This window comes from Acidaminobacter sp. QWL-03 (assembly GCF_058683855.1).
On record NZ_CM178752.1, the window covers coordinates 2,190,735 to 2,302,349 of the forward strand.

The 111,615-nt window shown below is 45.9% G+C and carries 133 protein-coding genes, 15 tRNA genes and 6 rRNA genes (2 of these 154 running past the window's edge); 13 read left to right on the plus strand and 141 right to left on the minus strand.

The window, feature by feature from the left end; genetic code table 11:
- The 4 genes from AC4PHM_RS10165 to AC4PHM_RS10180 form a co-directional block, all read left to right on the plus strand.
- Nucleotides 1-552, plus strand: the 3' portion of a protein-coding gene (locus tag AC4PHM_RS10165; RefSeq protein WP_492017703.1) for a LytR/AlgR family response regulator transcription factor. The gene continues 156 nt to the left of window position 1, outside the view; only the last 552 of its 708 coding nucleotides appear in the window; the start codon falls outside the window, past its left edge; its stop codon occupies nt 550-552.
- A gap of 116 nt (nt 553-668) precedes the next feature.
- Entirely contained in the window at nt 669-2,111 is a 1,443-nt protein-coding gene (locus tag AC4PHM_RS10170; RefSeq protein WP_492017704.1) for a carbon starvation CstA family protein, read from the plus strand.
- Between the two features lie 188 nt (nt 2,112-2,299).
- Nucleotides 2,300-2,728: a universal stress protein gene (locus AC4PHM_RS10175; protein WP_492017705.1), complete on the plus strand. Its 429-nt coding sequence runs from the start codon at nt 2,300-2,302 to the stop codon at nt 2,726-2,728.
- 137 nt (nt 2,729-2,865) lie between these two features.
- A complete protein-coding gene (locus AC4PHM_RS10180) occupies nt 2,866-3,294 on the plus strand; it encodes a universal stress protein (RefSeq protein WP_492017706.1) in 429 nt (142 codons plus the stop codon).
- A gap of 115 nt (nt 3,295-3,409) precedes the next feature.
- Here the strand turns inward: AC4PHM_RS10180 and AC4PHM_RS10185 are convergent, their stop codons facing one another.
- The 74 genes from AC4PHM_RS10185 to AC4PHM_RS10550 all read right to left on the minus strand — a co-directional run bounded on the left by AC4PHM_RS10185 (nt 3,410) and on the right by AC4PHM_RS10550 (nt 57,422).
- The gene (locus tag AC4PHM_RS10185) at nt 3,410-3,730 is read right to left on the minus strand and encodes a putative heavy metal-binding protein (protein WP_492017707.1); all 321 of its coding nucleotides are present in this window, start codon (nt 3,728-3,730) and stop codon (nt 3,410-3,412) included.
- 25 nt (nt 3,731-3,755) lie between these two features.
- Nucleotides 3,756-5,585: a glutamine--fructose-6-phosphate transaminase (isomerizing) gene (glmS, locus tag AC4PHM_RS10190; RefSeq protein WP_492017708.1), complete on the minus strand. Its 1,830-nt coding sequence runs from the start codon at nt 5,583-5,585 to the stop codon at nt 3,756-3,758.
- A 564-nt stretch (nt 5,586-6,149) separates the two neighbouring features.
- Nucleotides 6,150-6,329 carry a hypothetical protein gene (locus AC4PHM_RS10195; protein ID WP_492017488.1) on the minus strand — a complete coding sequence of 60 codons (180 nt, stop codon included), beginning with the start codon at nt 6,327-6,329 and terminating at the stop codon, nt 6,150-6,152.
- Nucleotides 6,329-7,102: an IS21-like element helper ATPase IstB gene (gene istB, locus AC4PHM_RS10200; protein WP_492017487.1), complete on the minus strand. Its 774-nt coding sequence runs from the start codon at nt 7,100-7,102 to the stop codon at nt 6,329-6,331. The genes AC4PHM_RS10195 and istB overlap by 1 nt, the downstream gene beginning before the upstream one ends.
- Nucleotides 7,095-8,645, minus strand: coding sequence for an IS21 family transposase (gene istA / locus AC4PHM_RS10205; protein WP_492017486.1), 1,551 nt, complete (start codon nt 8,643-8,645; stop codon nt 7,095-7,097). Before istA ends, istB begins: the two co-directional genes overlap by 8 nt.
- A gap of 608 nt (nt 8,646-9,253) precedes the next feature.
- On the minus strand, nt 9,254-10,612 hold the full coding sequence (gene glmM, locus AC4PHM_RS10210) for a phosphoglucosamine mutase (RefSeq protein WP_492017709.1): 1,359 nt from the start codon (nt 10,610-10,612) through the stop codon (nt 9,254-9,256).
- A 10-nt stretch (nt 10,613-10,622) separates the two neighbouring features.
- Complete coding sequence (locus AC4PHM_RS10215; protein ID WP_492017710.1) at nt 10,623-11,726, minus strand: TMEM165/GDT1 family protein; 1,104 nt, start codon at nt 11,724-11,726, stop codon at nt 10,623-10,625.
- 186 nt (nt 11,727-11,912) lie between these two features.
- Nucleotides 11,913-12,467, minus strand: coding sequence for a 2-oxoacid:ferredoxin oxidoreductase subunit gamma family protein (locus tag AC4PHM_RS10220; protein WP_492017711.1), 555 nt, complete (start codon nt 12,465-12,467; stop codon nt 11,913-11,915).
- Between the two features lies 1 nt (nt 12,468).
- Complete coding sequence (locus tag AC4PHM_RS10225) at nt 12,469-13,215, minus strand: thiamine pyrophosphate-dependent enzyme (RefSeq protein ID WP_492017712.1); 747 nt, start codon at nt 13,213-13,215, stop codon at nt 12,469-12,471.
- Nucleotides 13,215-14,279 (minus strand): 3-methyl-2-oxobutanoate dehydrogenase subunit VorB, encoded by a 1,065-nt coding sequence (locus AC4PHM_RS10230; RefSeq protein ID WP_492017713.1) that lies wholly within the window; start codon nt 14,277-14,279, stop codon nt 13,215-13,217. Before AC4PHM_RS10230 ends, AC4PHM_RS10225 begins: the two co-directional genes overlap by 1 nt.
- A 21-nt stretch (nt 14,280-14,300) precedes the next feature.
- Nucleotides 14,301-14,528, minus strand: a complete 228-nt coding sequence (locus tag AC4PHM_RS10235; RefSeq protein WP_291404474.1) for a 4Fe-4S dicluster domain-containing protein — start codon at nt 14,526-14,528, stop codon at nt 14,301-14,303.
- A 46-nt stretch (nt 14,529-14,574) separates the two neighbouring features.
- Nucleotides 14,575-15,312 carry an ATP-binding protein gene (locus AC4PHM_RS10240; protein WP_492017714.1) on the minus strand — a complete coding sequence of 246 codons (738 nt, stop codon included), beginning with the start codon at nt 15,310-15,312 and terminating at the stop codon, nt 14,575-14,577.
- A complete protein-coding gene (gene buk, locus AC4PHM_RS10245) occupies nt 15,281-16,357 on the minus strand; it encodes a butyrate kinase (RefSeq protein WP_492017715.1) in 1,077 nt (358 codons plus the stop codon). The genes AC4PHM_RS10240 and buk (AC4PHM_RS10245) overlap by 32 nt, the downstream gene beginning before the upstream one ends.
- A 7-nt stretch (nt 16,358-16,364) precedes the next feature.
- Nucleotides 16,365-17,267 carry a phosphate butyryltransferase gene (locus AC4PHM_RS10250; protein ID WP_492020494.1) on the minus strand — a complete coding sequence of 301 codons (903 nt, stop codon included), beginning with the start codon at nt 17,265-17,267 and terminating at the stop codon, nt 16,365-16,367.
- A 3-nt stretch (nt 17,268-17,270) separates the two neighbouring features.
- The gene (gene buk, locus AC4PHM_RS10255) at nt 17,271-18,353 is read right to left on the minus strand and encodes a butyrate kinase (protein WP_492017716.1); all 1,083 of its coding nucleotides are present in this window, start codon (nt 18,351-18,353) and stop codon (nt 17,271-17,273) included.
- A 252-nt stretch (nt 18,354-18,605) separates the two neighbouring features.
- Complete coding sequence (locus tag AC4PHM_RS10260) at nt 18,606-20,336, minus strand: sigma-54 interaction domain-containing protein (RefSeq protein ID WP_492017717.1); 1,731 nt, start codon at nt 20,334-20,336, stop codon at nt 18,606-18,608.
- Complete coding sequence (locus tag AC4PHM_RS10265) at nt 20,336-21,598, minus strand: CdaR family protein (protein ID WP_492017718.1); 1,263 nt, start codon at nt 21,596-21,598, stop codon at nt 20,336-20,338. The genes AC4PHM_RS10260 and AC4PHM_RS10265 overlap by 1 nt, the downstream gene beginning before the upstream one ends.
- Nucleotides 21,576-22,412: a diadenylate cyclase CdaA gene (gene cdaA / locus AC4PHM_RS10270; RefSeq protein ID WP_492017719.1), complete on the minus strand. Its 837-nt coding sequence runs from the start codon at nt 22,410-22,412 to the stop codon at nt 21,576-21,578. The genes AC4PHM_RS10265 and cdaA overlap by 23 nt, the downstream gene beginning before the upstream one ends.
- A 103-nt stretch (nt 22,413-22,515) precedes the next feature.
- Nucleotides 22,516-22,591 (minus strand) — tRNA-Phe (locus AC4PHM_RS10275).
- A gap of 3 nt (nt 22,592-22,594) precedes the next feature.
- Nucleotides 22,595-22,671, minus strand: a tRNA-Ile gene (locus AC4PHM_RS10280).
- A 41-nt stretch (nt 22,672-22,712) separates the two neighbouring features.
- A tRNA-Arg gene (locus AC4PHM_RS10285) sits at nt 22,713-22,789 on the minus strand.
- A 3-nt stretch (nt 22,790-22,792) separates the two neighbouring features.
- Nucleotides 22,793-22,867: transfer RNA gene (locus tag AC4PHM_RS10290), tRNA-Gly, on the minus strand.
- 13 nt (nt 22,868-22,880) lie between these two features.
- A tRNA-Leu gene (locus tag AC4PHM_RS10295) sits at nt 22,881-22,964 on the minus strand.
- A gap of 42 nt (nt 22,965-23,006) precedes the next feature.
- Nucleotides 23,007-23,082 (minus strand) — tRNA-Val (locus AC4PHM_RS10300).
- An 87-nt stretch (nt 23,083-23,169) separates the two neighbouring features.
- Nucleotides 23,170-23,244, minus strand: a tRNA-Glu gene (locus tag AC4PHM_RS10305).
- A 9-nt stretch (nt 23,245-23,253) separates the two neighbouring features.
- A tRNA-Asn gene (locus AC4PHM_RS10310) sits at nt 23,254-23,328 on the minus strand.
- Between the two features lie 93 nt (nt 23,329-23,421).
- Nucleotides 23,422-23,538 (minus strand): 5S ribosomal RNA (gene rrf, locus AC4PHM_RS10315).
- A gap of 158 nt (nt 23,539-23,696) precedes the next feature.
- Nucleotides 23,697-26,619, minus strand: a 23S ribosomal RNA gene (locus AC4PHM_RS10320).
- A gap of 342 nt (nt 26,620-26,961) precedes the next feature.
- A tRNA-Ile gene (locus AC4PHM_RS10325) sits at nt 26,962-27,038 on the minus strand.
- A 140-nt stretch (nt 27,039-27,178) separates the two neighbouring features.
- Nucleotides 27,179-28,710 (minus strand): 16S ribosomal RNA (locus tag AC4PHM_RS10330).
- The 16S, 23S and 5S rRNA genes sit together here with 10 tRNA genes alongside, the layout of an rRNA operon.
- A gap of 148 nt (nt 28,711-28,858) precedes the next feature.
- Nucleotides 28,859-28,935, minus strand: a tRNA-Pro gene (locus tag AC4PHM_RS10335).
- 1,326 nt (nt 28,936-30,261) lie between these two features.
- Nucleotides 30,262-31,284, minus strand: a complete 1,023-nt coding sequence (locus AC4PHM_RS10340) for a retron St85 family RNA-directed DNA polymerase (RefSeq protein WP_492017720.1) — start codon at nt 31,282-31,284, stop codon at nt 30,262-30,264.
- Between the two features lie 277 nt (nt 31,285-31,561).
- On the minus strand, nt 31,562-31,861 hold the full coding sequence (locus AC4PHM_RS10345) for a hypothetical protein (RefSeq protein WP_492017721.1): 300 nt from the start codon (nt 31,859-31,861) through the stop codon (nt 31,562-31,564).
- Between the two features lie 4 nt (nt 31,862-31,865).
- Nucleotides 31,866-32,744 (minus strand): phosphoribosyltransferase, encoded by an 879-nt coding sequence (locus tag AC4PHM_RS10350; protein WP_492017722.1) that lies wholly within the window; start codon nt 32,742-32,744, stop codon nt 31,866-31,868.
- A 456-nt stretch (nt 32,745-33,200) separates the two neighbouring features.
- Nucleotides 33,201-33,524 carry a hypothetical protein gene (locus AC4PHM_RS10355; protein ID WP_492017723.1) on the minus strand — a complete coding sequence of 108 codons (324 nt, stop codon included), beginning with the start codon at nt 33,522-33,524 and terminating at the stop codon, nt 33,201-33,203.
- Nucleotides 33,525-34,244, minus strand: coding sequence for an N-acetylmuramoyl-L-alanine amidase family protein (locus tag AC4PHM_RS10360; RefSeq protein ID WP_492017724.1), 720 nt, complete (start codon nt 34,242-34,244; stop codon nt 33,525-33,527).
- A gap of 45 nt (nt 34,245-34,289) precedes the next feature.
- Entirely contained in the window at nt 34,290-34,652 is a 363-nt protein-coding gene (locus tag AC4PHM_RS10365) for a hypothetical protein (RefSeq protein ID WP_492017725.1), read from the minus strand.
- 4 nt (nt 34,653-34,656) lie between these two features.
- Nucleotides 34,657-36,003, minus strand: a complete 1,347-nt coding sequence (locus AC4PHM_RS10370) for a hypothetical protein (protein ID WP_492017726.1) — start codon at nt 36,001-36,003, stop codon at nt 34,657-34,659.
- Nucleotides 36,004-36,049: 46 nt separating this feature from the next.
- Entirely contained in the window at nt 36,050-36,226 is a 177-nt protein-coding gene (locus AC4PHM_RS10375; RefSeq protein ID WP_492017727.1) for a hypothetical protein, read from the minus strand.
- On the minus strand, nt 36,223-37,731 hold the full coding sequence (locus AC4PHM_RS10380) for a discoidin domain-containing protein (RefSeq protein WP_492017728.1): 1,509 nt from the start codon (nt 37,729-37,731) through the stop codon (nt 36,223-36,225). Before AC4PHM_RS10380 ends, AC4PHM_RS10375 begins: the two co-directional genes overlap by 4 nt.
- Complete coding sequence (locus tag AC4PHM_RS10385; protein WP_492017729.1) at nt 37,731-39,128, minus strand: hypothetical protein; 1,398 nt, start codon at nt 39,126-39,128, stop codon at nt 37,731-37,733. Before AC4PHM_RS10385 ends, AC4PHM_RS10380 begins: the two co-directional genes overlap by 1 nt.
- The gene (locus AC4PHM_RS10390) at nt 39,128-39,463 is read right to left on the minus strand and encodes a hypothetical protein (RefSeq protein WP_492017730.1); all 336 of its coding nucleotides are present in this window, start codon (nt 39,461-39,463) and stop codon (nt 39,128-39,130) included. The genes AC4PHM_RS10385 and AC4PHM_RS10390 overlap by 1 nt, the downstream gene beginning before the upstream one ends.
- Complete coding sequence (locus AC4PHM_RS10395) at nt 39,460-41,283, minus strand: phage tail tape measure protein (protein WP_492017731.1); 1,824 nt, start codon at nt 41,281-41,283, stop codon at nt 39,460-39,462. The genes AC4PHM_RS10390 and AC4PHM_RS10395 overlap by 4 nt, the downstream gene beginning before the upstream one ends.
- A 16-nt stretch (nt 41,284-41,299) precedes the next feature.
- Nucleotides 41,300-41,545: a hypothetical protein gene (locus AC4PHM_RS10400; protein WP_492017732.1), complete on the minus strand. Its 246-nt coding sequence runs from the start codon at nt 41,543-41,545 to the stop codon at nt 41,300-41,302.
- Nucleotides 41,518-41,892 (minus strand): hypothetical protein, encoded by a 375-nt coding sequence (locus tag AC4PHM_RS10405; protein WP_492017733.1) that lies wholly within the window; start codon nt 41,890-41,892, stop codon nt 41,518-41,520. Before AC4PHM_RS10405 ends, AC4PHM_RS10400 begins: the two co-directional genes overlap by 28 nt.
- Nucleotides 41,893-41,905: 13 nt before the next feature.
- Entirely contained in the window at nt 41,906-42,733 is an 828-nt protein-coding gene (locus AC4PHM_RS10410) for a major tail protein (protein WP_492017734.1), read from the minus strand.
- Between the two features lie 15 nt (nt 42,734-42,748).
- Nucleotides 42,749-43,060: a hypothetical protein gene (locus AC4PHM_RS10415; RefSeq protein WP_492017735.1), complete on the minus strand. Its 312-nt coding sequence runs from the start codon at nt 43,058-43,060 to the stop codon at nt 42,749-42,751.
- Nucleotides 43,047-43,439, minus strand: a complete 393-nt coding sequence (locus AC4PHM_RS10420) for an HK97 gp10 family phage protein (RefSeq protein WP_492017736.1) — start codon at nt 43,437-43,439, stop codon at nt 43,047-43,049. Before AC4PHM_RS10420 ends, AC4PHM_RS10415 begins: the two co-directional genes overlap by 14 nt.
- A gap of 11 nt (nt 43,440-43,450) precedes the next feature.
- Nucleotides 43,451-43,756, minus strand: coding sequence for a phage head closure protein (locus AC4PHM_RS10425; protein WP_492017737.1), 306 nt, complete (start codon nt 43,754-43,756; stop codon nt 43,451-43,453).
- Nucleotides 43,753-44,037, minus strand: coding sequence for a hypothetical protein (locus AC4PHM_RS10430; RefSeq protein WP_492017738.1), 285 nt, complete (start codon nt 44,035-44,037; stop codon nt 43,753-43,755). Before AC4PHM_RS10430 ends, AC4PHM_RS10425 begins: the two co-directional genes overlap by 4 nt.
- A gap of 16 nt (nt 44,038-44,053) precedes the next feature.
- Nucleotides 44,054-44,362 carry a cadherin-like beta sandwich domain-containing protein gene (locus tag AC4PHM_RS10435; RefSeq protein ID WP_492020496.1) on the minus strand — a complete coding sequence of 103 codons (309 nt, stop codon included), beginning with the start codon at nt 44,360-44,362 and terminating at the stop codon, nt 44,054-44,056.
- Entirely contained in the window at nt 44,332-45,723 is a 1,392-nt protein-coding gene (locus AC4PHM_RS10440; protein ID WP_492017739.1) for a phage major capsid protein, read from the minus strand. The genes AC4PHM_RS10435 and AC4PHM_RS10440 overlap by 31 nt, the downstream gene beginning before the upstream one ends.
- Nucleotides 45,701-46,279: an HK97 family phage prohead protease gene (locus tag AC4PHM_RS10445; protein ID WP_492017740.1), complete on the minus strand. Its 579-nt coding sequence runs from the start codon at nt 46,277-46,279 to the stop codon at nt 45,701-45,703. Before AC4PHM_RS10445 ends, AC4PHM_RS10440 begins: the two co-directional genes overlap by 23 nt.
- On the minus strand, nt 46,276-47,460 hold the full coding sequence (locus AC4PHM_RS10450) for a phage portal protein (protein WP_492020497.1): 1,185 nt from the start codon (nt 47,458-47,460) through the stop codon (nt 46,276-46,278). The genes AC4PHM_RS10445 and AC4PHM_RS10450 overlap by 4 nt, the downstream gene beginning before the upstream one ends.
- A gap of 10 nt (nt 47,461-47,470) precedes the next feature.
- Complete coding sequence (locus AC4PHM_RS10455; protein ID WP_492017741.1) at nt 47,471-49,195, minus strand: terminase large subunit; 1,725 nt, start codon at nt 49,193-49,195, stop codon at nt 47,471-47,473.
- Nucleotides 49,192-49,545, minus strand: a complete 354-nt coding sequence (locus AC4PHM_RS10460) for a P27 family phage terminase small subunit (protein WP_492017742.1) — start codon at nt 49,543-49,545, stop codon at nt 49,192-49,194. The genes AC4PHM_RS10455 and AC4PHM_RS10460 overlap by 4 nt, the downstream gene beginning before the upstream one ends.
- A gap of 136 nt (nt 49,546-49,681) precedes the next feature.
- The gene (locus AC4PHM_RS10465; RefSeq protein WP_492017743.1) at nt 49,682-49,972 is read right to left on the minus strand and encodes an HNH endonuclease; all 291 of its coding nucleotides are present in this window, start codon (nt 49,970-49,972) and stop codon (nt 49,682-49,684) included.
- A 512-nt stretch (nt 49,973-50,484) separates the two neighbouring features.
- Entirely contained in the window at nt 50,485-50,910 is a 426-nt protein-coding gene (locus AC4PHM_RS10470; RefSeq protein ID WP_492017744.1) for a hypothetical protein, read from the minus strand.
- A complete protein-coding gene (locus AC4PHM_RS10475) occupies nt 50,876-51,205 on the minus strand; it encodes a nucleoside triphosphate pyrophosphohydrolase family protein (RefSeq protein WP_492017745.1) in 330 nt (109 codons plus the stop codon). The genes AC4PHM_RS10470 and AC4PHM_RS10475 overlap by 35 nt, the downstream gene beginning before the upstream one ends.
- Before the next feature lie 135 nt (nt 51,206-51,340).
- The gene (locus AC4PHM_RS10480; RefSeq protein WP_492017746.1) at nt 51,341-52,219 is read right to left on the minus strand and encodes a hypothetical protein; all 879 of its coding nucleotides are present in this window, start codon (nt 52,217-52,219) and stop codon (nt 51,341-51,343) included.
- Between the two features lie 12 nt (nt 52,220-52,231).
- Nucleotides 52,232-52,666: a single-stranded DNA-binding protein gene (locus AC4PHM_RS10485; RefSeq protein WP_492017747.1), complete on the minus strand. Its 435-nt coding sequence runs from the start codon at nt 52,664-52,666 to the stop codon at nt 52,232-52,234.
- Complete coding sequence (locus tag AC4PHM_RS10490; protein WP_492017748.1) at nt 52,659-53,102, minus strand: YopX family protein; 444 nt, start codon at nt 53,100-53,102, stop codon at nt 52,659-52,661. The genes AC4PHM_RS10485 and AC4PHM_RS10490 overlap by 8 nt, the downstream gene beginning before the upstream one ends.
- A gap of 15 nt (nt 53,103-53,117) precedes the next feature.
- Entirely contained in the window at nt 53,118-53,495 is a 378-nt protein-coding gene (locus AC4PHM_RS10495; protein ID WP_492017749.1) for a YopX family protein, read from the minus strand.
- Nucleotides 53,482-53,856, minus strand: a complete 375-nt coding sequence (locus AC4PHM_RS10500; RefSeq protein WP_492017750.1) for a hypothetical protein — start codon at nt 53,854-53,856, stop codon at nt 53,482-53,484. Before AC4PHM_RS10500 ends, AC4PHM_RS10495 begins: the two co-directional genes overlap by 14 nt.
- A gap of 131 nt (nt 53,857-53,987) precedes the next feature.
- Nucleotides 53,988-54,536 (minus strand): site-specific integrase, encoded by a 549-nt coding sequence (locus AC4PHM_RS10505; protein ID WP_492017751.1) that lies wholly within the window; start codon nt 54,534-54,536, stop codon nt 53,988-53,990.
- Nucleotides 54,533-55,384 (minus strand): hypothetical protein, encoded by an 852-nt coding sequence (locus AC4PHM_RS10510; protein ID WP_492017752.1) that lies wholly within the window; start codon nt 55,382-55,384, stop codon nt 54,533-54,535. Before AC4PHM_RS10510 ends, AC4PHM_RS10505 begins: the two co-directional genes overlap by 4 nt.
- A gap of 78 nt (nt 55,385-55,462) precedes the next feature.
- Nucleotides 55,463-55,711 carry a hypothetical protein gene (locus AC4PHM_RS10515; RefSeq protein ID WP_492017753.1) on the minus strand — a complete coding sequence of 83 codons (249 nt, stop codon included), beginning with the start codon at nt 55,709-55,711 and terminating at the stop codon, nt 55,463-55,465.
- Nucleotides 55,693-55,878 (minus strand): hypothetical protein, encoded by a 186-nt coding sequence (locus tag AC4PHM_RS10520; RefSeq protein ID WP_492017754.1) that lies wholly within the window; start codon nt 55,876-55,878, stop codon nt 55,693-55,695. Before AC4PHM_RS10520 ends, AC4PHM_RS10515 begins: the two co-directional genes overlap by 19 nt.
- Nucleotides 55,879-55,981: 103 nt before the next feature.
- Complete coding sequence (locus AC4PHM_RS10525; RefSeq protein WP_492017755.1) at nt 55,982-56,167, minus strand: hypothetical protein; 186 nt, start codon at nt 56,165-56,167, stop codon at nt 55,982-55,984.
- Nucleotides 56,164-56,376: a hypothetical protein gene (locus AC4PHM_RS10530; RefSeq protein ID WP_492017756.1), complete on the minus strand. Its 213-nt coding sequence runs from the start codon at nt 56,374-56,376 to the stop codon at nt 56,164-56,166. The genes AC4PHM_RS10525 and AC4PHM_RS10530 overlap by 4 nt, the downstream gene beginning before the upstream one ends.
- Nucleotides 56,377-56,476: 100 nt before the next feature.
- A complete protein-coding gene (locus tag AC4PHM_RS10535; RefSeq protein WP_492017757.1) occupies nt 56,477-56,662 on the minus strand; it encodes a hypothetical protein in 186 nt (61 codons plus the stop codon).
- The gene (locus AC4PHM_RS10540) at nt 56,659-56,871 is read right to left on the minus strand and encodes a hypothetical protein (RefSeq protein WP_492017758.1); all 213 of its coding nucleotides are present in this window, start codon (nt 56,869-56,871) and stop codon (nt 56,659-56,661) included. Before AC4PHM_RS10540 ends, AC4PHM_RS10535 begins: the two co-directional genes overlap by 4 nt.
- A 16-nt stretch (nt 56,872-56,887) precedes the next feature.
- Nucleotides 56,888-57,238, minus strand: coding sequence for a DUF3846 domain-containing protein (locus AC4PHM_RS10545; protein ID WP_492017759.1), 351 nt, complete (start codon nt 57,236-57,238; stop codon nt 56,888-56,890).
- Complete coding sequence (locus AC4PHM_RS10550) at nt 57,225-57,422, minus strand: helix-turn-helix domain-containing protein (RefSeq protein ID WP_492017760.1); 198 nt, start codon at nt 57,420-57,422, stop codon at nt 57,225-57,227. The genes AC4PHM_RS10545 and AC4PHM_RS10550 overlap by 14 nt, the downstream gene beginning before the upstream one ends.
- Before the next feature lie 85 nt (nt 57,423-57,507).
- Here AC4PHM_RS10550 and AC4PHM_RS10555 point away from each other — a divergent pair, with 85 nt between their 5' ends.
- A complete protein-coding gene (locus AC4PHM_RS10555) occupies nt 57,508-57,747 on the plus strand; it encodes a hypothetical protein (RefSeq protein ID WP_492017761.1) in 240 nt (79 codons plus the stop codon).
- Here the strand turns inward: AC4PHM_RS10555 and AC4PHM_RS10560 are convergent.
- Genes AC4PHM_RS10560 through AC4PHM_RS10575 form a run of 4 tightly spaced genes read right to left on the minus strand, consistent with a single transcriptional unit; the run spans nt 57,707 to nt 59,741 of the window.
- Nucleotides 57,707-58,021 (minus strand): hypothetical protein, encoded by a 315-nt coding sequence (locus tag AC4PHM_RS10560; RefSeq protein ID WP_492017762.1) that lies wholly within the window; start codon nt 58,019-58,021, stop codon nt 57,707-57,709. The genes AC4PHM_RS10555 and AC4PHM_RS10560 overlap by 41 nt on opposite strands.
- A 20-nt stretch (nt 58,022-58,041) precedes the next feature.
- Nucleotides 58,042-58,611 (minus strand): hypothetical protein, encoded by a 570-nt coding sequence (locus tag AC4PHM_RS10565; protein WP_492017763.1) that lies wholly within the window; start codon nt 58,609-58,611, stop codon nt 58,042-58,044.
- Nucleotides 58,604-59,500: a DUF3102 domain-containing protein gene (locus AC4PHM_RS10570; protein WP_492017764.1), complete on the minus strand. Its 897-nt coding sequence runs from the start codon at nt 59,498-59,500 to the stop codon at nt 58,604-58,606. Before AC4PHM_RS10570 ends, AC4PHM_RS10565 begins: the two co-directional genes overlap by 8 nt.
- A 25-nt stretch (nt 59,501-59,525) precedes the next feature.
- Nucleotides 59,526-59,741 (minus strand): helix-turn-helix domain-containing protein, encoded by a 216-nt coding sequence (locus AC4PHM_RS10575; protein ID WP_492017765.1) that lies wholly within the window; start codon nt 59,739-59,741, stop codon nt 59,526-59,528.
- 135 nt (nt 59,742-59,876) lie between these two features.
- On the opposite strand from AC4PHM_RS10575, the gene AC4PHM_RS10580 reads away from it, so the two are divergent.
- The 6 genes from AC4PHM_RS10580 (at nt 59,877) to AC4PHM_RS10605 (ending at nt 65,031) form a co-directional block, all read left to right on the plus strand.
- Nucleotides 59,877-60,665 carry a S24 family peptidase gene (locus AC4PHM_RS10580; RefSeq protein ID WP_492017766.1) on the plus strand — a complete coding sequence of 263 codons (789 nt, stop codon included), beginning with the start codon at nt 59,877-59,879 and terminating at the stop codon, nt 60,663-60,665.
- A 20-nt stretch (nt 60,666-60,685) separates the two neighbouring features.
- Complete coding sequence (locus tag AC4PHM_RS10585; RefSeq protein WP_492017767.1) at nt 60,686-61,387, plus strand: hypothetical protein; 702 nt, start codon at nt 60,686-60,688, stop codon at nt 61,385-61,387.
- A 64-nt stretch (nt 61,388-61,451) separates the two neighbouring features.
- Nucleotides 61,452-62,330: a BRCT domain-containing protein gene (locus AC4PHM_RS10590; protein ID WP_492017768.1), complete on the plus strand. Its 879-nt coding sequence runs from the start codon at nt 61,452-61,454 to the stop codon at nt 62,328-62,330.
- 50 nt (nt 62,331-62,380) lie between these two features.
- Nucleotides 62,381-62,779: a hypothetical protein gene (locus AC4PHM_RS10595; protein ID WP_492017769.1), complete on the plus strand. Its 399-nt coding sequence runs from the start codon at nt 62,381-62,383 to the stop codon at nt 62,777-62,779.
- A 131-nt stretch (nt 62,780-62,910) separates the two neighbouring features.
- Nucleotides 62,911-63,870, plus strand: a complete 960-nt coding sequence (locus tag AC4PHM_RS10600; RefSeq protein ID WP_492017770.1) for an Abi family protein — start codon at nt 62,911-62,913, stop codon at nt 63,868-63,870.
- Between the two features lie 42 nt (nt 63,871-63,912).
- The gene (locus AC4PHM_RS10605; RefSeq protein WP_492017771.1) at nt 63,913-65,031 is read left to right on the plus strand and encodes a tyrosine-type recombinase/integrase; all 1,119 of its coding nucleotides are present in this window, start codon (nt 63,913-63,915) and stop codon (nt 65,029-65,031) included.
- A 101-nt stretch (nt 65,032-65,132) separates the two neighbouring features.
- On the opposite strand, the gene AC4PHM_RS10610 is transcribed toward AC4PHM_RS10605, so the two are convergent.
- The 12 genes from AC4PHM_RS10610 to AC4PHM_RS10665 all read right to left on the minus strand — a co-directional run bounded on the left by AC4PHM_RS10610 (nt 65,133) and on the right by AC4PHM_RS10665 (nt 75,041).
- Nucleotides 65,133-65,208: transfer RNA gene (locus tag AC4PHM_RS10610), tRNA-Thr, on the minus strand.
- Nucleotides 65,209-65,213: 5 nt separating this feature from the next.
- Nucleotides 65,214-65,290, minus strand: a tRNA-Asp gene (locus AC4PHM_RS10615).
- A 99-nt stretch (nt 65,291-65,389) separates the two neighbouring features.
- Nucleotides 65,390-65,465: transfer RNA gene (locus AC4PHM_RS10620), tRNA-Val, on the minus strand.
- A gap of 6 nt (nt 65,466-65,471) precedes the next feature.
- Nucleotides 65,472-65,546: transfer RNA gene (locus AC4PHM_RS10625), tRNA-Glu, on the minus strand.
- Nucleotides 65,547-65,555: 9 nt separating this feature from the next.
- Nucleotides 65,556-65,672, minus strand: a 5S ribosomal RNA gene (rrf, locus tag AC4PHM_RS10630).
- A gap of 118 nt (nt 65,673-65,790) precedes the next feature.
- Nucleotides 65,791-68,713, minus strand: a 23S ribosomal RNA gene (locus AC4PHM_RS10635).
- Nucleotides 68,714-68,879: 166 nt separating this feature from the next.
- Nucleotides 68,880-68,955, minus strand: a tRNA-Ala gene (locus AC4PHM_RS10640).
- 182 nt (nt 68,956-69,137) lie between these two features.
- Nucleotides 69,138-70,669, minus strand: a 16S ribosomal RNA gene (locus AC4PHM_RS10645).
- A gap of 536 nt (nt 70,670-71,205) precedes the next feature.
- Nucleotides 71,206-72,075: a dihydroorotate dehydrogenase gene (locus AC4PHM_RS10650; protein ID WP_492017772.1), complete on the minus strand. Its 870-nt coding sequence runs from the start codon at nt 72,073-72,075 to the stop codon at nt 71,206-71,208.
- Nucleotides 72,062-72,850, minus strand: a complete 789-nt coding sequence (locus AC4PHM_RS10655; protein ID WP_492017773.1) for an iron-sulfur cluster-binding protein — start codon at nt 72,848-72,850, stop codon at nt 72,062-72,064. The genes AC4PHM_RS10650 and AC4PHM_RS10655 overlap by 14 nt, the downstream gene beginning before the upstream one ends.
- A 3-nt stretch (nt 72,851-72,853) precedes the next feature.
- Nucleotides 72,854-73,783, minus strand: a complete 930-nt coding sequence (gene pyrF, locus AC4PHM_RS10660; protein WP_492017774.1) for an orotidine-5'-phosphate decarboxylase — start codon at nt 73,781-73,783, stop codon at nt 72,854-72,856.
- A complete protein-coding gene (locus tag AC4PHM_RS10665) occupies nt 73,773-75,041 on the minus strand; it encodes a dihydroorotase (RefSeq protein ID WP_492017775.1) in 1,269 nt (422 codons plus the stop codon). The genes pyrF and AC4PHM_RS10665 overlap by 11 nt, the downstream gene beginning before the upstream one ends.
- 484 nt (nt 75,042-75,525) lie before the next feature.
- On the opposite strand from AC4PHM_RS10665, the gene pyrB reads away from it, so the two are divergent.
- Both pyrB and AC4PHM_RS10675 read left to right on the plus strand, forming a co-directional pair.
- Entirely contained in the window at nt 75,526-76,461 is a 936-nt protein-coding gene (gene pyrB, locus AC4PHM_RS10670; protein ID WP_492017776.1) for an aspartate carbamoyltransferase, read from the plus strand.
- Nucleotides 76,448-76,879, plus strand: a complete 432-nt coding sequence (locus tag AC4PHM_RS10675; RefSeq protein ID WP_492017777.1) for an aspartate carbamoyltransferase regulatory subunit — start codon at nt 76,448-76,450, stop codon at nt 76,877-76,879. The genes pyrB and AC4PHM_RS10675 overlap by 14 nt, the downstream gene beginning before the upstream one ends.
- Before the next feature lie 144 nt (nt 76,880-77,023).
- Here AC4PHM_RS10675 and AC4PHM_RS10680 read toward each other — a convergent pair whose 3' ends face one another.
- From AC4PHM_RS10680 to rpoC, 51 genes are all read right to left on the minus strand, one after another.
- Nucleotides 77,024-78,439 (minus strand): sodium-dependent transporter, encoded by a 1,416-nt coding sequence (locus AC4PHM_RS10680; RefSeq protein WP_492017778.1) that lies wholly within the window; start codon nt 78,437-78,439, stop codon nt 77,024-77,026.
- Between the two features lie 502 nt (nt 78,440-78,941).
- On the minus strand, nt 78,942-80,582 hold the full coding sequence (locus AC4PHM_RS10685; protein ID WP_492017779.1) for an NAD(P)/FAD-dependent oxidoreductase: 1,641 nt from the start codon (nt 80,580-80,582) through the stop codon (nt 78,942-78,944).
- A 6-nt stretch (nt 80,583-80,588) separates the two neighbouring features.
- The gene (locus AC4PHM_RS10690) at nt 80,589-81,107 is read right to left on the minus strand and encodes an ECF transporter S component (RefSeq protein ID WP_492017780.1); all 519 of its coding nucleotides are present in this window, start codon (nt 81,105-81,107) and stop codon (nt 80,589-80,591) included.
- 72 nt (nt 81,108-81,179) lie between these two features.
- Nucleotides 81,180-81,635 (minus strand): nucleoside-diphosphate kinase, encoded by a 456-nt coding sequence (locus tag AC4PHM_RS10695; RefSeq protein WP_492017781.1) that lies wholly within the window; start codon nt 81,633-81,635, stop codon nt 81,180-81,182.
- Between the two features lie 41 nt (nt 81,636-81,676).
- The gene (locus AC4PHM_RS10700) at nt 81,677-82,117 is read right to left on the minus strand and encodes a DUF1893 domain-containing protein (protein WP_492017782.1); all 441 of its coding nucleotides are present in this window, start codon (nt 82,115-82,117) and stop codon (nt 81,677-81,679) included.
- Between the two features lie 25 nt (nt 82,118-82,142).
- Nucleotides 82,143-83,552, minus strand: coding sequence for an AmmeMemoRadiSam system protein A (gene amrA, locus AC4PHM_RS10705; protein ID WP_492017783.1), 1,410 nt, complete (start codon nt 83,550-83,552; stop codon nt 82,143-82,145).
- A 5-nt stretch (nt 83,553-83,557) separates the two neighbouring features.
- Nucleotides 83,558-83,881, minus strand: a complete 324-nt coding sequence (locus tag AC4PHM_RS10710) for a MazG-like family protein (protein ID WP_492017784.1) — start codon at nt 83,879-83,881, stop codon at nt 83,558-83,560.
- 158 nt (nt 83,882-84,039) lie between these two features.
- Nucleotides 84,040-84,432, minus strand: a complete 393-nt coding sequence (gene rpsI / locus AC4PHM_RS10715) for a 30S ribosomal protein S9 (protein WP_291404410.1) — start codon at nt 84,430-84,432, stop codon at nt 84,040-84,042.
- Between the two features lie 18 nt (nt 84,433-84,450).
- Entirely contained in the window at nt 84,451-84,879 is a 429-nt protein-coding gene (rplM, locus tag AC4PHM_RS10720) for a 50S ribosomal protein L13 (protein WP_492017785.1), read from the minus strand.
- Between the two features lie 204 nt (nt 84,880-85,083).
- Complete coding sequence (truA, locus tag AC4PHM_RS10725; protein ID WP_492017786.1) at nt 85,084-85,836, minus strand: tRNA pseudouridine(38-40) synthase TruA; 753 nt, start codon at nt 85,834-85,836, stop codon at nt 85,084-85,086.
- Nucleotides 85,833-86,636 (minus strand): energy-coupling factor transporter transmembrane component T family protein, encoded by an 804-nt coding sequence (locus AC4PHM_RS10730; RefSeq protein WP_492017787.1) that lies wholly within the window; start codon nt 86,634-86,636, stop codon nt 85,833-85,835. Before AC4PHM_RS10730 ends, truA begins: the two co-directional genes overlap by 4 nt.
- Nucleotides 86,626-87,492 (minus strand): energy-coupling factor transporter ATPase, encoded by an 867-nt coding sequence (locus AC4PHM_RS10735; protein ID WP_492017788.1) that lies wholly within the window; start codon nt 87,490-87,492, stop codon nt 86,626-86,628. The genes AC4PHM_RS10730 and AC4PHM_RS10735 overlap by 11 nt, the downstream gene beginning before the upstream one ends.
- Nucleotides 87,477-88,301: an energy-coupling factor transporter ATPase gene (locus tag AC4PHM_RS10740; protein WP_492017789.1), complete on the minus strand. Its 825-nt coding sequence runs from the start codon at nt 88,299-88,301 to the stop codon at nt 87,477-87,479. The genes AC4PHM_RS10735 and AC4PHM_RS10740 overlap by 16 nt, the downstream gene beginning before the upstream one ends.
- Before the next feature lie 152 nt (nt 88,302-88,453).
- Nucleotides 88,454-88,795 (minus strand): 50S ribosomal protein L17, encoded by a 342-nt coding sequence (gene rplQ, locus AC4PHM_RS10745; RefSeq protein WP_291405339.1) that lies wholly within the window; start codon nt 88,793-88,795, stop codon nt 88,454-88,456.
- A 20-nt stretch (nt 88,796-88,815) separates the two neighbouring features.
- Complete coding sequence (locus AC4PHM_RS10750) at nt 88,816-89,766, minus strand: DNA-directed RNA polymerase subunit alpha (protein ID WP_291405341.1); 951 nt, start codon at nt 89,764-89,766, stop codon at nt 88,816-88,818.
- A 54-nt stretch (nt 89,767-89,820) separates the two neighbouring features.
- A complete protein-coding gene (gene rpsD, locus AC4PHM_RS10755) occupies nt 89,821-90,441 on the minus strand; it encodes a 30S ribosomal protein S4 (protein WP_291405343.1) in 621 nt (206 codons plus the stop codon).
- 20 nt (nt 90,442-90,461) lie between these two features.
- The gene (gene rpsK, locus AC4PHM_RS10760; protein ID WP_300689039.1) at nt 90,462-90,872 is read right to left on the minus strand and encodes a 30S ribosomal protein S11; all 411 of its coding nucleotides are present in this window, start codon (nt 90,870-90,872) and stop codon (nt 90,462-90,464) included.
- Between the two features lie 13 nt (nt 90,873-90,885).
- A complete protein-coding gene (gene rpsM / locus AC4PHM_RS10765; RefSeq protein ID WP_300689042.1) occupies nt 90,886-91,257 on the minus strand; it encodes a 30S ribosomal protein S13 in 372 nt (123 codons plus the stop codon).
- A 110-nt stretch (nt 91,258-91,367) separates the two neighbouring features.
- On the minus strand, nt 91,368-91,481 hold the full coding sequence (rpmJ, locus tag AC4PHM_RS10770; RefSeq protein WP_025434559.1) for a 50S ribosomal protein L36: 114 nt from the start codon (nt 91,479-91,481) through the stop codon (nt 91,368-91,370).
- Between the two features lie 16 nt (nt 91,482-91,497).
- Complete coding sequence (infA, locus tag AC4PHM_RS10775; RefSeq protein WP_092593186.1) at nt 91,498-91,716, minus strand: translation initiation factor IF-1; 219 nt, start codon at nt 91,714-91,716, stop codon at nt 91,498-91,500.
- Nucleotides 91,717-91,743: 27 nt separating this feature from the next.
- Nucleotides 91,744-92,022 carry a KOW domain-containing RNA-binding protein gene (locus AC4PHM_RS10780; protein ID WP_300689080.1) on the minus strand — a complete coding sequence of 93 codons (279 nt, stop codon included), beginning with the start codon at nt 92,020-92,022 and terminating at the stop codon, nt 91,744-91,746.
- Nucleotides 92,023-92,036: 14 nt separating this feature from the next.
- Entirely contained in the window at nt 92,037-92,786 is a 750-nt protein-coding gene (map, locus tag AC4PHM_RS10785) for a type I methionyl aminopeptidase (RefSeq protein WP_492017790.1), read from the minus strand.
- Nucleotides 92,786-93,436, minus strand: a complete 651-nt coding sequence (locus AC4PHM_RS10790) for an adenylate kinase (protein WP_300689086.1) — start codon at nt 93,434-93,436, stop codon at nt 92,786-92,788. The genes map and AC4PHM_RS10790 overlap by 1 nt, the downstream gene beginning before the upstream one ends.
- Nucleotides 93,437-93,452: 16 nt before the next feature.
- On the minus strand, nt 93,453-94,718 hold the full coding sequence (gene secY, locus AC4PHM_RS10795; protein ID WP_492017791.1) for a preprotein translocase subunit SecY: 1,266 nt from the start codon (nt 94,716-94,718) through the stop codon (nt 93,453-93,455).
- A complete protein-coding gene (gene rplO / locus AC4PHM_RS10800; RefSeq protein WP_492017792.1) occupies nt 94,719-95,159 on the minus strand; it encodes a 50S ribosomal protein L15 in 441 nt (146 codons plus the stop codon).
- A 17-nt stretch (nt 95,160-95,176) separates the two neighbouring features.
- Nucleotides 95,177-95,359: a 50S ribosomal protein L30 gene (rpmD, locus tag AC4PHM_RS10805; RefSeq protein WP_300689094.1), complete on the minus strand. Its 183-nt coding sequence runs from the start codon at nt 95,357-95,359 to the stop codon at nt 95,177-95,179.
- Between the two features lie 13 nt (nt 95,360-95,372).
- The gene (gene rpsE, locus AC4PHM_RS10810) at nt 95,373-95,879 is read right to left on the minus strand and encodes a 30S ribosomal protein S5 (RefSeq protein ID WP_300689096.1); all 507 of its coding nucleotides are present in this window, start codon (nt 95,877-95,879) and stop codon (nt 95,373-95,375) included.
- A gap of 16 nt (nt 95,880-95,895) precedes the next feature.
- Nucleotides 95,896-96,264, minus strand: coding sequence for a 50S ribosomal protein L18 (gene rplR / locus AC4PHM_RS10815; protein ID WP_492017793.1), 369 nt, complete (start codon nt 96,262-96,264; stop codon nt 95,896-95,898).
- 21 nt (nt 96,265-96,285) lie between these two features.
- Nucleotides 96,286-96,828, minus strand: a complete 543-nt coding sequence (gene rplF / locus AC4PHM_RS10820; protein WP_492017794.1) for a 50S ribosomal protein L6 — start codon at nt 96,826-96,828, stop codon at nt 96,286-96,288.
- A gap of 29 nt (nt 96,829-96,857) precedes the next feature.
- A complete protein-coding gene (rpsH, locus tag AC4PHM_RS10825; RefSeq protein WP_300689103.1) occupies nt 96,858-97,259 on the minus strand; it encodes a 30S ribosomal protein S8 in 402 nt (133 codons plus the stop codon).
- A gap of 21 nt (nt 97,260-97,280) precedes the next feature.
- Nucleotides 97,281-97,466, minus strand: a complete 186-nt coding sequence (locus AC4PHM_RS10830; protein WP_300689106.1) for a type Z 30S ribosomal protein S14 — start codon at nt 97,464-97,466, stop codon at nt 97,281-97,283.
- 13 nt (nt 97,467-97,479) lie between these two features.
- Nucleotides 97,480-98,019, minus strand: a complete 540-nt coding sequence (gene rplE / locus AC4PHM_RS10835; protein WP_492017795.1) for a 50S ribosomal protein L5 — start codon at nt 98,017-98,019, stop codon at nt 97,480-97,482.
- 23 nt (nt 98,020-98,042) lie between these two features.
- Nucleotides 98,043-98,354: a 50S ribosomal protein L24 gene (rplX, locus tag AC4PHM_RS10840; protein WP_300689111.1), complete on the minus strand. Its 312-nt coding sequence runs from the start codon at nt 98,352-98,354 to the stop codon at nt 98,043-98,045.
- 21 nt (nt 98,355-98,375) lie between these two features.
- Nucleotides 98,376-98,744, minus strand: coding sequence for a 50S ribosomal protein L14 (rplN, locus tag AC4PHM_RS10845; protein ID WP_092593158.1), 369 nt, complete (start codon nt 98,742-98,744; stop codon nt 98,376-98,378).
- A 29-nt stretch (nt 98,745-98,773) separates the two neighbouring features.
- A complete protein-coding gene (rpsQ, locus tag AC4PHM_RS10850) occupies nt 98,774-99,028 on the minus strand; it encodes a 30S ribosomal protein S17 (RefSeq protein WP_092593156.1) in 255 nt (84 codons plus the stop codon).
- 20 nt (nt 99,029-99,048) lie between these two features.
- Nucleotides 99,049-99,243, minus strand: coding sequence for a 50S ribosomal protein L29 (gene rpmC, locus AC4PHM_RS10855; RefSeq protein ID WP_300689117.1), 195 nt, complete (start codon nt 99,241-99,243; stop codon nt 99,049-99,051).
- Nucleotides 99,236-99,676, minus strand: a complete 441-nt coding sequence (rplP, locus tag AC4PHM_RS10860) for a 50S ribosomal protein L16 (RefSeq protein WP_492017796.1) — start codon at nt 99,674-99,676, stop codon at nt 99,236-99,238. The genes rpmC and rplP overlap by 8 nt, the downstream gene beginning before the upstream one ends.
- A gap of 44 nt (nt 99,677-99,720) precedes the next feature.
- Complete coding sequence (gene rpsC, locus AC4PHM_RS10865; protein WP_492017797.1) at nt 99,721-100,503, minus strand: 30S ribosomal protein S3; 783 nt, start codon at nt 100,501-100,503, stop codon at nt 99,721-99,723.
- Nucleotides 100,504-100,520: 17 nt separating this feature from the next.
- On the minus strand, nt 100,521-100,862 hold the full coding sequence (rplV, locus tag AC4PHM_RS10870) for a 50S ribosomal protein L22 (RefSeq protein ID WP_300689126.1): 342 nt from the start codon (nt 100,860-100,862) through the stop codon (nt 100,521-100,523).
- A gap of 30 nt (nt 100,863-100,892) precedes the next feature.
- On the minus strand, nt 100,893-101,168 hold the full coding sequence (gene rpsS, locus AC4PHM_RS10875; protein WP_300689129.1) for a 30S ribosomal protein S19: 276 nt from the start codon (nt 101,166-101,168) through the stop codon (nt 100,893-100,895).
- 73 nt (nt 101,169-101,241) lie between these two features.
- On the minus strand, nt 101,242-102,072 hold the full coding sequence (gene rplB / locus AC4PHM_RS10880) for a 50S ribosomal protein L2 (RefSeq protein ID WP_492017798.1): 831 nt from the start codon (nt 102,070-102,072) through the stop codon (nt 101,242-101,244).
- A gap of 21 nt (nt 102,073-102,093) precedes the next feature.
- Complete coding sequence (rplW, locus tag AC4PHM_RS10885; RefSeq protein ID WP_300689134.1) at nt 102,094-102,384, minus strand: 50S ribosomal protein L23; 291 nt, start codon at nt 102,382-102,384, stop codon at nt 102,094-102,096.
- Nucleotides 102,384-103,007, minus strand: a complete 624-nt coding sequence (gene rplD / locus AC4PHM_RS10890; protein ID WP_492017799.1) for a 50S ribosomal protein L4 — start codon at nt 103,005-103,007, stop codon at nt 102,384-102,386. Before rplD ends, rplW begins: the two co-directional genes overlap by 1 nt.
- Before the next feature lie 30 nt (nt 103,008-103,037).
- On the minus strand, nt 103,038-103,670 hold the full coding sequence (rplC, locus tag AC4PHM_RS10895; protein WP_492017800.1) for a 50S ribosomal protein L3: 633 nt from the start codon (nt 103,668-103,670) through the stop codon (nt 103,038-103,040).
- A 106-nt stretch (nt 103,671-103,776) separates the two neighbouring features.
- On the minus strand, nt 103,777-104,091 hold the full coding sequence (gene rpsJ / locus AC4PHM_RS10900; RefSeq protein WP_092593135.1) for a 30S ribosomal protein S10: 315 nt from the start codon (nt 104,089-104,091) through the stop codon (nt 103,777-103,779).
- A 289-nt stretch (nt 104,092-104,380) separates the two neighbouring features.
- The gene (tuf, locus tag AC4PHM_RS10905) at nt 104,381-105,574 is read right to left on the minus strand and encodes an elongation factor Tu (protein ID WP_492017801.1); all 1,194 of its coding nucleotides are present in this window, start codon (nt 105,572-105,574) and stop codon (nt 104,381-104,383) included.
- 51 nt (nt 105,575-105,625) lie between these two features.
- On the minus strand, nt 105,626-107,692 hold the full coding sequence (gene fusA, locus AC4PHM_RS10910) for an elongation factor G (protein ID WP_492017802.1): 2,067 nt from the start codon (nt 107,690-107,692) through the stop codon (nt 105,626-105,628).
- A gap of 60 nt (nt 107,693-107,752) precedes the next feature.
- The gene (gene rpsG, locus AC4PHM_RS10915) at nt 107,753-108,223 is read right to left on the minus strand and encodes a 30S ribosomal protein S7 (protein ID WP_300689811.1); all 471 of its coding nucleotides are present in this window, start codon (nt 108,221-108,223) and stop codon (nt 107,753-107,755) included.
- Nucleotides 108,224-108,346: 123 nt separating this feature from the next.
- Nucleotides 108,347-108,766 carry a 30S ribosomal protein S12 gene (gene rpsL, locus AC4PHM_RS10920; protein WP_092593491.1) on the minus strand — a complete coding sequence of 140 codons (420 nt, stop codon included), beginning with the start codon at nt 108,764-108,766 and terminating at the stop codon, nt 108,347-108,349.
- Between the two features lie 20 nt (nt 108,767-108,786).
- A complete protein-coding gene (locus AC4PHM_RS10925) occupies nt 108,787-109,038 on the minus strand; it encodes a ribosomal L7Ae/L30e/S12e/Gadd45 family protein (protein WP_092593493.1) in 252 nt (83 codons plus the stop codon).
- 127 nt (nt 109,039-109,165) lie between these two features.
- Nucleotides 109,166-111,615, minus strand: the 3' portion of a protein-coding gene (gene rpoC, locus AC4PHM_RS10930) for a DNA-directed RNA polymerase subunit beta' (protein ID WP_492017803.1). 1,066 nt of this gene lie beyond the right edge of the window; 2,450 of the gene's 3,516 nt are visible here — the last part of the coding sequence; its start codon lies beyond the right edge, outside the window; its stop codon occupies nt 109,166-109,168.

The window sequence follows — 111,615 nt, forward strand, 5'->3', positions numbered from 1 at the left end:
GACATCAGCATGCCGCAGCTGGATGGTATGAGCTTCGCCAGACAGCTCAGACAATGGGGGGTGGACTCGCGGGTCATTTTTGTGACTGCTCACAGGGAATACGCCGTGGAAGCCTTTGAACTTGAAGCGTTTGACTATCTGCTGAAACCTTTTTCTGAAGACAGGCTGGAACTGCTTCTCAATAAACTGAGCGCACTGGATCCCGTCGAGATTTCATATCCCGAAAAGCTGACCCTTTGGAAGTCAGAAAAAATGAGAGTGGTACCTGTCACTGAGTTGTGTTATATTGAGGTTCGCGAGCGAGAAGTTCATATTTTTACCAAGGAAGATGCCTTCGTAGTCGTCTCAAGTATCAGCAGTTTTCAAAAGAAGCTGGATCCAAAAAAATTTTTCAGATGTCACAGATCCTTCGTCGTTAATCTGGACAAGATTGAGGAAATAATCCCATGGTTCAACCACACTTATCAATTGAAACTGAAAGATATCGAAAATCCAATCCCTGTCAGCCGGCATTACCTGTCGGAGTTCAAACAAATTATGGGATCATTTTGACGCTTCATGCAGAATTCACGTCATTTCATACCTAAAAACGCCTCAGGCGTTTTTTTTATTGTACACTTGGACCTGTAAGCAAACGCGAACTCATACATAGTAAAAGGAGGACTCAAATGATTTCTTTTCTTCTGTCTATTGTCGCTCTGGTCGCAGGCTACTTCATCTATGGCAAGATCGTCGAGTCGAAGTTCGGCGCAGATGAAAGCCTGACTACGCCAGCCGTTGTCATGAACGACGGCGTTGATTACGTTCCGCTTCCGGGATGGAAAATCTTCATGATTCAATTCTTGAATATCGCCGGTCTTGGCCCGATCTTCGGTGCCATAGCGGGTGCCCTGTGGGGTCCAGTCGCCTTCCTCTGGATTGTACTTGGCTCAATCTTTGCAGGCGGCGTCCACGACTATTTCTCAGGAATGCTTTCTGTCCGACACAACGGTGCGAGTATTCCAGAAGTTGTCGGCCATTATCTTGGCCCTGGCCTTAAGAATTTCATGCGCGGCTTCTCAATCATTGTACTTATTCTGGTAGGCGTCGTCTTCATTACCGGCCCTGCTGCCTTGCTTTCCGGCATCACCCCGCCGACCTTCAATAAGGTCTTCTGGATTTATGCCATTTTCGCTTATTATGTTATTGCAACCATGTTGCCTATCGATCAATTGATTGGTAAAATTTATCCCCTCTTTGGCGCAACCTTGTTGATTATGGCGGTTGGCGTCACTGGCGGAATTCTGTTCGGCGGTTACCAAATTCCCGAAATCCAGCTGGCCAACTTACACCCAAGCAACCTCCCGATTTGGCCGCTTATGTTCATTACGATTGCCTGCGGCGCAATCAGCGGCTTCCACTCCACTCAGTCTCCTATGATGGCAAGATGCATCACCAATGAACGGCAAGGTCGAAAAGTCTTTTACGGCGCTATGATCGCAGAAGGAATCGTTGCTTTGATCTGGGCTGCGGCAGCTATGGCCTTCTTTGGCAGCACTGGTGAGCTCGGTGCTCAGATGAGCGCGAACGGCGGACAAGCTTGGGTCGTCAATACGATTTCCAATACGCTTCTGGGCAAAGTCGGCGGTGTCCTCGCAATTCTCGGCGTTGTCGCTTGCCCGGTAACTTCAGGCGACACTGCCTTCAGAAGCGCGAGACTCACCATAGCTGATATGCTCAAGTACAAGCAAGGTCCAATCAAGAACCGTCTGATGATTTCGGTTCCACTCTTTGTCATCGGCTTCGCGCTGACTAAAATCGACTTTAACATCGTATGGCGTTACTTCGCATGGTCCAACCAAACCTTGGCTATGATCGTTCTTTGGGCAGCAGCGATGTATCTCTACCTCAAAAACCAGGTCCACTGGATCGCAACGGTTCCTGCAACCTTCATGAGTGCCGTTTCCATAACTTATATCCTAATCGCACCTGAAGGCTTTAAACTCCCGGCTTCCTTCGCGTACCCTGTCGGTATAGCTGTCGCAGCTGCTTTCCTTGTCCTGTTTCTCAACACGGCCAGCAGAAAAAAGCGTGCCGCTACAATAAAGCAAAACGCGGAGAATGCTGCTTAATCCTTTGAAATGAACCGGTACAGAAGTCTGCACATCACCATCGGCAGAGCTCTATACCGGTTTTTTATTAAGAACGCATAATCAAAACAAGTCCAACTTGTATCGATACAATTTGAACTTTAAATCTTTTAATTGGCGTTAATGGGGGTATATATGGAAAAACCGGAGGAAACAAAGGAGGTGTCATCATGAACAAACTGTTACTTCCAGTTGATGGCGCGAAACTCAGCGAAAGAACCCTTGATTACGTCAAAGAGTTTTCCACCTCTCAAGGCTATGAAGTTACCGTATTGCACGTCATGGCTTACGAGGAAGCTCTGTCTCACCCTCATCTTGCGACAGTATTCGGACTCCACGGCGAAACATTTGAACATGTCGCCAACGAAATGGTTGCCAAGATCGCTCAGCAATTAAAGGACGCCGGCATTGAGAACGTTAAAACCAAAGTGCTTAAAGGCAATCCCGCTGCTGAGATTGTGGCCCTTGCAGAAGGCGAAGAATTCCGTATCGTTCTTATGAACACCCATGGTTTCGACGCAGCAAAACGCCTGATGATCGGCAGTGTGACGAATAAAGTGGTTCATAACTGTTATGTGCCAGTTCTCGTTATTCAGTAGCCACATGAACTTTACGGTCGCGCGCACCGATTCCTATAGGTATATTGACGATAAAGCAGTTGAGAGCCTAAAGTCTGCAATGTCCTCCGGGATTGCAGATTAAGGCTCTCCATAATACATTTAAGGAGGTCTGGACAATGAGAAAGCTTCTTCTTCCAATTGACTCATCCAATGTTCCTGACAGACTCAAAGAGTATCTCAAGGATTTCGTGTCTTGCCTCGATTATGAAGTGACACTTCTCAATATCATTCCGCTTGACAGAAACCTTGTTCATGGCGACCTGATTGGTGTCTACGACTTAAACCGCGAAAAATTTGAAGAGACCGCGCAAGAGATGCTTAATTTAGCTGAGGCTTCACTTCGCGAAGCAGGCATCACTAATATTAAAAAAATGCATGTTACCGGTGATCCTGCTCAAATGATCGTACGCATTGCAGAGACTGAGGACTATCACATGATCATGATGTGCACCCATGGCATGGGCGCAGCCAAACGTCTCCTGATTGGCTCTGTTACAAACAAGGTTGTTCACCATTCAGAAATCCCTGTTGTCGTCATTCGCTGACAACAACATGACAGACAACCCAAAAACTGAGAAGATCCGCCGACCAAGCCGTATGACTTGATCCGCGGATCTTTTTTCGTAATATTATTCAGGCTTTTTCCGATGGTCAGAGGAGCTACTCCACGACAACCGCCGTACCAGATGCGGTCACCATCAACATGTTCCCAGCCTGTCCGAGCACCTCATAATCGATGTCCACACCTACAATTGCGTTGGCGCCAAGCGCGCCGGCCCTGCGTTCCAATTCCTGCATAGCCTGATTTCTCGCATCTATAAGCTCGCCTTCATAGGATCCGGATCGTCCGCCAAAGAAATTGGTCAGCCCTGCCGCAAAATCTTTGATAAAGTCTACCCCTGAGATGACCTCTCCAAAGACTACACCTTTGTAAGCGATTATTTTTTTTCCTTCTATACTTGGGGTCGTGGTCACAATCACTGACGCTCAGCCTCCTTATTGTACTTTACTCGACAGTTACACTCTTGGCGAGATTGCGTGGTTTGTCCACATCATTGCCTCTCGCTGCCGAAACATAATAAGCCAACAGTTGAAGCGGAATAATGGACAATAGCGGTGCAAGTTCATCCATGGTGTGCGGAATATAGAACACTTCACTGGCGTACTTCTCAATCTCCGTGCGGCCTTCCTGAGCAATCGCCACAACGTGTGCGCCTCGGGCTTTGACTTCGAGCATATTGGAGCACATTTTCTCAAAGAGGCGTTCTTGAGTCGCGAGTGCCATGACCAGCGTTCCCTCTTCGATAAGCGCGATCGTGCCATGCTTCAGCTCACCTGCTGCGATGGCGACGGAGTTGATATAAGAAATTTCCTTGTATTTGAGGGAGCCCTCAAACGAAGTTTCAACATCCACACCGCGGCCCATAAAGAAAACCGACGTATTGTCCTTTTGAAGCTGTGCCATAGCTTTGCAGACATCCGCATTTTTAAGTACGGCCTCAACTTTCTTGTCCATGACCTTCAGTTCATCCAGAATTTCGTGATATATAGGGTCAGTCATTTTTCCGGTCAGTCTGGCCATATACAATGCGATCAGGTAGAACGCGATCAACTGGGTGGTGTATGCTTTAGTCGACGCGACCCCTATCTCAGGTCCTGCCCATGTGTACAGCACATCATGGCTCTCACGCGTCACAGAGCTGCCCACAACGTTGACAATGCTCAGAATCCTGGCGCCTTTTCTCTTGGCTTCCCTGAGCGCTGCCAGTGTATCCAAGGTCTCCCCTGACTGTGATACTGCAATGAACAGTGTTTTGTCATCAATAAACGGATCTCTGTATCTGAACTCCGAAGCGACTTCCACGCTCACCGGAATGCCCGCAAAGCGCTCAATGGCGAATCTTCCAACCAAACCCGCGTGATAAGCGGTGCCGCACGCCACAATATAGACGCGGTCAAAAGCTTCAATTTGCTCTTTTGAAAGCTTGATCCCGTCGAGCACGATGCCATCTTCCTTGTCCAGTCTCGGAAACAGGGTGTCGCGAATAGCCTTTGGCTGCTCGAAGATCTCTTTAAGCGTAAAGTGCTCAAAGCCTTCTTTTTCAGCAGAGTCAATGTCCCAGGTGACCTGATAGATGTCGCGCTTGACCTCGTCGCCCTTTTCATCCCAAATAGTCACCTTGTCTTTTGTTAAAAGTACCGTTTCGCCATTCTCGATCAGGTAGATGTTGCGGGTGTACTTCAGAAGCGCCGGGATATCCGAAGCTATGAAATTCGCATCCGTTCCAAGCCCAACGATTAAAGGGCTGTCCTTTCTCACAGCGACAATTTTATCCGGCTCAAACTGGCAGATGACGCCCAATGCATAGGCGCCCTCCATGACTTCCACCGCTTTGTTGACAGCTTTCAGAATATCTCCGTCATAGTAAAAATCGATCAGGTGCGCTATAACTTCTGTATCCGTTTCAGACTTAAATTCATAACCTTTTTCCTGTATAAGCCATTCTTTAATCTTCATGTAGTTTTCAAGAATCCCATTGTGAATGACAGAAATAGTTCCGCTTTGGTTCAAATGCGGATGGGCATTTGGAACTGTTGGCGCCCCATGGGTAGCCCAGCGGGTATGACCAATGCCCACATGCGCAGAAATGGGATCTTCATTCATCAGGTTTTTCAGCCCTTCAAGACGGCCTTTGATCTTCCTGACTTTGAGTCCCTCACCGTCAATGACTGACAGCCCTGCGGAGTCATAACCTCGATATTCCAGTCGCTCCAGGCCGTCCAGCAAAAAAGGGACTGCCTCCTGACTTCCAATATAACCTACGATCCCACACATAATTTTATTCTCCTTTTTTATGTTTTTGGCATCGCGCAAAAAGAAACAGGACACTGCGACTGAGTCCCAATAGGCTTCATTACATACCGTCCCATTCCATTTGTCCCCAGGATCACTCCTAAGCTTTGGGAATGTTTTCGGTCACGGCTGACCGCGGGGGCATCCGCCGAAATTTCGATAAACCCCGTCCTCGTCAACTGCCAGTCGAATAAGTTATGGCAGTTCTGGCGCTTTGCTTTTACATCGCAGTTCTATCCAATTAACGGCTTTCCACCCCTCCTTATGGCCGCTTCTTTTTGTGTCAATAGCCTTTTACATTATATCATTGTTCTCCAGCGGATGTGTAACAAATTAGGAAATAAGTAAATCATCACAGCGGTACCAAAATTTTGCCGCCTATCTCCCGATTCCATATTGAATATTTCGTTCGCGTAGAGCAGGAATCACGGTGAAATAGAGCAGGCATCTCGGTAAATTTGAGCACCTATTTCGGGAACAGAGCAGGTCATACTATTAATGGATATGCCACCGAAGTGGCATACCCACGATTACTTATTGAATTGGTTAAAAATCATCATATCTGGCTGGCAACTCGATACCCTGCTTATCCAAAATGCTTTTCAGAATCCCGTTCTCAGTCCGCAATTCTCCTATCTCAATCAAAACTTGCTGGTGTGCAGACAATAATTGATCAAAAATCTCATGAAGCTCTTCGTATCTTGCTTTGTAATTTTCTATATCCATTAGTAGGAACCTCCAATACTGTTGGATTTCAAACCGTGACGCTCTCTCATTGACATCTTACCCTTGATGAAAATCTCATATGAGTTATGCTTTATACGGTCTATAATCGCTTCAGAAACAGTACCGTCTTCTGAGGTTCCAATTCGTTCATACCACCCTGGCGGATCGATTTGAGTACAAAAAATCATTGAGCCATTTCTTGTTCTTGCTTCAATGATTTCAAACAACTCCATAGCCTGATCGGTTGAAAGCGGTTTGAGCAGCCATTCATCAAGGATCAGCAAATCAACCTTCTGGTAAGCTTTGATCAACTTCTTATAGGTCCCTTCTCCCTTCGCAATGGTCAGATCATTCAGCAGTTCTGGTAATCGGATATATTTGACCTTAAAAAAGCTTCTGCAAGCTGCATTGCCTAAGGCACATGCAAGATACGTCTTACCGCTGCCGGCAGCACCCTTCAACAGGATATGATGTCCATCAGATATGTAGCGACAAGTTGACAGTTGAAGGATCTCAGATTTCACCAGTTCTCTATCCGCATGGTATTCGATATTTTCTACACATGCATCTGGGAAACGAAAAGATGCTGTTCTTATTGCCCTTTGAAGTTTACTGGATCGTCTTTTTTGATATTCTGCATCCACAATCATTCCAAAACGATCATTGAAAGTCAGGCCGTCGTAGGAATGGTCACTGCTTTGATTTTCAAATGCATCTGCCATGGCGCTTAACCGCATTAAATGGAGTTTCTCAACGGTAGGTTGGTTAATCATTTGATTTACCTCCTCCGTAGTATGCGGCACCCCTTGTAATGCCATATTGACCACCACTTGGTTTAGATGCTGGTTTATCCTTTTCAGGTTTTACTCGATCCTGTCCTGTTTTAAGGATCATCTGTATGTTTTTAAGGCTGGGACTTGGTGTATATGCAAGCGCGCGCAAACAGGCATCTTCAATCCGTTCCACGGAATACTTATCTGCAAGCTTCATTAAGGATTTACATGAGGAGTAAGATTGCCTTTCCACTTTGTTTGCTGCAAGGAGCGCTTTCATAACGGTTTCCGTAGAATGTCCAACCTCACTTGCCCATTCAACAAAATTTGTGGCAGTGTATGCAAGGTATTGCCGGTGAGCTTCAGGCATATGTTCTGGCAGTATAACCGGATCACTTATTCCAAACTTTCTGGTATGAGAGGCTATCCTATTGTTGTGGAAGAATGCTTCAATGGCTTTTCCTGTATATCTGATGTCCACCTGTTTTCCGATAAACTCATATGGAACTGAATACTTGTTTCCATCCACAGTTATGAGATAATCGGGTTGTATGGTTGCTTTCGCCCAGACAGCAATTTCATACATGGAAGCAGGTAATGGCAGTAGATAGGATTGTTCCTCCTCTACAAATGCAGTCAGCCTGCTTCCATTCTTTTTTTGAAACGGTTTTGTGTTGAATTCTTCAAGTTTCTCTCCAATGGCAATATTTAATTCATTTAGGCTGAAGAACTTTCTATTGCGTAATGCTGCAATGATCCAAGTTGAAATCACGCCGACAGCTCCTTCAGCACTTGGCTTATCTTTTGGAGAATATGGTCTAGCCGGAATAATTGCAGTGCCATAATGCTCTGCCATTTCTTGATAAACTCTGTTGAGGACTAACTCGTTTCGCGTGTTTTGAATAACGCCAGTTTTTAAATTATCAGGGACAAGTATTCTTGTTACTCCACTGAAAAATTGATATGCATGCATGTGGGCAGTGACCCAGTTTTCTGTAATTGTTGAGGTGAAGGCTTCAGCGTAACTGTACAAACTACAAGGCAAAGTTGCAACAAACACATAAGCTTTATGGGGTTCACCTGTTATATCGTCAATGATTGATAAGGTGGTTCCGGCCCAGTCAACTTCTAATAATTCAGCTGGCTTGTGTTTAATCCTCATTGTTGCTTTCGTTTTATAAACGAATGCCTTGTAATAATCGCAAAACTGGGTGTATTGGTATGGAATTGATTTTTCTGATTCGCATTGTTCGCAATACTCGCTCCATAGTAAAGTGAGTGTCACACCAGGTTTAGCCATCTCTTTGTGAATGTAAGCATAATCTGGTATCTTTCGGCCTGATTCGCTAATCCTACCTGGATAAAGAATACCTCTGATGTCGCCGTCTGTCAGATCCTCAGGTAAAGGCCACTTTAAAAGACCCTTTTCTTCAGCAAGGCAACATACTTCGGCGATCGTGTTCCTGGAGCTGCGAACACTTGAAGAAATCTGACTGTTACTGTGATGCTGGCATTTAAGTCTGATGATTTCTCGATAATTCACCACAATTATCGACCTCCAACAAAAATTTACACAACGAAGTGTGCATATTTCTATTATAAAGTCGAAATGATGAGTTGCTCTGTTTGTCGTGATGCCTGCTCTGATTTACCGATATGATTGCTCTAAATCAGCGTGAAGGGTGCACTGCTCAACCGAAATATTCACATATAAAGGAAAAGCAGCGCTTCAGTTTCAAGCGCCGCTTTAAATGAGCTTTTTTATGCCGATGGTTATGATTCAGCTAAAGCCGTGCATCCGCGAAGGCTAACAGACGTGCACAAACAAAAGTGATCCCGTACAGAAGAGAGCTTGCTCTCTGATGAACGGGATCACTTTTGTTTGTATAGGGCGCAGCCCGCGACCAGAGTGAAGCGAAGCGGAACTCTGGGGCACGTCTTTAAGCTTGAGGTGAAAAATTGGATCCACTCACAGAAGAGAGCTTGCTCTCTGATGAACGGGATCACTTTTGTTTGTATAGGGCGCAGCCCGCGACCAGAGTGAAGCGAAGCGGAACTCTGGGGCACGTCTTTAAGCTTGAGGTGATATATTGTACACTGCCCACACCACTTTTATCCTAAACCCTGTGCCATATGACATAATTAAGAGTTCTAAGCTTTCCCCAGCCTGGATTCAATTAGGCCGACCAGCTCAGCGGCATATTTTTCAAGCAGCGCCTGATCGTCGCCCTCAATCATAACGCGCACCAGCGGCTCAGTCCCCGAAGGTCTGATCAGCACACGACCCCTTCCGTGAAACGCAGCCTCAACCTCTGCGATTCTCGCTGCAATTACAGCGTCTTCCATGTAAGTATGCTTAAACTCGTTTTTGATCTTAGCGTTTTTTAGTACCTGAGGGTAGACCTGCATGACGCCTGCCAGCTCTGACATTTTCTGTCCGCTTTTCTTGAGCGCTGCCAATAACTTAACGGCCGTCATCAACCCATCACCAGTCGTGTTGTGATTCAGGAAAATGATATGTCCAGACTGCTCGCCGCCGAGCACGTATCCGTTTTCTCGCATGGCTTCCAGGACATAACGGTCTCCCACCTTTGCGCGAAGCGCCTTCATGCCGCGTTTCTCCAGCGCTTCTTCAAATCCGATGTTGCTCATGACCGTACTGACCACCGTCTGGTCTTTCAGCATATTGGCTTTCTGCAGCTCAATTGCACATATGGCCATGATTTTGTCGCCGTCCACCAAAATACCATTTTCGTCCACAGCAAGGCAGCGGTCCGCGTCCCCATCAAATGCGAGGCCAGCGTCATAGCCCCCGTTTCTGACGATTTCACCAATGACCTCCGTATGCGTTGACCCGCAGTTCTTGTTGATATTGATGCCGTCTGGTATATGATGAAATGCATCTACCTTCGCGCCTAAAGCTCTCAACGTCGTTACCGCAACTTCGGATGAAGCCCCATTGGCGCAGTCGATCGCAATGTGAAGACCTTCCAGATCGGTGTCGATCGTCGAGGCAACGAACTCAGAATAGAGATCATTGGCCTTGTACACTTCAGTCTTTCTCCCAATTTTTAGTCCGCTTGGCTCAATTTCAATATCTTTGCCGTTCAGAATATAATTCTCAATTTCCTCTTCTATTTCGTCAGAGAGCTTGAATCCTTCAGAGTTAAAAAATTTGATGCCATTATATTCTGCCGGGTTATGTGACGCAGAGATCATAACGCCGGAATCCAGCTTCAAATGTCTGACTAAGTAAGCAATCGCCGGCGTTGGAACTACGCCCACTTTAATGACATCACAGCCTGCGGATAAGATTCCAGCTATCAAAGCCGACTCAAGCATATCGCCAGACACTCTGGGATCTTTGCCTATGATAAGCCTCGACTTCGCATGATGATTCTGCTTTGTGAGGACATAGGCTCCAACTCGTCCAAGCTTATAGGCAAGCTCATTGGTCAACTCCACATTTGCGATTCCTCTAACACCATCTGTACCAAATAGTTTTCCCATAAAACGCTCCTTACAGTTTTTTTAGTCCAAAGCTGCTGTCCCTGGCTTCAATAGCCTTCTTATAATCCTGATACTGATCAAATTCTCCAAGCGGTGTTCCGAACACAATTCGCTCAAGGCTTCCACGGACGCTGGAGAAGATGTCTTTGGTGCTGTTCCCAAAATCATCCGGATGATCGGCATAAAAGCGGTTGAGCATATTGAGGATGCCTCGCGCTTTTTGTCGGTCATAGGAACGGTCAAGGAGTTTTTCGATATCTCTGAGACTCTTTGTATTGATCTCAATATGCTCTTCTGCCTGTTCCAGAATCAACTTCATATAGCCAACCAGACACGCGTCACCTATGCAAGTACTGCAAGCGGCTTCACCCTTGCAAAGAAGCTCGACTTCGTTTCTGAGTGTTCCGGCAAAGATTTTGAGCGCCTCGGCCCTTCTTTGAAACTGTGTTTTCTCTATTGTGGCGAGTTTGCGTTGGAACGTAATTATTCTAAAGTAAGACAAGATGGCTATGCCAAGAATCAATGGCATCCAAAAACTCCACGTCCAGGCTGATGTCAGCGGGCTCACGAAGAGCTTCTGCAGGCCAAAGAACATGAACACTGCAAATGCACCCATTTTTAAATAGAGCTCTTTGATTTTGTCCCCAAGCTTAATCCCGACGAGAATGCCAATCAGACTCGTCAACACCATGCCCGTCACTGTCCCTGCCAAGATCACCAAAGGCCACTGAGCCCCTGCCGATAGTGTCAGCGCCGTCAGCTGTGTCTTATCACCAAGCTCACCTAAAAAAAACGCCAGAGAGACGGTCAGAACCGGACCATAGGCAGCCTTGACCTCCTCTTCCTCGGACTCTTCTGCTTGCAGAGACCAAAAGGCAAAAAAAACAAAGAGCAACCCTGCGACTAACTGCAGCCAATCCATGGGCAAATAGCGGCTGAGCAAAGTGCCAAAAGCTATGGCAAGGCCATGATTCAGCGCTGCACCCAACGCCACCCCTATCAGGATCTGGCGAATTTTAAACTTCGTGGCGAACGCCATGGACAAAATCTGAGTTTTGTCGCCCATTTCAGCTATGAAAATCAGCGCCGCCGCCTGAAAATACTCAGCAAACAAAAAAATTCCCCCAACGTTCATATTCACTAAACTTCATTATACCACAAATGCTGGAAAGGAAGAAGGGGCATTGGGTGCGGCCCCAGAATCCTTCTTATGTCCGTTGGCGCCGCCTTACATCCTGTATCATGTACCTTCGCCAATTTAAACAGCCCGGGGATCCCCGGGCTGCACACAACACAACTATTATGCTCTAAGTGACTTGATGAATGCCGCACCGCGCTCAAGGGCCTCTTTGTTGAGCGGTACCAAATGCGCTTTGCTTTCTCCGAATACCTTCTTAAAAGCCTCAAGAATGCTGCCAGTTTCAACAGGCTTCGCCAATTCGAGATAAGCGCCCAGCATCACCATGTTGGCAATTCTAGGATTTCCGAGTTCGTTGGCTATTTCATTTGCCGGTATATAGTAAGCGCGAACGTCCTCGCGCATGACCTTCTTTGTGATCAATGAGCTATTTACCAGGATCATGCCGCCCGCCTGAACGTGGCTCTCAAATTTGTCTAGAGAAGGCAAATTCATGACAATTGCAGCCGTGGCATCGTTGGTTATAACTGGTGAACCAATCATTTGCTCAGAGACGATCACATTGCAGTTTGCTGTACCGCCGCGCATTTCCGGACCGTAAGACGGAAGCCAGGAGACCTCTTTATTTTCAAGCATGCCTGCATAAGTCATAAGCTGGCCCATAGACATGACGCCCTGTCCTCCGAAACCTGCGCAAATTACTTTTTCGTTAATCATCCTACTTTGCCTCCTCTGGTTTTCTGAAGTTGCCAAGCGGATAGTAAGGAATCATGTTCGCCTGGAGCCATGCGAGGGAATCCACAGGTGTCATGCCCCAGTTTGTAGGGCAAGTTGACAGGACCTCAACAATTGAAAAACCTTTGCCTTCAATTTGACACTTGAAGGCTTCGAGGATCGCTTTCTTCGCTTTTCTGACGTTGGCAGGCGTATCCACAGAGACGCGCTCAACAAATGCAGCCCCGGGGATTGTGGCCATCATTTCAGCGACCTTGAGCGGAAATCCGCAGGTATCAGCGTCTCTGCCATAAGGCGAGGTGGTGGATTTTTGCCCGACCAGCGTTGTCGGTGCCATTTGTCCGCCCGTCATGCCATAAATAGCATTGTTGACAAAGATCGTGGTGATCTTTTCCCCGCGGTGTGCCGCGTGAATGATCTCCGCTGTGCCGATAGAAGCCAAATCGCCATCCCCCTGGTAAGTCCAAACGACATTATTAGGGTGAACGCGTTTTACTCCGGTCGCGACCGCAGGCGCCCTGCCATGGGAAGCCTGATGCATATCGCAGTTGAAATAGTCATAGGCAAGCGCAGAACAGCCGACTGGGCAAACCCCAATCGAGTCATCGAGAACGCCAAGTTCTTCAAGGGCTTCAGCGACTAGTCTGTGAATTATTCCATGAGTACATCCCGGACAGTAATGCGTCTGAACGTCTGTTAAACCACGCGTCTTCTGAAATACAACCGCCATTACTTGACACCTCCAAGCATTTCCTTGATCTTGTCTGCTATTGCATCCGGTTCAGGGATCATACCGCCAGCTCTGCCATAGAACTCTACCGGAAGTCTACAGCTGGTTGCCAGCTTAACGTCATCAATCATCTGTCCCATTGACATTTCAACGACCAGAAGACCTTTACAGGATTCAGGCAATGACTCAAATGCGCGATCTGGGAACGGCCACAGGGTTTGAGGCCGGATCAGGCCTACTTCAATCCCCTCTTTTTTAAGAGACTCTATAGCGTTCTTGGCTATGCGGGAGGTTGTACCATAGGCGACAATGACAAGTTGTGCTTTATCCATATTGTATAACTCAGCACGCGCCTCGTTTTCCTTGATAGCTTTATATTTTGCCTGCAGTTTCACATTGTGGTCTTCGAGCTTGGCAGGGTCGAGGAACAAGGAGTTGATGATATTCGGCCCACGCTTCCCTTTTGTACCATCCGTAGCCCAGGTTTTTTCAGCGAGTTCATATTTAGACACATAAGGTTTAAATTCAACCGGTTCCATCATTTGACCAATCATGCCGTCGCCCACAACCAATACCGGGTTCCTGTAGTAATCCGCAGCATCGAAGGCTTCCTGAACCATATCTACCATTTCCTGAAGGTTTGCCGGAGCATATACCAGCAGCTTATAATCACCGTTGCCGCCGCCGCGTGTCGACTGGTTGTAATCTGACTGAGCAGGCTGGATTCCGCCGAGACCAGGACCGCCGCGCATGATGTTGACTATGACGCAAGGCAGCTCCGCACCGGCGATATATGTAATCCCCTCTTGCTTCAGTGCGATGCCCGGAGAGGAAGACGATGTCATAACCCTCGCGCCCGCGCCGGAAGCCCCATATACCATATTGATAGCCGCAACTTCGCTTTCAGCTTGAACAAAAACTCCGCCAGCCTTCGGCAATTCTCTGGACATATATTCAGGCACTTCATTCTGCGGTGTGATCGGATAGCCGAAGAAATATCTGCAGCCCGCATTAATAGCCGCCGCTCCGATTGCTTCGTTGCCCTTCATCAAAACTTTTGCCATGATGGATCCCTCCTTGGTAGATTAGACCATTTCCCTCTCAACAGTAATGACCAGATCCGGACAAATCGTTGCACAATTCGCGCACCCTATACATTTATCCATCTCTGCCACAGATGCCGGATAATAGCCCTTGACGTTGATTCTGGTTCGATCAAGTGCAATGATTTTGACAGGACAGACTTCAACACACAATCCACAGCCTTTGCAGATATTTTCGTTGAACTCTACGTGTCCTTTAGCTTTTGCCACGCTGATTCCTCCTCGTTATCCTGTTCCATTTAGCCTGCATATTGACCTACATCCAAGCTTCTCTCATGTATAGTTCAAGCGGTAAGATGGTCCCCGCCAAAGACTTGGGCAGTTGCTCTGCCACGGTCGCTATCGCGCTGACATATCGAATTGGCAGTCCGGTATACGCCGAAACCTCCAGGACCAACGCCTGACCATACATCACATCCTGAACAGTCGTTTCCCTCAACATGTGTGTATTGTTGATGAGTCCAGTGACCTTTGCGCCGATGGTCGCTTCAATCCCACCAATATGGTCCATAACACCCTGAAGATCTTTCGTCTGTTCACGATTTCTATTGATCACGCAATACATGTCATATTGTCCCGGTTTTAAGTGATGCCTGAATTGTGCGACCGCCCTCGCTCCAATCGAATCCCCTCCGACATCCAGTACCACATGCGTGCTTAAATTTTCGAGCGGCGCGAAAATTTCAGCTGAAATCATCGGGATATCAATATTCGCGTTGTGGCCCCTTGAACTGCTGATGACATGGATCCCATGCTGTTCCAGCATTTCTGCTTTCTCTCTGGATCTGAAGTAAGGATTGACAATGTCGAGATCCGCCAGCGAAGTCTTCAATCCAGCCTGGGACATTGCCAAAGCATAATTAACCGAGAACTCCGTCTTGCCGCTTCCATAATGACCAATGATGACCCGGATTCTGCGATCCGCCAGTAGAGCATTCTGCAATTCTGTCACATCCTTCACATTAAAGGTATTGCTTTGGCTCTTCTTCCCCATTCAGAATCCTCAGTGCGCCTTCAACAAGGGCCGTCATTTCGTCTTCACCAGGATATTTCTTAACTGGCGCTATGAATTGAACTCTCTTTTCGATCCAATTGACAAACCTTTTATCATAAGCAATTCCACCCGTGATGAGAATCGCATCCACCTCACCCTTCAGAACTGCTGCACAGCTTCCAATTTCCTTGGCCACCTGATAGGCCATAGCCTGATAAATCAGTTCCGCTTCCTGATCCCCTGCGTCAATGCGTTCAGAGACTTCCTTCGCATTATTGGTTCCCAGATAAGCGACCAGGCCGCCATTTCCTGTGATTCTTTTCTTAATTTCACTCTGAGTCATTTTTCCTGAAAAACAGAGTTTAATCAAGTCCCCAACCGGAAGACTGCCGGATCTTTCAGGCGAAAACGGTCCCTCTCCATCCAAAGCATTATTCACATCAATGACACGACCTTGTTTATGGGCGCCTACTGAAATCCCACCGCCAAGGTGCGCGACAATCAGGTTGAGCGAATGGTAGTCGCGGCCCATTTCCTTCGCCGCCCTGCGTGCAACGGCTTTCTGATTGAGCGCATGGAAGATTGAAATCCGCTTAATTTCAGGGATGCCAGAGATTCGCGCAATGTCGTCAAGTTCATCTACCACGACTGGATCCACTATATATGACGGAATGTTGAGCTTTGACGCAATTTCATAAGCCAAAACACCGCCGAGGTTTGAGGCATGCTCACCCAGGACGCCCTGCTTGAGATCCTGCAGCATATTGTCCGACACTAGGTAAGTGCCGCCTTCAATTGGTTTAAGAAGTCCGCCGCGGCCGACGACCGAGCTCAGTTTCGTTAAATTGATTTCCTTTTCATTTAATACATCGAGAATGACATTTTTTCTGAATTCATATTGGTCAAAAATGTGCGCGTATTTGGAAATTTCCTCATTTGAGTGTCGAAGTGTCGTTTCAAACAAGCACTTTTCATTTTCGAAAATGGCAATCTTTGTAGACGTTGAACCCGGATTGATTGCTAAAACTCTATAAGTTGACATCAAATCACCTCTATTTCAAAGCTGCCATCAACACACCCAGTGCGATGGAGTTTAATTTTGAATCATCATCATCCGCACGGGAAGTTAACACAACCGGGGCTTTCGCACCTACAATAATGCCGGCACTTCTTGCCCCTGCCAAGAATGTAAGTGCCTTGTACAAGACATTTCCGGCTTCAATGGTCGGACACATCAAAATATCGACTTTACCACCCATTGGATCCTTGATGCCTTTAATCCTTGCAGCCTCCTCAGAAACCGCATTGTCAAGCGCGAACGGACCACCCACTTTACAGCCTTTAATGATGCCCTCTTGATTCATTCTGACCAGTTCAGCCGCGTCTACCGTCGCAGGCATTTTGTCATTGACCTTTTCTTTGGCGCAAATCACACCCACATTTGGGAGCTCGATGTCCAGCGCTTTCGCAACATCCAATGAGTTTTCTATAATCATCCGCTTAGTCTCAACATCCGGCGCAATATTCATTGCGGCGTCGGTCACAAACAAAAGCCTTGGGAAATTCGGAACATCAAATACAGCCACATGGCTCAAAGCGTTGCCGGTTCGAAGCCCGACTTCTTTGTTCAAAACAGCTTTTAATATGATGGCAGTGTCCACCAGACCCTTCATGACAAGGTGAGCCTTACCACAGGATACCAGCTCTACCGCTCTCAAAGAAGCTTCCGCCAAATCCTGAATGTCTTCAATTTGATAATGCTTTAAATCAATGTTTTGTCGACTGGCTATAGCTTCAATTTCTGATTTGTTTCCAACGAGGATTGCCTCAGCGATTCCTGCTTTTCTGGCGTTTTCTACTGCCAGCAATACATCCTCATCCTGAGCACAGGCAACGGCCAAAGTTTTAGGTCCTCTCAGCTTCGCAGCCTCAATAACTTCATCAAAGTTTTTAATCACCTAGTTCACCTCGTTTTCATATAGTTTCGCAGTCTCAATATCATTCAAAACTCTGAGTGCACTTTCATTTAAGGCCGTCATTTCGTCCTCACCCGGCTTTATGACGACCGGTGCTATGAATTCCACATGGGAAGAGATTAAGTCTGTCAGGTACTTAGAATACGCCACACCACCCGTTAATAGGATTGCGTCCACACGTCCTTCAAGAACTGCGGCCATGGCGCCAATTTCTTTCGCGATTTGATAGCCCATGGCATCAAAAATCAATTTTGCCTGAAGATCACCCGCTTCAATACGCTTCATGACCTCTCGGGCGTCATTGGTACCCAGATAACCTACCAATCCCCCTTTACTGTTGATCTTTGTTTTCAATTCCTTTTCTGTATAGGCGCCTGAGAAACACATTTTAACTACATCCCCAACCGGCAAGGTACCTGCTCTCTCGGGTGAAAAAGGCCCCATTTCATTGGCATTATTGACATCTACAATTTTTCCCTTGGTCATAGGCGCGACAGAAATGCCCCCGCCAATGTGCACCACAATCAAGTTCATGTCTTTTAGGTCCTTCTCTTGCTCTTTCTCATATCGATGCGCAGTAGCCTTAATATTCAATGCGTGAACCAACGATTTGCGTTTTATTTCCGGTATTCCTGATATTCGAGCCACTTCATCAAATTCATCCACAGCGACCGGATCCGAAATATAGGCCTTAACGCCCGCTTTCTTCGCAATCAAGTCAGCAATCAGACCTCCTAGATTTGATGCGTGCTGTCCTTGAATTCCAATTTTAAGGTCTTCCATCATAGCCTCTGTGACTTCATAAATACCGCTTGGCATAGGCTTTAACAACCCGCCGCGGCCGATGACTGCTTTAAGGGCGTTAAGACTGTAACCCGAGTTTTGATACCAGGTAAGTATCAACTCCGTCCTAAAATCAAACTGATCTGCAATTTGTTCGTATTTTGACAACGCCTCAGCTGAGTGAGTCAAATTCTCTTGAATAATCAAATCATTCTCTTTAAAAACAGCAACTTTTGTCGAAGTAGATCCCGGATTAATTACTAATACGAATTCTTTTGTCAAACGCAGTACCTCCCCTTTGGCATACACAAATACAATACGCAATTCCCATGCCAAAAATTAATAAAAAGCCAGTTGGACCATACTTTTGAAAGTACTGGTATCCCTGGCTTTCAGGCATTACTCTAGTCTTATTTTTGCTCGTTAAATGTGCATTGCACACGAATGCAAATATTAGCATGCAACTTTTTGCAACATCTGATTTTAAGTGCAAGTTATTGCACTTGTCTCCTTTTGCTCCGTTCCCATTTTGCATTAAATCTGATATTTTTGGATCTTGTAATAAAGAGTTCTTAATGATATATCCAGCAGTTTGGCGGTGTGCTCACGATTGCCACCCGTTGCCTCGAGTGCTTCCGAGATCGCTTGCTTCTCTGCCTTTTCCACAATGTCTGACAATGTGGTCGTCTGAAAATTCGAGGCGATTTGAATTTCTTCCACTGCAGCCGAGTGAACATCCGGGCCAGAGAACTCAAGGTTTGGCAAATGACGCTTCAAAATTACAGTCTCTGTGATTTTCATATTAATCAATGCACGACCTATGAAATTCTCAAGTTCACGCACGTTCCCTGGCCAATCATAATCCAGCATCACTTTAATGGCTTCATTAGACAGATCGCTGACATTTCTTCCAAATTCCTGATTATATTTCACTATGAAAAATTCAGCAAGCTCCCTTACGTCTTCTTTATGATCCTTCAAGGGAGGGATCGAAATTGGGAATACATGAATCCTATAATATAAATCCTTCCTGAATCGCCCTTGCTCCACCGCTTTCTCCAAATCGAGGTTTGTAGCTGAAATCACTCTGACATCAATTGGAATGGCTTTTGTCCCACCAACTCGTACAATTTCTTTTTCCTGAAGGACCCGCAGAAGTTTTGTCTGCATGCTCAGGCTTATTTCACCAATTTCATCAAGAAATAGTGTCCCACCATGCGCGCGTTCAAACAGACCTTTCTTTCCACCTTTACTTGCACCAGTGAACGCGCCCTCATCATATCCAAATAATTCGCTCTCTAAAATTGTTTCGCTTATAGCAGCACAATTCACCCTCACAAATTGAGAATACCGTCGGTCACTCGCATTATGAATAGCGTGGGCAAACAATTCTTTTCCCGTCCCACTCTCACCCCGCAGAACAACTGTCGCAGGCGTAACCGCAGCGAGCTTCGCTTTTTCTATAGCATTCAGGATCGTACTATGCTTTCCCTTAATATCAGAAAACGTATATTTGGCTTCCAGATTCCGTATGAGTTGCTTTGCTTGATCGAGTTCCAATATCAGTCTGTTTATTTCTGACAGGTCATGAATTACTGCAACACTGCCGCGAAGTGCTTCCCCTACCATAATTGGAGCAGCTTCCACCAAAACCTCTTTTCGGTTGACACCCACTTTCAGTCGGGCGCCTTTCACGGCTTTACCTGTTGCCAAAACTTTTAAATGCACGCTTTCGCCCTCGCTGAAGTCGACAGTGCACATTTTTCCAATGACATCTTTACTCGTGTAGCCGGTAATATGCGTATAAGCCGGATTAATCATGACGCCGATGCCATTTTGATCCACCACCGAAATGGCATCTTGAGTTGAATTGAAGATCGCTTCAAGCATCCCACGGATTTCTTTCAGATTTGTAATTTCCTCAGCCAATTCTTGAACTTCAGTAATATCCCTGAAAACTGCAATCGCTCCAACAACCTCCCCACGTTCATTCATCACCGGCATCCGGTTTGTAATGATTGTGATATCGCCCAGCGGCTGCTTCTGATTCAACTCGCTTAACCCCGTTCTGAGAATCCAGGGTAAACGTGTATTCTCAATGATTTCATCAACCGGCTTTCCAATGGCATTTAAAGGATTCTTTTGAGTCAGCAAACCGGCCGCCTTATTGAATAATGTAATTCTGCCCACTCTATCTACCGCGATCATGGCATCGTGAGTGGAGTCGAGTATCATTTCAATTTCACGTTCCATGATTTTATTCATCACCTCCGGGTGACTCGAACCAACAGCGTATCAGGGGAAAGTTCCACTGAATCATGCGATCCCTCTGAAAAATATTTCAAAGGCAGCCGATGGTCACCTTCTTCCACACCATCCGCATCTACAGAAATTTTAAAATTCTCCTTGTTCAATCCTTCGATAACGCTCTCGACATCACGAACATAAGCTACATACACATTGCTCGCTGGACTGAGCACCTCATAAGCCATTTCAGGATCCAAATTATCAATAACGATTTCATCTGAATTGAATTCCAACGACCCTACCATTATGGGTTCAATATGGAACTTAATATTGATTGATTCTTCAGCAAAAGGCGCCGATACGCCCTCCGGCAACTTCAGGACGACTTCCCTTTCAAATGTTTCAGTCATACCTGATATATCAATCTCTTCCGTACTAACTTTCTCAATGGTTGAAATCAGAGCATCTTCGCCACGTATAGTCACCAGCGCTGGAAGAACTTCTGTCTTAACTAGTTTGTAGCCATTTGCCACCACTCCACGTAGCATGACCTCAACTGGAACATTGGAAAGTTTAAAAATTCCAAGTTGAACGGTTACGTAACTTCTGCCAAGCTCAACACCATTAACAGGATTGCCTTCCAGATCAATGGCTGTAACAGGGATTTCTTTAATCAATTGATCAGAAACCTCTGTAAGATCCAATTCACCACGGAGTGAAGAGATATTATTTACGAGACTTTCTGGCCCCTTGACCAGGATCTCTTCCGGTGCTATGGATAAATCACCGGTAGTGTAGTTCTCAGCAATGGTGCCCACATAATCTATCTTCACTTTTTTCGCAACTTCGACAATTCGATCCAATGAAATTTTAATTGAATTCATTGATAGACTTTCAATAGTAACATTGGCTACAAATATTTTTGAACTCAGCATAACATTATTCGTTCCCTTTTTAAAACCTTCAAGATCTGCAGTTACCAGCAGATCGTTTGATGTTACCTTTATGACCTCGCTGCGACGCCCTTTAAGCTTTACATCTACATAGAATTCTTTCTCGCCCATCATGACTAAACCTTCATTCTGTGCATTCTCTATATTCAATAACTCAACTTTAACGTCGGGAATAGTCTTGATCATTTCAGGATTTACCTGATCCATGACATAGAGCCAAAATAAAACAGCAAATAGGATTGCCAATAGTTTTGGGGTTATATTCCTCTGAAACTTGGAATATTTGGGGCTCTGTTTCCAACCATCAATTCTTTTTAATAAGTTCATGATTTAACCTCCAGCGCCGCTTCATAATAGCTGGCTGTTCTTCTTCAGAATATGCTTTCTTAATAACGCTGGTTAAAGTATTGGCGTCCAAGTATCGTGATAATTTCCCGTTCAGAGCGACAGAAATGGTGCCTGTTTCTTCTGACACTATGACTACCAAAGCATCCGACTGTTCAGCAATGCCCAGAGCAGCTCTATGGCGAGTTCCAAGCTCCTTGCTGATCGTTTGATTGGCAGACAGCGGCAAAAAGCAACCTGCTGCGAGAATCCTGTCCTTTCTGATTATAACGGAGCCGTCATGCAGAGGTGTGTTTGGAATAAATATATTAATTAAAAGTCCACTTGTGATCTCCGCATCAATTTTTACACCTGTCGAAGCGATTTCATTTAACCCTGTTTGTCTTTCCATTACAATTAAGGCACCAATCTGTTCTCTGGAAAGGCTGACAACTGCGCTTACAAGTTCATGAATAGTGCGGTTAAGGGCCTCCTCCTGCTCTTCGGCCATTTTGGCAAAGAATATTTTGTTCCTTCCAATATATTCTAACGCGCGTCTTAACTCAGGCTGGAAAACAATAATCAATGCGATTAGTCCCAGCGTCATAGTATTCAATAAAATAAAATGGACGACATACAATTTTGCCCATTCTGATAACTTCATGATGACCAGCAGTACTACCAAGCCTTTAATTAACTGTTCCGCCCTAGTCTCCCTTATTAACATAAATATTTTATAAAAAACATAGGCTACTATGGCAATATCTATAACGTCCATAATTCGCATGCTCGCGAATATATTGATGATTGAATCCATAAAGGGTCACCTCACTTTGTTTACATTACTTCTAGTATACAATAGTTTTAGCAACTTTCAAAAAAATAAAAAAAACTGGGACAAACCCAGTTTTAATAAATTGTGGTGCCCAGAGCCGGAATCGAACCAGCGACACGAGGATTTTCAGTCCTCTGCTCTACCGACTGAGCTATCTGGGCATATGGTGGGCCATCAGGGACTCGAACCCCGGACCTGCCGGTTATGAGCCGGATGCTCTAACCAATTGAGCTAATGGCCCACAATCTATGCATTTCGCAATGAAACGCATCTATTTAAAAATGGTGCGTCCGGAGGGATTCGAACCCCCGACCCACGGCTTAGAAGGCCGTTGCTCTATCCAACTGAGCTACGAACGCAAATGGAGCGGAAGACGAGATTCGAACTCGCGACCCTCGCCTTGGCAAGGCGATGCTCTACCTCTGAGCCACTTCCGCATAGGGTGTTACTTGGTGCGGGTGGAGGGACTTGAACCCCCACGTACTGGACACTAGATCCTAAGTCTAGCGCGTCTGCCAATTCCGCCACACCCGCATGTGCAGCATTATATTTCCTTAAATACTTTAAAAGGTACTTTGGTGGGGGCTACAGGACTTGAACCTGTGACCACCTGCACGTCAAGCAGGTGCTCTACCAGCTGAGCTAAGCTCCCATAATGTGAGAAAGTATTTTTTATTCTTCGTAGAAAAACCGTTTTTACCTCAGCGGCTAGTGCCCCGCATTCGCTAAAAAAACAACTTGGTGACCCCTAGGGGAATCGAACCCCTGTTACCGCCGTGAAAGGGCGGTGTCTTGACCGCTTGACCAAGGGGCCAAAATTTGATGGCTCCAAGGGTGGGGCTCGAACCCACAACCTACCGGTTAACAGCCGGTTGCTCCACCATTGAGCTACCTTGGAACGTGAGTTACCAGAAGTAACGTTTTAGCGTTTTAGCTGCAAATCTTGGAGTTTCTGATTGAAGACCGAAGTCTTCAATCAGATTCACCATTTACCCGGCGACGACTTACTCTCCCAGGGGGCTGCCCCCCAAGTACCATCAGCGATGAAAGGCTTAACTTCTGTGTTCGAGATGGGAACAGGTGTGGCCCTTTCTCTATAGTCACCAGGTTAGCGACGAGAGGCAGCACAGCTCTGCTGCGCGTTCGAGGAGCGGTTTTTCACCAAAGGTGAAAAAAACTTCCTTGATCTCTTGTCTCACATTGAAAGTATGATTCACACCTTCAAAACCGCATACGGAAGATTACTCTAATATCGATTTGTAAACCTTGATCAAGCCCTCGACCTATTAGTATCTGTCAGCTGAAAGCGTTACCGCTCTTACACCTCAGACCTATCAACCTGTTAGTCTATCAGGGGTCTTACTTCTTTCGAATGGGAAATCTCATCTTGAGGGGGGCTTCGCGCTTAGATGCCTTCAGCGCTTATCCCTGCCGCACATAGCTACTCGGCCGTGCTCCTGGCGGAACAACCGATACACCAGCGGTGCGTCCATCCCGGTCCTCTCGTACTAAGGACAGCGCCTCTCAAATTTCCTGCGCCCACAGCGGATAGGGACCGAACTGTCTCACGACGTTCTGAACCCAGCTCGCGTGCCTCTTTAATGGGCGAACAGCCCAACCCTTGGGACCTACTTCAGCCCCAGGATGAGACGAGCCGACATCGAGGTGCCAAACCTCCCCGTCGATGTGGACTCTTGGGGGAGATAAGCCTGTTATCCCCGGGGTAGCTTTTATCCGTTGAGCGACGGCCCTTCCATTCGGTACCGCCGGATCACTAAGTCCTACTTTCGTACTTGCTCGACTTGTCTGTCTCGCAATCAAGCTCCCTTTTGCCTTTGCACTCTTCGCGCGATTTCCAACCGCACTGAGGGAACCTTTGAGCGCCTCCGTTACATTTTGGGAGGCGACCGCCCCAGTCAAACTGCCCACCTGGCAGTGTCCCCAAGCCGGATCACGGCTTCGGGTTAGAACAGCGATATTGAAAGGGTGGTATCCCAACGTCGACTCCGCACAGACTGGCGTCCATGCCTCTTAGTCTCCCACCTATCCTGTACATCCAATACCAATGTTCAGTGCCAAGCTACAGTAAAGCTCCACGGGGTCTTTCCGTCCTGCTGCGGGTAATGGGCATCTTTACCCATACTACAATTTCACCGAGTCCATTGTTGAGACAGTGCCCAAATCGTTACGCCTTTCGTGCGGGTCGGAACTTACCCGACAAGGAATTTCGCTACCTTAGGACCGTTATAGTTACGGCCGCCGTTTACTGGGGCTTCAATTCAGTGCTTCGATCGCTCTGACACTTCCTCTTAACCTTCCAGCACCGGGCAGGCGTCAGCCCCTATACATCATCTTTCGATTTAGCAGAGACCTGTGTTTTTGTTAAACAGTCGCTTGGGCCTGTTTTCTGCGGCCCCAGTCGGCTTTGACACCGTCTGGGGCACCCCTTCTCCCGAAGTTACGGGGTTATTTTGCCGAGTTCCTTAACAATGGTTCTCTCGCTCGCCTTAGTATTCTCTACTCATCTACCTGTGTCGGATTGCGGTACAGGCGCCTTATAACTCGATAGAAGCTTTTCTTGTCAGTCTGAAATCAGCAGCTTCGTTACTTAGTTTCACTCCCCATCAAGCGTCATCCTTATACAGGGGGATTTGCCTCCCCGTACAGACTTCGCCCTTGGACGCACTCTTCCAACCGTGCGCTCTGCCTATCCTCCTGCGTCACTCCATCTCTCAAACGCTATTTGGCGGTACAGGACTCTTCACCTGTTGTCCATCGCCTACGACTTTCGTCCTCAGCTTAGGTCCTGACTTACCCTGGGCGGACGAACCTTCCCCAGGAAACCTTAGATTTTCGGCGGGCAGGATTCTCACCTGCCTCTCGCTACTCATGCCAACATTCTCTCTTGTGTAATGTCCAGCACGCCTTTCGGTATACCTTCTGCCCTTACACAATGCTCCCCTACCCCTGATGCATAGCATCAAGCCGTAGCTTCGGTAGCAGGTTTTAGCCCCGGACATTTTCGGCGCAGAACCACTCGACTAGTGAGCTATTACGCACTCTTTAAATGTATGGCTGCTTCTAAGCCAACATCCTAGTTGTCTGTGCAATTCCACATCCTTTTCCACTTAACCTGCATTTTGGGACCTTAGCTGACGGTCTGGGCTGTTTCCCTTTCGACCATGAATCTTATCACACATGGTCTGACTCCTAAAGTTAAGATCACGGCATTCGGAGTTTGATAAGCTTCGGTAGCCGGTGAAAGCCCCTAGGCCATTCAGTGCTCTACCTCCGTGTCTCATTCTTTAAGGCTAGCCCTAAAGCTATTTCGGGGAGAACCAGCTATCTCCGAGTTCGATTGGAATTTCTCCGCTATCCACAAGTCATCCCAGCCTTTTTCAACAGACATGGGTTCGAGCCTCCACAAAATTTTACTTTTGCTTCACTCTGCTCATGGATAGGTCACCCGGTTTCGGGTCTACGTCACACAACTTTCGCCCTATTCAGACTCGCTTTCGCTTCGGCTCCGTACCTTAAGCACTTAACCTTGCTGCGTAACGTAACTCGTTGGCCCGTTCTACAAAAAGTACGTGGTCGCGCATCTTCAGGCGCTTCCACTGCTTGTAAACATAGGGTTTCAGGTTCTATTTCACTCCCCTCCCGGGGTTCTTTTCACCTTTCCCTCACGGTACTATGCGCTATCGGTCACCAGATCGTATTTAGCCTTGGGAGATGGTCCTCCCTGCTTCCCACAGGATTTCACGTGTCCCGTGGTACTCTGGATCGAGCTCTTTCAGTCTTCACCTTTCGTCTACGGGGCTATCACCCTCTACGGCAGCGCTTTCCAGCACTCTTTGACTAGGTTACCTCTTACTCTATGGCTCGTCCGCAACCCCGACGCCCGTAGGCCTCGGTTTGGGCTGTTTCCCTTTCGCTCGCCGCTACTCAGAAAATCGATACTTTCTTTCTCTTCCTTCGGGTACTTAGATGTTTCAGTTCCCCGAGTCTCCCTTCCGCACACTATGTATTCATGTACGGATATCTGCCCACTACGGCAGATGGGTTTCCCCATTCGGACATCTGCGGATCAAGGTTTGCTTGCAACTCCCCGCAGCTTTTCGCAGCTTACCACGTCCTTCATCGGCGTCTGGTGCCAAGGCATCCACCCTATGCTCTTTATTGCTTGATCATATGACGATCTCTCGTCATGGGTTTATCCTCGATATTTCTTCGTTTTCTTCCATATGCAGTTTTCAAGGTGCGAGGCGCAAAAGCTTCACTCTTCGCCGCTTCGTTAGTATTTTGCGAAGCGAGGTATTAATCGCTGAGTAAAATACGTTTTTTCACCTTAGGTGAAAAAAACTATCTAACCAGTGGCTCCTCCTGAACTTTTGCTTTGTGGCTGCATAAGCAACCGTTTTTTAGACCATACAATCTTTATTAAAGAAGTGCATGGTAGTTTTTTTCACCTGGCGGTGAAAAACCGCTTTTTGCTCAGCGCTTAATGCCGCGCATTCGCAAAAAGCTAACTTGGTGGGCATGGATGGACTCGAACCATCGACCTCACGCTTATCAGGCGTGCGCTCTAACCACCTGAGCTACACGCCCAAGATATCGCAAAACCAGTTGTCTCGAACACTGAATTAACGGCGCTCTCCTCATCAAGTTTGCTTCAATATGATGTTTTCAAGAAATTGATTTTCATCAATCCCTCAAAACTAAACAGTGTACCCCAATTTTCTCCTTAGAAAGGAGGTGATCCAGCCGCACCTTCCGATACGGCTACCTTGTTACGACTTCACCCCAGTCATTGGTTTTACCTTCGACAGCTTCCTCCTTGCGGTTGGATCACTGGCTTCGGGTCCCCCCAACTTCCATGGTGTGACGGGCGGTGTGTACAAGACCCGGGAACGCATTCACCACGGCATGCTGATCCGCGATTACTAGCAACTCCAACTTCATGCAGGCGAGTTTCAGCCTGCAATCCGAACTGGGACCGGCTTTAAAAGATTTGCTTCACCTCGCGGTTTCGCTTCTCGTTGTACCGGCCATTGTAGCACGTGTGTAGCCCAGATCATAAGGGGCATGATGATTTGACGTCATCCCCACCTTCCTCCGGTTTGTCACCGGCAGTCCCTCTAGAGTGCCCACCATAATGTGCTGGCAACTAAAGGCAAGGGTTGCGCTCGTTGCGGGACTTAACCCAACATCTCACGACACGAGCTGACGACAACCATGCACCACCTGTCTCCTCTGTCCCGAAAGACCTGCGCTGCTAAGCGCCATTCAGAGGGATGTCAAGACCTGGTAAGGTTCTTCGCGTTGCTTCGAATTAAACCACATGCTCCGCTGCTTGTGCGGGTCCCCGTCAATTCCTTTGAGTTTCAGTCTTGCGACCGTACTCCCCAGGCGGAATACTTAATGCGTTAGCTGCGGCACCGGGCTTTGACCCCCGACACCTAGTATTCATCGTTTACAGCGTGGACTACCAGGGTATCTAATCCTGTTTGCTCCCCACGCTTTCGTGCCTCAGCGTCAGTTACAGTCCAGAAAGCCGCCTTCGCCACGGGTGTTCCTCCTAATATCTACGCATTTCACCGCTACACTAGGAATTCCGCTTTCCTCTCCTGCACTCAAGCTGACCAGTTCCAAAGGCTTACAATAGTTAAGCTATTGCCTTTCACCCCTGGCTTGATCAGCCGCCTACGCACCCTTTACGCCCAGTGATTCCGGATAACGCTTGCCCCCTACGTATTACCGCGGCTGCTGGCACGTAGTTAGCCGGGGCTTCCTCCTAAGGTACCGTCACTTCTTCTTCCCTTAGGACAGAGTTTTACGACCCGAAGGCCTTCTTCACTCACGCGGCGTTGCTGCATCAGGCTTGCGCCCATTGTGCAATATTCCCCACTGCTGCCTCCCGTAGGAGTCTGGACCGTGTCTCAGTTCCAGTGTGGCCGTTCACCCTCTCAGGTCGGCTACTGATCGTCGCCTTGGTGAGCCGTTACCTCACCAACTAGCTAATCAGACGCGAGCCCATCCTGTACCGCTTGTGGCTTTGCCCATTGGACCATGCGGTCCTTTGGGGTTATGGGGTATTAATCACCGTTTCCAGTGGCTATCCCCCTGTACAGGGCAGGTTGCTCACGCGTTACTCACCCGTCCGCCGCTTTCATAGTCTTCCCTTTGGCCGAAGCCTCCAGTCCAACTAATCGCGCTCGACTTGCATGTGTTAGGCACGCCGCCAGCGTTCATCCTGAGCCAGGATCAAACTCTTAATCATAATCCTTAAACTGCAGTTGTAACACTGACTTCCGTTATTTCCATAATCAGAAATCACTTCGCCGGTTCCAAGCAGAACCGACTTTTTATTTCAGAATTTTGGGTTGTACACTGTTTAGTTTTCAAGGATCGAATTAAATTTTGTTAAATGGTCGGGGCGGCAGGATTTGAACCCGCGACCCTCTGATCCCAAATCAGATGCGCTACCAAGCTGCGCTACACCCCGACATTGCATTTTTTACTAACATACAATTAACAATCATTTAATGTCAGCTTAAACAATATATCATACTTTAGGACCATTTGTAAAGATCAAAATGGCTGAAATCATTGAAAATGTTAACTTGCTGGTTTGTCATCACGTGACGACATTTGCTATTATATATCGCGTGTTAAGACAATGCAAGTCTTTTTAAAGATAAATTTTGTTATTTTTGTTGTTTTTTTGCTTCTACAATCACGTCACATATTGCATAGTAACTATACTAAGGAAATAAAGAGAAAATGTCAGATCCTGATAGAGAATCTGACATTTTTCAATTTTGGAGCCGGTGATGGGACTCGAACCCGCAACCTACTGATTACAAGTTCGGTACAACGGCCTAATTGAAAAATGACATAGGCCTATTATATGCTGTCTATTCCGTGTTTGCAATGCTTTTATTGCTTTTTAGAACTGTTATGTTTTGCCATTAATTGAGCCTTATTTTTTGACTTGTTAGAAGAATGTTAGAAGCCTTCCTTTTAATATCACTATTTTTGTTTAAGATCAGATGTGAACATTACAATAATTACAAACCATACATCAATCAAGTATGCTCCGGATACTCATCAGTATCCGAGATCTCATCAAATATTACTACAGTCTTAAAAATAGCAAAATCATAACAACCGGTAGCCGGTAGCCGCCAGCCCTGCCAAAGTAACAACGTCGTCAGGGTCGTGCCAGAATGTTATGATTTTTTCATCTATCATCTGACTTATCAGAGATTCGCCACAGCGAATGGTTTGACAACTCAAGCAACGTATTTCATACCAAGCATCCGACACAGGATCACCACCTGATCTTCTATAATCTTCAAAAGGTTTTCACTTGAATTCAGCAAGGCTTCATCCTAGGTAATTGAATGAAAACTAGATTCAACCAAGAAGGTATGCTTGCATACGGCAGCGGCTGCCGCTGGGATTACAACATAGTAATCTTAGCCGGGACTTATCATAGATCCTTTGGTTAAAACTCCACGGTTAAGATTCCCACTCTAACGAAATTTGAATTTCAGGATTTCAAAGCGTTGACTTTACTTCGTTTCGTATTTTTATTATTGCTACTGTTTTGTTTAAATCTACTTATAAAAATTCGGCGTATCATTTTTATATCATATAACCTATGGGAATTATCAAATACACATATCGTTTGGAGAACTTATGGTCCAGCATTTCCAATGCCTAGTTGTCATTTGCATATTACACGTCTGTTACCGACGGTTTATATTATACTGTCACGCAGTAATAACTTATTGCAAACGTCCAATATTTGATTAATATAGATAAATCATAAGAGTAATGATCTCAAATATTCTTTGCATTCCATTGTTTTTGTGTCCTTAGGATTTATAAATAAAATATGTTCAGCAACACCTATTAAATGAGGTAGGTAGTTACTTCTTTCCTCATTAATTTTTTCAATATGAGATTCAAGACCATATTTTTTAATGTAGTAAACTTCCTGTCGTAGTTTATTTCTTTTTTCTCGAGACACTTGTAGTTTAGTATTCACTACTATACCCGTAACACTCTGTCTCCTGTTTTGTTTTAAAATTCTTGTTTTTGACTTATTCAATTCAAAGCCTTCTTCAAATAGAATAATTTTTATGTTTCTAAGTAAAGTATCCGGATAAATTTCACCAGAAAAAGTGATGTCATCAGCATATCTTGTATATCTTAGACTATACATTTTTGCTTGTTCGCTCAATTTTTTGTCAGCATTCCTAAATATGATATTACTTAATGCTGGACTTGTTGGTGCCCCTTGTGGTAAAGATTGCTTTAAACAACAAAGATTGCCAATGAAAGTTGCAACCTCTAATGTATATCCCAAATTCTTAAATACTTCGATTACCATATACAACGAAATTGAAGGAAAAAAATTCTTTATGTCTGTTGTTAATACAAATTTTTGACCACGATGAAACCTTGCATTATCTTTGATTGAACGATTTTGAATATATGCTTTTGCATAAGGACTGACTTCAATCTTATATAGAATTTCATTTAGTATCCACTTCTGAATACTCTTCAAGTCCGGTAAAGGTTCATCAATTTTTCTTTTACCGCCACTCTTCTTATCTATGGTGAAACTTCTATAAAAATGTGAAGGTGAGTTTGACATTCTATGTACATATTCTTCATCATACTTCACTAATAAACAAAAATGTTCTTGATCGTAAATAATTGGCAGGTCTTTTTCATATAAATTTCTTGCATAAATCAAATTCCGGTTTATGTAGTCTTCATTCTTCCCAAGAACTTTCGCACTTTGAATAAATTGCTTTTTATACATCTCCCATTTCATCATTCTACCATCCTATATAATTATCAGCAGTTCCTACACCATATTACTTGTACCATCCCATACATCCTGTGCTCACATCGCAAAGCGATGTGTGTGCAGGATGTGTGTACGCGACATTGCGAAGCAATGTAAGTTGTGTAAGACGTATGAGGCAAAACTCCTGTTTTGGCGAAGAAGTCTTACACAGGGCTTGAAAATCGGTTCATCTAAGGTTGATGACTCATCAACCCACACAATAAAGTGTTTAGTCTAACATGAGTGTAGAAACTGCTGAAATTAACTACTTGCGTGGTAAATATACATCAAATTTCGTTATACCATCTACTTTATATTCTTCTTGAGGACTTATCCAAGAACTCGAATTGTTTCTATTAAGTTTTTTATTAATGACATTAAATTTCTCATTTCCTTCATCTGAAAGCTTTAGTAATCCATTATCATTAATTACCCAACCATCAATAATAAGTTGTTTAATAAAATTGGCTATTTGAGTATAACTATAGCCTCGTCTGACAATACTCTCAATAGATCCATTATTCTTAACTAATTGTAACATTAAAATCAATGTACTTTCTCTCATATAATCATCCTCGTCTTGCAAACGGTACCACTGGTACCCGCTTGCTTTCTAACCAGAAAACAGGAAATGTATTATTTGGAGTCCTAGTCATTGTAACCAATGCTTCTGAATGTTTGTAGCCATACTTATACTCTGGAAAAACACCAATCTGTTCTTCAATAGTATCCATTACCCTAAACATTTCTGAAGCATTTTCATCAGTGTAGTAATCAGAAATGCCTTTTTTCCTCAATTTTGAGTAATATACTTCCACATCTAAACCAATGATTTTCTGGTATCCATCTTCTTGAGAAACGAGCGTCGCAACCGTCAATTTCTTTCTTTCTATCCCTTTTCCCTCTAAGTACAATATTGCAGATTCAGCCGTATCTCCAGTTCCAACATAATCATCAACTAAAAGTATTTTAGTTTTTTTGAGTTTATCAATGTTATCAATAATATAATCGTAATTATCCTGAATCACAATCTTCTTGCCTTCAAACATTTTCTCTAAAAAGACGACGAATCCTTTAATCATATATGTTAATGAAATAGAGCTTTTTGCTTTACCAATATCTTTTTCTGCTACTAATGGAATGACAAATATTGTTTTAATATTAGTATGCTCTTTAGATTGATCTTCAGAAATTGTTTTAAATAGTGACGTAATGTGCTGAAAATAGTTTTGCACCCCTACCCAAAGATAATTTTTAGTGAGTTCAAGTATTAATTCCTGTTGCTCTTCATTATACATATTTAACATTTTACAAAAATCATTAAATATGCCATTTGTGTATTCATCCTCAGAAATTTCCCAAGAATTTTGTTCAAATATTGATATCAATTTTCCAATATTATTGGTATCTATCGATTTTGTATTGGCTTTATTTTGAAATTTTTTCATATAACTACCTGCACTTACTTATAATCTATAATATTTTTATATTATCATATTATTATTACATTTAAAACGTTAATAAGTCTTTTGGCATCATTGTATTCAATACATGAAATAATATCCTATCCTAGTATACTTTAACTTACAAATAGCATCAAAACAATAGCAATAGAGCTACTTTATTCAATCTTCATGTCCCTATTTATTACCAGATTATAGTTGTTCAAAAACTACATTTCACTAATTATTCTGGCTCTGTGTCAATAAAGACACCTCTAATCGAGGTGTCCTGTTTTTTAAATTAGCGCTTGGAGAACTGTGGCTATTTGAAAACACTGTATTTCAAGCATTTTTATATATTACGAGTGTATTCCGTTCACATTCTTACAGGTTCTCACAAACACTTTCCTTCTATTATATGTGTACAATTAGCGCAATAAAAAAAAGACCCCTCTCGGGGTCTCAGTAATGATCCGGATCAGCGGCAGGTTCCGCGATTTCATCAAATGTCACCGTAGTCTTTTTAACAGCAAAGTCATACCCGCCCGTGGCCGTAAGCGTCAACAGCAGCGCATTGATCAGCGTGAGCGCAATCGCCTCCAACACTAACTCAGGTCGGACAAAGACCATCAGATGTACCAAGGCGATAATAAACACCAGGTACTTCGTCGGCAGCTTACTGATCAGCGGCAGCTCTTTCACAAACTGCGTGATCAGCATGATCACAACAATAGATCCGAGGTATGAAGTGACATAGTCCACACTTAAAAAATCGTTGAATTCCATCTATTTTGCCTCCTTCATATTTGTATAGACTGCAGCTAGTTCTGCCCAGGTTACAACGTCGTCAGGATCATGCCAGGATCCAATGACTCTATCATTCATCATCTGACGTATCAGTGGTTCGCCCCAGTGAGCGGCTTTGACGACTTCAGCGACGTATTTCACGCCTAGCATCTGGCACAGAATTGCCGCCTGAACTTCTGCCAGCTTCTTTAGGTTTTCGCTGGATTTTAACCAGGCTTCATCTTGAGGATTCGAATGGTAGCCAGATTCGACCAGGAAGATATGCGGGCATCCGGCAGTGGCTGCCGCCCGGATCACGCCATAATAATCTTGGCCAGGACTTGCCGCAGATCCTTTTGTGAGTGCGCCACGGTTCGGATTACCCATGAGCTGCGCGGACTGGATCGCGATCTCAGCAGCCCATTTCTTGTTGTTTGGCCGGAGCGCCGAATAATATACCTCGCATCCTCTGGCCGATGCCGCACCGGCGTTTGAGTGCTGGCTAATGAAGCAATCATAGCCTTTGGCCATAGCGCCTCTGGCTGTTGTACCCGGATAAGCATCCTCCGTCCTAGTAAGTGCCGCAGTGATGCCGCAGCGGATCAGCGCTGCCTGAAGGTGCTTTGATAGGACCCACATGCCGATGTGCTCATAATATCCGGTTGGGCCTTTGTTTACGTTTCCAGGACCGTGCCCTGGATCAATTAATACTTTTGCCATTAATTCACGTCCTCTCTAAGAGGGTAGTCAGATCGGAGATCCATATTACCAAGCTCCTGCATCTTCATCCGTCGGAAGTTTGTTTACGCACTCAACCAGATGCGTCACAGTGCCATTGCCACCAAGATCATGGTATCGATTATATAGGTTATTGATGTTATCTCTGTCGTGGATCGGACAGAAGCCTTCTCTCATACAATAATTATGTGCCTGAATGATCCGGTCCCGTAGAAGTGCCTGGACGCCAAGTTTTATAGCTTCATCCTCTTTAGCTTTAGCTGCAGCTTCTGCTTTTCTATCTTTACGTTCTTTCATTATTGCCTTGTATAATAGTCCGAACCCTAGTGCGATCAGCCCAAAGACGTATTTAATCCAGTATTCTATGACCCATTCAGGCACATTAGTCACCTCGCTAATATAATCGCTTAATACTGCTGCTCTGACCTTTACTGCTTACTTTCTCGATCAGATCCCGCAGCTGTGGTTTGCCTATGACGCCAGCGCTATCGACAGTGAAGCTAGTCGTAAATCCACCGGCGCCAAAACTGTGATTGACGGTAGTGATCAGACCAAGCAGATGCGTACCATCATCCGCGACGATCTCAGCTTCATCGCCCGGGATGATATGCGGCCTAAACGGTCCCGAGAATTGCTCAACAATCCCGGAGTATGCCATTCTGGATGCCAGCGCATCGGCAAGATCTTGAAGCTCAGTGAGTACTGTATCATCTGGCGCTGTTAGATAAATCGTTTTATTTGGTGCATATGCCCACTCGAACGCATGGAGTACATTTGCATAGGCTCTTATGATTGTCTCTGGCGTTGTCTCCGTAACCGATTGTTTCGACTGATAACAAACTCGGCTGTATACGTCATTATCATCTCTGGTCACACCTCGGCTGAATAAATCGGATCCCCTGTTGAAGGTATACTTGCTGTTAAGATCTATGATCGGCTGATAGGTCACGGTTGATCCGGCGATAATCTGGCCGTCAAGTGTTTCTCTTGCGACCCAGTTTACTGAGTTTTGAATCATACCAAGAAACGCAGTCAACTTATCCATATCCGGCGAAAACTCAAAACCAGGCGACCAGGGATCTTCTCCCACCGATGGCTGTACATCATAATCAGTAATCCCAGCAGCGGTAAGATATGCTTCGAGCACATCACTGAATGGCAATGGCAAGTAAGTGTTATCTTCATCCAGCGTCTGATCTTTAAGCAGCTTCCCACTAATGTTGCGGCAGTCCACCGTGATGGTTTCGCCAGCTGCTGTCATGTCGATACGATCACAATAAAAAACGCCCATTGGATAATCCGCACTGTCTCCAGCAGTGAAGAACAACTCAATCTTATTGCCTGGCGTCATTCGGCTGTTTGTCTCTCCGCTTAGATGCTGAGATGGATTCTTGAAGGTAAAGCTGGCGCTGGCCACAATGTTATCCAGGTCCATCCGAATCTCACCGGATTCGAGATAGTTAGTGATATCATTGAGCGCGTCCCATATCGCAAAGCGCTGCCGCTCCGGCGTAATGACTGTCTCACCATCCATTACAGCGTCCTGATGCCAGGCACCAAACATGCCGACGCGCGGGACGTTTTTCATGCGATAAAGGTTTAGCGACTTATCCCTTGTGGCGATGAACGCATCACCAAAGACCGGCGTCGCCCATGGCACATCGCCCGGATCTGGCGTCCATTTCTGTGCTTTTAGTCTGCCACCATCAACTGCAAACAGATAAACGCTGTTATCAGGCAAATGAATAGCAGCGGGATTTACCCCGCTGCCTAAGTTGGCGTTGTATTCAAATGACAGTTCCATCTTGAGCCACCTCGCTTTGAGGTTCTTCAATAAATTCTGGTTCACATGGTTCTACTTCGACGATATGACCACACAAGTAGTGCGTTATCGTATTTTCCGTTGTCCAATACTCGAATTCGTTGTTACAATGCGGACAAAGTCCTTTTTTCAACTCTATCATTCTTGCACCCCTCCCCACTGTACCTGTGTTTGAACATCAAGAACGTAATTGGATGTTTTATTAATATAGTCAATGGAAAAGTCTGCTGTAATCGGAGCTGTGCTTGCTGGCGGTGTATTGAAAACGATGTTTTTCGTTGCCGGTTGGGTAGCGTAGACTCTAAAATATGCGAATCTATTGGCGTCGTAACTCGTTGAGGTCAATATGACCTTCATATATTTGTATTTTTTTGGCGTAGGTAAAGTTATGTCTATAACTTGATTCCCCGCCCAAGAACCGCTTCCAATAGCGTCAAAATTAACGCCGTCCTCGCTCATTTCAATATTGTATGCTGTATAACCATAAGATCCTGTTGAAGAATAATTCTTAAATTCAACTCTTGTAATTGTAGCGGCTCCTGCGGTGAAATGCGCTCCGCTTGGTTGAGGAAGTTCAACAATTTCATTTACTTCCTGTCTTGGATAAAGGTCGTCACTTCCGACAATGTCAATAATTTTTTGAACGTCAGATTTGTGTCCGTAATGAATTGTGTAGTCAATGCCTCGCGTTTTGGCCACACCACCCACATAAATGGTCTCGCTTTCTGGCTTTGCTAAGCTAACTGGTAAGTCAAACTCAGTCTGCACGCCATCTCCTGTCCCGACGGAAACTCCCGAATAAGTTTGACCACCGTAAAGTCCTTCACACGGAATAGTTGTTGCACCAACGAAGTAATATGGTCCTTTTGCATATTGCCTTGTAGTGGCGTGAATCACGCCGCGTATAGGGAAGTTAGCTTGGCTTACTGTAAATCTGTAAGTCGGAAATGTATGCAAAAAAGTTGTATTGTTTATTGTTGGGCCAAAATTAGCTGTATAAGCATAACACAATCCGAGTAACGAAGGTTCACCGTTAAGACATCGCAAAGTTGTCAACGCATACATTGAGTTATAGCCGGTCAAGGAGGGTTTAAGCGAAGACCCATACCCATAAGCAATAGCCCTGAGAATCGCGCTCCTACTGCCGCCCAACATTTTGAAATGACCAGACGGAGGGGAAACTAACTCGCAATAGACGGTTGCGTATATGGTAACAATCATCGTGTTAGTCTTCGGAATTGTAATCGGATTGCCTTCACTATCTTTTAACATTGCATGAGTGTTCATATAATCAGTTGCAAAAGTATAAGATGCAAGCCCGACTTCTGTCCAGGAATAACCATTACCTTTTGTTTCGTCGAATACGGCTTTAACTTTTCGGTGCATAAGGACATCTGAGTCAAAAACGATTTCAACATTTGACGCCCCTGCAAAAGTTAATGGAGTGAACAGCGATGCTCTTGTTTTGCTCAAAGTTCCAGTTCCACGTCCGACGTAAATACTTCCCATAACATATTCAGGAAAGCTTACGTCCGACCAAAAACATTTATTTAATACAATATTTTCTGCGAATGCGTATTTTGTTTCACCCGTTTTCTTATCGTAAATTTCAATTTCGAACTTATTGTGCAATTTAACTTTGTTCATTATATGTCCCCACCTCCCAGCTTCGTTACTACAATAGATGTAAAACCTTTGAATGTGCCATTTAAATATTCGCTTTCACTGTTGTGTGAAGCGTAAACTATAGCTGTATCCATAAATTTTACAAAGGATGTTTTAGCGTTTAAATACTCGGTATGATACGGGATAGGAATCAAACCATTCGCAACAATGCTGAAAGGCGCAACATCCATAATTATCGACAGCGTAGCAAATACTGTGACTATACCAACTTGTTGACAAGCGAGCTTCATGTTGTTAAGAACGTTGAATTCATTTGCTGTTGTTATTGTTAGCTTGTTCTGAGGGGAAACCACAATGGATGAAATCTCGTAGAATTGCGTTTCAGCCTCATTTGATAAGCGCAGATAATCTTTTATACGTCCAGTGAAACCTGTTAAATTGCCACTAAATTCAAGTGTTACAGTTTTGTTGTCAATAATTGTAGCCGAAATCGCCGTAGGCTTCGGAGTGCTATCAAGGCCTATACCAATGATAGGCATAAAATACTGCCCTGTCATGTATTCATCTGAAGCATTTTGTTCAATGTACTCAATTTCAGTAACGTCAATTAATGATACAAATGCTTGTCCTGTTAATAACTCAGGCTCGAAACTCATACCCGCCCAGTTGCGAGATGTTAAAAGCCAATACATAACCCCGCCAGTAGAAATCATAAAACCGATTCTAAAGTCATTTGTCCGGAATAAAGCCAAATCTGTGCAAGTAGTCAGTATCTCAGCCACATTCCGCTCCACTTCCCAGAGCTTCCCGCCGCCCACCTGGATACAGTACGACCGGTAATAAACCAGCCCATCCGTCTTGATGTAAGCCACAATCAGCCCCTGGTCATTCGACTGATCCCCATTCGCCGGCAGCCATCCCCGTATCGCGCAGACCTTCACCACATCCGTCGCCAGCGTGATCTCTGCTTCTTCCCAGTACTTGGCGTATAGCGTCTCGCCCTGGACGTAGAACAACCACGGGTATTCTTCCGTGACAAAGTTAAACCGCCGCGTCACATAATCACGGTCCCAGTACCCGTCAAACTCAATCGCCACCGCAGTCGCACTCAGAGCCACCGTCATTCTGTCCACCCACGGGATCTGATCATCATACGGCAGCGGTTTCGACTTCACCTGAGCCACCCCGCCATTGATCGCCAGCGCGAACGCCTCCGCCGGTTCAGCCGATGTATCCGTGCGCTTCACCGTCACATCCACATCCGTCAGCTCCGCGCCCTCCTGGATGGTAAACACCTGGAACATTTCATTGATAAATCCCCGGCTCAAATAAACCTTCATGGCAGGATCTGAATTCTCAGCCGGCACCTGCCATTTCTTTTTCACCCGCTCAAGCAGCTCCGATGGTATCGCGCGCATCAGACCACCGCCTCGATGCTCAGCGTCAGCGTCGTCTGATAGTGCCCGCGTTGCATCTTCGACCAGTCGCCCTTCTCAAGGATCCTACCGGAGTACTCGTTACCTTCTTCATCCTCCACCGTCACAAGCCCGCCAGAAGCGTCCAGCTCGTCGATCATCTCCCGCCCCATCAAATCCACCGCCAGCTCAATTGCCAGCCGCGTGACCTCCGTGCCGATGATTTGTACATGCTCCGACCCATCCAGCAGCGTTCTCACAACCTTACGAGGCGTCTTCTGCCGAACGACGCGCAGGTATCTGGTGATTAAGGTCGATCCATCAAATAATCCCGTCATCTCCTGCGCGCCTCCCTTCTCAGCTGCTCCATAACAATATCAGCGACGCCAACCAATTGGTTTTTGTAATTAATCCCTTCAACGCGGATCGTGCCAGAGTGCATCATGGATCCGGCACCCACTCCGGCAGTCGCGACGCTTCCCATGCTGTTCGAAACAGATGACAAAGCACGCTTAGTGCTTTCCAGACCTTTGATCAAACCTTCTCCCGTGTACTCACCAAGCCCCTCCATAACTCTCGAAGGAGATTGAATTTTAAGCGCTTTTTTTATACCTTCGGTGATCGTTTCAGCTATGTTGCCGATGGTTTCTTTAACTTTCGCGATCATAGCTTTTACACCGTTGATCAGTCCGCTGATGATGTTTTTTCCAATCTCAAACAAATTGATTTTCTTCAGAGTATCAATGGCATTCATGATCGGATTTACAATTGAATCCCTAGTTTTGGCAAAGCTCGCTTTGATGTTCTCATACATCGCAGCGGCTTTTTCTTTGATTGCGTCCATATTCTTATTGAATAGCACGAAAATTGCAATCACAGCGACAACGGCGGCTATTACAATTCCAAACGGTCCGGTAATGAACGCGAGCGCACCGCCTAGTACTGGCAAAATGCCGATAAGCGCGCCAATACCCACAGACATTTGACCGATAAAGATGAGTAGCGGACCAATAGCTGCTACAATACCGAGTATGATTAAAATGAATTTCTTCGTCTCCGGGCTCATGTTTCTCACGGCTTCTAAGAGACCGCTGAGCATCTTTACAAGGTCTTGCAATAAAGGCATAAGTATTTCCGCAAACTCAGCACCTAGCGCTTGACCTGTTCCTGATACAACGGCTTTCGTCTTGTCGATCTCATCATTGAAAGCGTTCAATTTATCAAGATCAGTTTGAGACAGCACAAGGCCCATCTCTTCCCATTCTTTTGCGTACTTCTTAAGATCTTCAGCTCCGCCCATAATGAGAGGATTGAGATCTGTTGCGGACTTTCCGAACAACTCCATAGCCATTCTGTCGCGTTCTGTCTCATTCTCAACTTCACCCAGAGCGTCAATCAACTCATAAAAAACCTCTGAATTGTCCCTTAGCTTGCCGGTGCCGTCATCCCAAGCCACGCCAAGTTCATCAAATACACCAATCGTCGCTTTAGATCCATCTTTGGCACGGCCCATTGCTTTAGTGAGTTTTGGAAGAGATCCAGCTATGGTTTCAAGCGGTACGTCAATTAAGTCTGCAGCATAACTGAATTTTTGCAGTTCTTCAGTAGACATTCCCGTTTGTTTTGATAAAGTGTTTAGTTCATCCGCGGCAGCTGCGGAATTTACAGCAAGAGCGACAACACCACCAATAGCGGCACCAGCTGCAGCTGATACCGGCATTATTTTATTTCCGGCGTCACTAACTTTTGACCCAAAATCAGACATAGAGTCAACTGCTTTTTTTGCCTTAGAATTGAAATCAGATTGAGCTTTTTCGAGCCCTCTGAGCTTCTGCTCCGTCTCAATGATCTCACGCTGCAGATGCCTGTATTGTTCTTCTGAAACCTTTCCACCTGCAGCCATTGTTTTATCTGCATCAGCTTTGGCATCTTTGAATTTCTGAAGTGCTTCTCTGGTATGATCAACAGAATCAGTCAATAGCTTCTGTTTTTGCGCTAATAGTTCTGTATTCTTTGGATCAAACTTCAGTAGACGCTCAACTTTTCTGAGTTCGTCCTGGAATTCTTTAGATCTAGAAGCAACACTTTTTACTGCGTTGTTAAGTTTTCTGGCATCGCCATCCAATTCGATGGTGATCCCTTTGATCTTATCTGCCATTTGGTTTCACCACCTCTTAGAAAGCATCAAAGTGTGATTGCTGTGCCTCAATTACTGCTGATTTCATTTGTTCATCTGAGATATTCAAATTGTCATATTCAATAAAATAGTCCAGCAGCATGCCTACTGTGAGTATTTCAAAATCTCGTAATGAAAGGCCCCTCTCAAGCGCGCGGACCATAATCAGTTCGGTTGTTAGCTCAAGAGAGGCCTGATTGCTTGATTCGCCCGTAATTATTTTTTTTTTGAACTTCTGATGCACTTTTCAAAGAGTTCCATGAGCTCGGGCATAATCTCATCCATGATTGGGAATTCACCAAATGAATCCAGCCATTCAAACGGCAGCGGTATAGACGGGTCGGCGGTCTTGGCTAAAGTCCAAGCCATATTATAGAACACTTCAAGATCAAACTCGTCTATATTGCTGACTTCATAACGTTCATCTTCTGAAGTGGTTTTATCCGCATCTTCTTTTTCTTTGACTGCTTTTTCAAGCCTAACAAGATCCTTAAGAGCATCCCGGCCAAACTGTGCCTTGTATCTAAGAAGAAAGGCGCCGGTGCTTTTAAACGGCACCTGACGCCCATCAATGATCAATACTTTTTCCATCTTTTTTCAGCCCCTAGACTGTTACTGTGATTACTTTAGTTCCTACCACAGATCCGGTAATCGTTGTTGCGGTAACCGTAACTGTGCCAGCTGTGACTCCTGTCAGCACGCCGGTGAGTGGATTAATTGTCGCCACGCCCGCGGAAAGCGTCGCCACGGACCAGAGCACGCGTGGATCAGAAGCGTTCGTTGGAGCAATTGTTGCAATCATTGCCAGGGTACTATCTTCAGCGACTGTGTCGACAGCGCCTGCACCAGCCACCGTTACTCCAGTAACCGGAACAAACGTGTTGTCCGGAGTCTGAACCGCATAATACCAGTTTGCATAAGTCGTAGGATCAGTCGTTGCAGTAGAAGAACCCTTAACATCAGCTGTGCCAGGAAGCGGCCTAGACTTAAATGAAAAGGTCTCTGTCTTAATTTCTTTGGACTCAGTCTTTGTCGCGCCTTCAACGCTTGGTCGTGCAGCGTGACAGTAATAGAGCGCATGCCTTTTGGCATTCACATCAGTCGCAAACTCGAACAGCAGCGCAAACTTCGAACCTCTTTGCGAGGATCTTTCCACCTGGACACCATTAGCGTCGAGAACTTCGCCCAAAACATCTCTTCTAAAAGAGTCCGGAACAAGTGCAATCTCGAGGTCGCCATCATATCCATTATTTACTTCTTCTCCGAAGTAAAGCTCATCATCGGCATAAAACTCAACCGAATCACCGACAGGCGCCATCGTTAAATTGACCACGCCCGGAAGTCTTACCGGTGTGCCAAAGCTGATCACGCCATCTGCCTCGACGATCGGCGCATAGTGCGCGTTTTTCAAACCATATTTGACTTTCGCCATTAGTTTCACCCCTTGTTAAATTTGGATTTCATAGATCATCATGAAAAGGTTTTCAGTTTCAATATAACTTTCGTCCTTGTCCCAGTAGATTTCGTTTGAGTCAAGGACGTTTTCTATTTTGATCTCACTCGCTAGGTCACGATCTCGTGAATAGAGCTCAATCACATAATTCTCATTTTTGGCATAAACGACGTTATCGGCTCCAAAGTTGTCCGTACCAACAAAGTAATAAGTGATATAAGGCGGCGTCTGAGCTTTTTTAAATTTTCGATACGCGACCGGAATGCCGGTGGATTTTAGCGCTGTGTGTAGTTCATCGACGCCCATTCTTGATCACCTCTTTGGTCGCTTCAATGTACTCATTGACCATCTTTTCCTCAACTTCCTTGATGTGGGGCTGTGCTTTAGTCCGTTTTGATCCGCCCTCGATTACATGACCATGCTCCAGAAGGTGCGTCAGTCTATAATGATCTTTATTGTGAACTGTGAACCTGGTAGGAGCATTGCCGAATACCTTTTCTTTATATGTCCAGCTCTTCGCATAGTCACCGCCTTTAGGACGCTTGGGGCTGACTTGCTTCAGCTCCTTTACACCTCTTTTGGTGATGACTTTTGCTCGCTCGTTGATATCCGCGATGACCTCTCTGGTATACTCCTGCAGCTGTCGCTTGATCTCTTTGGTGAAATCATATGATTTTATGCTCAAAGTATTTCACCTCACGATCCGACAATGTCGCCGCAAACGAGCTCAATTTCTTCGCTAGAAACCGGATAAGTCCTGATCACTTTTAGCGTTTGGCCAAGATACTCAACTTCCTTTTGCCCGCTATACTCGAACCGATGAATGATCAGTGTAATCTCAGGACGGATCCCAGCCTGAGCTCCGGCATAGAATTCACTGTACTTGATTGCTTTTTCGGAGCAAAGCAAAGTAGTGTAAACCGGCGCTGACTCAATTTGCTGACCAATGCTGTCGTATGTGGTTGTTCTCGCTATGAGCTTCACTTCGTTGTCATAGGTCATTCGGTTGTCACCTGCCCGGCTTTCTTCATCATCAAATTATGGAGTCTGAATTGCAGGTGCCGCGGCATTCCAGAATTAGAGTCCCTGCTCTCGTACCGCCACACTGAAAAATCCACGACGAACATAAGGTGATAAGGACTGGCACTATCAAGTACCAGCCCTTTTTCCGTCTCAAGTTCATCGAGGATTCCGTCTATGATGGCGGTCAAATAGGGGTCTCGGACCGTCGTACTGATGCCTAACCTGGCTTTGACCAGGCTTAGTATTATGGTCTTATCCATATGACCGCCTCACTCCTTATGTGGTCTTCGTGACGGTTACAGTGTAAGTCTTAGTTGTTGTGCCGTATTTCACTGTAACTACCACTGTGTTCTCGCCTTCTTCCCATGTCGCAGTTTCTCCGCTGACATGAGCATCGCCATTGACAGTAATGGTTACTACTGCGCCTGACTTGGCTGCCGTCGCTGTTACGGCATTAGTGGCGTTGGTAGTATCTACCGCATAGGTAGTTACTGCGCCGCTAAATACTGGTGTTAAAGTCAGCGTACCAATCTTCAGCTCAGACAGGTACGCGTCTAAAAATTTGCAGAGTCTGTCGCGAAGGATGCCGTAGTTGTTGGAGCAGTGTTTGCAATGTTGACAGCGACAAACGCTTCACCAAAGACAGGTCGGCCATCATAGCGCGCGGTGCCTTTGAATACGGTTTGATCTTCGATGAATTTCACGTGTTCAGATGCAGAGAGTGAAGCGCCGGCTCTTTCTGCGAGCAGATAAAGATCGCCAAAGCCACCAACGATGTCATTATCAGCCATGAATTCAAGTTCAATGATTTCGCCACCAATTATTGGCATCTGGTTGTTCACGCCGGCAACAATGGCGCCAGCTGCGTTAAATGCAATCGCATTGGTGATGATCTTCATTTTTGTCTTTCTATTCATAACCCAGAACGCTTCGCCATTTGAGTAATTTGGTTTTGCTACCCCAAGATCTTCGACAAGTGCAGCAAAGAATTCAATTGCTGTCATGCTGGTTGGATCGAATTTGAGGAGGTTAGAAGTGTGAAGGTCTGACCAAGCCTGCTCATTAGATCCCCAGTAAGAAGGTTCTGCTGTCTCAGCAAGTCTTGTCATAATGCCAACCGGCATCTTTGCTCCGGTACCAAAGACGATCGCTTTATCAAGCGCAAACCCGATTGCCTGGCCAAGGGCATCCATGATTTCATCAACCAAGTTGAGGTCGCTGTCTTCGAGTGTGGAATTTGCGACAGGTACAAAACCTCCGACTTTATATCCATCGATTTCGATCATGCCATATGAAAGCGCAAGCTCATTAAGTTTACCAACCGCTTCAGTCCAAACGCCCTCAGGAATTGACCCTGCAACGATTTGTCTGGTTTTACCGTTGACGCGCTTGAGGTTAATCTTTCCGATCAATTTCGAATATCTGTGAAGGTTGTCTCTAAGGACTTCCAGCATGATCTCCGGAATCGCAAGCTCGGCACCTGTTACTGAACGCTTTTCTGTGATGAAGCTTCTTACGCGAACCGCAAAATCTTTTACTTCGTCGCGAGCCATGATGGATTCACGGGTCTCAAGTGGCATGTTTCTGAAAAACTTGAATTTGCTCATTCTGGTTTCCCCCTCAATTGGTTTTGATCTGTTTTGGTCTTCTTGCTTTGAATCTGTATTTGGTTTTGGTTCATTATTTCTTAGATCCTCGAGCTCACGCTCGATCTCGGCAATCTCGCCCTCAAGCTTACTCTTTTCAGATTCGATCGTTTGAGCATCTGCTTCGATAGAAGCGATTTCAGCATCAAGCGCAGCCATTTCTTCATCAGTTGAAGCCTCTGCAATCGAAGCCTCAACTTCTGCCTCGCGTCTATTAATTGCTTCGCGTCTTGTCACAAGCGCCGATAGCTCGGTACGCTTTTGTTCTAGTTTTCTTCTAAGCATGAGTTGCTTTAACATTGGCAAGTTTCCCCCTTAGTTCATTTTTTCGAGCCACAAGAAGGCGCTCTTTTTCAACTTCATAATCAGCCTGTCTGGCTGTTACCGCGGTGTCCTGATAGGCCGGGAAGGTGCAAACACTGACCTCATGGAGATCAACCTTTTTCAGCGTCCATTCAATGGATCCATCATCTAGGAATTCGGTAGACTCTTCGATGATATTAAAACCGAATGAACACTGATCGACGTCTCCGCGCTTCACACGCTCATAAAGATTGACAGCGTCTGTGTCGTTTGGATTGATGGTGATCCGTCCCCAAAGGCCTCTTGAATCCGTCTTAAGCTCCAGCGTACCTGACTTGTTCCGTCCAAGCACAAACATTGTGTCATGGTTCGTAAGCGCCCTGATGTCATTGCTTAAGCTTTCATTGAATGCAGCTGGATCCACTTTCTCAAATACACCTGGCCAAAGCTGAGTGCGTTTGTTGAACACTGAAAAATAACCCTCAATGAACATGTCTTGCTGTTCACCATCGGCCCTGAGTTCACTCATTATGCTGACAGCTTGTCTTATCATTTTTCTTCACCACCTTGAACCAGTTTTTTCTGATCTCCAATCATGCCTGCAGGAATGTAATTTTCCAGAATGACACGTTCTGAAAGTCCTTCCAGCGGCGAAATCCCCATCCAGTCCCTAACTTCATTGCCTGTCATAATCCCGCGGACGTACATGTTCCCACCTACATCAGCTAGTTCTTTTAGATCATAAGCATAAAGGCTGCGTGGATTAAACTTGAAATAGAGATCAGGACTGTATAGGAGTTTTCGAGTGAGTTCCTGCTCAATCCCTTTGGCGATCGGCATCAACGTAGAATTTACAAACGCATTGTACTCGTCTTTGTTATAATTTCCGACACCAAGGAAAAACGCAGGTACGCCGAAAATACCGGCAATGGTTCGCTTATCAATCTGTACCGCGTCATTTATGGCTAGATCATTTAGGCTGAGAGGTTTGACCTGCTCAACTTTCATGAGTTCTCCAGGAATAATCCACGGCTTACCGCCACCTGTTTCGCTGATGTACTTTTTCATGATGGCATCGCGGCCTTCTTCGCTGGAAAGCTCTTCCGTGAGTGCATCGACAGCAATAATAATTGACGGTTTATATTTGTCGCTCATGAAAGACTTCTTTGTTGCCGTGGCTTGCTTTAGGTTGTCAGCAATATCTCGAAGGACTACTTTGTATCCGGTCCCTTGATACGGCTTTTCTGGATCTGGATTGATCATGAAGTGAAGCACTTCATCATAATCGTAGGTAGATTTGTTGTTATAAATGATTTTGTAAGCATCTCCGAACGGCTTAATTCTGACAAGCGACGGTCGTAGTGGCATAAGTTCGCTTATAAAATCGCCATCAAATTTTGGATAAACGAATGCGTTCCCATCTCCACTGACAAGCATTGTATAGACGATGTTATAAATCCACGCTTTCTTGGTCATGAGAGAGTATGGATTGATGTCAATCTTCCTGGATAATTGGTTCTTCTCTCGCACGTCGCCGTCATCAGTGTTTTTCATGAGATGGATGGTCATCAAGCTGATTAAGTCTGCGATCTTTCCAGCTGAAATCTTTACCTCTGGATTATCCGAAAGTCTGGTATAGCCAGTCACACAAAGCGTGTCAGAAGCAGAATCAGTCATGAACCAACCAACGACCGGATCCTCTCTGGTCTTAAATTTCCGTTTGAACATTTGCATCAGTCCCAAATCATGATCCCCCTTTCAGCCAACTTAAGGCCGCATTACTTTTTTCCATGTTTTCAAGCATCCGGACAGACGAGAAAACCGATGCATCAAACAGGTCGATTCTATGTTCCGGCATGACCTTCTCGTACTGAATCATGTCGTCTGTCTTCTCGATTGCCCTCACGTTTTGTAGGCAGTATTCATAGGCCTGTGAGTGCAAATAATAAAAATTGCCGTCCTTAGCCTTTTGCTCGATACGTCTAAAGCCCTGGCTTTTCTTGTAAAAGTACTGAGGCTCATCAACGATATTGAAGCCCGCCTTTTTCATTCCGAGAAAGAATTCAGCGCCAAACTTTCTGTCAAAGCCGACCTGCTTGACTTTGAAACCTCTCTTCTTCATTGTGATGAACCAATTGATGATGTCAGAGTAATTGACCGTTGGCGTGTTGCACATTGTCAGCCAGCCATCGTCCTGCCAACCAAACAGTGGAATGCTGTCTTCTTCTGCCTTGAGGTGCGCGTTCACAATCGGGAAAAAGGCATGAGTGATGGCAATGTCGACGTCTTTATACGTCCCATAGAGAGCAGCAGCTGTTAAGTCGTGCATCCTGGATAGGTCAGCGCCGCCGTACCATTCAATTGGCAGCTTGATCAATTCATCGATGGTCCAGTTATACTTGCTGTCAGACCTCCTAAATTCATCAAGATTGAAGTATGCTCTCATGGCCGATGTGTAGATGTTGAGTGATTTCGCCAGGAAGTCTTTGCGCTGCTGCGGATCATTCTGCGCCTGGAGTGCATCGCTCATGATGTCATCAGGCCTGATAGACACGCCGTAAGCCGGATTTGCTTTTTGTTGTGTGAGTGGGTTTGTATAGTCCACATTTCCGTTTTCATCTTCGTCAGCTTTGGCAATGAAGACAAAATACTTTTCATCCGTGACAGTGCCGTCCAAGATCTTTTTGCAATATTGAAGCCGCCGATAACAGAATGTGTTCATGTCATCGCCGGCTGTTGTAATGCCAATCACCAGTTTGTTAGTATATGCCTTTGTCGCTTCCTTCAGGACGTTGTATTGCTTTGGCGTCTTATAGGCATGCATCTCATCAGCAATGACGATGTTGCAGTTGAATGAGTCTTGCTTATCCGGGTTGGATGCCAGGGCGTTAATGTAAATTGACCCATCGGAGAAGCTTGCAGATACACTGTGCTCATGGTTGTTATCCAGGATCCTAAACGAATCAGACTCACCCATCTGTTCAATGTTGAATTTGATGAAGTTGAAGCTCTCAAGTGTCTGCTTTAGAGAAGCTGCCACAATGTAGCATTTCGACCCTGAACGACGGTAATAGATGCCAAGCGCCCAGGAGAGTGCTGCGGCAAATGATGTCTTAATGTTTTTCCTTGGAATAAAAATGAACGCCTCTTTGAAGCGGCGCTCATTGGTTCCTTTCAGGAAAAAGCCCATTAAGTTATAAACCTGGTATTTATGAAAAGGCTCAAGAAGAAACGGTTCTCCTCTCAGAGGTGTTCCGTCCAGCTTTTCGCCTTGCTGGTGGACAAAGGTGCGTTCAATGATGCTGATAATGACCTCGGCTTCCCTGGGTCTTAATTCATATGCTGGATTTTTCAGATCGCGAAGGAAGCGCTCGCATCCCTGGATCTGTTCTTTGTTCGCCGGGATCGCTCCGGAGGCAACTCCGTTCGCATAGTCCATGACGAGCTTAAAATTTGCATAATGTTTCATGAAAGCTCACTCAGAAGCTTCGATAATTTTGAGGTTTTTGTGTTCTCAGTTGTGACGGATTCGAGCGCTTTTGGATTAAGGCAAAGCCGGTCGGCATAGGTCGCAATATCTCTTCTTAGACTCTCCATTGCCATATAAAGAGGCACCTTTCTTTCGTTAGTTGCCCCCGCTTTATTGGTATATTCTTCAGTAATTTTATAGCCAGATTCCTCAAATTGTTCTTCAAACTCTGAATACTGATGGAGCATCCCGGCAAAAATCAGAATCATGCTGGAGTATTCCGGTTTGTAGACTCCAAGGCTTTTCATCTTCTTAATTATGTCTCGTTCCATCGCCTTTTTTGTCTTCACAGCCACCTCCAGCACCCCCTTTTTGAAAACTTCATGCACTCACACGAGATTCCCCACCCCGTTCCCCGTCTAAGTGTGTTGGTATTGCTTAGGTGGGGGGGATGTGTTTGTAACACGTCAGTTGTTTTGTGTATATTTATTTATTTTCTTTGTATTTATTCGTTCTTTCAATAAGCGCGAGACCTTTACTCGTGAGCTGGTCTGTTGTTCTGTCATGCATTTCATTGTGACACTTATTGCAAAGGCTGATCAGGTTTGAATCTGCATAGGCCCGCTCAGGATGAGACTCAACCGGGCAGATATGATGTACCGGTGAAGCAGCTACAGACTTACCATAGCGCCTACACTCCTGGCAAAGGTATTCATCGCGCCTAAGTATGGCAGCGCGCTTTCTTTCCCAGCGCGTTGATTTGTGACTGAAGCTCACCTATGTACCACGCCCCTTAAGCTGCTATTGTTGTATCCAGGCTTCCACCTAGACGACAGCTGCCTATACTCTGACTCAGTAAGAATGCGCCTGGCTGCCTCTCTGAAATAAGGATCCTTTGGCACTTTACCTTTGCAGATAAGTTTCACCAAAGAATCACAACCTGATCTGTAGTTGAAATGTCCATGCTCTCCCCTGCCTTTTACGCATATGATCCAACCGTCATGAACCTTCTTGATGTCGAATTGATGTGGCTTCAACTCTCCACCCCTTTCGCCAAATGGCGAGGCCGGTGATTGGCGCATGCGTCAAGTTGCACCGGCCTGTATTTCATCAAGTCTAAGGCCCAGGAGTCCATCTAAGTATCAGCCGCGTCTTAGACTTTGATAGCATTATAATGGCCGCCTGGCGAAAGGAGGTGTTTTCGATCGCTGGCGGCCCGGAAGATTGTGTATAGTTTTTCACAATTTGAGCATAGCACTATATTTAGTACCACGCACCCCCTAAATACCCTACAATTTGTGTTTGATGTCAAGACTAGCTGAAACCTTCTCAATCCATTTGATACTATAACCAAGCTCTTCAGCTATCGCCTGTAAGGTTTTCCCTTCAACCAGTCTCTTATATGCCACCTGACTATGGAGACAATCACTCGACCCAAGGATACAATCAATTGCCTCCTTAGCCTCTGCCTTATCAATGAGTATTTCCTCAAGAATAAGTAAGTCTTGCTCATTATCAATGTACTGATTTACAAGCCGTTCAAATGACATTTGAGTGGATCCTTTCGGACCCGTATCATATCTTTGAGCGCTTATTTCCTTTGGTCCGCCCATGAATTTTTTTAGCGTCTCATTTTGCCGCTTAAGCTCAGCTATCCTTGCTTCAATGATTGCAATTTCATCAAGTAGTTTTTTGTACGTCCTGTACGCTATCATGGCCAACCCCCATCTTAACGTCCAAAAGAATCCAACCCTTTACACTCCAACCGCGACCCATCAACTTGTCAACATGCGTCCGGATCGCCTCCGGTACATCCTCACCAGTTGCCTCTATCGTGCCAATACACACCTGGATCAGATCCAGCAGCTCACTGTTCAGCCGCTTGGCATCCCCATTCCCGACAATCATGTCGTGAAGTTCCTCGCAAACTTCTGTATACTCCTCAGACAGTTTCTTAAGATGTTTCCCCCATGTTTCACGCTTCCACAAGATCGGCATTGAGGCTTTCATTTGCAACCTCCTTGTCATGGCATTCGTTGCAAAGATAGATCTGCCGATAGTTATCATGCCACACACCAGCCTTAGACATAGGCTGTTTCTTGCAGATATCGCACGTTGGTGGGTACTTCAGATAAACATGCTGCATCATCCAAGATCAACTCCCATCAATTCGGCAGCCTTCTCAAATCCTTCAAGCCAGATGTTCAGTTCTTCCTGGCGCTGGAGCAGCTCTTTCTCAATTCTCAAGCAATCATCTATGTTAAGACTAAGCTTTTGATAATCTGCCACTTTATGCGCATAAGCGTCGAATACCTTTTGATCACATGCTGTTTTCTTTTCTGCTTCCATACTTGCCTGAAGCTCTTCTTTGTCAACATGCACACCAATCGTCTCGATAACCTCACGTAGACTTTTTTCAGCGACATTCAAATCATTATTTACTTCGGGCGTTGCAGATAATTCTAATGGTGCGTCAGCTGTGACTGTCATAACCTCCGGAACCGGATGGACTGCGGCAATTTCCTCCTCAAACCGTTCCTCAGACACATCCTTGATTGGTTTAATCATTCTCGAACGCAATATCTCAAGGTTAGCGGCTGCCTTCTGTATATTTTTATATTCATGTAAAGTAGGGACTCCAAGCTTATCAGCAAGGCCAGTCATGCCGCCAATTGGACCATAAATTGTCTTTTCATATTTCTTGAGCTTCTTAGACATCGCTGACCATGCCGGTACATGCTCGGTGATGCCAACTTCCTCCATGAAATTTTTAACCGCCTCTATAACTTCATTTGCATCATAAATTTTCGCCATTTCGTCATCATCCTTTTTCTTTAAATTTCGTACATTGATCAGCGATCCAATTTTCTTACCGGATCCTTTACAGGCACCGTAGCGCTTTTCTATTTCATCTGGCGTCAGCTTGTAGGTTTTAACCTCATTGCAATCGGCCAGGTGCTTCGTTTCATACTCTGCTTCTCTCTCTAAATCTCGCCTCTCGAATTTAAAATTGTTGTAAGTCACGCTATCACCTCTCTAAAATGGCACTTCGTCATCATCTTGATAGCTGCCGCTGAAATCGCCCGGATCATACATGCCTTGATCCTGATCAGCTGCCGATTGTTGGCCGCTCGCCTTCTCAATAAACTCAATTTGATTGGCGGTGACTTCTGTTGTGTACCTAGTTTCTCCATCGTTCGTTTTAAATGATCCAGTTGTTATTTGACCTTCTATGGCGACCCTTCGACCTTTACTTAAATATTGAGCTGCAACTTCAGCCCTTTGTCCCCAGACATTAACTCTTATGAAGTCAGCTGTCGAAATACCCTTCTGCTGATATTCTGCCTTTTTATCCTTGCTCAGCTGCCGATCCACAGCCAGCGTGAAATTACAAACTGCCCTTCCAGTTGATGCTATGTGTCTAAGTTCTGGATCCTTGGTCAATCTTCCGATCAGTACGACTTTATTCATGCTCATTCTCCTTCTGGTTCGTCATTGGGGACAATTCTGCATTAAGCAATTCTGGATTTTCATAGATATTGCCGATTACCTCGCACTCAACCGGAAGGTCTTCCAAAACTTCAAATAGCCCATCGTTTATCCCTCTAACATTGGAATTTTGCTTTTTTCTGAGCCCTGATACAAAATTGTGTGGTGGGACATCACTTGTGGCGATTTCTAAAACATAATTTTCTCCGGGGTAATTTTTGAATTCGAGTATATCCCCCTCATAAATCTCAGTTCCATCAATGTCTTTGAGGCCTGTGTATTGTTCAAATACACAGCCTTCAGCTTCGTGATCATACACATTCATAATTTGTTGTTTTAGACACTCAAAGACAATTTCTAAATCAGTAAAATATTTTTTAGTTATTGCGTCCCACATTCTAAATTTTATTTCTCTCAAGTTCGCACTCCCTTTCTATTGTCTAGTAAGCAGCTCAGGATCATCGTAGATATTGCCAATAACTTCAAAACTAGACACTGCTTTTAAATAACTCAATCCATTCACGCTATCTACGAAATCACCCGCAACATCAAACGCTGGATAATCTTCATCTCCGAAATATTTGACCGCTGCTCTAAATTCTCCCGATTCAATGATGTCGCCCTCATAGACCTTATATCCCTCAGAGTCTAGCAATCCAGTCCATTGACCCACCGTCTCCGGATCTACCTTGATCGGCGCACCAACCTTAAATGGCGTGATATAGACAACTCCTTTAGGACTTTTTGTGTAATAGCCATAGACCCACTCACCGCTCTCAAGCGACTTGCCCCTAAACTTAATTGGTCTCATCCACAATCTCCTCCATTCCAAACACCTGTTGAAGTTGCTTAAGACTCAGCCGGCCAGATTTCTGCATTCGCTTCGCCAAGCAGTAGATCTGATTGTCCACCAGTTCCACTGCTGCCGGATCATCCAGCAGTTCCGTCACATCTGTCGAGATCCAGAGCCGCTCACCTCTGGCTGACTTAACCCTGGAACCAAGGCTGTTAATCCAGGCAGCCACATCAGACGTCCGCCGGAGCTCGATGTACTTCAGGAATACCGCCTCTGTTTCATTCACCGGTTCCCGGCTGAGCACGCCTTTGAGCCTGTGGTAAAACTCAACCTGGTCCTCTAATGATTTCAGTGTTACCTGATGCTTTCTTGCCACCTTTTCACCGCCCTGAGGATGTCTTATCGTAATATTTTGGGAACTTCGACAAACTGCCTCAAATCAAAGTAATTCCAACCGCTAAACCATATTTGTATTTTCAGCGACATTCCCGCTGTCTCATTAAGACACTATTTATAGCTAAAATTAAAAACAGCATCATCAATTGCGTCCTGCTCGATGCCAATATAAACCAAAGTAACTCTGGGCGTTGAATGATTAAGCAGTTTCTGTAGCGTCACGACGTCGCCTGTCTGCTTGTAGTAGTGATAGCCAAAGGTTTTCCTCATGGTGTGTGTCCCGACGCTCTCAAGGCCAGCCAGACGCCCTGCACGATTGATTACCTCGTATGCTCTTCGCCTGACAATGGGTTTATTCTTCCCCTGCCTGGACTTAATCAGATAATCTTCAGGGCTCTTCCCGGCGCAGTACCGGTTGAGCTCCTTAGCCAGGATACTGTTGATCCGAAAGCGCTTTGCCTTCTTGGTCTTCTTCTCCCTGATATCAATGTGATCACGGCCATACACATCCTTAACCTTCAGCTGCAGTATGTCGCTTATCCTTAGGCCTGAGTAGATTCCCATCAGAAACATGATCCGGTACTTTTCATCCCATGCCCCAAGGATCTGCTCGACCTCATCAATCTTGGCTTTTAACTTAATAGGCTGCACTTTATTCATAACTGACTCACCTTCCCCCGGCTCTTATTGCGTAGCACCGCATCCAGATCCGTTGGGTCACGCTCCGCATTGAAGTTGTGGAAGCCATTCTTTTTCACGCCATGGCCTTTAGCTGGCCTGTTGTCATAATTGCCCTCAAGGATCTTCACAAAATTGTGTTGCGTCATAATCCAGTCAAAGTCCGCCTTCCATGTGCCCGTTCGATTAGTCAGGAAGTCCGACTTCTCCACCCGGTCAAGAAATGCCTGGTAATCAATCACGTCACCTTTCAGATCCGCCCATCTGGCTTTCAACGTCCTTCGCCTTTTATCCGTCATACTTTTGATCTTAGGCAGCGAAGGGCACCTCTCATGGAACAGATCAATCATTTTCTGATATGGCACCTCATCTTGTATTGGATTCGGATTCAGATTCGGATTGGATTCGGATTGGATTGGATTGGATTCTCGGGTGCAAGTGATTTCATCTGATTTCAATTGATTTCCGTTGATATCAATTGAAATCAATTTGCTATTATGTGTTGGTGGGTCTGGATATTTCGACCGTCTTGCCCTCATTTGCTGATGATCTTCCCACTTAGTCAGAAACAGATATTGCCGGCCTTCATTTTCATACATGACCACAAGTCCAACCTTCACCAGCTTGCTCAAATACATGGAACAATCCTCCGTGCCGATGGTCTCATTAATCGGAAACAGCTTAGCCTTGAGCATCTGCGGCCTGGCATCACACCGGCCAAAGTCGTCGCAATTGACGATCAGGCGGTAAAAGAAGATCTCTTCCATGGGCTCCAACTTCGCAATATCCTCACTGCTGCAGATGCTCTCTTTTATGATTCTGTTTGGCAAATTCTATTCACCTCTTTTCATGTCTGTGGTATAATGGCCATGGTTGAATTTATTTGGAGGGCCTTGATCTGTGCGAGATCAGGCTCTCCTTTTTTGTGCGCCAAATTCGTTTTCATATAATTTGCACGCCTCCATGCCATCGAGCCTTCCGGATTTAACTCTCATCTGTGCAATGGCCGCATTCACCTCGTTGCGCTCTTTTATTCTGCCTTCCTCGATACCGACAATTCGGCCCCGCTCAAAGTCGTCCTTGCTGCCGATCCGCGCGCCAGTCAAAACTGCTATGGCCAACATAGCCACCAATAGGATCATTCCGTACTCTTCCATGATTTTCTCCCCTCCACTATGATTGTTTCGATATCATCATCTTCAGCTGTTGCCCATGGAATGACACTGACTTCCATGATGTCGTCATCCAGCCTGATAATCACGCCCTCAGCGTTCGGAAAGGCCGACATGATGGCCTTTTTTATTTTCTGAATCTTGTTGTTCATTCCTGGACCTCCCTGGCCATGGCCTTGAATTTCTGCCTGGTATTTGACCATTCGCGATTTTTCCAGAGCCACTTGATGCAACGAAGATAATAACCAATCATGCTTATAACCTCCCAAATTCATAGTCATCAGCTGACCACTTAGCAATAAAGTGATCAGATCCGATCAGCAGCGTGTGTGTCTTTCTAACGTCCAGATCTTCATCAATTTCTTTCATTTCAACATCAGCGATATCCGGATCAATGAGCCTAAGAGCAATCAAGGCTGTCTTTAACTCTCTCCTGGTCATATCAGATCATCCTCCTCGCCACTTACACACCACTCAGGATTCACAACTAAGGTCTTGCCTTTATAGTGGATCGTGTCTATCAGTCCACCCACAGCAACGAATTTGACGCCGTTCATATGGTTCACCAGGTCAATCGGAAGTGCTGAAAAACCTACTGTGTCATATATTTTCATAGCTGAAATGATGTAGTACTTTCCGGCTTCAAACATCAGCATCGTCTCCCAGTAATTACTGTCGTTTTATTTGCCACATCCCGGCATGCAGCGCACGTCTTAGGATGCCGCCAAGGACACTTTTCACAATCACACATCAGAAATACCTCCACTTCACCATCATCAGTCCAAACATGACGCACATCGTCAGAAACGCTATGGCCATAGCTGATCCGCACATTGGGCCAAAATTATCAACGACTTTGATTACCGCATACCCGCCGCCCATAATGGCCATGACAACCGCGGAAGCTATCAATAAAAACTGAATTGTGATCATCATTTAGCCTCCCATGCCTTCGTGCCCCTGGTGACGATCATCCAGTTTTTATTTGGATAAATGCTGCACATATACATGCCACATCTCTGACATTTAAAGTCATAGACAGGCCGCTGACCATCCCAGCTCGTACCTTCATTTATCTCAGAGACAAAGTTGCACTCAGGACATTCGATCATGTACCGCTGTGACTTCTCATAGTCAATAATCACGTTAAGCCCCTCCAGTCTATCCAATCACCCGCATCAGCTGCGTCACTTCCTCAGCCGATAGTGTCGCAATGTCCTGCTCTCCATTCTCATCCGTCGCGATCTTGACGATGATGCAGTCACCGGCGATAAAGTCCGCCCCGTAGCTTCGATGCATATGAGTGGAGGCTTTTTCGTTGTGCGGCAGCCGCATGAGCTTGCCTTCTTCATTGACGATCAACTGGTAATCGAATGGCAGCCTGATCCTTGGGCTGATCGTCTCGATAAATCCACCAACCTGAGCCTGGAGCCATCCCAGGATAGATCCGTTATTCTCCTGCGGTGTCACAGTATTCACGCTGCCATCAGCGCCAACTTTAATCGCATACATCCGGATCAAGCTCCTCTCTGTCGTCATTGCATGAATCCAAGTATTCTTCCAGCCACTCTTCTTTAACTCTGTAGATCTTTCCGCCAACCTTCTTGGATCTGATCCGTCCGGTCCTTAATAGTTCGTAAACTGTGCTTTTGCCAATCATTAAGCGCTCTTGTATGTCATAAGCAGTCAGTAACATGTTGCATCCTCCTTTTTTCGACAGTATTCGAAGTTTTGCCGATGGTTTCAAAATGGTATGGTTGAGGTGAAGGGTGGTGATGATGATGGATAAAGAAAAGATTGAAAAAATTTGCGAAGATATTCACGCTGAACTTTTCGAAAAATTTAAAAATGATGTTGTAGAAAGCTTTAGAGAAATTGAAAAAACTCACTTAGCAAAAGATAATTCTAATACATCCGAATTTTTGTTAGAGTTAATGATCGTAGCTGTTAACAAAACAGCAAATTTTGCAACTTATTACACTACAGACGTTGTCTCTGCTCTTTTATCAGATGAGAATTAACACAGTCACAAGCAAAACGAGTGATTTTTTCAAAGTCCGCAGTCTCGCTCGCTGCAGACACACTTACTAATTCATCTTCCATATCCTCATCGCACATCATCGTGATCTCAGAAAAAACGCCATTTTTATCGCCATTGACAATACACTGCACGACATCAATCTTTTTAACCTTCAATGTGTTTTCACCAGGACTACTCGGAAGCCAATATTCGAAATAGATTTCAGCATCGCCAGGCATACACTCGAGCGCTCTAATCATTTCGCTTGCTTTCATAGTTTGTTCCTCCTAATTTTTTATTCATCTGATCCTACATAGTTCACAAACAACCGCCCAATAAACTCCGCCCGCTCCTTCTCATTCGTCGCCGAATAAAATTCATCCAGGTGGCCATGATCCGTCAGCCAGCGGTCGATCTTCTTAATGCATTTGTCCGGATTGTATTTGTAATTCGTCCTGCCATAGCCGTCGTACCGGTCATCCGTCTCCGCAAAGCCCTCGTCAATCATCACCCGGTATGGTACAGACTGCTTCGACTTCGCCTGGCAGATCCCAACGACCCTAAGCAATTTCCCAAGCACCTTCGGCCCAATCGAAACCTGATACTTCAGCCCCAGATCCGTCAGCGCCACAAACCCAAACTTACTCTCCGTGACCCGGTGCCTGGCGATCTCCAGTTCCAGCTGCTTCTTCTGCTCCAGCTTCGCCTGCTCCAGCTCGATCTGATTCGCCCTCGACAGCTGAAGTGCTTCCGCAGCGTTTGCGTTCGCCTCCTGGACGATCTTTGCCACGATCTGCATATTGAGCGCGCTCAGTTGCTCGACCGTCAGGCTGTTGAGGTTTATGGTTGCTAGTTCGTTACTCATCATGAATCACCTCATAATCACTCTCCATAATGTTCATCACGACATCATAATCCGGAAGCATCTCATTCATCTCATCCACCCACCTCTGAACCGCGCCGATGGTCTCAGCAACATTCTTCATCACCACCGGTTCTTTCTTGACCAAGCTCATGTATGGCGCGAATTTGATTGGGGCAAGCTCCAGAGCAATGAATCTTTCGATCTTGCTCGACAGTCCGGCGACTTCTTTCATCATCAGGAACTCACCCCTGACAGAGTCACGTTCTTTTGTGAGGCTTTCAATATCGCGTTTGATCACTTCGTACTTAGTGGCATCCGACTCGTAAAGATTTGCTTTGCGTTCGTAAAGATTTTTTTGCTCTTCGACTTGCTTGATCTGTTCTTCGAGTTCTTTCGCCTTGGCTTCCATTTCGGCCAGGCGTCGCTTGGATGAGAAGTAGTCCACTGGTGTAGTCTGTTTTTCAACAACCTTCTCAATGATCTCAGGCTCTTTGTTCTTCAGATCTTCAAGCTCTTTTTCAAGACGCTTTTTATCTGCGATGGCTGCCTTTAATTCTCTGGTGGTCATGTCATCAACCGGATTGGATTCGATGAAGTCTTGGCGCTGGTCTTCTGGGAGATCTAGAAGGGCGAATATCTTAGTTGTGCCCAAATACGACATCGATGTCGTATTTGAAAATTCCTTCGAAGCTTTCATAAATCTTTGAGCTGTTCTTTCTGTAAATTCAACTTCATTTTCAAGCCAAGGCAACCATTCGCCATGTGAAAGTAATTCTTTGGCTTCAATCAACCGTTTTCCAATTTCAATAATGTTCTGAGCTGTTTGCTGCTTGTAGACAAGAATTTCTGATGTTAACTTGGTTATTTTATTGATATCTAGTTCGTTCATTAGCATCATCCTTTTTCCAGTGAATTTAATTCACGTTATCGCTAAAAAAAATATCATCTCTTTCCTTGCTGGTGAGTCTTAAAATTTTACTAATCTTCGCGATCTCAGAGCCTTTAAATTCTGTCTCACCATTCAGCTTGTTATACAGTCCTTCACGAGTAATACCAATAGTATTTGCAATGAATGTAATACTCACGCCTCGCTGAATGATAGTTTCTTTGAGTCTAACTGTGTTTGTCATGATAAGCTCCTTTCTGTTGAATTTAATTCACACCCAAATAATAACATCAACCGTGAACCTGTGTCAACATCATTTTTCAAATTCGTTGATTTATTTTCACGTTGGTGGTAATATTTAACTCATAAAGGTGGTGTAATGATGCTCGATCTCTATTTGAATATTAAATTAAGACGCATGGAGCTGGGTATGTCACAAGAGGACTTAGCATTCAAAGTAGGTTATAAAGATAGAACATCGATTGCAAAAATCGAAGCTGGAAAAGTTGATTTGTCACAATCAAAAATCAAAATGTTCGCTGACGCATTATCTACAACTCCAGGATGGCTTATGGGTTGGCACGATGAAGACAAACATTATGAAAAAGAACACCATCCTGAAGAAGAAATTAAAATCACCAACATACCCATCCTCGGCACGATCCGCGCTGGCAAAACCATCCCCGTCTCCGATGATTACGAAGGCTACCTGGATCTCGAAGAAGAATGCCAGGCTGACTTTGCGCTGCGCGTCGTTGGCGACTCCATGAGCTGGGCCGGTATCCACGATGGCGACACCGCCCTGGTGATCCACAGCCGCGAACCTCATCACGGCGACATCGTAGCTGCTGGTAAAGCTGATGGCGACTGGTCAGCCACCCTCAAATTTTACATAGCAAATAACGGCACCCCATGCCTTAGAGCCGCTAATCCAGATTACCCGGACATCCCGCTATCTGAAGGCTGGACCATCGTCGGCGTCGTACATCAGATAATAAAAAAAGCCCCCGGTATCAGTAGATACCAGGAGCTTTCATTGGTCAAAGAAGAGCACGATTCAAAATGGAATACAGTCATTGAAACAGCGACAGAATATGGACTTGATGCTTCATCACTTAACGGATTTATCAGCGCGATGCATATGATGATCAAAGCGGCTAAAAAGTAAAATTCAAGGAGGATAGGATATTGTCTACATTTGAATTTTTCTATAATGTTTTTAAAGAATATGAAAGTTCAAAGCGCAATTCAATATTTTTGGTTTGCTTATCAGCTATATATCCAGCTTTGACTTTTATTATTTTTCATGATCATCAGTTGTTTATTGATAATTCACTACCAAAACTGATAGTTCTATCTTTAATCATCAACATCGAAATGTTATTCACTCTAATAATGATAAATTTTCTTCCAGTACTATTGATTAATTTTCTTCAGAAGATACTCAGAAATTTGAATGATAAATTTCTTAAATCATTATTTAAAGAACACAAAGTTGAATTTGATATTGATGATGATCATTCTTCTTTGCAATTAATGTCAGAGAATGGTTATTCTGAAATGCATAAGTTCTACATAAAATATGACGAATTCTCCTCATCAAATTTTTCAAAATATACAACTCCATTTTTGTTTTTATGTTTCATGTATGTTGTTATTATAACATTCGCAGTAACGTTTCCGGAGCCTTTTGGCTTTACTGGTGCATTTGAATTTTTTGGTAAATTCAATCGGTTTTCATCATACATTACAATAGGATTTTTAGGATCATACTTATCATATTCTATTGGATTATTCATTGGTGTAAGAACTAGAATTAAGGAATTTTCAAAAGAAATTCAAACCGAAAAATTATTGGCTAATAAAACAACTCCTATAAAGGCTAATTAGTACATTCAAATTTTATACCATACAAAATATACTCTCTTCTTGAACCGAAAGGAGACATGACATCATGAACAAACTGGACTTCATCCACTCTAAAGTGATGGCCGAGAAAGCAATCAATAACTTCCTTGGCATACTGGAAGGCGTAACGGCTGATGGCAAGATAGAAGATGATGAAATTCGCGCCATGGATCAGTGGCTCACTGAAAATGCCTGGTTCGCTGAAGTGCCTCAGATTTGTGATATGACGTATATGATCTCGAACGCCTTAAAGGATGGCGTCATTACAGATGAAGAGCGGCAGGACATCCTATGGCTGGCTAAGAACATGCCATTGAGTTATGACTGCGTCTCTACAGGTATCCAGGCACTGCATGGCGTCATGGAAGGTGCGCTGATCGACGGCGTGCTCGGTGATGACGAGATCCGGAACATAAACACTTGGCTGCAGGATCATGACGAGCTTACTGGGCTATATCCATATGACGAGCTGCAGGCCATGATGTCCTCTATTCTCAAAGATGGCGTCATTGATGAGACTGAGCGCAAAACTTTAATGCGCTTCTTTATCGACTTTTCTAATGAGAACGTCACTAATCTTACGGAAGAGCAGATCAACGAGCTAAAATCTGAGATCAGGATTGAAGGTATCTGCGCAATTGGACCTGATATTATCTTTGAAGATAAGTCCTTTTGCTTCACCGGCGAATCAGCAAAGACGAACCGTGAAGGCTTCAAGAACATCATTGAATCACTGAACTGTAAGTTTTCAAAAGCGATCTCTAAGAAGGTTGACTACCTGGTCGTTGGAAATGACGGCAGCCCTTACTGGAAGTTCTCCTGCTATGGACGTAAGATCCAGGATGCTATCGATCTTAGAAAGGAAGGTCATAAGATTCAGATCGTGAACGAGCTGGACTTCTGGGATGCGTTGAATGATATTTGAATAAAATTTTGACGAGAAATGTAATTACAAATTGAAAAGGAGATTGTGAAATGGACGATTCTATTAGTGTGATAGAAATAATTGATGATTATTCAATAATTATTAATTATGGGTACAACGATGGTGCAGTTGTTGGCGAACGTGCGCGAATTATTGCAAAAGGACCTGATGTTATAAATCCGATTACAGGTGAAAATTTAGGTTCATTTTATGCGATAAAGGCTGTATTAACAATTGATACTGTTTACGAAAAATTTTCAGTATGTAAAGATATTGAGGTAAAGAAACAAAACGTATTAATTAATCCGCTATCAAAATTTGAAACAACTACAAAAAATGTAAAGCCATTAAATATCGAATCTAAAAGTAAAACAAACAAAAGGCCTCCTGATGATAATATTATACGAGTGGGAGACCCAGTTGAAATATTAGAACACACCATTGACTAAGTGAATATTGAAAGTTATAATGTAACTAAGATAACTGGCTGATACTTAAATGGACAGCTCTGAAAAATCCCTGTTGCATTATTGCAACGGGGTTTTTTGGTTTTATGAATATTAATATTAGGAGCCAGCGTATGGACAAACCTTTTCTTACTTTTGATGAACAAATCGATAAGTTGAAAAATGATTACGATCTAGTCATTAATGATAATTCATTTGCTACGGAAGCGTTGTCTTCTATCTCATATTACGATCTAGTTAATGGCTATAAAGCAATCTATATGATTGATGGTAAATATTCTCCTGGTATCACAATTGAACAACTATTTCAAACGCATACATACAACAAAAATGTACAGGGTGTTTTAATGAAGTATTCAACTTATGTGGAAAACTCATTTAAAACGATATTTTCATATGTAATCGCTAAAAACTATTCAGAAATACATCATGAGTATTTAAAAATTCAAAACTATCATAAATCTAGACATTCGAACGAACGAGTCAAATTAAAGACTCTAATCTCAAAGTTGAATGATCTATGGTTGAAATGTGAGGATAACCCAACAAAACATTACAGAACTACAAAAGATCATACCCCACCATGGATACTATTTAGAAATGTCACATTTTCCGATATTACTGATTTATTTAACAACCTAAAACCAAGTTGCAAAAGTGAGCTGATCGATTATTTTAAAATATTTGATTCAAGCAATCTGCCATATGATGAAAAAGTAGACATAATCTTAACTTCGCTTAGGCAAGTTCGACGATTTAGAAACAAAATTGCACATAATCTTGATTTCATGTCTTACCGCAAATCTTTTCTGAATACCTGCGCATACAAACTTTTTGACAAATCATTGATTCATTCTAGTGAACACAACAGGCCATCAAATGATGTATGGAGTTACATTTTATCTATAGTCATCCTCTTGAATAACAAATACCTTATACAAAACTTTTTAGCTGAATTAAATTCGTTTTTAGATGATGATTCTGGAATGGATAATATTTATTGTTCTTTTACTGGAATTCCAATAGATTATAAAGATAGAATTATAAAATATCTAAAAACCATTGATTTATAAATTTCATATTACAACGTTCATATCAATATCGGAGGAATGCTCATGCGTGGCTCCATCGTTAAAAAAGGCAAGAAGTATTACATCGTCTTGGATCTCGACCGCGAACCTGGTGAAAAGCGCAATCAGAAATGGATCTCCGGCTTTGATCGACGTAAAGACGCAGAAGACGCGCTCCCTGGCGTCCTGATTGAATATCAGAATGGATTCTTGCAGGCTTCGGAACCAAAGATCACCGTAAAAAAGTATCTGACTGACTGGATCGACGCTCATGAAGACAAGCTGGCCAAGAGCACAGCCAAAAGTTATCGCGAGACCATCAATAATTATCTGATCCCAAACATCGGATCAATCAAGCTGCGTAATCTCGCGCCGGCATCGATCCAGAAGCTCTACAAACATCTTTTGAAAGACCTTAGCCCTACAACCGTCCTTTACGTCCACCGGATCCTGAAAGGCGCTCTAAAGCAAGCAGTGTTCCTGAAACTCATACCTTATAACCCAGCTGATGCAGTAAAGCCTCCAAGAAAAGCAGACCCAAAGGACAACACTTTAAAAATTGATGATGTCCCAAAGATTCTTGAGGCACTGACAGAACCACTATATACATGTGTGCTCATAGCGCTCACAACAGGCCTCAGACGAGGAGAAATATGCGCGCTGACTTGGGATATGGTTGACACTAAAAGCGCGAGAATCTATGTCAGCGAGTCCGTCAGGGATATAAAAGGCGAGATGGTAATCACCAAGACTAAAACAGGAAAAGGCCGGACTGTCGTCATCATGAACGAACTTGTCCGGCACCTGGAGAAGATCCAGCGGCAACAGAAAGAAGATCGGCTCTTCTTTGGATCTGAATACACAACTGATTCAAATTATGTCGTCAGATGGGAAGATGGCCGCCGCGTGAAGCCGGACTATATCTCTTCAGCGTTTCACAATGCAATGATCAAGCTTGGATTTCCAGATGTCAGATTTCACGACCTGAGACACACGCACGCGACTATGCTGCTGGTCTCCGGTACCAATCCAAAGATCGTCCAGGAACGCCTTGGCCATGCCTCAATCACAACGACGCTGAACACTTATTCCCATGTCATTCCGGACATGCAGTCCGAGTCCGTGAGCAAGCTGGAACTAGATCTGTTTAAGAAGGTTGAGTAGTATTTTTTAGTCCGTTAGAAGCACGTTAGAAGTTTGCTATAATATGTAAATAAAATGAACCGCTTCAATCGCTGAAGCGGTTCATTTTACTGAGTTTTAAATGGAGCCGGTGATGGGACTCGAACCCGCAACCTACTGATTACAAGTCAGTTGCTCTGCCAATTGAGCTACACCGGCAAATATGGCGACCTGGAAGGGACTCGAACCCTCGACCTCTAGCGTGACAGGCTAGCGTTCTAACCGACTGAACTACCAGGCCATGGTAGTATTGCATAAATTCAAGGTAGACATTCTCTCCTTCGGAGAGAATTCACTATTTTAGAAAGCGGATCAATTCCGCTTTCTAAAATAGCTACCTTGGTGGGGGCTACAGGACTCGAACCTGTGGCCACCTGCACGTCAAGCAGGTGCTCTACCAGCTGAGCTAAGCTCCCATATTGTGGTGACCCCTAGGGGAATCGAACCCCTGTTACCGCCGTGAAAGGGCGGTGTCTTGACCGCTTGACCAAGGGGCCATGATTGAAATCCGGCGACGACTTACTCTCCCAGGGGGCTGCCCCCCAAGTACCATCAGCGATGAAAGGCTTAACTTCTGTGTTCGAGATGGGAACAGGTGTGGCCCTTTCTCTATAGTCACCGGATCGTTAGCTTCAAGAGGCGGCAAACTTGCCTTGCGCTCTGATCTAACCAAGTCTGAAAGTATGATTCACACCTTCAAAACCGCATACGGAAGATTACTCTAATATCGATTTGTAAACCTTGATCAAGCCCTCGACCTATTAGTATCTGTCAGCTGAAAGCGTTACCGCTCTTACACCTCAGACCTATCAACCTGTTAGTCTATCAGGGGTCTTACTTCTTTCGAATGGGAAATCTCATCTTGAGGGGGGCTTCGCGCTTAGATGCCTTCAGCGCTTATCCCTGCCGCACATAGCTACTCGGCCGTGCTCCTGGCGGAACAACCGATACACCAGCGGTGCGTCCATCCCGGTCCTCTCGTACTAAGGACAGCGCCTCTCAAATTTCCTGCGCCCACAGCGGATAGGGACCGAACTGTCTCACGACGTTCTGAACCCAGCTCGCGTGCCTCTTTAATGGGCGAACAGCCCAACCCTTGGGACCTACTTCAGCCCCAGGATGAGACGAGCCGACATCGAGGTGCCAAACCTCCCCGTCGATGTGGACTCTTGGGGGAGATAAGCCTGTTATCCCCGGGGTAGCTTTTATCCGTTGAGCGACGGCCCTTCCATTCGGTACCGCCGGATCACTAAGTCCTACTTTCGTACTTGCTCGACTTGTCTGTCTCGCAATCAAGCTCCCTTTTGCCTTTGCACTCTTCGCGCGATTTCCAACCGCACTGAGGGAACCTTTGAGCGCCTCCGTTACATTTTGGGAGGCGACCGCCCCAGTCAAACTGCCCACCTGGCAGTGTCCCCAAGCCGGATCACGGCTTCGGGTTAGAACAGCGATATTGAAAGGGTGGTATCCCAACGTCGACTCCGCACAGACTGGCGTCCATGCCTCTTAGTCTCCCACCTATCCTGTACATCCAATACCAATGTTCAGTGCCAAGCTACAGTAAAGCTCCACGGGGTCTTTCCGTCCTGCTGCGGGTAATGGGCATCTTTACCCATACTACAATTTCACCGAGTCCATTGTTGAGACAGTGCCCAAATCGTTACGCCTTTCGTGCGGGTCGGAACTTACCCGACAAGGAATTTCGCTACCTTAGGACCGTTATAGTTACGGCCGCCGTTTACTGGGGCTTCAATTCAGTGCTTCGATCGCTCTGACACTTCCTCTTAACCTTCCAGCACCGGGCAGGCGTCAGCCCCTATACATCATCTTTCGATTTAGCAGAGACCTGTGTTTTTGTTAAACAGTCGCTTGGGCCTGTTTTCTGCGGCCCCAGTCGGCTTTGACACCGTCTGGGGCACCCCTTCTCCCGAAGTTACGGGGTTATTTTGCCGAGTTCCTTAACAATGGTTCTCTCGCTCGCCTTAGTATTCTCTACTCATCTACCTGTGTCGGATTGCGGTACAGGCGCCTTATAACTCGATAGAAGCTTTTCTTGTCAGTCTGAAATCAGCAGCTTCGTTACTTAGTTTCACTCCCCATCAAGCGTCATCCTTATACAGGGGGATTTGCCTCCCCGTACAGACTTCGCCCTTGGACGCACTCTTCCAACCGTGCGCTCTGCCTATCCTCCTGCGTCACTCCATCTCTCAAACGCTATTTGGCGGTACAGGACTCTTCACCTGTTGTCCATCGCCTACGACTTTCGTCCTCAGCTTAGGTCCTGACTTACCCTGGGCGGACGAACCTTCCCCAGGAAACCTTAGATTTTCGGCGGGCAGGATTCTCACCTGCCTCTCGCTACTCATGCCAACATTCTCTCTTGTGTAATGTCCAGCACGCCTTTCGGTATACCTTCTGCCCTTACACAATGCTCCCCTACCCCTGATGCATAGCATCAAGCCGTAGCTTCGGTAGCAGGTTTTAGCCCCGGACATTTTCGGCGCAGAACCACTCGACTAGTGAGCTATTACGCACTCTTTAAATGTATGGCTGCTTCTAAGCCAACATCCTAGTTGTCTGTGCAATTCCACATCCTTTTCCACTTAACCTGCATTTTGGGACCTTAGCTGACGGTCTGGGCTGTTTCCCTTTCGACCATGAATCTTATCACACATGGTCTGACTCCTAAAGTTAAGATCACGGCATTCGGAGTTTGATAAGCTTCGGTAGCCGGTGAAAGCCCCTAGGCCATTCAGTGCTCTACCTCCGTGTCTCATTCTTTAAGGCTAGCCCTAAAGCTATTTCGGGGAGAACCAGCTATCTCCGAGTTCGATTGGAATTTCTCCGCTATCCACAAGTCATCCCAGCCTTTTTCAACAGACATGGGTTCGAGCCTCCACAAAATTTTACTTTTGCTTCACTCTGCTCATGGATAGGTCACCCGGTTTCGGGTCTACGTCACACAACTTTCGCCCTATTCAGACTCGCTTTCGCTTCGGCTCCGTACCTTAAGCACTTAACCTTGCTGCGTAACGTAACTCGTTGGCCCGTTCTACAAAAAGTACGTGGTCGCGCATCTTCAGGCGCTTCCACTGCTTGTAAACATAGGGTTTCAGGTTCTATTTCACTCCCCTCCCGGGGTTCTTTTCACCTTTCCCTCACGGTACTATGCGCTATCGGTCACCAGATCGTATTTAGCCTTGGGAGATGGTCCTCCCTGCTTCCCACAGGATTTCACGTGTCCCGTGGTACTCTGGATCGAGCTCTTTCAGTCTTCACCTTTCGTCTACGGGGCTATCACCCTCTACGGCAGCGCTTTCCAGCACTCTTTGACTAGGTTACCTCTTACTCTATGGCTCGTCCGCAACCCCGACGCCCGTAGGCCTCGGTTTGGGCTGTTTCCCTTTCGCTCGCCGCTACTCAGAAAATCGATACTTTCTTTCTCTTCCTTCGGGTACTTAGATGTTTCAGTTCCCCGAGTCTCCCTTCCGCACACTATGTATTCATGTACGGATATCTGCCCACTACGGCAGATGGGTTTCCCCATTCGGACATCTGCGGATCAAGGTTTGCTTGCAACTCCCCGCAGCTTTTCGCAGCTTACCACGTCCTTCATCGGCGTCTGGTGCCAAGGCATCCACCCTATGCTCTTTATTGCTTGATCATATGACGATCTCTCGTCATGGGTTTATCCTCGATATTTCTTCGTTTTCTTCCATATGCAGTTTTCAAGGTGCGAGCAGCATTTTACCCCCTGAGTCAACAAAACACCTCAAGCTACAAGGTGCGACTTCGTTAACGTCGAAGGCGTTTCCATTATAAAATGGAAATGGTGGAGGATAAGAGGATCGAACTCTTGACCCCCTGCGTGCAAGGCAGGTGCTCTCCCAGCTGAGCTAATCCCCCACAAATCGCAAAAGTTATCGCTTCGATCGTGGCCTTACGGCGCTCTCAGCGCGAACTTTTGTCTGTTGATGATGCAAAGTTACCAATGTAACCTTACGCCAACAACTCAATATGATGTTTTTAAGAAATTGATTTTCATCAATCCCTCAAAACTAAACAGTGTACCCCAATTTTCTCCTTAGAAAGGAGGTGATCCAGCCGCACCTTCCGATACGGCTACCTTGTTACGACTTCACCCCAGTCATTGGTTTTACCTTCGACAGCTTCCTCCTTACGGTTGGATCACTGGCTTCGGGTCCCCCCAACTTCCATGGTGTGACGGGCGGTGTGTACAAGACCCGGGAACGCATTCACCACGGCATGCTGATCCGCGATTACTAGCAACTCCAACTTCATGCAGGCGAGTTTCAGCCTGCAATCCGAACTGGGACCGGCTTTAAAAGATTTGCTTCACCTCGCGGTTTCGCTTCTCGTTGTACCGGCCATTGTAGCACGTGTGTAGCCCAGATCATAAGGGGCATGATGATTTGACGTCATCCCCACCTTCCTCCGGTTTGTCACCGGCAGTCCCTCTAGAGTGCCCACCATAATGTGCTGGCAACTAAAGGCAAGGGTTGCGCTCGTTGCGGGACTTAACCCAACATCTCACGACACGAGCTGACGACAACCATGCACCACCTGTCTCCTCTGTCCCGAAAGACCTGCGCTGCTAAGCGCCATTCAGAGGGATGTCAAGACCTGGTAAGGTTCTTCGCGTTGCTTCGAATTAAACCACATGCTCCGCTGCTTGTGCGGGTCCCCGTCAATTCCTTTGAGTTTCAGTCTTGCGACCGTACTCCCCAGGCGGAATACTTAATGCGTTAGCTGCGGCACCGGGCTTTGACCCCCGACACCTAGTATTCATCGTTTACAGCGTGGACTACCAGGGTATCTAATCCTGTTTGCTCCCCACGCTTTCGTGCCTCAGCGTCAGTTACAGTCCAGAAAGCCGCCTTCGCCACGGGTGTTCCTCCTAATATCTACGCATTTCACCGCTACACTAGGAATTCCGCTTTCCTCTCCTGCACTCAAGCTGACCAGTTCCAAAGGCTTACAATAGTTAAGCTATTGCCTTTCACCCCTGGCTTGATCAGCCGCCTACGCACCCTTTACGCCCAGTGATTCCGGATAACGCTTGCCCCCTACGTATTACCGCGGCTGCTGGCACGTAGTTAGCCGGGGCTTCCTCCTAAGGTACCGTCACTTCTTCTTCCCTTAGGACAGAGTTTTACGACCCGAAGGCCTTCTTCACTCACGCGGCGTTGCTGCATCAGGCTTGCGCCCATTGTGCAATATTCCCCACTGCTGCCTCCCGTAGGAGTCTGGACCGTGTCTCAGTTCCAGTGTGGCCGTTCACCCTCTCAGGTCGGCTACTGATCGTCGCCTTGGTGAGCCGTTACCTCACCAACTAGCTAATCAGACGCGAGCCCATCCTGTACCGCTTGTGGCTTTGCCCATTGGACCATGCGGTCCTTTGGGGTTATGGGGTATTAATCACCGTTTCCAGTGGCTATCCCCCTGTACAGGGCAGGTTGCTCACGCGTTACTCACCCGTCCGCCGCTTTCATAGTCTTCCCTTTGGCCGAAGCCTCCAGTCCAACTAATCGCGCTCGACTTGCATGTGTTAGGCACGCCGCCAGCGTTCATCCTGAGCCAGGATCAAACTCTTAATCATAATCCTTAAACTGCAGTTGTAACACTGACTTCCGTTATTTCCATAATCAGAAATCACTTTGCCGGTTCCAAGCAGAACCGACTTTTTATTTCAGAATTTTGGGTTGTACACTGTTTAGTTTTCAAGGATCGAATGTGTCGCTTTTAATGAAGTTTTTCAACCCGGCATCTCAAGGGACTGTTACAGTTTAACACTGTGGTTTCAAGTCGTCAAGAGTTTTTTTAAATTCTTTTGGATCTTTTCAGATCCGTCTATTTACCAAGTTTTTTTGAAGCGTTGCGATAAACGTTCAACGTTCAGCGACTTGATCAGTTTAGCATCTCAATAAGCGTTCGTCAACTAGGTTTTTCAAAAAAAACGAATCTTTTTTCCCACCTTTTTTCCTTCCTTAAAGGCGATAGTGATACTCAAAAATCAGCTGTGATTTTTCAGGATCTTTCCGAGAAGGAATGGTTCAGAACTAAAATACCCTCTGCCAAAACACCGAAAGTTTCAGCAGAGGGTTAAACGAACGTAACTGGGAAGCAGGGCTGGAGTTAAATGTCCATCGGCAAATATTTCTTTAATCCTTCGAGAACCTCCGGCGCGCACATTGGATTCACGAGATTCCCTGTACCAACAGCGACAGCTGCCGCTCCAGCCAGCATATATTCGAAGGCATCCTCTGCGGTCACGATCCCGCCCATACCAATAATTGGGATACTCACGACGGAAGCCGCTTCATAAACCATACGCACGCCGACCGGTTTAACTGCGGGACCTGACAGTCCCCCAATCCGGTTGGCAATAATCGGACGGCGCGTCTTCAGATCAAAAGCCATGCCGGTGATGGTATTAATCATGGACAGACAGTTCGCACCAGAAACCTCCGCAGCTTTAGCGATGGTCCGAATGTCAGTCACATTCGGGCTTAGCTTGACAATCATATGCTTCGTGGTGACGTTTCGCACTGCCGCTGTTACTTTTGAAGCCATGAGTGGATCCGTGCCAAAAGCCATGCCACCACTCTTGACATTTGGGCAGGAAATATTAACCTCTATGGAGTCGACATCTTCCTGATCAAGTATTTTCGCCATCTCTACATACTCTTCCAAAGTATTGCCATTGATATTCGCAATTATTTTCGTGTCAAATTTTCGCAGGAACGGGATCTCGTCGCGAATAAACGCTTCAACACCCGGGTTTTGCAGGCCGACGCTGTTGATCATGCCCATCGGGGTTTCAGCCAGCCGCGGTACGGGATTGCCTTCTCTCGGCTTGAGGGTAAGTCCTTTCACCGAAATTGCGCCGAGCAGCCCCAAATTGTAAAAGTCGGCGAACTCTCTGCCGAATCCAAAAGTGCCAGATGCCACCGTGACGGGGTTTTTGAGGATCAGGCCGTTTAAATCGACATTATTCATTTGCATTGAATACGACCTCCTCGGCTTTGAATACGGGACCTTCGATACAGGTTCTCAGCATGTGGACTTCGCCGTCCTGCTCAATGGGTTTTGCGCAGGTCAAACAAGCGCCTATGCCGCATGCCATGCGCTCTTCCGTGAGGAGATGTCCCTTCTGTCCCCTCGACTTCAGCGAGAGTTGAACCATGTGCAGCATCGCGTCAGGGCCGCAGCTGTAGACATGGCGCTGCGTATCGCCAGATTCCTGGTTCATCCAGTACTCGACGACGTTGCCGTGATATAGACCGTCTACGGGTTCCATGGTGGCGACGAAAAGACCATCGGCCACTGCTTTGAAAGCCTCAATGAGATAGGGCTCATTCAGATATCCAAGGTAAACGTTCACTTTACTGCCTGCAGCAGACAAGGCCTCTGCAAGTGCCAATAACGGCGCAGTGCCAATGCCCCCGCCCAGGAGAGTAGCTGCCGATGGGAGCGCTTCCAAATCAAAACCGTTGCCGAGAGGGCCTACCGCAGAGACCCACTCACCTGACTTGGCAGAACAAAGGAGTTCCGTGCCTTTTCCTACTCTTCTAATTACAAAAGTCATGGTTTGGTCATCCCAAGTGGACAAGCTGATAGGACGTTTTAGAAGTGGCAGTTCTCTCGACTTCAAAGCTAAATTGAAAAACTGACCCGGTTTGAGATCCCCAAAATCCGGATGGCGTTCAAGTACAAGCGCAAAAATGCCGCTGGCAATTTCAGTTGTTGAAATTAGTTTCAGATCGCGAATGGACTTCATGCACTATGCCTCCCAATAGGCCTTGCCGGCCCGCTCCAGAGCTGCGTTCAAATCGTCTCTGGATTTTTGTGCAGCGTCCGCTATTTGAGTGCAATAGTCGGCCTCTTCATTAAAGGCATAGATGACGCCTCTTGAGGAATTGACAACCGCACCCAGGCCGCGTTCATCAAAGCCTTGCGTAGCATCGTCCGCACTGCCGCCTTGCGCGCCGTATCCAGGAATCAGGAAAAAGCTGCCCTCCAGCGATAACCTGAGCTGATGGAGTTCTTCGGGATGGGTGGCCCCAACTACTGCGCCGAGCGGAGTATATCCATACTCACCCTTGACCGCATAGGGACTGCCCTTCAGCATGTCTCCCACCACATCAAATACATAGCGCTCTCCAACCTTTTGGTTCTGCAACTGGCTTGAGGTCTTGTTTGAGGTCTTGACCAGGAGGAACGTCATCCCCTCTTCTTTAACCGCCCACTGGCTGAAGGCATGGTTAGAGTCATCGCCGAGATAGGGATTGATCGTAACGGCGTCTGATTCGAACGCACGTCTCTTCTCGCCAAGAATATCCGTGTATCCTAAATGCGCTTGGGCATATGCCTCTGATGTTGTTCCAATATCGCCGCGCTTTATGTCCGCAATCACATAAAGATCAAGCTTCTTTGCGTACTCAATGGTCTTTCTATACGCCTCGAGCCCCGGCACCCCAAGCGCCTCGTAAAAAGCGACTTGCGGTTTGACTACAGCAGTATACGGCGCGACCGCATCCAGTACGACTGTGTTGAATTTATAAACCGCTACCGCCGCAGCCTCAAGGGTCTTCCCCTGCTTTTCTATTTCCTGTTTCAGAACCTCGGGTAATTTATCAATAACCGGGTCGAGTCCTACACAAAGCACACTCTTCTTTTCCAAAATCTTTTTTATTAATCGATCAGCCGACATTTGTTTCACCACTCCTGTATAGTATTTGATCTCCCAGAATCAGGCACTTCACCACGCCAGTCAATTCATATCCAATGTAAGGGCAGTTTTTACCTTTTGAGACAAGGTCTCCCTCTTGTATGGTTAGTTTCTCATCCAAATTGACAAAGACAAGATCTGCAGATCTCTGATTTTCAATTATGTTTTCCTCTCTGCCAATCAGAGTCCTAGGCGCAAAGCTCATCAGTTTCACCAGCGTTCTGAGGCTGATACCGTTGGCCCTCAGGGCAGTGTGCGCTGCCGAAAAAGAATATTCCAGACTGCTGAAACCATAACTTCCCTCCCCATACGGGCAGTGCTTACTCTCTATTTCATGGGGTGCGTGATCAGACGCAATCATATCCACTGTGCCATCTTTAATGCCTTCGATCAGGGCTGCTATGTGACGGGCGCCCCGCAACGGCGGATTAACCTTATAAAAAGCCGTTGAAAAACTGACCCGGTCTGAGTCGAGCAGCAAGTGATGCGGCGCGACTTCAGAAGTCACCTTAACCCCCTCCGCTTTTGCACTTCTAACGAGTTCTATACTCTCCCTGGTGCTGAGATGCGCCAGGTGCAGCCTTGTATTTGTCTCTGCTGCCAGTTGGATATCGCGTTTTACCATATTCCACTCGCCTTCCGGTGGGTATGGGCCATCTTTATATTGAGCAGTCAGATCGTGGTCCTCGCAGTGGGTGACTACCAGCCCTCCCACCTGTTCTACCCTGAGTAGTGCTTCTTTAAACCGTTCAGGCGACTGAACTTCACGTCCGTCCTCGGAGAAGAGCTTGATGTTCCTGGCGGCCATCCCCTCCACATCGACAACCGTATCGCCTTTCTGTCCCAGAGTCACTGCCGAAAACTGCAGGAACTCTACCTGCGAAAGTCCTTTTGCTTTCGCCATCAGCGCCTCAATCCGTTCGCAGGAATCCAGAGGTGGTTTCGTGTTCGGCATAGCAGCGACCAATGAGAACCCGCCTTTGGCAGCTGCCCTTAAGCCGGTTTCCAGCGTTTCTTTCACTTCAAAACCCGGTTCTCTGAAATGCACATGCAGGTCCGCAAAAGCGGGAATTCCAATCCACCCGTTCGCATCAACCACTTCATCCGCTTCAGTCATCAGCTTTTCGCATTCATTTATGCCGATGGTCTTCAGCACGCCATCCTCAATCAAAAGCGGCCCCTTGTCCCAATCCAGATTAGCGCCTTTCAAATAAGTCGCATTCACGATCAAACGTTTCATCCTCTTACCTCCTAAATCAAAAAACCCCTTGCAGTTGTCTGCAAGGGGAAGGATTCCGGCATCCGCGCCGGATCATTCTCGTCAGTTCGACCTTACAGGCATCTCGTACCTGGTTAAAGGTGCTTTATTTTTAATGTTTACATGGCTCTGGTTTTATTCCGATTAATTTATGGCTCTATACAAATTATCATATGGTGACATAGATGTCAATCTGATTCTTATGGAGCGTTAAATATTTATGTTTTTCTCTGTATGGAATTACATTGTCTAATCTTACTCAAAACGTTTGACACTACAAATAAAATTATGATAGTATTAGGCGAATTAAATACAGCCTTTAACTCAGTCCGAGAGATTGGGAAGGCGCAACGTCGCTTCAGGTGCACACGCACCAAAGTATGATGCCATTGTGGCCTTTTTCCTCTGGGAAAAAGGTCTTTTATTTTGTCCACTGTCCAACACCTGACCAAAAGGAGGCGCTCTAATGTCACAAGTCCGACACCTGATCGAACCTGAAGATTTTACACTTGAAGAATTGATGCAACTCGTCGACACCGGACTCTCGATTTATGAGAACCCATCACAATACAGAAAAGTCTGTGATGGAAAGATAATGGCTTCACTCTTCTTTGAGCCGAGCACCCGCACCAAGCTGAGCTTTGATTCCGCCATGATGCGCCTCGGCGGCCAGGTTCTTGGCTTCAGCGATGCAAATACCAGTTCCACAGCCAAGGGAGAATCCCTCGCGGATACCATCAAGGTCGTCAATGATTATTCTGATTTGATCGTTATGCGCCACCCAAAAGAGGGTGCACCTAAACTGGCGACACAGTTTGCCACCATTCCCGTCATAAACGGCGGCGACGGAGGGCACCAACATCCTACCCAAACCTTGACAGACCTTATTACCATTAAGCGATTCAAGGGTCGGCTGGATAACATGAAGATCGGATTCTGCGGTGACCTTAAGTTTGGCAGAACCGTGCACAGCCTTATCAGAACATTGGCTAGATTTGGCAATAAGGAATTCTACCTGATCTCGCCAGATGAACTGACACTGCCCGTCTCCCTCAAGCGCCAACTGGAGAAACAAGGTGTCAAGCTGATCGAGGTGCGCTATCTCGAAGACGTAGTCGAAGAGCTGGACATGCTCTACATGACACGAATTCAAAAAGAGCGTTTCTTCAATGAAGAAGACTACGTCAGATTGAAAAATACTTATATTCTTAACCGTGACAAAATAAGGACTGCAAAGGAAGATTTAATCATTTTGCACCCACTTCCAAGAGTCAATGAAATTGCCATAGAAGTGGACGCGGATCCGAGAGCCGCCTATTTTGAGCAGTCGAAAATGGGCGTTTACGTCAGAATGGCACTAATCTGCAAATTGCTGGAGGTGGGTCCTTATGCTAGAGGTTAAAGGCATACAAAACGGCATCGTCATTGATCACATAAAAGCGGGCAACGGACTTAAGATATTCAACAAGCTCCTCGCCGAGCATATTGACACACCGGTTGTACTGCTTATGAATGTAGACAGCAAAGCCCTCGGCAAAAAGGACATCATCAAGATCGCGGATGTCTTTGATATTGATCTGGATATTTTAGGCCTGATCGACCATAACATCACCGTTAACATTGTGAGAGATTCAAAGATTACGGATAAGCGAAAAGCCAACATCCCTGAAGAAGTTACTGGCCTCTTCAACTGCATCAATCCGCGCTGCATCACGAATTCGGATGCCTATGCAGTTCCAAAGTTCACGCTCTATGAGATGAATGGTTCGGCAGAGTATATTTGCAGTTACTGCGAGGAAATCACCAAGTATCGTTTGTAAGAAAGACATGATAATAAACAGTTTTTCAGCAAATGAGCGGGAGACGGCAAATGCCGTTTTCTGCTCTTTTGCTTTCTGCTTCAGACTCACATAAAAACAACCTTTCCGGCACTGGAAAGGTTGTTTGCTTTGTTACACAATTTTCTACAGTTTTTTGGAGAAGAGCGCCAGAACTGCGATCATAGCCAAACCAAAAATCATGAGCCCCTTTTGAGAAATGGACAAGATACCAGATACAGCGATCACCGCGATAACAACTGGAATGACATACTTGATCAGATTGTGCCAAACTTCAAACAACGCGAAGCTAACTGTCCCGCCATTAGTAAGTTCTTGTCTGAGAACTTCCTTATCCACGAACCAACCGGTGAAGATCGCGAGGAACATACCGCCAATTGCGAGGAAGATTTTATCTGTCAATATGTCAAAGAAATCAAACGCGCCAACACCTAAGAAGGTAACGCCTGACATTGAACCGAGTGACAATGATGCCAAAACGCACATAGCGGTCATAATTGCAGATGAAATGTAAACTGCTTTCTTTCGAGGCCAGTGTCTTTCATCCATCAGATAAGCAACGACGACTTCCAGAAGCGATACTGATGAGGTAAGTGCGGCGACGACCAGCGCTACGAAGAAGAAGGCGGAGAGAACTGGTCCTAAAGCGCCGAGTTGGGCAAAGATGGACGGTACAACGACAAAGACGAGACCCGGTCCCGCAGTCGGCTCAAAGCCAAAAGCGAACATAGCCGGGAACATAGCCAAGCCAGCTAGTAGTGCCGCTGAAGTATCCATTGCGGTAACGATGGCAGCATTTTGCGGCAGATTCTCTGACTTGTTCAAGTAACTTCCGTAGGTAATCATACAGCCCATGCCAAGTGAAAGCGAGAAGAACGCCTGACCAAGGGCTGCCAGGAATGTCTGTCCAGTGACTTTTGAGAAATCAGGCTTGAACAGGAATTCAAGTCCCTTGCTTGCGCCTTCAAGTGTTAGGCCGCGAATCGCAATTAAGATCAGAATGAAGAACAGCATCGGAAGAAGGATTTTGCCTGCAGCTTCAATTCCTTTCGTAACACCACGAGCGACGATCAAGACGTTCAACACTATGAAGATTATCATCCATAACAAAGGTTCAGTGGTACTGGTGATAAATGCGCCGAACGTATCTCCAATGGCTTCCGGAGTTGTCAGCAGGCCTGTAACTGATTTGAAAATGTAAGCTAACGCCCAGCCGCCAACGACCGGATAGAAGCCCATTATCAAAAATCCGCTGAGAACGCCGATAACCCCGGCAAACGTCCAATTTCTGCTTGTAGACTTGTAGGCGCCAACTGCAGCTTTGCCCGTATTTCTACCAATAGCGAATTCTGCAAGCATGACGCTGAGGCAAATGACGAAGACGAAGAAAAGATAAATTAAAATAAATGCACTGCCACCATTCATACCGGTAAGATACGGAAAACGCCAAATATTTCCGAGACCGATTGCGGAGCCTGCGGCAGCCATTAAAAAGCCAATCCGCGAACCCCAGTTTTCTCTCTTTTGTCCTGTTTGATCCACTAACTACGCCTCCTTTTTGAATGAAAATAAAATTATGATGCATCTATGATCCAACCGCATAGTTATGGAAGATTTATGCGGTGAAACATCATGGAGAGCCAAAAGGACAAGTTGGGGAAAAATCCCCCAAATATTAAATGCGTACAAACAACGTCCGAGCGATGATTTATACGCATTAATGACTTGAAAACAGCGATACAGAGTCAACCCATCAAAAGTACTGAGTATTACGAAACTGTAACATAGTGTTTATAATCATAACATGTTTAGTATTGGTCTACAAGATAGATTTTCTGCTTTTCAATTTAGGTCATAACGTTCAGGAAGGCTTGCAAATGAAGGACCCTCACTGATTTGTTGAATTTTTTTAATATTCACAATTATTTTAGCATACTAGCCTTATCATTTCAATTATATTGCCAATATTCTGTCTGCTAAACAATAAAGTGGCTTTTTTCAGCGGATTCCAAAGTGTGCTTTATACATTTTTTCAAAATTTGTTTCAATCATACGAAACCAGCAGCTCAGGCCGACTGCGCGTCAATAGTTGCTCTGCTACGCGAATCCCGTCAATTGCAGAGGAGGTAATCCCGCCTGCGTATCCCGCGCCTTCACCACATGGATATAGACCTGGGTGTGAAATGGATTCAAGCGTTGCTTCATTTCGCAATATACGTATAGGGGACGAACTGCGGGTTTCAAATGCGGTGAGAATGCCGTCACCATCGGCAAAAGCTTTCATTTTTTGACCCATCTGAATCAAGCCTTCCTGAAGCGCTTCAAGCAAGAACGGCGGCATGGCTGTTCTGAAGTCCGCTTTGACCGGATGGGGTCGATAAGTCGGCTTAATCTTTCCGGTTTCGTCTGAGGCGTTAAAAGGCCGGTGTCCCAAAAATTCACCCACTGTCATATACGGTGCGCAATAAGTTCTGCCTCCAAGTTCATACGCTGCTGCTTCCAAGGCGCGCTGAAATTCGATTCCAGAGAGCAAGTGATTCGAGTTAAAATCCTCCGGTGTCACTGATACCAGCAAAGCGCTGTTGGCATTTTCCATATCCCTCGCCCGTCTGCTCATGCCATTGGTGACTACGCCCCCAGGCTCTGACGATGCTGCGACGACCTCTCCGCCCGGACACATGCAAAACGTATAAACACCACGTCCGCTGGAGGTCGCAGCTGTCAGTTTGTACTCCGACGCGCCGTAGCGCTTCTTTAAAGCCCCAAGATGCTCCCCGTATTGCTGCAGGTCGATGTCAGACTGCCGGTGCTCAATGCGGACGCCTACGGCAAACGGTTTCTGACGAAGCTCGACACCCTGTTCATGGAGCATTTCAAAAGTGTCTCTGGCGCTGTGCCCAACGGCAAGGACGACCACGTCCGACTTCATTGTCATGCCATTTGATAATTCCAACTCAAAAAGTCCATCAGGCAAACGTTTTATCGAACAGACTTTTGTATCAAACAAGAATTTGCCGCCCTGTGCTTCGATTCTGAGTCGCATGGCTTTTGCCACATGCCTGAGGACGTCCGTGCCAATGTGGGGTTTTTGCCTGTAACGTATGTCTTCAGGTGCACCGAGTTCCGCAAGAAGGTCCAACACCTGCTGACCTCTTGGATCCTTGCTTCGCGAAGTCAGTTTTCCGTCCGAAAAGGTGCCCGCGCCGCCTTCTCCGAATTGAACATTGGATTCCGGATTAAGGACACCAGATGACCAAAATGTTTCAATGTCTTCTACGCGCTTTTCCACCCGACTTCCCCGTTCAATGACGACCGGATTAAAACCATGGCGGCTGAGAAGTTCTGCCGCAAACATTCCGGCAGGTCCAAAACCAATTATAACCGGTGGAAATTGAAGGACATTTCCCTTTGATCCAGGCTCGTTTAAGTGCGCCTGGTTTATTGCCTCTAAAAGCTCGGCATCTTTCCCGAGTTTCTTGAGCAGCTTGGGTTCGCGGTCACCGGCGGATAGATCTATACTGTAAACCACCCTTGCAGGCTGACCTTTTCTCAAATCGAGGGATTCCCGGGCTATACGCCAGGAAAGGGGCTCCGTCGCCCCTATTCCTAGCTTTTTTCTCAATTGAAGTTCAATCTCCCTGTCACTATGCTCAATTTCCATTTTGATCTGATGAATGCGCAGCATGCTGTATTATCCTCTTCTGAGTTGAAGCGATGAAGATAATGCCTTAATGAGAACCGGCACCACCAAGAGCTGCAGCGCCATGCCCGGAAGGCCCGTCAATATTGCGCCTTTCATGTACATCACCGGATTTAATTGAACAGCGAAAACTGATGTGGTCACTACCGCAGCAAGGCCAAGTACAACGCGCCCAACCAGCATAGAGGCGACAAGTGCTGCATATACATTCATTCGTCGCTTGTTGATCAGCCAGGACATAGTCCAGCCATATGCAGCGAGTTCAAAGGACATGAGAAAAGCGATTGGGAAGAGTGGCGGCATACCGGTGGCAATGGAACTCGTCAGTGGTGTGAGCGCACCCGCGATTAAGGCGATCCAAGGATTGACGAAAGCTGCACCTACGAGGATAGGTAAATGCATTGGCAGAAAAATCGATCCGCTGACGGATGTGAGATGAAAAACAGTTGGTACAAGAAGTCCCAACGCTACGATCAGCGCTCCGCGGATCAAGGATTTCGTTTCGTTCATAGTTAAGTCCTCCAATTACTATTTTTTGGGGTTATTATTTCATAAATCAATTAAATATTCAGCATCCGTTCTCTATTCCACTTCCTCTTGTTCTTCTTGTTCTTCTTGTTCTTCTTCTGCCTCTTCTTTTCCAAACCAGAGTGTCAGTTCTTCTCTGGCTTCTTCAAGGCTCGAAGATCCATGGACTGCATTGAGCTGGACGCTGTCTCCATAAAGGTACCGGATTGTGCACACTCTGGCTTTTGCCGGGTCTGTAGCACCATTAATTTCTCTGACTACCTCAACAGCATTTTCTCCGGTCAGCTTCATGACAAATACTCTGTCAGAAGTCATGAATCGCACAAGAGCGGCATAAAAGTTCTTGTCTTTATGCGCTTTATAGTGCTTTTCTACCAGTTCCAGCTCAGGTACACACATATAGGCTTCCTCGAGAACCAAACCGTGGGCTTCGTAAAGCGACAATATTGCACCAATTTTTTGTTTCTTGACTGCGTCCGGTTTAATAATAACCAAGGTCGATTCTTTCATGAATAACACCTCACCTCTAATGAATGACGTCCTGCACGATCTTAGATCGCTCCAATACGCGTCAGAAAATGACGAATTTCCTCCATCATGGCCTCAAACCAGCGTGATTCTTCAGCCATGGTTTTTAAGGCTATGGTCTCAACCGGACAGAATCCGGTGCCTTCCCTGTTTTGGATATGGTCTACCAATGCAGCGTGCTGCACCTCAATACCTACGGAGTTCAGATACCTTTTAGCCGGTTCGCTCATCACAAGCGCCCACACTTTTGCAATGCCCATTTCTGCTGCGATTCTGGCAGCCCCGAGGCCTATAACTCTGTCGATCAGAACCGCCCCGCTCGCAAAACGGTTCCCCTCGGTGTAAATCACGTACAAGGGTTTAATACCCCGTTCTCTGGAGGAATGCACAATGTCTCCCTCTGCAAGGATCATCATGCTTAAGGACTGGTCCTTTAATATTTGAACACCTTCGTCAAATGTCATTCTAAAATCTCCTGTCACCCTAACTTTATACGTGCCGCTCAACTGTAAACCTGTGAATCCGGTACGACTCATGTTCTTTAATACCAGCCTTGTTTAACGCAATTCTTACTTGGTCCTCAACTGTATCAATGCCCTCAAGGTCAGGCAAGAGTAACCCGCGTCTGAAATCTGATTCCACAATGACACCATAGATCTTCGGATCGAGCGCTTCAATGCCAGATACCAGCTCACCTTTCGAAAGAACATCCACAGAAATAGTAAGGTGTTCAAGTTCCCAAGGCTCAATCTCCGGAAACCTTGGATCCTCAGTTGCAGCCTGGATAGCATTGTGAATAATCTCGTCCGCTAAAGAGCGCTGTGTGCCGATAGTCGTCCCTATACAACCCCGCAGCCCCCCGGAGCTCTTGATTGAGACGAACACGCCCTTGGACGGGCCCTCAAGCTCCGACGCCTTAAGTTCGTCAGGCAGGCTGACACGTTTTTGTTCTCGAATATAATCTTCAATTGCCAGTCTGGCCAGCCTTACAAAATTATCTTCTCTGTTTCGTCTAGTAAGTCTTCTGCTCAAAACGCCTTGGACGACTTCATCAAATCTCTTGGCATAATCTGAGGGTTTTGGATCCGTCAGTGCAACAACGCCGTAACCTACGCCAAACGGGCCTTCATAAGACAATACTTTCGAAGTGATCTCAAGACCATCAAGGGCTCCAATCATAATATCCAGAGACTTCTTACCGCATTCTCCGGCGCCTTCGCAAAGCGCTTCGTCCGCTGTGACGACTTTAACCAAGTCATTGTTTTCAAAGGCATTTACGATCCATTCGTCAAACTTTGGGCCGCGGGCATCAAAATGATAGGGTCCCGTGTCTTTGAGCTTATGGGATAAATCACCACTTGCAATTATAATTGCGCGAAGGTCCAAATCATCTATACAAGCCGACAGCAATTGACCAAACCTGTACAATTCATCCGTTGACAACAAGCCATATGTGATTTCTGCCAGTTCATAGTTCGTATAATGGGATTCTACGAAGGAGAGCGGGACAATAACACCATGATCCAAGTCACCGGAAACGTCAAATCGTCTGGCAAGCGCATGATCAAATATGACCGCCGGCAGATTGTTGTCAGCTGCCAGATCCGCAAGCGCTTGGGTGAGCAACACCGCATTATTCTTTTTCAAATGAATTTCAGGTGCTCCAAATGCGCCTAAATTGCCCTCAAGACAACTTTCTCCGCGAATTGCAATAGCATCACTGAAAAGAGGTCCATGAGGCGAAATTACAACGATGACCTCAGGCTCAAGCCGGGCGATCTGTCTACCGACCTCGTCCATGGATCTGGCCGTTGCGGCAACGACCTTTGACTGTTCGTGTCCAACTGCCGGTATCACGACAGGCGGATGTGGCATTAGATAAGCAGCGAGTATCGTCATCTCGATCACTCCTCAGATCCTTTTAGATATCCTTTTCTCATAAGTTTTTCAATGTGTTCAGATACTTTTTCGTCAATATCTATCTGATAGGTCTCCTCAAGAACAAACATCATGGAAACAGCAACTTGTGCAACATCCAACAACTCAAGGCTGATCCTTTCTACAACCTCCTTGGGACCCATATCAACGTTCTCACCGTTTAGACCTCTGAATTTACCAATTAATTGTGCCAGCTCTCCAGCCTCCTCCATAAGCTTCAGACATGTGGATTCGAGACCCGGCTGAAGATTATTCAGTTTTGGGAGACTGATCTGTTTATATTCATTCATGATTTTACACCCTTTCAGATGGCTTTTAAATATTATAGCACAAAATGGCCTACAGGAATTTCTTGTGGTCCTGAAATGATAAAAAGGGCAGGCGGTGTCCTCACTTTCTATAATTATGAAAAAAGACACCCCAAAATGAGGTGTCTTTGATAGATAAATTATCGCTTGGAGAACTGTGGTGCTCTTCTCGCAGCTTTGAGTCCGTATTTTTTTCTTTCCTTCATGCGGGAATCACGCGTGAGGAAACCCTCTTTTTTAAGAATGGCACGATACTCGTCATCTACTTTAAGAAGGGCTCTGGAAACACCGTGGCGAACTGCGCCAGCCTGACCAGTAAAACCGCCGCCTTCAACAATTACAAAGACGTCGAATTTGCCAAGCGTATTGGTGAGAACCAGAGGACGCTTAATCTCATTGCGAAGTGTTTCAAAGTTGAAGTAGTCTTCAACTGTACGACCATTGATCTTGAATTCACCATTGCCCGGTACGAGACGTACACGCGCAGTGGAGCTTTTTCGTCTTCCTGTGCCTTGATACTGCATAGTCATCATGAATTCCCTCCTTCGTGGTTATACTTCGAGCGCTTCAGGCTTCTGTGCTTCGTGGTTGTGCTGATCGCCGCTGTATACTTTCAGCTTCTTCAGCATGTCTCTTCCAAGGGAGTTCTTTGGAAGCATGCCTTTGATGGCATGTGTAACAACCGTCTCAGGCTTCTTAGCCATCATTTCACGATAGCTGCGCTCTCTCAGGTGGCCCGTGTAGCCAGTGTGCCATCTGAATTTCTTCTGATCAAGTTTTTTACCTGTCAGAACCACTTTCTCAGCGTTGATGATGATCACATAATCACCGCAGTCGACGTGAGGGGTGTAGGTTGGCTTATGTTTGCCTCTAAGGATTGTAGCAACTTCAGTGGAAAGTCTGCCGAGGGTCTTTCCTTCAGCATTGATGACATACCATTTTCTCTCTATTTCATTGGGTTTAGCAACGAAAGATTTCATGAGTTCCCTCCTAACATTAATATTTCACCGTTTTTTATTAAATAAAAAAACCCGGGGCAGGATTTTTTTAGTTCGCCTCAAAATGAGCCAAACTCATTTTATAATAGCAAACACTTAGAGTCAACTACTTTTTTGTTAGTTTGCTATTTAAAATCCAATATAATTTGTATGATTTTAATCGTCAAGTTCGATCATAGCCACTTATTAATAAATGACTTTCGTTAAGTACAAGCCTTGCGGCGGCGCCGTCCACGGCGCCTTGGTGCGTTCCTTGGCCGCCAGGAGCCTTCCTGCGTCTGATGGTTCGAGACTTCCTTTGCCAATCAAGACCAACACCGCTGTCATGATCCGAACCATATTATATAAAAACCCATTTCCTATGAAAGTTATTGTCACAAGTGTTCCCTCTTCGTGAAACTCTATGGCTTCAATGCGTCGGACAGTTGTCTTCGCTGAGCTCCCCTGGGATCTGAAGGTGGCAAAATCGTGCTCGCCTTTCCAATAGGCCGACGCTTCTTTCATTTTGTCAAGATTCAGAGGTTCAGGCACATGCCAAACCAAGTATGATTTTAACGGATCTCTATTGATAGAGTTGTCAATTTTGTATTGATAGATTTTGCCTCGTGCAGAATATCTCGGATGAAAGTCCATTTCCACATCTTCTGCACATAGAATCAGGATATCATCAGGAAGATGATAATTTAGAACATAGCATAATCTTGTCGTTGGAAATGAAGAATGGTGCACAAAAGACGCCACTTGAGCAAGTGCATGCACGCCGGCATCCGTACGGCCTGACGCTGTTAATTCGATTTTTTCGCTTAAGAGATTGCTGAGCAATTTCTCAACAGTCTCCTGAATCGATTTAAATCGCTTCTGACGCTGCCAACCTTGATATTGAGTACCTTGATAGGCTATTGTCAATTTGACGCGCCGCGGAGCTTTTCTGTGCTTCAAGCGGTCCACATCCTGACTGCAATGAGGCCGCCCCAGTACAATACAAAAACGAATACTCCAATCAAATCCAAATGAGTGAACTGGAGGACTTTCATTCTTGTTCTATTTTCTCCGCCTCTATAGCATCTGGCTTCCATTGCCATAGCTAATTCATCTGCTCTTCTAAAAGCACTTATGAAAAGCGGGACGAGCAATGGAATAAGGCTTTTTGCCCGCTTGATTAGATTGCCGCTTTCAAAATCAGCGCCTCGCGCCATTTGTGCCTTCATGATTTTGTCCGTCTCTTCCAGCAACGTAGGAATGAAACGAAGCGCAATAGTCATCATCATTGCTAACTCGTGTGCTGGAAGTCCAAGCTTTTTAAAAGGATTAAGGAGCCTTTCCAAACCATCTGTCAACTCAATAGGGGACGTTGTCAAAGTCAGCATGGAAGTTCCTATGATCAGCAGAATTAAACGGCTGGCCATAAAAAAAGCTTGTCTCACACCTTCATGCGTTATTTTGAGGATCCCAAAACGAAAGAGTTCCGTACCAGGCGTCAGGAAGATATTTATGCCAAATGCGAAGATGATAATCATTAAAACAGGCTTAAGTCCTCTGAGTAAGTATTTATAGGGTATTTTGGAGACCGCTATGGTCAGTGCCAGGAACGCCAGCACAACGCCATAACCTATAAAAGAACTGATAAAAAAGAGTGATACTATATACAGCATTGAAGCTACCAGCTTAAATCTCGGATCCATCCGATGCACAGGTGATGAGAGTGGCAAATACTGACCAACGGTGATATCACGAAGCATGGCTTTTCCTCCTTATAAGTTCAAGCAGACGCATCGCTGCATTCTCAACCGTATAGAGTGTCGGATCGATGTCAATGCCTTTCGAAGCCAGTGCTTTGGCAACATAAGTCACCTGTGGCGCTGCCAATCCAATGGCCTCCAACTGTTCTACATGGCTAAAGACCTCTGCCGGATCGCCAGCCAGGACCAGACTCCCTCCGTCCATTACAAAGATCTTTCTAACGTACCTTGCGATATCCTCCATACTATGAGAAACCAAAATTACTGTAATACCCTGCTTAGCATGAAGTGCCAGAATTTGCTCAAGAATTTCATCCCTGCCCTTCGGATCCAGTCCGGCTGTGGGTTCATCCAAGATCAGAACCTCGGGTTTCATGGCAATGACACCAGCTATCGCAACGCGTCTTTTCTGCCCACCGCTGAGTTCAAAGGGTGATTTGCCGCGAATTTCTTCGTAGTCAAGACCCACCATCTCCAATGATTCTTTGACGCGTCGATTGACTTCTTCAGGCTCAATGCCCAAATTATTCGGGCCAAACGCAACATCCTTCTCCACCGTTTCTTCAAACAACTGATACTCGGGATATTGAAAGACCAAGCCCACTTTTTTTCTGATTTCGTTCAATTTTGCCTTTGAAGAAGTTATATCAAACCCGTTGATCAAAATCTTGCCGGACGTTGGCTTCAGCAAACCGTTCATATGCTGAATCAATGTAGACTTGCCTGAACCGGTATGTCCAATCAAACCAACAAAATCACCCGTTTCGATCTGGAGAGAAATGCTGTTTAGCGCATTCGTCTCGAAAGGGCTTCCAATATCATAAATGTGGTTAAGTTTCTCTATAATAATGGACATAACTCTTCCACCAACTCTTCTACAGTAATGATATCATCCGGAATGTCCACGCCTTGTTCCCTCAGCTGATGTGCTAAAAGTGTGACTTGTGGGACATCCAGGCCCATTGCTTGAAGCTGTTCGACTTTGGAAAACACAGTTTTTGGCGTACCTTCCAGCAGCTTTGAACCTTCTTCCATAACAATGACGCGATCACAATGGACAGCCTCATCCATGAAATGCGTGATGTGAACAATAGTAATGCCTTCCTCCTTGTTCAAACGCCTAATCGTTTCCATAACTTCTTTACGACCTGAAGGATCCAGCATGGCTGTTGGCTCATCCAAAATAATGCATTTCGGCTTCATTGCCAATATGCCGGCAATGGCTATGCGCTGCTTTTGACCGCCAGACAAAAGATGCGGCGGCTTGCGTCGATGTTCATACATACCAACACTATTCAAAGCTTCATCAACACGAATTCTTATTTCTGGCGGTGAAATTCCTAGATTTTCAGGACCGAATGCCACATCTTCTTCAACAACCGTCGCAACAATCTGGTTGTCCGGATTTTGGAAAACCATACCTGCAGTTTTTCGAATCTCCCAGATTTGGTCATAATTACTGGTGTCCATGCCATCAATTAAAATGGTGCCTTCAGTGGGATGCATAATACCATTGCAAAGCTTGGCGAATGTCGACTTGCCCGAACCATTATGGCCGATTATAACGACAAATTCACCACTGGCAATATCAATATTCAATTCTTTGAGCGCGGGTGTGACTTCTGCTTCATTGTAATAATAAGTAACGCTCTTCGCTTGAATCATGCTATTCCTTCTTCCATCTGACTTTGCCACTCTATTATACACCTCAAAAAAGCGCCTTACAAATGATCTTTTAGATCAAGTCCCACGCCGGCTTCTTACAAAGAAAAAAGATAAAGGGACTAAGCTATAGTCCTTAGTCCCTCTTAACGATCTTATACCAACTCGATTAAGACCATTGGCGCTGCGTCGCCTCGTCTAGGTCCAAGCTTATAAATTCTGGTATAGCCGCCGCTCTTGTCAGCGTACTTAGGCGCAATTTCTTCGAAAAGCGTCTTTACAACAGCTTCTTCAGTAATGAAGGCCATTGCCTGACGTCTTGCGTGAAGGTCGCCGCGCTTGCCGAGCGAGATCATCTTTTCAGCGATCTTGCGAGCTTCCTTGGCTCTCGTTTCAGTGGTCTCGATACGGCCGTTCTTGATCAGGCTTGTAACCAGATTGCGAAGCATCAGGTTACGGTGCGCTGTTGGACGCCCGAGTTTACGATAACCCGCCATGGATTCCCCTCCTTTTTTTCCTATTCTTCTTCAGATTTCAGGCCTAGCCCAAGCTCTTCGAGCTTTTGCTTGACTTCTTCAAGTGATTTTTTACCGAGGTTTCTGACTTTCATCATGTCGTCTTCCGTTTTCTCGGTCAATTCCTCAACGGTATTGATCCCGGCGCGCTTCAAACAGTTGTATGAGCGCACGGAGAGATCGAGCTCCTCGATTGTCATTTCAAGAACTTTTTCTTTCTTGTCTTCTTCTTTTTCCACCATGATTTCAACACCGTTGGTGCTGTCAGTCATTTCGATAAAAAGCTTCAGATGTTCCGCCATGATTTTAGCTCCGATTGACGTCGCTTCATCCGGCTTAATTGTTCCATCCGTCCAGACTTCCATGACGAGCTTGTCATAGTCCGCGACTTGCCCTACACGTGTATTGTCAACACTGAAGTTCACCTTTTTTACAGGAGTAAATATGGAATCCACAGGAATGATGCCAATGGACATACCCGGATCCTTGTTAAGATCTGCGGATACATAGCCACGGCCTTTTGCAAGGGCAATTTCCATGTTCAGAGTTGAGTGATCATCGAGGGTCGCGATATGAAGATCTGTATTCAGGATTTCGACATCTGAATCACAAATGATATCGCCTGAAGTGATCGGACCAGCCTCAGTCGCTTCAATTCTTAAAATCTTGACTTCGTCATCCGAATGAATTTTGGCAGCAAGGTTTTTCAGGTTGAGAATAATGTCTACGACATCTTCTTTGACACCCTGAATCGTGGAAAATTCGTGAAGTACATTATCGATTTTTATCCACTTTACCGCTGTACCTGGAAGAGAAGACAATAAAATGCGTCTTAAACTATTCCCGAGTGTAATGCCATACCCGCGCTCAAGAGGCTCGACAACAAATTTTCCATAAGTTGCCGATTCGTTCATTTCAACACACTCGATACTCGGCTTTTCAATCTCTATCACTGCACAAACCCTCCTTCATTTATAGGATGTGAGGGTAACATTACGTTACGACGACTACTTAGAGTAGAGCTCGATGATCAGGTGCTCTTCGATCGGAAGATCGATATCTTGTCTTGCCGGCGCCGAAACGATCTTACCGCTCATTTTCTCCGGTTCAGCAACAAGCCAAGTTGGCGTTGCCTGACCCTTTTCCATAATCGCCTTGAATTTATCAGAAGCTTTACTGCGCTCCTTGACTTCAATGACGTCGCCGACTTTAAGCGTCATGGACGGGATATCGGCTTTGTTGCCGTTCACTTTGAAGTGTCCGTGCGTAACGAGTTGTCGTGCTTCTTTTCTGGAATTCGCAAAACCAAGTCTATAAACGACATTGTCCATGCGAAGCTCTAAAAGCTGGAGAAGGTTTTCGCCTGCGATGCCCTTCATCTTGTCAGCTCTATTATATGTCTCACGGAATTGGGTTTCGAGGATACCATAGTATCTCTTAACCTTTTGTTTTTCTCTCAGCTGTACGCCGTAGCCGGAAAGCTTACCTCTTCTGGCGCCATGCTGCCCTGGAGCGTTCTCTCTTTTGTTGAGAGCACACTTGTCGGAATAACAGCGATCACCTTTAAGATAAAGTTTCTGTGCTTCTCGGCGACAAAGTCTGCAAGAAGGTCCCGTATATCTAGCCATTTACTACACCTCCTATAATATCAAACTCTTCTGCGTTTCGGCGGTCTGCAGCCGTTGTGAGGGATCGGCGTTACGTCAACGATCGAAGAAATCTCGAGGCCTGCAGCCTGAAGAGAACGGATCGCTGCTTCACGACCAGCGCCTGGTCCTTTTACGAAAACCTGAACCTGTTTAAGTCCATGTTCCATAGCGTTTTTAGCTGCAGATTCTGCCGCCATTTGCGCAGCAAAAGGCGTAGACTTTCTGGATCCTTTGAAACCGAGCCCGCCTGCACTTGCCCATGCAATTGTATTGCCGGCTGTGTCAGTCAGCGTCACAATCGTATTATTGAATGTTGATTGTACATGCGCCTGGCCACGGTCAATATTTTTACGTTCGCGTTTTTTCTTACCGCGAGCCACTGTAGTTTTACGTACTTTTTTTGCTACCATGCTTCACCCTCCTTTACTTCTTCTTCTTGCGTCCGACCGTTTTCTTAGGTCCCTTGCGCGTACGAGCATTGGTTTTCGTTCTCTGTCCGCGGACAGGAAGTCCTTTTCTGTGCCGGATGCCTCTAAAGCAGCCGATTTCACGGAGACGTTTGATGTTGAGGGCTACTTCACGTCGAAGATCACCTTCGACGACATAATCAGTTTCGATGACCGCTCTGAGTTTGTTAACCTCTTCTTCTGTCAGGTCTTTGATACGAGTATCTTCACTGACACCGGCCTTGGAAAGAATTTGAATAGATCTTGGCTTACCAATGCCATAGATGTAAGTGAGTCCGATGACGGCTCTCTTTTCCCTAGGCAGGTCGACGCCTGCAATTCTTGCCATTAATGTACACCTCCTGCTTTCGTAAAATGCCAGATTACCGCTATATGTCTAAATCTGACGCTTGGAATCCTTAAGGACAGCCGCGTCCCCACGCCAGATTCTTTCAATGGTTAACCTTGCTTCTGTTTGTGTTTAGGGTTTTCGCAAATGACCATTACTCTGCCTTTGCGCTTAATAATTTTGCATTTTTCGCAAATCGGTTTCACCGATGGTCTGACTTTCATGCGTTATACCTCCTTATCACTTGCCGCGCCAGGTAATTCTTCCACGAGTCAGATCATATGGAGATAATTCCATAGTCACTTTGTCGCCCGGCAGAATTCGGATAAAATTCATTCTGAGTTTGCCGGAAACATGAGCCAACACTTCATGATCGTTTTCCAGCCGGACACGGAACATCGCGTTTGGCAACGCTTCAATAACGGTTCCGACGACTTCGATCGCATCGCTTTTTGCCATAAATTCTCTTACCTCCCCGTGCTTGAATCAGACTTGCTGGAGTTTATCAATTTCACGTTTCACCAGGCTGTCATCAGGTTTGATACCTGCTTCGAGCGCTTCTGAAAAGGCAGTGCTGATTTGATTGATTTTAACCAAATGGCGTACCTTTTTTAGTTTCGGCGAATCGATTTTTCTTAAATTCCCATCTACTAATAATACGAAATTTTCATCAATGATGTCAAGAATCAAAAATAACCTATCGTGATCACGACCTGCCTTTGATTTGACAAATTGACCAACAACCAATCCTTTTGTTGATTCCACGCTCCACACCTCGCTTATTGATCCGTGGTAAGGATAATAGGATCCTCATCTGTTATGGCTATGGTATGTTCGTAATGGGCGGATAAACTGCCATCTGCAGTCACTACAGTCCAATTGTCCCCTAGCACTCTGACTGAAAATCGTCCCGCATTGATCATTGGCTCAATAGCCAATACCATACCGGTCGACAACCTGGGTCCTTTTCCGGCTGGGCCGTAATTAGGGATCTGAGGGTCTTCGTGCAGTGAAGCGCCAATGCCGTGCCCCACATAATCTCGAACAACAGAAAATCCTTCCGCTTCAACATGCATTTGTATGGCATGTGAGACGTCTGAGAGTCTGTAACCAACTTTGCAGAATTTAAGCCCTTCATAAAAGCTTTCCCGCGTAACGCGGATCAGCTTCTCCGCTTTTGCACTGATTTTTCCTACGGGATAGGTTTTGGCGCTGTCTCCGTAATAGCCGTTTTTGAGTGCGCCTACGTCAATACTGATGATATCGCCCTCGCGCAACATCCGGTCTCCCGGAATGCCATGGACGACTTCCTCATTCACAGAGGCGCAAATGGTAGCCGGAAAGCCACCATAGCCTTTGAACGCCGGCAGCGCCCCATGTTCGAGAATAATGCGCTCTGCGATTTCATCGAGTTCCTTCGTTGTGATCCCAGGTTTGATCATGTCTTTAAGGACCGAATGGACCTCTGCCACGATCTTCCCTGACTCACGCATATACTCAATCTCCGTACTGGATTTAACAAGAATCATTACTGAGTTCTCCCAATTGCTTTGAGAATATCATCAAAGACCTTGTCAATGTCTTGTTGACCGTCGACATTGATCAAGTTTCCTTTAACTCGATAATATTCAATTAGCGGGGAAGTCTCGTCCATATACACCCGGATGCGGTTCGTGACTGTATCAGCATTGTCATCAGATCTTTGGTAAAGTTCGCCTGAGCACTTGTCGCAAACACTTTCCTCTTTTGGCGGATTGTATTTAATGTGATAAGTGCTTCCGCAATCTCTGCAGATTCTTCTTCCGACAGCTCTTTCAACAAGGAGTTCTGGATCTACTACGACGTTTACTACATAATCCAGTCCTGCGCCCATATTTTCGAGTACTTTATCCAGCGCTTCTGCCTGAAATACAGTCCTCGGAAAACCGTCGAGCAGAAAACCTGATTTACAATCTTCTGCCTTGAGCCGATCTTCTACGATCTCTACGACCAGTGTATCCGGAACGAGTTCGCCCCGGTCCATATATTCTTTCGCTTTCTTCCCAAGCTCTGTACCTTCTTTGATATTTTTTCTGAAAATATCACCGGTTGAAATATGTGGGATACTGAAAGTTTCGATAATGTTTGCTGCCTGAGTACCTTTACCGGCTCCCGGAGGGCCTAATAGGATCAGTTTCATCACCATCATCTCCTGACTACTTCAAGAAGCCCTGATAATGCCTCATGACCATCTGAGCTTCAATCTGCTTCATTGTTTCAAGCGAAACACCGACAGCGATCAACAGTGAAGTGCCGCCAAATGCCAGGTTCAAAGATCCAAAACCAAGTATGATATTTGGCAGTACCGCGATAAACGCAAGGAATATTGCACCTGCAATCGTTATGCGGCTCATGGTTCTTTCCAAATATTCTGATGTCGGTTTTCCTGGTCTGATCCCAGGGATAAACCCGCCATTTCTCTTCATATTGTCTGCTACTTCAATTGGATTAAAGATAACGGACGTATAGAAATAAGTGAAGAAGATAATCAAAAGAGCGTAAAGTATGTTGTAGATAATGCTCGATTGACCAAAATTTAGTCTTAAAAATTCGTAAAATTTGCTGTCTGGGAAAAATTGCGCGATCGTCATAGGGAACATCAGCAGCGATACGGCAAAGATTATTGGAATAACGCCGGACTGATTGACTTTCATCGGAATGTAGGAGGTCTGACCGCCATACATTTTTCTGCCAACAACTCGCTTGGCATACTGAACCGGTATTTTGCGCGTTCCTTCCTGGATGTAGATAATTCCGACAATGATCAGCAGCGCAATGACAACAAAGAGAATTATGCTGAAGATTGAAAGCTGACCATCAAGGAATCTAAGCACTGTAGTGACAACACTTTCCGGAACTCTAGCAAGAATTCCGGCAAAGATGAAGAGCGAGATACCATTTCCTATACCGTTTTCGGTGATCTTTTCACCGAGATACATCAGGAATGCTGTACCAGCAGTCAGTACAATGACTGAAATTGCAATGCTTAACGGTGTATCATTGATATACGCTGGTCTGAAAAGACCGATACTCCAACCAGTTGCCTGAATCAACGCGAGAACAACAGTGCCATAGCGCGTATATTGAGCAAGCTTCTTCTTGCCTTCCTCTCCTTCTTTTGCCATTGCACCAATCGAATCAGGAAAGGCAATTTGAAGAAGGTTGACAATAATGGAAGCGGTAATATACGGAGAAATACCGAGCGCGAAAATCGTAAAGTTCTTAAAAGCGCCGCCTGAAATCAGGTTGAAGAACCCAAGGAATCCTGAGTCATTCGCAAAAAGTGAGGCAAGCTGAGTTTTATCGATTCCCGGAACTGGAATGGCCGACCCGAGACGAAAAACGACCAACATCATTAAAGTGTAAAGTATTCGTTTTTTTAAGTCTGGAATCTTCCATGCGTTGACAAGTGTTGAAAGCAACTAGATCACCTCTGCCTTTCCTCCAGCAGCTTCGATCTTTTCAATCGCTGACTGAGTGAATTTGTGGGCTTTAACCGTGATTTCCTTGTTCAGTGAGCCGTCCCCGAGGACTTTAAGGCCATAGCTGAATTTTTTTACGATGCCACTTTCAATCAGAAGTTCTGGAGTTACGACAGTTCCGTTTTCGAACGCATTAAGCGTTTCAACATTAACAGTTGTCCAATCGATGCGGTTTCTATTTTTAAAGCCGCGCTTCGGAATACGACGGAAGAGTGGAAGCTGTCCGCCCTCAAAACCCGGACGAACACCGCCGCCGGATCTTGCGTTTTGTCCGTTCATACCGCGGCCGCCTGTTTTACCTTGGCCAGTCGCTGTTCCGCGACCTCTGCGCTTTCGGTTCTTATTGGTGCCCTGTGATGGCGCTAATTCATTAAGCTTCATAATCACACCTCCTTCGTTTAAGCTTCGACGATCTTAACCAGGTGGCTGACCTGCTGGATCATCCCTCGCATTTGAGGATTGTCTTGCTTTTCGACGATTTGGCCGATCTTTCTGAGACCTAAAGCCTCAACCGTCTTCTTGTGTTTCGGAATCGCACCAATCGTGCTCTTCACCAATTTAACCTTGATTGTATTTGCCACGCTTGTGCACCTCCTAACCAAGAATTTCTTCTACGGATCTGCCTCTTAATTTAGCGACACTTTCAACAGTCTTCATCTTAGTAAGACCATCGATAGTCGCGTTGACGACGTTACGTGGATTATCACTGCCAAGAGATTTCGCGCGAACGTCTTTAACGCCAGCGAGCTCAAGAACAGCTCGGACAGGTCCGCCGGCGATTACGCCAGTACCTTCGAAAGCTGGCATTATCAAAACAGCACCTGCGCCATACTCACCACGAATTGGATGAGGTACAGACGTACCTACACGCGGAACGTAAATCAAATGCTTTTTAGCATCTTCGATAGCCTTGCGGATCGCTTCAGGAACCTCCTGGGCTTTGCCTGTGCCAACACCGACATGGCCATTTTCATCTCCGACGACAACCAGCGCAGCAAAGCGGAAGTTTCGACCACCTTTAACTACTTTGGTAACGCGATTTATGTTGATAACTTGTTCTTTAAGTTCAAGTTTACTCGCATCGATCATTGTGCGGTTCATTCGTTAACCTCCTTTGCTAAAATTCTAAGCCGGCTTCTCTGGCACCATCTGCCAGCTCTTTAACACGTCCGTGATACAGGTATCCGGCACGGTCAAAGACGACTTGTTGAATACCCTTCTCAATCGCTCTTTTTGCGACGAGTTCGCCGACAGCCTTCGCGGCAAGCTTGTTGCCGGAATGCGCAAATTTTCCTTTGAGTTCCGCCTCAAGTGACGAAGCGGAGACAATCGTGACGCCAGCGACGTCATCGATAATTTGGGCATAGATGTTGTTAAGGCTTCTATAGACATTCAGTCTAGGACGCTGAGCAGTACCCGCGACTTTCTTGCGAGTTCTGACTTGGCGAGCTTTTCTGTTTGTATTTTTACCAATTTTGTTAATCATGCCGCTTCACTCCTTTCCCGATTATTTCTTACCGGTTTTGCCCTCTTTACGGCGGACATTTTCGTTTTCATAACGGACACCTTTGCCTTTGTATGGCTCAGGACGTCTCCAATCGCGGATCTTGGCAGCATAGTTTCCTACGAGCTGCTTGTTGATCCCTTTAATGATGATTTCAGTTTGAACCGGAACTTCAGTCGTGATCCCGTCCGGATCTTCCATCGCTACAGGATGAGAAAAACCGAGAGAAAGCTCAAGCTTATTTCCGTTCTTAATGGCTCTGTAACCGACACCAACAATTTTAAGCTTTTTAGAGTAGCCTTGGGATACACCCACGACCATATTGTTGATAAGCGTACGGCTAAGGCCGTGAAGCGCTCTGTGTGTTTTATTGTCAGAAGGACGTTCGACTATTAAAACACCATTGTCGATTGTAACCTTCAGATCTTTGTTGATTTGCTCTTTTAACTCCCCTAATGGACCCTTGACCGTTACCAAGTTCGTCTCGTCGACGTTGACAGTCACGCCACCAGGAATCGTAATAGGCAATCTACCAATTCTAGACATTATTGCACCTCCTACTCTATTCCTTTAAATTACCAAACGTAACAGATGACTTCGCCGCCAACGCCGAGTTTGCGAGCTTCCTTATCTGTGATAATGCCATTAGATGTCGAAATGATGGCAATACCAAGGCCGCCAAGGACTTTCGGAATGTCCGTCTTCTTTGCGTATACTCTGAGGCCTGGTTTTGAAATACGTTTAAGGCCGGAAATGACCTTTTCTTTATTGTCTCCATATTTAAGTTCGACTCGAATAATTCCCTGGTGATCGTCTGCAATCATGCTGAAGTTCTTAATGAAACCTTCTGCCATCAAAATCTCAGCAATTCTCTTTTTAACGTTCGACGACGGGATGTCGACGACAGTATGCTTTACCATATTGGCATTTCGAATGCGTGTCAGCATATCTGCAATTGGATCTGTAGTCATAGTCATGGACAATACCTCCTTTCCTTATTACCAGCTGGCTTTACGCACACCTGGAATTTGACCTTTATATGCCAATTCTCTGAAGCAAATACGGCAAATGCCGAATTTGCGGATGTATGCGTGTGGTCTTCCGCAAAGCTTGCAGCGCGAATATTCTTGTGTAGAATATTTTTGCGTGCGAGCCTGTTTAACTTTAAGCGATGTTTTCGCCACTTGATACCCCTCCTTATTTGCTGAATGGCATCCCCATAAGCGTGAGAAGCTCACGAGCTTCTTCGTCTGTCTTCGCAGTTGTTACGAAGGTGATGTCCATTCCTCGGACTTTGTCAATCTTATCATATTCGATTTCCGGGAAAATCAATTGCTCTTTGACGCCAAGCGTATAGTTGCCTCTGCCGTCGAAAGCATTTGGATTGACGCCTTTAAAGTCTCGAACACGCGGAAGCGCGATTGAGATCAGACGATCGAGGAATTCGTACATGATTTCGCCGCGAAGCGTAAGCTTAGCGCCGACCGGCATGCCTTCACGAACTTTAAAGTTCGCGACTGACTTTTTCGCTTTTGTGACAACAGGTTGCTGACCTGTGATTTTAGCGAGCTCTGCAACCGCTACCTGGATCTCTTTAGGATTTTCCTTTGAGTCACCAAGTCCCATGTTGACCACTACTTTTTCAATTTTAGGAATCTCCATGACGTTGCTGTATTGGAATTTTTCCATCATAGCTTTAGTAACGTCATTAAGATATTTATCTTTAAATCTAGCCATTGGTTAACCCTCCTTCCCGACCGTTAGTCAATGACTTCGCCAGATTTTGCGGCGACTCTGACTTTTTTGCCACTGTCGAGTACTTTGTATGAAACCCTCGTACCCGTTTTGACCTTAGGGTCGAGAAGCATGACGTTCGAAACATGGATTGGCGCCTCCTGATGGATGATGCCAGCCTGCTTGACTTGTTGTGTAGCTTTTTGGTGTTTAGTCACCATATTGACACCTTCAACGATAACGCGCTCTTTCTTAGGAAGCGCTTGAAGGACTTTGCCTTTTTTGCCCTTATCCTTGCCGGAAATTACGACAACCGTATCGCCTTTTTTAATACGCATCTATTTCCACCTCCCACTCTCTTATAGGACTTCTGGAGCCAGGGAAACGATTTTGGTAAATTTCTTATCCCTTAATTCTCGAGCAACCGGTCCAAAAATACGGGTACCGACTGGAGACAAATCTTCTTTGATGATGACTGCTGCGTTATCATCGAATTTAAGGTAGCTACCGTCGTTTCTTCTAACGCCGCTGACGGATCTTACGATGACTGCTTTAACAACATCACCTTTTTTAACAACTCCGCCTGGTGTTGCATTTTTAACGGCACAGACGATAACGTCGCCGATGTTGCCGTACTTTCTCTTTGAACCGCCTAGTACGCGGATGCACAATAACTCTTTGGCACCAGAATTGTCCGCGACTTTCAACCGGGTTTCCTGTTGGATCATGCTTGCAACCTCCTTCCAATCAGCAAGAATTACTTCGCCTTCTCGATAATTTCTACGAGTCTCCAGCGCTTATCGCGGCTGAGAGGGCGAGTTTCCATAATTCGAACTCTATCGCCGATACCACAGGCGTTCTGTTCGTCGTGTGCTTTGAATTTCGTCGTTCTCTTGACGCGTTTGCCATAGAGAGGATGACGAATGAAATCTTCTACTTTTACAACAATTGTCTTATCCATTTTGTCGGAGACAACTGTACCAGTTCTAACTTTTCTGTTAGCTCTTTCCAATTTCCTTACCTCCTTCGCGATTAAGCCTTAATATCCAGTTCCCTGAGGATCGTCTTGACTCTGGCAATGTCTTTTTTGACATTTTTGATCTTCATTGGGTTATCGAGTTGACCTGTGGCCAACTGGAATCTAAGGTTGAACAATTCGCTCTTAAGGTCATTCAGCTTTACTGTAAGCTCATCCGGAGTAAGATCTCGGAGTTTGTTACTATTCATTAGATTCACCACCCTTTTCAAGCACTTCTTCGCGCTTCATGAACTTGCACTGAATAGGCAGTTTGTTAGCAGCAAGACGCATCGCTTCACGAGCAGTGTCTTCATTAACACCAGCAAGCTCGAACAGGATACGGCCCGGCTTGACAACGGCTACCCAGTACTCCGGTGAACCTTTACCGGCACCCATGCGGGTCTCAGCAGGCTTCTTAGTGACCGGTTTGTGAGGGAAAACTTTGATCCAAACTTTACCGCCTCTTTTAATGTAACGGTTGATCGCAATCCTCGATGCTTCTATCTGATTCGCTGTGATCCACGCTGGCTCCATAGCTACCAGTGCGTAATCTCCGTACGAAATTTCATTGCCTTTCTGCGCAGTGCCTTTCATTCTGCCGCGATGTACTCTGCGTCGCTTGACTCTTTTAGGCATTAACATGGCGTACAGCCTCCTTCCATGAACTTCTCTATCCGATTAAGGAACTATCTTGCGTCTTTTTCATTTCTGCCTTGTCTAGGCTTGCCAGTTCTGCCCGGTCTCTTGTTATCTCTCTGACCGCCGCCTTGACCTTGGCCTGGTGTTCTTGCTTTCTTAGGCTCTTTGCGTGTCAGCATGCTTTCGCCATTTGCTTTAGGAAGTATTTCACCTTTGCAAATCCAAACCTTAACGCCAATTTTTCCGTAAGTGGTGTTCGCTTCAGCAAAGCCGTAGTCAATGTCTGCGCGAAGCGTTGAAAGTGGTACATTGCCTTCGCTGTAGTTTTCAGATCTAGCGATTTCCGCTCCGCCAAGACGACCGGAAGTCATAATCTTAATACCCTCTACAGCACCGGAACGCATGGTTCTGGTGATGGAACCTTTCATAGCGCGTCTGAAAGCAATACGTCTTTCGAGCTGCGACGCTATGTTTTCAGCGACGAGTTGTGCATCCATATCTGCATTTTCAACTTCAGAAATGTCGAGCTGAACAGTTTTACCAGTCATAGCCTGGATCTGCTCTCTCAATTTCTTGATGTTTTCTCCGCCGCGGCCGACAATCATGCCAGGCTTTGCGGTGAAAATGTTGATGTGGATTCTGTTGTTCGCTGCGCGATCGATATAAATTCTGGAAATGCCGGAAGTGTAAAGTTCCTTTTTAAGAAGTTTTCTGATATTAAAATCTTCAACGAGCAACTCGGAGAAGTTTTTCTTGTTAGCGTACCATTTTGAGTCCCAATCTTTAATAATACCGACTCTAAGTCCGTGTGGGCTTACTTTTTGACCCATCCGCTATTCCCTCCTTACTATTCTCTTTCGGATACCGCGACGCCTACATGGCTGCTTCTCTTAAGAATTGGATTTGCTCTGCCGTGAGAACCCGCTCTGAAACGCTTCATGACAGGTCCCTGGTTAGCATAGATTTCAGCGACAATCAGCTTGTCAACATCCATGTGGTTGTTGTTTTCTGCGTTGGCGATTGCCGACTCAAGTACTTTAAGGAAGATTCTTGCGCCTTTACGCGGAATAAACTTCAAAATCGCTTTTGCTTCTTTGGCGTTCTTGCCTCTGACCAAGTTTGCGATTGGTTTCATCTTTCTTGAGGAAATACGAACGTATTTCGCTTCAGCTCTTACTACGGATTTCATTGTGTGACCTCCTTCCGATCTAAAATGGCCTTATTTACCGCTCTTCTTATCGCCCGCGTGGCCTTTGAAAGTTCTCGTAGGGGCGAATTCTCCGAGCTTGTGGCCGATCATGTCTTCTGTCACATAAACAGGCACATGTTTTTTGCCGTCGTGAACTGCGATCGTGTGTCCAACCATTTGAGGGAAAATCGTCGAAGATCTCGACCAAGACTTGATGACTTTTTTATCTCCTGCTGCGTTCATTTCTTCAATTTTCCGGATAAGTCCTTTATGGATAAAAGGTCCTTTTTTAAGCGATCTGCTCATCCTTGCATTTCCTCCCTTCGTGCTTTGCCCGTCGAGGCCGTGGCGAACGCTCGTCCGCCACTAAGCCTGTATATTACTTCTTTCTGCTTGATACGATCATGCTGCTGGAAGCCTTCTTCTTGTTACGAGTTTTGTAACCGAGTGCAGGCTTGCCCCAAGGTGTAACTGGCGCAGGGCGTCCGATAGGGGAACGGCCTTCGCCACCACCGTGAGGGTGGTCGTTAGGGTTCATGACGGAACCACGGACAGTAGGTCTGATGCCCATATGGCGTGTACGGCCAGCTTTACCGATCGTGATGTTCTCATGGTCGATATTGCCAACTTGGCCGATAGTCGCGCGGCATTCAATTCTGACATAACGCGTTTCGCCAGAAGGAAGTCTGAGAAGCGCAAGTTTGCCTTCTTTAGCCATCAACTGAGCAGCGTTTCCTGCAGAACGAACGAGCTGAGCACCTTTGCCAGGTTTAAGCTCAATATTATGGATCATGGTACCGAGCGGGATATTGCTCAGTGGCATAGCATTGCCAATCTTGATGTCATGGCCTTCACCGGAAATGATGACGTCCCCGACAGCAATTTTGTGAGGTGCTACGATGTAACGTTTTTCACCGTCAGCATAGTGAAGAAGTGCGATGTTTGCCGAACGATTTGGATCATATTCGATAGAGGCAACAGTTGCAGGAACGTTGTCCTTGTTGCGCTTGAAATCGATCATACGATATTTGACTCTAGTACCGCCGCCTCTGTGGCGAACAGTGATTTTACCTTGATTATTACGACCTGAATTCTTCTTGATCGAAACAGTCAGGGCCTTTTCAGGTGTGAACTTTGTGATTTCCTCAAAAGTCGACACCGTCATCTGTCTGATCGCAGGCGAAGTGGGTTTAAACCCTCTGATACCCATGTTTTTTCCCTCCTTCAGTAATTAAATGCCTTCGAAGAACTCGATGTCTTTGCTGCCTGGAGCCAATTTGACAATGGCTTTTTTCCAGCTGGAAGTCTTGCCGACATATTTGCCTTGTCGCTTAACTTTTCCATCGACGTTCATGGTGTTGACCTTTTCAACTTTGACACCGAAAATAGTCTCTACCGCCTGGCGGATTTCCGTTTTGTTGGCGTCCTTATGGACTTCGAAAGTATATTTCTTCTCAGAAGTACCCATCATGCTCTTCTCAGTCACAATTGGGCGAATAATAACGTCATAAGCTGTTTTCATTACGCGTATACCTCCTCGAGTTTCTCGACAGCAGCTTTAGTGATGATGAAGCTGTTGTGGTTGAGGATCTCGTAAACGTTGAGCTGACCAACGAAGGATGTCTTGACGCCAGGAATATTGCTGGCGGAAAGAACTACGTTGTCATTCTTGTCAAGGGTGACAATAAGTGCTTTCTTGTCAGCGTTGATATTTTTAAGAACGCTGATCATTTCTTTGGTCTTTGGCGCCTCGAATGCGAGGTCCTCAAGGACGACAATCTCACCGTTTTGAACTTTTGAGCTCAGCGCAGACTTGAGTGCAAGTCTCTTGATTTTCTTTGGCAGAACATAGCTGTAATCTCTTGGCTTCGGTGCGAATACCACGCCGCCGCCTACAAAATGAGGCGCTCTGATGGTACCTTGACGAGCGTTGCCAGTGCCCTTCTGACGGAACGGCTTACGGCCGCCGCCGCGAACTTCGGCTCTTGTCTTTGCAGACTGTGTGCCTTGTCTTTGATTGGCGAGATAGTTGACAACAACCTGGTGAAGAACTTGTTTGTTGACCTCAACGCCGAAAATACTATCACTCAGTTGAATTTCTCCAACTTTTTCACCGGACATGTTTAAAACATCTAATTTAGCCACGTTGCTTCCTCCTTTCCTTTACTCGAATCACTATTTGCCAGACTTGACCGTTGGTTTAATGGTCAACAGGCAGCCTTTAGGTCCCGGAACCGAGCCTTTAAGAAGGATCAGGTTGCGGTCTGCTTCTACACGGACAACGTCGATATTTTGAATCGTGATCTTTTCACGGCCCATACGACCTGCCATTGGCATACCTTTAACAACTTTACCCGGGAAAGTGCCGGCACCGATTGAGCCTGCAAGCCTGTGGCTTTTGGAACCGTGAGTCATAGGACCGCGTGAATGGTTCCAACGCTTGATGTTGCCTTGAGTACCTTTACCTTTGGAAATACCGGAAACATCCACAGCTGCGCCTTCAGCGAAGAGATCTGCTTTAATTTCCTGGCCGACTGTAAATGCAGACGCATCTTCTACCGTGAATTCGCGAACATACTTCTTGATTTCAACGCCAGCTTTTGCGAAATGACCTTTAGTCGGTTTGTTGGCTCTGTTTGCTTTCGTATCACCGAATGCCACCTGGATAGCTGAGTAGCCGTCCGTTTCAACCGTTTTGACTTGTGTGACATGCATAGGGCCTGCTTCAACAACAGTGACTGGAACGACATTGCCGTTTGCGTCAAATACCTGTGTCATGCCGATTTTTTTACCTAAAATACCTAACATTGAGTTTACACCTCCCGATAATCTTACAGCGGATTGCTCCAGCAATCATACTAAGCTTGAGGGTTGAATCTATTCAAACCAATCTCTTAGTAACGACAGTAGGGTATTACAGTTTGATTTCAATATCCACACCAGCTGGAAGATCAAGTCTCATGAGAGAATCAACCGTCTTTGGCGTTGGATTGAGAATGTCGATCAAACGCTTGTGCGTTCTGAGTTCGAACTGCTCTCTGGAATCCTTGTACTTGTGAACTGCGCGAAGAATTGTGATGATTTCCTTTTTAGTAGGAAGCGGAATTGGACCCGCTACATCAGCACCAGTTCTTTTTGCGGTCTCGACGATCTTTTGTGCTGAGCTGTCGAGAACTTTGTGATCGAACGACTTGAGTTTGATTCTGATTTTCTGTCCTTTGTTAGCCATGTGTTTTACCTCCTTGAAATAAATGCGCGTGATTTTAAACACACGACTGGGTCTATGCACACCTTGCCTGGCGTATCGCATTTTAAGGCACACAAATCCCGGTCGCCCAATTCAATGATTGGACCGTTCTCAATAGAAATTTTTCCGAGCCAGATCGGTAACCTTCTATCTCATCGCTTGTAAACACGCTTTATCATTATACTACCATCTAATCAGATATGCAACACTTTTCACACTTAAAAGTGGGCCTGTTTTTCACAGGCCCACTTCACCAAGCTTTATGCTTATATTACTTAATGATCTTGATAACGGAACCAGCGCCAACCGTACGGCCGCCCTCACGAATGGAGAACTTGAGGCCTTCTTCAACAGCGATAGGTGAGATCAAAGTGATCGTCATCTCGATGTTGTCGCCAGGCATACACATTTCTACGCCTGCAGGAAGGTGTGCAGAACCGGTAACGTCTGTCGTTCTGAAGAAGAACTGCGGTCTGTAGCCGTTAAAGAACGGTGTATGTCTGCCGCCTTCTTCTTTCTTAAGGACGTAAACTTGCGCTTCGAACTCAGTGTGTGGGTTGACTGAACCCGGCTTTGCAAGAACCTGACCGCGCTCGATCTCTGTTCTCTGTACGCCGCGAAGCAGTGCGCCGATGTTGTCGCCCGCACGACCTTCGTCGAGGAGCTTCTTGAACATCTCTACGCCTGTAACGACAACTTTGCGTTTCTCTTCTGCAAGGCCGACGATTTCAACTTCTTCCTGAACCTTGATAATACCACGTTCGATACGGCCTGTTGCGACTGTACCGCGGCCAGTGATGGAGAAAACGTCCTCGACAGGCATCAGGAACGGCTTGTCGACGTCGCGCTGTGGCTCTGGAATGTAAGTGTCGATGACTTCGAACATTTCGACGATCTTCTCTGCCCATGAAGAAGTTGGATCTTCAAGTGCAAGCAGCGCGCTGCCGCGGATGATCGGTGTGTCGTCGCCAGGGAACTCATACAGGTTGAGAAGGTCGCGAACTTCCATCTCGACGAGCTCGAGGAGCTCTTCGTCATCAACCATGTCGCACTTGTTGAGGAAGACGACAATGTATGGTACGCCTACCTGACGTGCAAGCAGGATGTGCTCGCGCGTTTGCGGCATTGGGCCGTCTGCTGCGGATACAACCAGGATGGAACCGTCCATTTGCGCTGCGCCTGTGATCATGTTCTTGACATAGTCGGCGTGGCCTGGGCAGTCAACGTGAGCGTAGTGACGGTTAGGCGTCTCGTACTCAACGTGAGCAGTTGAAATTGTGATGCCGCGCTCTCTCTCTTCTGGTGCTTTGTCGATGTTGTCGAATGCGACTTCTTCGCCAAGGCCATATTTTGTAAAGAGAACTTTTGTGATTGCTGCAGTCAGCGTCGTCTTACCGTGGTCAACGTGACCAATTGTTCCGATGTTGACGTGCGGCTTGTTTCTAAGAAACTTTTGCTTACCCATTTTCGGAGTTCCTCCCTTTAAGTCGGCTTCTGCCGACGGAATTAGTCTTAATTACTTCTTGCCCATAACCTTTTCGGCAATACTGTTTGGAACCTGCTCATAGTGGCTGAAGACCATGACATAGTTGCCTCGGCCCTGAGATGCTGAACGCAGGTCAGTTGCATAACCGAACATTTCAGAAAGTGGAACATGCGCTCTGATGACTTGGTTGCCATGAACCATTTCCATGCCTTCAAGTTTACCACGGCGAGAGTTGAGGTCACCCATAACGTCGCCAAGATATTCTTCAGGAACTGTAACTTCAACCTTCATATATGGCTCAAGCAGGATCGGATTAGCTTTCCTGAGTGCTTCCTTGACAGCCATGGAACCGGCAATCTTAAACGCCATTTCCGAGGAGTCAACTTCATGGTAAGAACCGTCATACAATTCAACATGAATGTCGACGACTTCGAAGCCGGCGAGAACGCCGTTGGAAAGTGAACCTTGAATACCCTGGTTGACCGGCTCAACGTATTCTTTAGGAATAGTACCGCCGGTAATGGTGCTTTCAAAGGTGTAGCCAACTGCTGGCTGGTTAGGACGAACACGGATTTTAACGTGACCGTACTGACCACGACCGCCGGATTGCTTGGAGTATTTGTGGTCAATATCAGCAGAACCGGAAATGGTTTCTTTGTAAGCAACCTGCGGCGCACCAATATTGGCTTCAACTTTAAACTCTCTGAGAAGTCGGTCGACGATGATTTCGAGGTGGAGTTCACCCATGCCCGCGATAATTGTCTGACCGGTTTCTTCATCTGTATAAGTTTTGAAAGTAGGGTCTTCTTCAGCAAGCTTTGAAAGCGCAATGCCCATCTTTTCCTGTCCAGCCTTTGTTTTAGGCTCGATAGCAACACGGATAACCGGATCCGGGAAGTCCATGGACTCAAGAATGATTGGCTTGCTCTCGTCGCAAAGTGTGTCGCCAGTCGTTGTGAACTTGAGACCGACAGCAGCAGCAATGTCTCCTGAATAAACCATTTCAATCTCTTCACGCTTGTTGGCATGCATTTGCAGAATACGGCTGATACGCTCTTTTTTGCCCTTTGTTGAGTTATAGACATAAGAGCCGGACTGGAGTGTACCGGAGTAAACGCGGAAGAATGACAGTCTGCCTACATAAGGATCCGTCATGATCTTAAATGCAAGCGCAGAAAACGGCTCGCTGTCAGACGCAGGACGTGAGTCCTCTTCGCCGTCCATATCAACGCCTTTGATAGCAGCGATATCGAGCGGAGATGGGAGGAAGTCGACAACAGCATCCAGCATCAGCTGTACGCCCTTGTTCTTATAGGAAGAACCGCAGAGGACTGGAACGACGAGGTTGTTGATCGTCGCAAGACGAAGGCCTCTCATGATCTCCTCGTGGGTAAATTCTTCACCCTCAAGGTATTTCATCATGAGTTCTTCGTCACCTTCAGCAACAGCTTCAACGACTTTCAGTCTGGCTTCAACAGCCATATCCATGTACTCAGCCGGAATCTCAATGATGTCGACTTCTGTACCAAGGTCGTCCTTGTAGATGTGCGCTTTCATGTCGATCAGCGTGATGATGCCTGTGAATTTGTCTTCAGCGCCAATAGGAAGCTGAATAGGTACCGCATTGGCGTGAAGTCTGTCATGCATCATGCCGACAACACGCTCAAAGTTAGCGCCTGTGATATCCATTTTGTTGATGTAGGCAATTCTAGGTACACCATAACGCACTGCCTGACGCCATACAGTTTCAGATTGTGGTTCTACGCCGCCTTTTGCACAGAAAACCGCAACGGTTCCGTCCAGAACGCGAAGTGAACGCTCAACCTCGACTGTAAAGTCAACGTGTCCCGGTGTATCAATAACGTTTATACGATGGTCTCTCCATTGGCAAGTCGTCGCTGCGGAAGTAATAGTAATTCCGCGCTCCTGTTCTTGTTCCATCCAGTCCATAGTAGCGCCGCCGTCATGAACTTCGCCGATTTTGTGCGTCTTTCCTGTATAGTAAAGAATACGCTCCGTCGTCGTTGTTTTTCCTGCGTCAATATGGGCCATGATGCCAATGTTTCTAGTCATTTCAAGAGTAAAATCTCTTGGCATATGAGTCCTCCTTCACCAAGGTGGTGCAAATCCAATCCAATAAGGGAAGGTGTTTGCGTATTACCAACGGTAATGCGCAAACGCCTTATTAGCTTCAGCCATTTTGTGAGTGTCTTCTCTCTTCTTGACAGATGCGCCGGTATTGCTCGCAGCATCAAGAAGCTCTTTAGCGAGTTTGTCCGTCATGGTCTTTTCGCCGCGCTTGCGGGAATAAGTGATCAACCATCTGAGGCCAAGTGTCTGTCTTCTTTCCGGACGAACTTCAACCGGCACCTGATAGTTGGAACCGCCGACACGTCGAGCTCTGACTTCGAGGACCGGCATAATGTTTCCGAGCGCCTCTTCGAAGACTTCGAGTGCATTCCGGCCAGTTTTCTCCGCTACGATCTCAAATGCATCATAGACGATACGCTGTGCAGTGCCGCGCTTACCGTCATACATGATGGTGTTGATGAGTTTCGTGACGACCTTGCTGCCGTATACTGGATCAGGCAACACTTCTCTTTTTGGTACATTTCCTTTTCTAGGCACGATACTTCCCTCCTTAAAATAATTCTTTCATCGGTACTCGACATAATTAATATGCCGTTGTGCGCTAATCGACTTATATAAAGCCTCTCCCGAGTCGGAAGAGGCATCTTTGGTCGTCAATGATTAGCTTTTCTTCTTAGGTCTCTTTGCACCGTATTTGGATCTCGACTGCTGACGATTTGCAACGCCAGATGTATCGAGAACGCCACGGACGATATGGTAACGCACACCTGGCAGGTCTTTTACCCTACCGCCTCTGATGAGGACAACACTGTGCTCTTGCAGGTTGTGACCGACACCAGGGATGTAGGCAGTAACCTCCATACCATTGGAAAGTCTGACCCTCGCAACTTTTCTGAGCGCTGAGTTAGGTTTCTTAGGCGTTACAGTCTTAACAGATGTACAAACGCCGCGCTTTTGTGGCGAACTTTGCTCAACAGCCGCTTTTCTAAGGGTGTTGAACGTTCTTTGAAGCGCAGGCGAAGTAGATTTGTATTCAACTTTCTCTCTGCCCTTACGGATTAATTGGTTAATTGTTGGCATTCTTGCACCTCCTTCCAGAATTATGATTCTTGATTCATTAAAACTGCTGTCGCAGCACCAACGTCAATTTTACACGCTTTTCCAAGTTCTTTCATTGTATCGATATATTCGATCGGAACTGAAAACTGAGCTGCCAATTCAACCAAGGGCCGAATGACATGCTGTTCAGCATCTTTGGCAATATACAACACGACTGCCTTTCCGCTGGTAACGGCTTTATATGACTGTTTGACGCCGACACGCAGGTTGTAACCTGAGGCAATCTCCAGCATGAGGGTGGCCTCCCATTCTAGTCTTTGGGAACTCGCTCACATGCGCACTCAATCATTTTAACACCGAGTACAGACACTGTCAACTATTTATCGTGAGTTGACAGGTCTGTCGCGGTGAAAGATTCTGCTAAAAATCCATGTCGTCAGCAGCGTCTTCATTTAAAATGGGTGGCTGGATCGCGATTTCGCGGTATTTTTTCATGCCTGTACCTGCCGGGATCAGCTTGCCAATAATGACATTTTCCTTCAGTCCTATTAATCGATCTTCTTTTCCGTTAATAGCCGCTTCAGTCAGAACACGCGTCGTCTCCTGGAAGGAGGCTGCGGACAAGAAGGATTCAGTTGCCAGGGAAGCTTTGGTAATACCAAGCAGTGTGCGGCTTCCGGTTGCAGGTGTGCCACCCGCTGCCTCGATTTTCTCGTTTTCATCGAGAAAATCACGATAGCTGCTGACGCCGCCCGGCAACAGGAGTGAGTCACCCGGATCATCTATCTTGACTTTTGAAAGCATCTGCTTAACTATGATCTCAATGTGTTTGTCGTTGATATCAACGCCCTGCAGACGGTAAACTCTTTGTACTTCCTTAGTAATGTATTCCTGAACGCCACGAACACCTACGACTCTAAGCAGGTCGTGTGGGTTGATAGAGCCTTCCGTAATCAGATCTCCGGCTACGACTCTGTCGCCTTCCTTGACTTTTATGCGTGATCCAAAGACGATTTGAGAGATGCTTTGCTCACCATCTTCACGCGTAATAACAACTTCACGTTTCTTTTTGGATTCTCTGAAAGCAACAACCCCGTCGACCTCGGCAATAACCGCCTGGCCTTTCGGCTTTCTGGCTTCAAATAATTCCTCAACACGCGGGAGACCTTGTGTAATGTCGCCGCCGGCAACGCCGCCGGTATGGAAGGTTCTCATTGTCAGCTGCGTACCCGGCTCACCAATCGACTGGGCTGCGATAATACCTACCGCTTCGCCGACGTTGACCGATTTTCCTGTCGCCAGGTTGATGCCGTAGCACTTGCTGCAAACGCCATAAGGCGTTTCACAGGTCAGGACTGTTCTTACATAGACCTTGTCAAGAGCGGCTTTGACAATCATTTCCGCGTGCTCATCCTGAATCATGGTGTCCGCAGAAACGAGGAGCTCACCTGTTTCTGGGTGAAGAATATCCACTGCCGGATATCTGCCCATGACGCGTTCTTCAAGTGATTCAATCACTTCATTGCCATCCTTGAAGGCCGTGACCCAAATGCCGGAAGTTGTCCCGCAATCGATATCCCGTACAATGACATCCTGGCTGACGTCGACAAGCCGCCGGGTCAGGTATCCGGAGTCCGCCGTACGAAGTGCTGTATCCGCAAGACCTTTACGAGCACCGGTCGTGGAAATAAAGTACTCAAGTACCGTCAGACCTTCACGGAAGTTAGAAACAATCGGAATCTCAACCGTACGGCCGAGAGCATTGGCCATCAGACCACGCATACCCGCAAGCTGTCGGATCTGGTTTTTACTTCCGCGGGCACCGGAGTGCGCCATGATTTTAACGTTGTTGAGACGGTCAAGACTGTCCATCAGGACTTCTGTAACATCGTCCGTAGTCTTGGTCCAAGTCTCGATGACTTTCTCATAGCGTTCTTCATCCGAAATCAGTCCGCGTCTGTAAGCTTTCTGATATTTATCAACCATGACTCTGGCTTCGTTGACGAGTTCCCACTTCTCCTTAGGAATGTCCATATCAGAAACCGAAATGGTAATCGCACCCTTTGTTGAGTATCTGAAGCCCATTTCTTTCATGTGGTCGAGAATGTTGGCGGTGATTGTATTGCCATGTTTTTTAAAGCATTTGCCGATGATCTCTTCGAGTTTCTTCTTGGTACAGAGGAAATCGATTTCAAGGGCATTTGGATCCTGGGCACGGTTTACAAATCCGAGATCCTGAGGGACCTTCTCGTTAAAGATAAATCGGCCGACTGTACTTTCGATCAGAATCGGCTCTCCGGTAATCGCGTCAAACCTGCGAAGTCTGACCTTCGCGTGAAGGCTGACAGCTTTATTCTCGTAAGCCAGCATCATCTCGTCAAAATCTTTGTAAACGGACCCTTCGCCTTTATCGCCATCGATGTCTACAGTGAGATAGTAAGCACCGAGAACCATGTCCTGGGTAGGCGTCGTAATAGGTGATCCGTCTTTTGGAGCCAGAATATTGTTGACAGACAGCATCAGGAATCTTGCTTCAGCTTGAGCCTCAACAGACAGCGGTACGTGAACTGCCATTTGGTCGCCGTCAAAGTCAGCGTTATACGCCGTACAAACAAGCGGATGAAGTCTGATCGCCTTGCCTTCAACAAGGACCGGCTCAAACGCTTGAATACCAAGTCTGTGCAGCGTCGGTGCGCGGTTCAGAAGAACCGGATGATCTTTGATGACATCTTCGACAATGTCCCAAACTTCCGGACGTATTCTTTCTACCATACGCTTGGCGCTCTTGATGTTATGGACGTACCCTTCCTTGACAAGGCGCTTCATGACAAAAGGCTTGAACAATTCGAGGGCCATTTTCTTTGGCAGGC

Excerpts from the sequence above, each read along its gene's own strand:
- AC4PHM_RS10170 (WP_492017704.1), top strand. The coding sequence starts at position 669 with ATGATTTCTTTTCTTCTGTCTATTGTCGCTCTGGTCGCAGGCTACTTC.
- AC4PHM_RS10175 (WP_492017705.1), top strand. The coding sequence starts at position 2,300 with ATGAACAAACTGTTACTTCCAGTTGATGGCGCGAAACTCAGCGAAAGA.
- AC4PHM_RS10180 (WP_492017706.1), top strand. The coding sequence starts at position 2,866 with ATGAGAAAGCTTCTTCTTCCAATTGACTCATCCAATGTTCCTGACAGA.
- glmS (WP_492017708.1), bottom strand. The coding sequence starts at position 5,585 with ATGTGTGGGATCGTAGGTTATATTGGAAGTCAGGAGGCAGTCCCTTTT.
- AC4PHM_RS10195 (WP_492017488.1), bottom strand. The coding sequence starts at position 6,329 with ATGGATATAGAAAATTACAAAGCAAGATACGAAGAGCTTCATGAGATT.
- istB (WP_492017487.1), bottom strand. The coding sequence starts at position 7,102 with ATGATTAACCAACCTACCGTTGAGAAACTCCATTTAATGCGGTTAAGC.
- glmM (WP_492017709.1), bottom strand. The coding sequence starts at position 10,612 with ATGGGAAAACTATTTGGTACAGATGGTGTTAGAGGAATCGCAAATGTG.
- AC4PHM_RS10220 (WP_492017711.1), bottom strand. The coding sequence starts at position 12,467 with ATGATTAACGAAAAAGTAATTTGCGCAGGTTTCGGAGGACAGGGCGTC.
- AC4PHM_RS10225 (WP_492017712.1), bottom strand. The coding sequence starts at position 13,215 with ATGGCGGTTGTATTTCAGAAGACGCGTGGTTTAACAGACGTTCAGACG.
- AC4PHM_RS10230 (WP_492017713.1), bottom strand. The coding sequence starts at position 14,279 with ATGGCAAAAGTTTTGATGAAGGGCAACGAAGCAATCGGAGCGGCGGCT.
- AC4PHM_RS10240 (WP_492017714.1), bottom strand. The coding sequence starts at position 15,312 with ATGGGGAAGAAGAGCCAAAGCAATACCTTTAATGTGAAGGATGTGACA.
- AC4PHM_RS10260 (WP_492017717.1), bottom strand. The coding sequence starts at position 20,336 with ATGAATAAAATCATGGAACGTGAAATTGAAATGATACTCGACTCCACT.
- AC4PHM_RS10265 (WP_492017718.1), bottom strand. The coding sequence starts at position 21,598 with ATGAACTTATTAAAAAGAATTGATGGTTGGAAACAGAGCCCCAAATAT.
- cdaA (WP_492017719.1), bottom strand. The coding sequence starts at position 22,412 with ATGGATTCAATCATCAATATATTCGCGAGCATGCGAATTATGGACGTT.
- AC4PHM_RS10340 (WP_492017720.1), bottom strand. The coding sequence starts at position 31,284 with ATGATGAAATGGGAGATGTATAAAAAGCAATTTATTCAAAGTGCGAAA.
- AC4PHM_RS10345 (WP_492017721.1), bottom strand. The coding sequence starts at position 31,861 with ATGAGAGAAAGTACATTGATTTTAATGTTACAATTAGTTAAGAATAAT.
- AC4PHM_RS10350 (WP_492017722.1), bottom strand. The coding sequence starts at position 32,744 with ATGAAAAAATTTCAAAATAAAGCCAATACAAAATCGATAGATACCAAT.
- AC4PHM_RS10355 (WP_492017723.1), bottom strand. The coding sequence starts at position 33,524 with ATGGAATTCAACGATTTTTTAAGTGTGGACTATGTCACTTCATACCTC.
- AC4PHM_RS10360 (WP_492017724.1), bottom strand. The coding sequence starts at position 34,244 with ATGGCAAAAGTATTAATTGATCCAGGGCACGGTCCTGGAAACGTAAAC.
- AC4PHM_RS10375 (WP_492017727.1), bottom strand. The coding sequence starts at position 36,226 with ATGATAGAGTTGAAAAAAGGACTTTGTCCGCATTGTAACAACGAATTC.
- AC4PHM_RS10380 (WP_492017728.1), bottom strand. The coding sequence starts at position 37,731 with ATGAACAAAGTTAAATTGCACAATAAGTTCGAAATTGAAATTTACGAT.
- AC4PHM_RS10385 (WP_492017729.1), bottom strand. The coding sequence starts at position 39,128 with ATGCGCGCGATACCATCGGAGCTGCTTGAGCGGGTGAAAAAGAAATGG.
- AC4PHM_RS10390 (WP_492017730.1), bottom strand. The coding sequence starts at position 39,463 with ATGACGGGATTATTTGATGGATCGACCTTAATCACCAGATACCTGCGC.
- AC4PHM_RS10395 (WP_492017731.1), bottom strand. The coding sequence starts at position 41,283 with ATGGCAGATAAGATCAAAGGGATCACCATCGAATTGGATGGCGATGCC.
- AC4PHM_RS10405 (WP_492017733.1), bottom strand. The coding sequence starts at position 41,892 with ATGGAAAAAGTATTGATCATTGATGGGCGTCAGGTGCCGTTTAAAAGC.
- AC4PHM_RS10410 (WP_492017734.1), bottom strand. The coding sequence starts at position 42,733 with ATGGCGAAAGTCAAATATGGTTTGAAAAACGCGCACTATGCGCCGATC.
- AC4PHM_RS10415 (WP_492017735.1), bottom strand. The coding sequence starts at position 43,060 with ATGGGCGTCGATGAACTACACACAGCGCTAAAATCCACCGGCATTCCG.
- AC4PHM_RS10425 (WP_492017737.1), bottom strand. The coding sequence starts at position 43,756 with ATGACCTATGACAACGAAGTGAAGCTCATAGCGAGAACAACCACATAC.
- AC4PHM_RS10430 (WP_492017738.1), bottom strand. The coding sequence starts at position 44,037 with ATGGATAAGACCATAATACTAAGCCTGGTCAAAGCCAGGTTAGGCATC.
- AC4PHM_RS10440 (WP_492017739.1), bottom strand. The coding sequence starts at position 45,723 with ATGTTAAAGCAACTCATGCTTAGAAGAAAACTAGAACAAAAGCGTACC.
- AC4PHM_RS10445 (WP_492017740.1), bottom strand. The coding sequence starts at position 46,279 with ATGATAAGACAAGCTGTCAGCATAATGAGTGAACTCAGGGCCGATGGT.
- AC4PHM_RS10450 (WP_492020497.1), bottom strand. The coding sequence starts at position 47,460 with ATGCAAATGTTCAAACGGAAATTTAAGACCAGAGAGGATCCGGTCGTT.
- AC4PHM_RS10455 (WP_492017741.1), bottom strand. The coding sequence starts at position 49,195 with ATGAAACATTATGCAAATTTTAAGCTCGTCATGGACTATGCGAACGGA.
- AC4PHM_RS10470 (WP_492017744.1), bottom strand. The coding sequence starts at position 50,910 with ATGATAGCGTACAGGACGTACAAAAAACTACTTGATGAAATTGCAATC.
- AC4PHM_RS10475 (WP_492017745.1), bottom strand. The coding sequence starts at position 51,205 with ATGAAAGCCTCAATGCCGATCTTGTGGAAGCGTGAAACATGGGGGAAA.
- AC4PHM_RS10485 (WP_492017747.1), bottom strand. The coding sequence starts at position 52,666 with ATGAATAAAGTCGTACTGATCGGAAGATTGACCAAGGATCCAGAACTT.
- AC4PHM_RS10495 (WP_492017749.1), bottom strand. The coding sequence starts at position 53,495 with ATGAGACCAATTAAGTTTAGGGGCAAGTCGCTTGAGAGCGGTGAGTGG.
- AC4PHM_RS10505 (WP_492017751.1), bottom strand. The coding sequence starts at position 54,536 with ATGAATAAAGTGCAGCCTATTAAGTTAAAAGCCAAGATTGATGAGGTC.
- AC4PHM_RS10515 (WP_492017753.1), bottom strand. The coding sequence starts at position 55,711 with ATGGAAGAGTACGGAATGATCCTATTGGTGGCTATGTTGGCCATAGCA.
- AC4PHM_RS10520 (WP_492017754.1), bottom strand. The coding sequence starts at position 55,878 with ATGAACAACAAGATTCAGAAAATAAAAAAGGCCATCATGTCGGCCTTT.
- AC4PHM_RS10525 (WP_492017755.1), bottom strand. The coding sequence starts at position 56,167 with ATGACCAGGAGAGAGTTAAAGACAGCCTTGATTGCTCTTAGGCTCATT.
- AC4PHM_RS10530 (WP_492017756.1), bottom strand. The coding sequence starts at position 56,376 with ATGTTTGAAGCCGGAAAGTACTACATCATTTCAGCTATGAAAATATAT.
- AC4PHM_RS10535 (WP_492017757.1), bottom strand. The coding sequence starts at position 56,662 with ATGATGATCACAATTCAGTTTTTATTGATAGCTTCCGCGGTTGTCATG.
- AC4PHM_RS10545 (WP_492017759.1), bottom strand. The coding sequence starts at position 57,238 with ATGTATGCGATTAAAGTTGGCGCTGATGGCAGCGTGAATACTGTGACA.
- AC4PHM_RS10550 (WP_492017760.1), bottom strand. The coding sequence starts at position 57,422 with ATGTTACTGACTGCTTATGACATACAAGAGCGCTTAATGATTGGCAAA.
- AC4PHM_RS10555 (WP_492017761.1), top strand. The coding sequence starts at position 57,508 with ATGGATAAAGAAAAGATTGAAAAAATTTGCGAAGATATTCACGCTGAA.
- AC4PHM_RS10560 (WP_492017762.1), bottom strand. The coding sequence starts at position 58,021 with ATGAAAGCAAGCGAAATGATTAGAGCGCTCGAGTGTATGCCTGGCGAT.
- AC4PHM_RS10565 (WP_492017763.1), bottom strand. The coding sequence starts at position 58,611 with ATGAGTAACGAACTAGCAACCATAAACCTCAACAGCCTGACGGTCGAG.
- AC4PHM_RS10570 (WP_492017764.1), bottom strand. The coding sequence starts at position 59,500 with ATGAACGAACTAGATATCAATAAAATAACCAAGTTAACATCAGAAATT.
- AC4PHM_RS10575 (WP_492017765.1), bottom strand. The coding sequence starts at position 59,741 with ATGACAAACACAGTTAGACTCAAAGAAACTATCATTCAGCGAGGCGTG.
- AC4PHM_RS10580 (WP_492017766.1), top strand. The coding sequence starts at position 59,877 with ATGATGCTCGATCTCTATTTGAATATTAAATTAAGACGCATGGAGCTG.
- AC4PHM_RS10590 (WP_492017768.1), top strand. The coding sequence starts at position 61,452 with ATGAACAAACTGGACTTCATCCACTCTAAAGTGATGGCCGAGAAAGCA.
- AC4PHM_RS10595 (WP_492017769.1), top strand. The coding sequence starts at position 62,381 with ATGGACGATTCTATTAGTGTGATAGAAATAATTGATGATTATTCAATA.
- AC4PHM_RS10600 (WP_492017770.1), top strand. The coding sequence starts at position 62,911 with ATGGACAAACCTTTTCTTACTTTTGATGAACAAATCGATAAGTTGAAA.
- AC4PHM_RS10605 (WP_492017771.1), top strand. The coding sequence starts at position 63,913 with ATGCGTGGCTCCATCGTTAAAAAAGGCAAGAAGTATTACATCGTCTTG.
- AC4PHM_RS10650 (WP_492017772.1), bottom strand. The coding sequence starts at position 72,075 with ATGCAAATGAATAATGTCGATTTAAACGGCCTGATCCTCAAAAACCCC.
- AC4PHM_RS10655 (WP_492017773.1), bottom strand. The coding sequence starts at position 72,850 with ATGAAGTCCATTCGCGATCTGAAACTAATTTCAACAACTGAAATTGCC.
- pyrF (WP_492017774.1), bottom strand. The coding sequence starts at position 73,783 with ATGTCGGCTGATCGATTAATAAAAAAGATTTTGGAAAAGAAGAGTGTG.
- AC4PHM_RS10665 (WP_492017775.1), bottom strand. The coding sequence starts at position 75,041 with ATGAAACGTTTGATCGTGAATGCGACTTATTTGAAAGGCGCTAATCTG.
- pyrB (WP_492017776.1), top strand. The coding sequence starts at position 75,526 with ATGTCACAAGTCCGACACCTGATCGAACCTGAAGATTTTACACTTGAA.
- AC4PHM_RS10675 (WP_492017777.1), top strand. The coding sequence starts at position 76,448 with ATGCTAGAGGTTAAAGGCATACAAAACGGCATCGTCATTGATCACATA.
- AC4PHM_RS10685 (WP_492017779.1), bottom strand. The coding sequence starts at position 80,582 with ATGCTGCGCATTCATCAGATCAAAATGGAAATTGAGCATAGTGACAGG.
- AC4PHM_RS10690 (WP_492017780.1), bottom strand. The coding sequence starts at position 81,107 with ATGAACGAAACGAAATCCTTGATCCGCGGAGCGCTGATCGTAGCGTTG.
- AC4PHM_RS10695 (WP_492017781.1), bottom strand. The coding sequence starts at position 81,635 with ATGAAAGAATCGACCTTGGTTATTATTAAACCGGACGCAGTCAAGAAA.
- AC4PHM_RS10700 (WP_492017782.1), bottom strand. The coding sequence starts at position 82,117 with ATGACATTTGACGAAGGTGTTCAAATATTAAAGGACCAGTCCTTAAGC.
- amrA (WP_492017783.1), bottom strand. The coding sequence starts at position 83,552 with ATGACGATACTCGCTGCTTATCTAATGCCACATCCGCCTGTCGTGATA.
- AC4PHM_RS10710 (WP_492017784.1), bottom strand. The coding sequence starts at position 83,881 with ATGAATGAATATAAACAGATCAGTCTCCCAAAACTGAATAATCTTCAG.
- rpsI (WP_291404410.1), bottom strand. The coding sequence starts at position 84,432 with ATGATGACTATGCAGTATCAAGGCACAGGAAGACGAAAAAGCTCCACT.
- rplM (WP_492017785.1), bottom strand. The coding sequence starts at position 84,879 with ATGAAATCTTTCGTTGCTAAACCCAATGAAATAGAGAGAAAATGGTAT.
- AC4PHM_RS10730 (WP_492017787.1), bottom strand. The coding sequence starts at position 86,636 with ATGCTTCGTGATATCACCGTTGGTCAGTATTTGCCACTCTCATCACCT.
- AC4PHM_RS10735 (WP_492017788.1), bottom strand. The coding sequence starts at position 87,492 with ATGTCCATTATTATAGAGAAACTTAACCACATTTATGATATTGGAAGC.
- AC4PHM_RS10740 (WP_492017789.1), bottom strand. The coding sequence starts at position 88,301 with ATGATTCAAGCGAAGAGCGTTACTTATTATTACAATGAAGCAGAAGTC.
- rplQ (WP_291405339.1), bottom strand. The coding sequence starts at position 88,795 with ATGGCGGGTTATCGTAAACTCGGGCGTCCAACAGCGCACCGTAACCTG.
- rpsD (WP_291405343.1), bottom strand. The coding sequence starts at position 90,441 with ATGGCTAGATATACGGGACCTTCTTGCAGACTTTGTCGCCGAGAAGCA.
- rpsK (WP_300689039.1), bottom strand. The coding sequence starts at position 90,872 with ATGGTAGCAAAAAAAGTACGTAAAACTACAGTGGCTCGCGGTAAGAAA.
- rpsM (WP_300689042.1), bottom strand. The coding sequence starts at position 91,257 with ATGGCAAGAATTGCAGGCGTCGACCTGCCTAGGGAAAAGAGAGCCGTC.
- rpmJ (WP_025434559.1), bottom strand. The coding sequence starts at position 91,481 with ATGAAAGTCAGACCATCGGTGAAACCGATTTGCGAAAAATGCAAAATT.
- infA (WP_092593186.1), bottom strand. The coding sequence starts at position 91,716 with ATGGCAAAAAGCGATGCGATCGAAGTCGTCGGAACCGTTATTGAAGCG.
- map (WP_492017790.1), bottom strand. The coding sequence starts at position 92,786 with ATGATTCTTGTTAAATCCAGTACGGAGATTGAGTATATGCGTGAGTCA.
- AC4PHM_RS10790 (WP_300689086.1), bottom strand. The coding sequence starts at position 93,436 with ATGAAACTGATCCTATTAGGCCCTCCGGGAGCCGGTAAAGGTACTCAG.
- rplO (WP_492017792.1), bottom strand. The coding sequence starts at position 95,159 with ATGAAGCTTAATGAATTAGCGCCATCACAGGGCACCAATAAGAACCGA.
- rpsE (WP_300689096.1), bottom strand. The coding sequence starts at position 95,879 with ATGAACCGCACAATGATCGATGCGAGTAAACTTGAACTTAAAGAACAA.
- rplR (WP_492017793.1), bottom strand. The coding sequence starts at position 96,264 with ATGATTAACAAAATTGGTAAAAATACAAACAGAAAAGCTCGCCAAGTC.
- rplF (WP_492017794.1), bottom strand. The coding sequence starts at position 96,828 with ATGTCTAGAATTGGTAGATTGCCTATTACGATTCCTGGTGGCGTGACT.
- rpsH (WP_300689103.1), bottom strand. The coding sequence starts at position 97,259 with ATGACTATGACTACAGATCCAATTGCAGATATGCTGACACGCATTCGA.
- rplE (WP_492017795.1), bottom strand. The coding sequence starts at position 98,019 with ATGGCTAGATTTAAAGATAAATATCTTAATGACGTTACTAAAGCTATG.
- rplX (WP_300689111.1), bottom strand. The coding sequence starts at position 98,354 with ATGCGTATTAAAAAAGGCGATACGGTTGTCGTAATTTCCGGCAAGGAT.
- rplN (WP_092593158.1), bottom strand. The coding sequence starts at position 98,744 with ATGATCCAACAGGAAACCCGGTTGAAAGTCGCGGACAATTCTGGTGCC.
- rpmC (WP_300689117.1), bottom strand. The coding sequence starts at position 99,243 with ATGAATAGTAACAAACTCCGAGATCTTACTCCGGATGAGCTTACAGTA.
- rplP (WP_492017796.1), bottom strand. The coding sequence starts at position 99,676 with ATGTTAATGCCTAAAAGAGTCAAGCGACGCAGAGTACATCGCGGCAGA.
- rpsC (WP_492017797.1), bottom strand. The coding sequence starts at position 100,503 with ATGGGTCAAAAAGTAAGCCCACACGGACTTAGAGTCGGTATTATTAAA.
- rplV (WP_300689126.1), bottom strand. The coding sequence starts at position 100,862 with ATGAAATCCGTAGTAAGAGCTGAAGCGAAATACGTTCGTATTTCCTCA.
- rpsS (WP_300689129.1), bottom strand. The coding sequence starts at position 101,168 with ATGAGCAGATCGCTTAAAAAAGGACCTTTTATCCATAAAGGACTTATC.
- rplB (WP_492017798.1), bottom strand. The coding sequence starts at position 102,072 with ATGGGTATCAGAGGGTTTAAACCCACTTCGCCTGCGATCAGACAGATG.
- rplW (WP_300689134.1), bottom strand. The coding sequence starts at position 102,384 with ATGAAAACAGCTTATGACGTTATTATTCGCCCAATTGTGACTGAGAAG.
- rplC (WP_492017800.1), bottom strand. The coding sequence starts at position 103,670 with ATGTTAGGTATTTTAGGTAAAAAAATCGGCATGACACAGGTATTTGAC.
- rpsJ (WP_092593135.1), bottom strand. The coding sequence starts at position 104,091 with ATGGCTAACAAAGGACAGAAAATCAGAATCAAACTCAAGTCGTTCGAT.
- tuf (WP_492017801.1), bottom strand. The coding sequence starts at position 105,574 with ATGGGTAAGCAAAAGTTTCTTAGAAACAAGCCGCACGTCAACATCGGA.
- fusA (WP_492017802.1), bottom strand. The coding sequence starts at position 107,692 with ATGCCAAGAGATTTTACTCTTGAAATGACTAGAAACATTGGCATCATG.
- rpsL (WP_092593491.1), bottom strand. The coding sequence starts at position 108,766 with ATGCCAACAATTAACCAATTAATCCGTAAGGGCAGAGAGAAAGTTGAA.
- AC4PHM_RS10925 (WP_092593493.1), bottom strand. The coding sequence starts at position 109,038 with ATGCTGGAGATTGCCTCAGGTTACAACCTGCGTGTCGGCGTCAAACAG.